The following is a 114,366-nucleotide window of genomic DNA, read 5'->3' on the forward strand; positions in this document are numbered from 1 at the left end:
CATCGAGATCATCCGCCAATACATTGAGCAACAACAGACGCCGCATTAGCCGCCGAAAGGACGCCGACGGCGTCCGCGCTATCCTTCCCCGGCCTAAAGGCCTGAGGATTACCCACAAATCCGGTTGTAAACTGGATTGAGCGGTGTTAACTTTCGCCCATCCTATTTATGTTGTTGCAGCGGATTGGCGATCAGAGACGACACGGCAGACTGGGCTAGCGAAGAATTCGCAGAGGCGAGTCTCGGCGATGCTCGCCTGTCGCAGCGACTGGTCGCGCTGGCCCGGCAGCTGGCCATCAGTCCACACACTTCGCTCCCCCAGGCCCTGTCACCAGCTGAACTGAAGGCGGCCTACCTCTTCTTCGATAACGATCAGCTCGATACCAACGGCGTGCTGGCGCCGCATATTGCACAGACGTTGCACCGCATGGAACAGTTGCCAGTGGTGCTGGCAATACAGGATACGACCGATTCAATCTGACGCACCTGCACGCCACAGAGGGCTTAGGTCGCTGTACCGGTGGCAATGAGCGTGGTTTCCTGATGCACAGCCTGCTGGCAGTCAGTCCAGAGGGGCTGCCGCTTGGGGTGCTGGGCATGAAGACGTGGACACGCGCTGAAGCAACCAAAGGTAGTGCTGCGCAGCGCAAGTCCCGACCCGTCCACGAGAAAGAAAGCGCTAAGTGGATCGAGGGTCTTGCCCATCTGTCTGCGCTGAAGTCGCGCTGTGCACAGACCCAACTGGTAGGGATCGGAGATCGCGAAAGCGATGTGTATGAACTGTTTGCTGCCGAGCGACCAGACGGAGTGGACTGGCTGGTGCGCGCAGCATGGAATCGCTGTGCCCGCCATCCCCAGCGCTATCTCTGGCAAGCGGTATTGGACACCCCTGCGGCAGGTTACACCGAGTTGCTGATTCCGGCCAGAGGTGCACGCACCCTACGCACGGCCCGCCTGACGCTGCGATACGCGCCCGTTCGCCTGCAACCACCTCAGACGCGGGCTGGCTTGCCCGAGCAGAATGTCTTCGCTGTGCATGTCATCGAGGACGAACCGCCCCCGCCGGTATCGAGCCGCTCGAATGGATGCTACTCAGTTCGGTGCCCACGCACTCGCCTGAGCAGGCTCTTGAGCGGCTTCAGTGGTATGCGCGGCGCTGGACCATCGAGACCTGGCACCGTGTGCTCAAGAGTGGCTGCCGTATCGAGGCCCGCCAATTCGGTACACTGGAACGCTTCGTGCGGGCCACCTCCCTGTTTGCCGTAATCGCCTGGCGCATTCTGTACACGACTCTACTGGCTCGCCTTGATGGCGAGTTGCCCTGCGAGGTAGTCCTTCAGCCCATCGAATGGCAGGCTCTGTATTGCCGCGTACACCGAACCACCCGGCCACCGGACAAAGTGCCATCGCTGAATCAGGCAGTACTGTGGATCGCCACGCTGGGTGGCTACCTGAATCGCCGCAGTGATCCTCCGCTCGGCGCCACGGTTATCTGGCGAGGCTTCTTCGTCCTCCACGAGATTACCGAAATGTTCCGCATCTTCAGTTCAGGTCCATAGGATGTGGGTAAAGCTCAGGCCTAAAGGCCGAGGCTTGCCGCGCACCTGGTCAACCCCGGCAACCCCGCAATCGCCTGCGCCAGGTAGTCCAGCAACACCCGCACCCGCGCCGGCTGGTAGCGCCGCGACGGATAGACCAGGAAGGCTTCCTGCGCCGGACCGCTCCAGCGTGGCAACACGTGCTGCAAGGCACCGCTGTCGAGCAGGTCCTGCACCAGCCATGCCGGCGTCATGCCAAAGCCGACGCCGGCCAGGAAGCTCTCGCGCATCGCCAGCGAGTTGTTGACGCGGTAGCGGCAGGGCGCGCTGACCGGCGCCTGCCCGCCGGGCCCGTCGAGCACGATCTCGTCGCCAGCGGCCAGCCAGGTGAAGCGCAGGATCTGGTGCCGCGCCAGGTCGGCTGGCTGCCGGATACGCGGATGGCGTGCGAGGTAATCGGGCGAGGCCACCAGCAGCCGCGGCGACACCGCGATGCGGCGCGCGACCACGTTGGGCGGCAGCGAGGCGCCGAGGCGCACCGCGATGTCGACGCCCTCCTCCACCAGGTCGACAAAGCGGTCGTCGAACAGCAACTCCACCTCCACCTCCGGATAGCGCTGCTGGAACGCCAGCACCAGCGCATTAAGCCGCAGCACGCCGAAGCTGGCCGGCGCGCTGACGCGCACCCGCCCGGCCGGGTGCCCGGACATGCCACGCGCATCACTGACCGCCTCGCCGTATTCATCCAGCACGCGGCGCGCGCGCTCATAGAAGCGCCGCCCCGCCTCGGTCGGCGACAGGCTGGTGGTGCTGCGCTCCAGCAGCCGCACGCCCATGTCTTTCTCCAGTGCGGCCACGACCTTGCTGATGGTCGGCTGGGTCGACTGCTGCTCGCGCGCCACCGCCGACAGGCTGCCCAGCTCCACGGCGCGCACGAAGACCTGCATTGCCCTGATGGTGTCCATGCCGTTCCTTGTGCCCATTCATTCCATCGCGGAATGAGCGATATGCCATTCTGCCTGCTACCTGTCATTTCTGGAATGCCCTACCTTGGGCGTCATCCCGGCACCAACGCCGGTCCACGAGCCGAGGCAAACCCATGTTCCGCATTCCCCGCATCCTGCGCTGCCTGACTGCGCTGACGTTCTCCGCCACCCTCGCCAGCACCGCGGCACTGGCCAGCCCCTTGCAGGACCCAACCTGGCTGACCAGCTGGATGGCAAGCCAGCAGCCGGTGTGGCAGCCCGGCGCCCAGCCGCTGCCGACCGGCGTGCCCACGGTGCTGTCCGGCCAGACGCTGCGCCAGGTGGTGCGGCTCAGCGTGGGCGGCAAGCGCGTGCGCGTGGTGCTGTCCAACCCCTACGGCCGCCACCCGGTCGCGGTCGGCGCGGCGCAACTCGCGCGCCATGCCGGCGGCGGCAGCATCGATGCGGCGGGCAGCCGCGCGGTGACGTTCGGCGGCAGCGCGTCGGTGATCATCCCGGCGGGCCAGTCCGTGGCAAGCGATCCGGTCGCCATCGACGCCCCGGCGCTGGGCGAACTGGCACTCAGCCTCTACCTGCCGCAAGCCACCGCGATCGAGTCGTTCCATTGGGATGGGCGCCAGACCGCGTGGCTCGCGGCCGGCAACGCGACCACGCAGGCCACGCTGCCTGCGCCGCAGTCGTTCAGCGCGCGCATCCTGCTCAGCGAGGTGCAGGTCGATGCGCCCGGGTATACCGGTGCCGTGGTGGCCGTCGGGGATTCGATCACCGAAGGCAACGGCTCCACCCCCGACACCAACCGCCGCTGGCCGGACGTGCTGGCACAGCGTGCGGCCGGCAACGGCGTGGCTGTGCTCAATGCGGGCATCTCCGGCGGGCGGCTGCTGCGCGATGGCATGGGGGTGTCCGCACTGGCGCGGCTGGATCGCGACGCACTGAGCCAGCCGCACGTGCGCACCGTGATCGCGGCGATCGGCATCAACGATATCGCCTGGCCGGGCTCCACCTTTGCACCGGGCGATGCGGTGCCGCAGGCCGCCGAGTTGATCGAGGGCTACCGCCGCCTGATCGCGCGCGCCCATGCGCGCGGCGTGCGCGTGATCGGCGCCACCATCACGCCGTTTGCGGGGGCGCTGCGCGATACGCCGATCCGCGGCTATGACAGCCCGGGAAAGGAAGCGGTGCGGCTGGCGGTCAACAACTGGATCCGCAACGGCGGCGCGTTCGATGCGGTGGCGGATTTCGACGCCGCGGTGCGCGATCCCGCGCGCCCGCAGGCGCTGCTGCCGGCGTTCGACAGCGGCGACCACCTGCATCCCGGCGACGCGGGCTATCGCGCCATGGCGGCGCAGATCGGGCTGACGCTGCCTGAGCTTGCCCGTCAGTCCCGGTCCGGCGCACCCGGCGGGAAGAGCCGGCGATAGGGCCGTGCCTCGTCCACCGCGCGCGCGAACGATGGCCGCGCCAGCAGCCGGTTGCGGTAGGCGCGCACGTTGCCGCACGCATCGGGGATCGGATGCACCCAGTCCGCATAGAACAGCGACGGCGCGGCCGAGCAATCGGCCAGCGTAAAGGCGTCACCCGCGGCCCATTCCCGGCCGGCCAGCGTTGACTCAAGCCACGCGTAGGCCGAATCGAGCAACTTGCGTGCCTCGGCCACGCCATAAGCATCGCGGTGCTCCGCCGGGCGCAGGTAGTCGGCCACGATGCGCTGCATCGGCGTCATCACATACTGGTCGAAGAAGCGGTCGAGCATGCGCACTTCCAGCGCGGCGTCGGGCGACTCCGGCAGCCAGCGCACGGGGCCGCGGTGATGCCGGTCCAGGTAGTCGATGATGATGCTCGATTCGAGCACCGTGCGGCTGCCGTCCACCAGCACCGGCATGCGCTTGAGCGGCCACAGCCTGGCGAGTTCGTCCATGTTCTGCGCGTGTTCTGGCGACAGCATCCTGAACTCGAAGGGAATGGCGTTCTCGTACAGCGCAACGAGAACCTTCTGGCAATAGGATGAAAACGGGTGGGCGTAAAGCTCCATCGTGGTCTCCGGTGGTGATCTTCGGTGGTGGTCGGCGCGCGACTACTGCTGCGCCGCAAAGCGATCGGTCGCGGCAATCAGCTGGTCCATGATGCCCGGCTCGGTCCACGCATGGCCGGCGCCTTCGATCAGGTGAAAATCGGCATTGGGCCACGCCTGGTGCAGCGCATAGGCATAGCGCACCGGGCACGGCATGTCATAGCGGCCGTGCACGATCACGCCGGGGATGTCGGCCAGCTTGTGCGCGTCACGCAGCAGTTGCCCGTCTTCCAGCCAGCAGCGGTGCGTGAAGTAGTGGTTCTCCAGCCGCGCGAACGCCAGCGCAAAGTGCCCGTCGTCATGCTTGGCGCTGTTGCCGGCGTCCGGCAGCAGCGTGATGGTCTCGCCTTCCCACACGCTCCATGCGCGCGCCGCTTCCACCTGCTTGTCCTGGTCGTCACCGGTCAGCAGCTTGCGGTAGGCGGCCATCATGTTGCCGCGCTCGGCCTCGGGCACCGGCGCCTGGAAACGCGCCCACTTGTCGGGGAACATCTCGGACACGCCGTATTGGTAATACCAATCCAGCTCCGCCTGCGACACCGTGTAGATGCCACGCAGCACCAGCTCGCTGACGCGCTGCGGGTGCTTCTGCGCGTAGGCCAGTGCCAGCGTCGAGCCCCATGAGCCGCCGAACACCAACCAGCGCTCCACGCCGGCCAGCACGCGCAGGCGCTCGATATCGTCGACCAGGTGCCACGTGGTGTTGGCCTCCAGCCCCGCATGCGGCGTCGAACGCCCGCAGCCGCGCTGGTCGAACAGCAGCACGTCATAGCGCGCCGGGTCGAACAGCCGCCGGTGGTCCGCGGAAATCCCGCCACCCGGCCCGCCATGCAGGAACACCGCCGGCTTGGCACCGGGCGTGCCCACTCGCTCGTAGTAGATGACATGCCCGTCGCCGACATCCAGCGTGCCGGTTTCATAGGGCTCGATTTCAGGATAGAGGGTGCGCAGGGCAGGCATGGATATGGGTCTACGGAGATCGGGAGCCACAGTGTACGCCGGAGGGAACGGCAAACAGTAGCCCAGCCCTTAACCGGCGAACACCGTCTTCACCCAGTCCCTCAGCAGCCGCGTGGCGGGACGCTCCGCGGCGCGCTCGCTGTAGACAAGGTCATAGCGGAAGCTCTCCAGCGACAGCCCGAACGGCTGCACCAGCACGCCCGAGGCCAGCTCTTCCGCGACCAGCGTCAGGCTGAGCAGGCCGACCCCCTGCCCCGCGATGGTGGCCTGCACGGCGTGGATCTCGTCAGTAAAGCTGAGGCCGGCATGCGGATCGGTGACCTCGACGCCGGCGTGCGCCAGCCACTGGCGCCAGACCGGCGCGCGCTCGTTATCGCGTGCGCCGGCGCCCCACTCGAAGTGCACCAGCGTGGCGTGCTTCAGATCCTGCATGCTGGCCAGTTTCAGGCCCGGGCTGCAGACCGGCGCAAACCGGTCGCAGAACAACGGCTCGACCACCAGGCCCGGGTAGTCGCCGCTTCCGTAGCGGATGGCAGCGTCCGCATCGTTGTCCAGGTCGACGATCTGGTCCGACGCATCCAGGCGCAGCGTCCAGTCAGGGTAGGCCGCGCGGAACTGGCCGGCACGTGGTGCCAGCCGCTTGGCCATGAAGGCAACCGTCGATGTCAGCGTGGCAACGTTGGTCTGTCCGCTGCGCTGCACCGCCAGCACGGCGCGCTCCATCCCGTCCAGGCCGTCCCGCACCGCGGGGAACAACTGATGCCCGGCAGGCGTCAGGCGCACCTTGCGGGTCTGGCGTTCGAACAGCTTCACGCCAAGGCTCTCTTCCAGCAAGCGGATCTGGTGGCTGACCGCCGTCGGCGTGACGTGCAGTTCGTCCGCCGCGTGCTTGAAGCTGGCGCGCCGGGCGGCGGCTTCGAAGGTGCGCAGGGCACTCAGGGGCGGCAGTTTGCGCAAGCCTCCTCCTTAGATGAGATGTATTCATGTATCGACTGAAAAGCGACCATTTGTCGCTGCCTCGTCCCGCTCCGATACTCGACCTATCGGATGGCCCCTCAGGCGATCAGGTGAATTCTACTAAATCATCTACCGGAGTCAGCAATGCCACTGGAACAAGTCCACACCAAACCCGACCCCTATGCCCCCTATTTGCTTTCGCAAGCCATCCGGGCCGGCGGCTTCCTCTTTGTTTCCGGCCAGGCCGGGGTGGGCGACGATGGCGCCATCGTGGGCCGTGACGACTTCGATGCCCAGGCCGAGCAGGCATTCAGCAACCTCAGGCGCGCGCTGCAGGCGGGCGGCTCGGGGCTGGACCGCGTGGTGAAGGTGACGATCTTCCTGACGTCGATGGCACACTTCCCGAAGATCGTCGAACTGCGCCGCAAATGGTTCTCTGCCCCCTATCCGGCCGACACCATCGTCGAGGTCTCGGCGCTCTACTCGCCGGACGCGAAGATCGAGATCGAAGCCATCGCCCTGGCCACAGAGGCTGCGCGATGACCACGCCCGCCACCCCCTCGCTGTTCGATACGCTGGCGCTGAACGGCGTGCCGCTGCGCAACCGGCTCGCGGTGGCGCCGATGACGCGCATCAGCGCCACCGCCACAGGCGTTCCCACCGAGGCCATGACCCGCTACTACGCAGGCTTCGCCCGCGGCGGCTTTGGCCTCATCGTCACGGAGGGCATCTATACCGACCGTGCCTACGCCCAGGGCTATGCGGGCCAGCCCGGTCTGACGGACGCGCAGCAAGTCGCCGCCTGGCGCCAGGTCGTTGCCGCGGTCCACCAGCAGGGCGGGCGCATCGTGGCGCAGCTGATGCATGCCGGTGCGCTGTCGCAAGCCAACCGCTTCCGCGACGACACGGTCGGGCCCTCGGCCGTGCAGCCCAAGGGGCAGCAGATGACCGTGTATGCCGGCAAGGGTCCATACCGGATGCCGCGCGCCATGGAGGAGGCAGACATCCTGCAGGCCATCGAAGGCTTTGCGCAGGCCGCCCGGCTGGCCCGTGACGCGGGTTTCGACGGCGTTGAAATCCACGGTGCCAATGGCTATCTGCTGGACCAGTTCCTGACGGGCTATACAAATCAACGCCAGGACGCCTGGGGCGGCAGCATCGCGAAACGCATGCGCCTGCCGCTGGAAACCGTCCGCGCGGTGCGCGTTGCCGTGGGTACGGGCTTCCCCGTCGGCGTGCGCATCTCGCAAGGCAAGGTGAACGATTTCGTCCACAAGTGGCCGGAAGGCGCGGAGGGCGCGGCCGCCGTTTTCTCCGCGCTTGGGGCGAGCGCCGTGGACTACCTCCACGTGACGGAGTACGAGGCATGGATGCCCGCCTTCGCGGACGACGGCGCGACGCTGGTGCAGCTTGCACGCCGTGCCGCGCCCGGGCTCGCGATCGTGGCCAACGGCAGCCTGCATGAGCCATCGCGCGCGACCGGCCTGCTGGACGATGGCGCCACGCTGGTCGCGCTCGGTCGCGGCGCCCTTGCGAATCCGGACTGGCCGGTGCTGGTGCGCGAGGGTCAGCCGGTACGGCCATTCGATGCGGCCGTTCTCGCGCCGCTGGACAACATCAAGGATGCCGAGCTGGCGCTGCGCGAAGCAGGCCGCCAGGCGGTGACGCCGGGCTGACGGTCGCAACCGCCACAGCCTCCACCTCGACCTTCAGCCCGAAATGCAGCGGGCCGGTGGGCACCACGGCCCTGGCCGGCCGCGCGTCGCCAGCCCATGCGGCGTAGATCGCGTTGAAGGCGGGCCAGTTGTCCATCGTGTCCACGTAGACGCGCACCTGTACCAGCGCCGCGATGCTGCTGCCGGCGGCAAGCAGTGCGGCCTCGACGTTGGCCAGCGCCTGTTGCGCCTGTGCGGCGAACGACGCGTCGACCAGCTTGTGCCCGTCCGGTGCAATCGGCAACTGGCCGGAGATAAAGACCAGGCCGCCGGCGACCGTGGCATGGCTGTAGTGGCCGCCTGGTGCGGCGAGCGAAGCGGGACTGACTGTGCGTACCGCCCCGTGTTCATCGTTGTGCTTACCAGCCATGCAGACGGCTCCATTCGGTGGCCGCGCCATCCTCGGCAATGGCGTGGTAGGTGGGAAACTGCGCCCCGGTGGCGCAGGCGTGGTTGGGCAGGATGCGCAGCACCGTGCCGACGGGCAAGCGTGCAGCGATATCCGGATCAGCCGTGCCTTGGCGCGAGCTCCTGGTTGGCGCCGCTGAGAACGTAGCCGGGCATGACGGTGCCGTCGATGGCGCAGGCCTGGCCGTAGCCGAAGTCGTGCTTCTGCTTCTGCGTGCCACGGTCGCGGCTCATGGCCATCCAGCCGGCATCGACGATGGCCCAGCCCTTTTCCGGCTGGTGTCCGATCACGGTGGTCAGCACGCTCAGCGCCACCTCGTCTTCGGTGCAGACGCCGACATTGCGCATGACCAGGTCAAAGAACACATAGACCCCCGCGCGCACCTCGGTCACGCCCTCCAGGCTGGCTGCCGACAGCGCGGTCGGGGTCGAGCCCACGCTGACCTCCGCGCACGGCAGGCCCGCCTCGCGCAGCCGCGTGGCGGCGCGCACGCAGCCGGCACGCTCTTGCTCGGCCATGGCCGCAAGCGCCGCGAGCGTGTCCAGGTCATAGCTGGAGCCGGCGTGCGTCATCACCCCGCCCAGGCGCACATCGCCATCATGCAGGACGCGCGCCACGTCGATCAGCGCGGGGTCGTCGGGGAGGATGCCGGAGCGGTGGCCATCGGTATCGATTTCGATCCAGACCTCGAAGGCCTCGCGGTGTGCGTTGCAGAAGGCGACGATGGCGCGGGCGGACTCCACGCTGTCGGTCAGGATCTTGAGGTCGCAGCCGCGGCGGCGCAGCGCCAGCGCCAGCGCCTGGGGCAGCTTGCTCGCCACCGTGCCCACGCCGTAGAGGATGTCGGTGATGCCGGCGTCGAAGAAGTGCGCGGCTTCCTTCAGCGTGGAGACGGTGATGCCGCTCGCGCCCGCATCGATCTGCGCGCGCACAACCGGCGTGCATTTGCTGGTCTTGGCATGCGGACGGAAGCGCACGCCGAGCGCATCCATGCGCGCCTGCATGCGGTGGATATTGCGCAGCATGCGCGGGGTGTCGATCACTGCCGCAGGCGTTTCCAGGCTGCGCAGCGTGGCGGAGGAATCAGGATGTTGTCGTTGGTGAGGCGACACTGGGCCTGGCGCTGGCGACCCGCACCGCCAGGCGGCTGAGCCTGACGCCGGAGGGTGAGCGCTTCGCGCGCGAGGGTGCGTCCCTGCTGGCACAGCTCGACGCCTTGCCTGAATCGTTCCGGCGCGAGGACAGCCGGCTGACGGGCACGCTGCGCATTGCCGCGCCGTTCGGGTACGGGCCCCACCATGTGGCCCCGCTGCTGGCGCGCTTAGCCCAGTTGCATCCCGGCCTGCGCCTGCAGCTTGACCTACGCGAAACGCCCTGGCCCGACCGGCATGACTCGGACGCCGTCATCCATATCGGCGCCGTGCGCGACTCGTCCTGGATTGCGCGCACGCTTGCGTCCAATACGCGCTGGCTATGCGCCAGCCCTGCCTACCTGCGCCAGCGCGGCACGCCCGCCGTGCCGCGCGACTTGCTCGAGCATGCCTGTATCTGCATCCGCGAGAATGACGAGGACGTGACGCTTTGGCGCTTGCGCCGGGCTGGCACCCGGCGACGTGCATCAGCGCGCGAGAGCGTGCGCGTGGTGCCGGCCTACACCAGCAATGACGGCAGCGTGGCGCGGGCCTGGGCCGAACAGGGGCTGGGACCGGTGCTGCGCTCGGAATGGGACGCCGCCGACGCGGTGGCGCGCGGCGTGCTGGTGCGCGTGCTGGTAGACTGGGAATTCGACAGCGCACCGGTGACGCTGCTGGTTCCTTCGCGACGGGGACGCACGGCCCGCGTGCAGGCGCTGATGCAGTTCCTGGAAGAGGCACTGGGAAGCTGCAAGCAGGACCAGGTGCCAGCACGCCGGGCCCGTCCACCAGGCTGACGCCTTTTCCCGCTACCCCGCCGCATGATCCCTGCGCCAGTTGGCCGGCGCCATCCCGAACTGCGCCGAAAACCACCGTGTAAACGAACTGGCCGACCCATACCCCAGCAACTGCGACACCCGCAGCAGCGAATAGCGCGGATTCTCCACGTACCGTCGCGCCAGTTCGCGCCGCACGTCGTTCAGGATCTCCGTGAAGGTCTCACCCGCGTCGTCGAGCTGGCGCTGCATGGTGCGCAGGCTCAGGCCCAGGCCTTCCGCCACGGCTTCACAGGTGGCGCGGCCCATCGGCAGCATCAGGTAGATCGCGGCGCGCACTTCATGGCCGACGGACTGCGGGTTGGCGCGGGGCAGCGTGTCGATGAACTGCTGCGCGTAGCGTGCCATGACCGGGTCCGCCGTCGGGTTCGGCGCGTCGAGATCGGCGGCGCGGCAGATGATGCCATTGCTGTCCGCGTTGAATTCCAGCGGGCAACCGAACAGGCGGCGATGGATGCGCAGGTCGGCCGGCGCCGCATGCGTGAAGCTCACGCCGATCGGCTGCCAGCGCGGGCCCAGCAGCAGCGCGCACATGCGGAAGACGACACCGATGGCCAGCTCAGTGGCCTGCCGCGAAGGCGCGTCGCTGAGCACTTCCTGCCGGATGACCACCGCGCTGCCGGCATCCTCAAGCAACAGCGCCACCGAATCGTTGACCAGGTGCCGGTAGCGGATGGTGGTGGCCAGCGCGGCACGCAGCGTGGGCTGCTGGCTGATCAGCAGGCTCATCACGCCAAAGTCCGACAGCTGGCGCGACTCCGCCATGCGCAGCCCGAAGGTCGGGCAGGCCGACGCCTGCGCGGCGGCTTCCAGCAGCGCCACGCAGGCGCTGACCGGGACGCGCTGGTCGGGATCGTCCAGCCAGGCCCGCCGCAGCCGCGCCTGGCGCAGCAACGGCTGCGGGTCCAGGCCGAGGTCGCGCGAAACCTCGAGGAAGTTGGTCAGTGCGGCAGCACGTATCAGGGTTTCCAAGCCAGCGTTGCCTTGCGATGAGATGTCAATCGGGGGCGCGGTCTGCCCGCCGCAGCAGCGATCATAGGGCCGCATGGCATGAAATGCAAAGTCATCGGGAGTCAATGCAACGCCGGCCGGGGCAGCAATCCCTACAGTTCTCTGCATGTGCAGCGTGTTCCGCACCAACGAGACTCCAGGAGACAAGACAATGGCAAATGTTGTCCGCATATACGAGACCGGCGGCCCCGAAGTGCTGCGCTACGAACACATGAAGCGGGCGAGCCGGGCCCGGGACAGGTCGGTCAACGTGCGGCTGTCGGCGCAGCGGATCCTGTACACGCTGAACGATTCCGGCGCCGAGGTGGTGCTGCTCCATCCGGACTTCCTGCCGGTGATGGAAGAGATCCGCTGCCAGCTGACCAGCGTGCGCAGCTTTGTCCTGCTGGCCGACGGCCAGCACGTTCCGCCGACATCACTGCCGTTCGGCGGCGAGTATGAGGCCCTGCTGAGCGCGGCCTCGTCCGACTTCGACTTCCCCGAATTCGACGAGAACACCCGCGCGGTCACCTTCTACACGACGGGCACCACCGGCGATCCCAAGGGCGTGTGCTACAGCCATCGCGACATCAGCCTCGGATGAGGCTGCCCTTTTGCGTTGCCGGGAACGGACTCAGGGTTGGATATTGAACGCCTTGACGATGCCGGCATTGCGCTCGAACTCCGCGCGCACTGATTCGCTCAGTTGCGGCAGGGGCTGCGCTGACAACGGCTCATAGCCGAGCGCCTTCATCCGGTCACGCACCTTGGCGGAAGCCGCGGCCTTGTAGGCAGCCGCGTGGATCTTCTCGGCCAGTTCGGGCGACAGCTTCGACGACGCAATCACGCCCACCCAGTTGCTGAAGTCCATGTCGGGGTAGCCCAATTCCGCAAAGGTCGGCACCTGCGGCAGCAGCGCCGAGCGGCTTTTCGACGCCACGGCATAGACCTGCACCTTGCCGGCACGAATCATCGGCAGCGAGGTCACCATGCCGTCGTACATCACCGCGATCTGATTGCCCATCACCTGCGTCAGCGCCGGCGCGGAACCGGCAAAGGGCACATGCTGCAAGTCGATCCCGGCCTTCTGGTTCATGATCATGCCGGCGTAGTGCGAAGCGGTGCCGGCGCTGTACGAGGCAAAGCTGAGCTTGCCCGGATTGGCCCGGGCGTAGCTGACCAGGCTCTTCAGGTCCTTGGCCGGCAGACCAGGCGCGCCAATCATCACCATGCGCGAACGCGCCACGGCGGCGATGGGCCTGACGTCTTTCAGCGGGTCGAACCCCTGCTTGAGCACATGCGGGATCTCGGTCAGCACATTGCTGGCGGTGACCATGATGGTCTGGCCATCGGCGGGCGCGGCCAGCATGGTGGTGATGGCAATGCCGCCGCCGGCGCCCGGCTTGTTGTCGACCACCACGGGGTGGCCAAGGTCCGCCGACAGCTGGTCTGCCAGCAGGCGGGCGAGCACGTCCATGGTGCCGCCCGCGGGGGCGGGCACCAGCATCCGGACCGGCTTGCTGGTCCAGGCCATGGCAGCGGGGGCCGCCAGCGCCAGGCCGGCAGCCACGGCGGCGATGCGCAGCAGGAATGTAGGGTGGGTGGGCATGTTGTCTCCCTTATGTAGTATGGATCTTCTGTCCAGCGTTGCCGGCATGGCGTCACCGTGTGGTGAGCGCGATGCCTGGCAGGTGTGGGGAAGCGGGAGACGCGCGGGCCAGCGCCCGGAGCATTGCCTCCAGCAAGGCACGCGGCGGCCTGGCGCCGGCGATCGGCGGCGCACCGTTGATCACGAAGCGCGGCACGCCCAGGCCGGGATTGGGTAGCGGCACCTCCTCGCCATGCAGCGGCGGCAGCCACGCCAGGTCTTGCGCAATGGCCGGCGCCGCCGCTTGCGGCATCGGCATGCACAGGCGATGCTGCCGCGTGCAGCACGCGCGGATCGCCGAGGTCCTCACCGCGCAGGAAGTACCCTTCAAACAACCAGTCGATCAGCGCGGATGCGGCCGCTTCGCCACCAGCCTGGCGCGCATACCGGATCAGGCGATGCGCAAGCACGGTGTTCGGCAGCACCTCGATGCGGTCGGGTTCCAGCGTGATGCCGGCCTCTCGCGCCGCGGCGCATACCTGCGCCTGCCGCAGCGCCACGGCTTCGGCGCTGCCAAGCCGCGCCAGTCTGAACTTGCGATTGGGGGATGCCGGCCGGCGGCAGCGTCGGAAACAGGGGACAGCTGCGCCATTCGACCGTGACCGCTACATCGGGCCGTTGCTGGGCCAGCTGCGCCAGCGCTGTTTCAAGATGGCGCTTGCCGATCATGCACCAGGGGCAGACCAGGTCGAACCCGACCTGGATGAAGAGGGAGGCGGGCTGGCTCATGACAGAGCGCCCGTAGCGGCACGCTGCCCGCGGCGGGCCGGCGCCGCCGCCAGCACTTGCGCGCGTTCGGCTTCGCTCATCTGCGCCCAGCGCCCGATTTCCAGCCGTGTCCTGGCGCAGCCCTGGCAATAGCGGTTGGCGAGGTCCATGCGGCAGATGTTGATGCAGGGATTGATGAGGGCGTCAGGGTGATGCATCACGAACTCCGGTAGTGCATGGCAAGGGCCGGCCGGTATGCCGGCCCCGCGGCCAGGGTCAGGCGGCTGCGCGCAGCGGCAGGTTCTTCTGCCCCGCCTTGCGGTTGGGCGCCATGCCATTGGCTTCCAGCGTGGCGTCAGCGCTGTCGTACCAGGTGCCGATGCGGTAGATCTCGCGGGCTTCCTTGCACGATGCGATCTCGCGGCCCAGTTCATGCGCCACGCGCACGCACTGCTCGATCTGCTGCACCGAGGTCATGCGGTTGCCGTACTGGTCGATGATGGTGTCTTCGATGCCGCAACGCGGGTGCAGGCCCATCGCCATCGCCATCATGTTGAACGGCAGCACGTTCTTCAGCAGCGACTCCGCGGTCAGCGTGCAGCCGTCCGGCGCGCGGTGCACGAAGTTGAAGAAGTTGAACGGGTTGGGGCCATCAAAGCCGCCGCCGATGCCGATCCAGGTCAGGTTCAGCGGGCCGGTGTAGACGCCGGCGCGCACCAGCCGTTCCAGCGTTTCCAGCGCGTGCATGCCGGTCAGCTGGAAATGCGGCTGGATGCCCGACGCCTGCAGCCGGCGCAGGTGCTCCTCAACCCAGCCCGGACCGGCCGGCACCGTCATCTCGCGATAGGCGGCCTGATAGGCCGGGTGTTCCAGCGAGGTGCCCTTCAGGTATTCCGGATAGAGCAACTCCATGATGTTCATCTGCGTGGTGTTGATCGCCACGGTCACCTGGTCGGGCTTGGGCTCCAGCTCTGCCAGCATGTGGCGGGTGTCGTCGGACAGCCACTTGGCCGCCTGGCCGTCGTCTTCCGGCGCAAACGAGATCGAGCCGCCGACCTGGATGATCATGTCCGGCACCGCGGCGCGCACGCCGGCGATCAGCTCGTTGAACTTAGACAGTCGCTTGGAGCCCTTGCCGTCGAGTTCGCGCACGTGCAGGTGCAGCACCGTGGCGCCGGCGTTGTAGCAGTCGACGGCTTTCTGGACCTGTTCTTCCATGGTGACGGGGATGTCCTCGGGAAAGTCCTGCGGCATCCACTCCGGGCCATACGGGGCCACGGTGATCACCACCTTGTCCATGTTCTCGGGGTGCAGGGAATCGTCAAGGAATTGCACGGATGGCTCCGGTTGGATAGTGGTTGGAGTATCGGCGAACGACTGCTCGCAATTTGACGATCCGGGACATTAGATTTACATTTCGGGACACCCAGGGAAAGCACGGAATCTGCCCCCATGTCCTACTATCTGCGCAGTGCCAGCCTGACCAATTACGTGGAAGTCGCGCGTTCGCTGGGGCTGGATCCATACCAGCAGCTGAGGGCGGCAAAGATCAACCGCTCGGTCCTGCTCGATCCCGATATCCGCATTCCCGCGGCGTCGGTGGGCGGCTTGCTGACTGAGCGCGTTTTCGCGGTGGTTCAGCGAGCGTATTGGATGCAGCGTGTCGGCGAGGCGTGCGCAGGCGGCGCAATAGAAAAGCCGCCGGCGCACAAGCGGCGCGGCGGCGAAGACGAGCATCGGGCGGGCCGCTAAGCCCGGAATCGCGGTAGGAATGCCCATTACTGAGCACCCCCCGCACAGATCCGTACGAGCCCGATTCGGGCATACGGCTCCTACCTCGGGTGTTTGACGTCAAAGCGCCGGTCGGGCCATGGATGAAGGATTCGAGGCTGTGGGAGCCAGGCATCCGCGATCCGCTCGACCCGCGTCCACGTCATGTGATCCTTTTGGCTGCGGCGCCGGAGCGCCCGCCGCCAGAGGTCAACAATGTGGTAAACGGAAGGCGCCGAGTGCTCGCGAGTTCGTTGGTACTGCGTGGTACGCGAAGTATCCGCGCACCACCTGCCTGAGCCATTTTCCTTGCGCAGGAATCGGTTCGTGCATGCGCCGCCGCAGGTCCTCCTTGATCTGCCTGAGCTTCGCCCGCATGCGATCACCTCGGGTCTTCCTCTGCAACTGGAAGGCACCCCGACGCGATCGTCCGCAGATAAAGATGAAACCCAGGAAGGCGAAGGTCTCCGGTCGGCCAAGACCTCGACGCTGGCGGTTGGCCGCTGCGTTGCGACCAAACTCCAGTAACCTCGTCTTGTCCGGATGAAGCACAAGCGAGAACTCCTCCAGCCTCTGTCGCATCGCGTCCCAGAAGCGCCGCGCGTCAGCTTCGTGCTCGAAGCCAACCACAACATCATCTGCGTACCGCAGAATAATGACGTTGCCTTTAGCTTCCCGCCGTCGCCACCGGTTGGCCCAGAGATCAAACACGTAGTGCATATACACGTTCGCGAACAGTGGCGACGCCACTGACCCCTGCGGTGTACCTGTTTCACTGACGCTCAGTTCTCCATTCTCCAAAACGCCCGCCTTGAGCCATTTCCGCACAAGACGAATGATGCGCTCGTCGCCGATCCGATGCTCCACGAATCGAACCAGCCAGTCCTGGCTGACCGAGTCAAAGAAACTCCGGATGTCGGCGTCTAAAATCCAGTTCACCGGGGTGCGGATGATGGCCGTTGCCAACGCGTCCAGCGCATCATGCTGACTGCGTCCGGGTCGGAACCCGTACGAGAAACCGAGAAAGTCTTCCTCGTAGATCGCATTTAGCACTTCAACCACCGCGCGCTGGACGACTTTGTCTTCCAGTGCGGCAATCCCCAATGGGCGCTGCTTGCCGTCCGGCTTGGGTATGTACTGCCGCCGAACGGGCAGTGCCCGATACGCTCCGCTGAGTACCTGCGTGTGCAGACGCTGAAGATGCTCTTCCAGTCCCGCTTCGTAGTACCGCCACGTCATGCCATCCACTCCTGGTGCCGCGTTGCGTTTGAGCGCATAAAACGACTCCCGAAGCCGGTCGACCGTGACGTGGTGCAGAAGCGCGGTGAACCGCTCCTTCTTCCGCTGCCTTGCAGCTTGACGTACACGTACCAATCCCTGTGGCACGCTTACCCGGTTCTGTGCCCGGCACGTGTTGGATTGACCCGTGTTCCCCTTGGTCCCCGCCCTTCGCTCCACCCACTCCGCAGTCGGTCTCCCGGCGTTGTTCGCAGGTTTCTTCGCTACTACGGCGGAGTCTGACTTCTCCCGTCCGTTCATCATCGGCTACGGCTCCTCGCCTTCCCGATGCGGACCAGCCCATGCTGCGACTGGCCAGACGCGAGACCTCCCGGTTCCCGCGCAAGGAGCGTCCGTGCGTGCCAGGGTCTTTGACCACGCCGGGTCGTCGAGGCACTCGCGTTCACGCGCCCCTTCATGTTGCCTTCCGCGTTCTGAACCGCGTCGGCACCCGGAACAACACAACTATCGCGGCTCAATGGCTGGCCCACACGCTCCCCTACCGACGCTTCGCCGACCACCTCACGGTAGCCTGCGCACGGCTCGGGGCCGATGTGGTTCGCTATTCCTTCATCGTAGTGGACTTTCACCACCTACTCCTTGCCGGTCTCCCGGCGCACTCAGAACTTGTGCCGCATCCCCAAAGCCACGCCAACCATGCTGCGCTGCCCGTTGGCCGCGGCATAGCTGTTGCCCAGCGACAGGCTGTTGGCATAGACCGTGGCAAGCGACTCCAGCATCAGGCCGGCATTGCGAGCATAGGCCGTCGACAGGTACACATCCGTGCGCCGCGAAAACGCATAGTTGGCGACAAAGGCAACCTGCCACGGATTGGCCACTTCCGTATTGCCAAACAGGCTCCTGACATTGTCGTAGTTGTACTCCAGCGTCAGCCCCACGGCCGGGGTGACCTGATAGTTGGCGCCGATCCAGTAGTAGTCGTCCCGCTGGATCACCACGTCGGCGGCATTCTTGTTCTGACCCCAGCGATAGCCACCCATGATCTTGGCCGGGCCAAAGGCGTAGCTGGCCGCCACGACGGCCTTGCGCACGGTGCCATTGCTGGTGCCGATGGTGGGGTTCCACTGGTCATAGCCGATGGTGGCGCCGAACGGCCCGGTGGCATACGCCAGCGAGGCCCCGTAGGCGGTGTCGCGCCGGAACTGTCCGGGCACTTCGCCATTGCCGCCGATCGGGGTGGCAATACCAACAGTCTGCGGCAGCGCCAGCCCGGCGCCGAACGACCAGTGCGCCCGCGCCGTCAGCGGGCCGAACTGGCCGGTGTACTTGACCGTGTTGTCCTCGCGGAAATTGGCGCCCGCCTGCAGCACCACCGGTTCATATTGCGTGGCGTAGGCGGTAGGCGAGAAGTTCGCCAGCGCTTCAAAGATCGACGTGTACTGGCGGCCCAGGCTGAGCTGGCCGATGCCGGCGTGCTGCAGGGCGACAAAGGCCTGGCGGCCGAACAGGCGACCGCTCTGCTGCATGGTGCCGTTGTCCAGGCTGAAACCGCTTTCCAGCACGAACGACGCCTGCCATCCCGCACCAAGATCTTCCGCGCCGCGCAGGCCCCAGCGCGACCCGGACAGCCCGCCCGACGCCATCCGGAACACCTTGTCGCCCGGCCCTGGGTTGAAGCCGTTAGTGGCAACGGGCACAGCGCCGACGTGGTTCACGTATTCGACGTTGACGTCCGCCACGCCATACAGCGTGACGGACGATTGCGCGGCGGCCGCTAGCGGGCAGCCCAGCATCAAGGCCATCACGGTGCTTCTGGTTTTCATTCATCTCCTCCTTGGTTGCCCGGCCTTTGCGGCCGGATTCTTTTGTTGTGCCGCGGACGCGGCGGGTCACGAATCGTGCGTGACCAGGGTGCCCAGCTCCGCCAGCAAGTCATGGGCACGCGGCCACGGGCCGTAGCCCGCGGCAGGGTTGAGGTGGCCGACGTTGCCCAGGTCCACCAGCCGGCTGCCCCATGCGGCGGCCATCTCCGCGACACGCGCATGGCTGGCCAGTGGGTCGTTTCCGCTGGCAGCAACCAGGCTGGGGAACGGCAAGGGCGCGAGCGGCGTCGGCAGCCAGCCCCCCTGCACCAGCGTGTCCTGCGCCGGATAGCCGGGCGGCAGCGGCTGCGAAAAATCCGGCGGCGTCACCAGCAGCGCGCCCAGGATTCGGCGCTGGTGCCGCGCCGCCCAGTGCACGGTGATCATCACGCCGGCGCTGTGCGCGACCAGCACGACCGGCTTGTCGATGTCCGCCAGCGCGGCATCGAGCGCGGCGACGCGGGCCGCGCAACTGAGCTTGTCGTGCTCCAGCGGCGGCACGCAGCGGACGTCGCGCCCCTGCGCCTGCAGTTCGGCTTGCAGCAGCGTTTGCCAGTGCTCGGCGACGTGGTCGCGCAGGCCCGGCACCATCAGGACAGTGTGGGTGGGTGTAGCAGTCATGGTCGGATTGGAAGGAGTCAGGCAGGAACAACGTCAGGCACAGCGTGGCCATCCAGGCGGCGCAGGTCCGCCGCATAGCGCCGGCGGCCGAGGCAGAACAGCAGGGCCGCGGCCGCACCGGCAAGCGGAATCCATTGCAGCGCGCCGGTCAGGCCGATGTGGTCGGCCAGCACGCCGGTGAGGAACGGACCCGGTGCCAGCCCCAGCAGGTTGTTGATCAGGGTCAGCGTGGCAAACGCGGTCGCATGGATGGCAGGCCGCGTCAGGTTGGCCACCATCGCGCTGGCTGGGCCGGCGGTGCCGCCCACCACCAGCATGCCCGCGCCGATCAGCACCAGCTGCGCATGGCCCGCGGGCAGCCGGAACGCCGTCATCAGCAAGACGCAGCAGATCACGCTGTAGGCGATGGCCATCTGCCATTTGCGCGCGGGCACGCGCCGCGCCACGCGGTCGGTCAGCGCTCCGCAGGCCACCATGCCCACGCCGGCCATCAGCACCAGCATTGCCGCAGCCACGCCGGCGCGTCCGGTCGCCATGCCGTAGTCGCGCGACAGGAAGCTGGGCAGCCAGCCCAGCAGCGCCGCCATCACCAGCAGCTGCAGCGCACTGCCGGCGCAGGCGCAGAGCATGGAAGGCACCGTCAGCAGCTCGCGCACGATCCGGCGCGGCTCCAGTTGCCGGGCCGGGACCGCCGCGTCGCCGTTGGCCGCGCTCACGCGTTGCTGGAGCCCGCGCAGCCGATGCTCGCTGATGGTCAGGTAGTAGAGCGCCACCATCACCAGGCCGAAGCCGGCAATCCCGGCAAAGGCAATGCGCCAGCCAAAGTGGGCCGACAGGACACCGCCCAGCCCCATGCCAAGCACCGAGCCGAAGGCACCGCCGGCAATGAAGGCCGCGCTGAGGCTGGCGCGCAGATGGCGCGGGAACACCGACACCACTACCGCGATACCCACGCTGCCATACGCCGCCTCGCCGATGCCAACGCAAAGCCGCGCCAGGAACATCTGGCCGAAGCTGTCCGCCACCGCGCAGCCCAGCGTGGCCAGGCTCCACAGCGCCGCCATCAGGATCAGGCTGCGCACGCGTCCCCAGCGGTCGGCCAGCAGCGACAGCGGAATCGCGAGCACGCCCACCATCAGCGCCACCACGCCGCCGAGCGCGCCCAGCTCCGTATCACCGAGCTGCCATTCGGCCTTCAGCAGCGGAAACACCGCGTTGAGCACCTGGCGCGACATATAGTCCGACAGCAGCAGCGCGAACGTCAGCGCAAAGACGAGCCACGCATAGCGCGGTCCGGCAGCAGCCGGCAGGGCCGGCGTGGCCGACTCTGCGGCAAGGGCAAGGCGGGGTCTGGACATGGGCGTCTCCGGAAGCAGACCGGCGGTCTTCGCGCCGCCGTGCGTTCACAGCCCGCCGCCGAAGGGTGACGAGCGCAGGCAGTATCTGGCGATCGGGACCGCGCGGTTTGATATTCCGGGACGTACGTTTGACATTCCGGGACAGCTGGGGAAAACGCCGAGACAAAAAAAACCGGCACCCGAAGGTGCCGGTTTCTCGCTGGCCCGCCGTCAGGCGAGGCGCGGCGAAGCTCAGTCTTCCAGCTTCGGCAGCGAGGCGCTGACCTTGGTCGACAGCAGGCCGCTCTTGGCATAAGTCTGCAGCTTCTCGCGCGTGTCGACGATATCCAGCGTGCGCATGGTCAGCTGGCCGATCCGGTCCAGCGGCGTGAACATCGACTCGCCCTTCTCCATGGTCAGCCGTTCCGGCTTGTAGGTCAGGTTGGGCGAGGTGGTGTTCAGGATCGAGTAGTCGTTGCCGCGGCGCAGTTCAATGGTGACTTCGCCGGTGATGGCGCCCGCCACCCAGCGCTGGGCGGTTTCGCGCAGCATGATGGCTTGCGGGTCGAACCAGCGGCCCTGGTACAGCAGGCGGCCCAGGCGACGGCCGTTGTCGCGGTACTGCTCGATGGTGTCTTCGTTGTGGATGCCGGTGATCAGGCGCTCGTAGGCGATGAACAGCAGCGCCAGGCCCGGGGCTTCGTAGATGCCGCGGCTCTTGGCTTCGATGATGCGGTTCTCGATCTGGTCGCTCATGCCCAGGCCATGGCGCCCGCCGATGCGGTTGGCCTCCATGAACAGGTCGACGCTGTTGGCGAAGGTCTGGCCGTTCAGCGCGACCGGCTGGCCTTCCTCGAAGCGCACGGTGACTTCTTCGCGCTTCACTTCCACGTCATCGCGCCAGAACTGCACGCCCATGATCGGCTGGACGATGCGGATGCCTGAATCCAGGTGCTCCAGGTCCTTGGCCTCGTGGGTGGCGCCCAGCATGTTGGAGTCGGTCGAGTATGCCTTTTCGGCCGACATCTTGTAGTCGAAGCCGTTCTGGCGCATGAACTCCGACATCTCGGCGCGGCCGCCCAGTTCGTCAATGAACTGCTGGTCCAGCCACGGCTTGTAGATCTGCAGGCCGGGGTTGGTCAGGAGACCGTAGCGGTAGAAACGCTCAATGTCATTGCCCTTGAACGTGCTGCCATCGCCCCAGATGTTGACGCCATCTTCCTTCATTGCGGCAACCAGCATAGTGCCGGTGACAGCACGGCCGATCGGGGTGGTGTTGAAGTAGGTGATGCCGGCAGTCGAGATGTGGAACGCGCCGCACTGCATGGCGGCGATGCCTTCAGCCACCAGTTGCGTGCGGCAGTCGACCAGGCGGGCTTCCTCGGCACCGTAGGCCTTGGCGCGGCGGGGGATGTCGTCGTAGTCGGGCTCGTCGGGCTGGCCCAGGTTGGCGGTGTAGGCGTAGGGGACGGCGCCCTTCTGGCGCATCCAGAGGAGCGCCGCGCTGGTGTCAAGGCCGCCGGAGAAGGCGATTCCGACGCGCTGGCCGGAAGGAATGTGCTGAAGGATGGTAGTCATCGCCAGAAAATCTAAGTGAATTTGTCGGCTCTTGGGCGGGCTTCCAATACGCGCGCCGGGGCGGCGGGAAGCACGGCGACGCGGCCGGCCGAGTCACGTGCCGAGTCAGTGCCAAACGCGAATTGTGACACGGCAGCGCCCACGCGCCAAACGCCGGGACTGGCGGGGGCGTCGGCGCCACCTGCATCCGGGCCCGCCGGACCATTCAAATCCCGCGAACGCGCCTTTCAAAACTCTCGACTGGTTCGCGCCTGGGCCCCTCCCTATACTCCGCCGCACTGTTGTCTGAAAGCGGAGTCGTCATGCTGCATCGCGCCCTGGAAGGAGTCCGGGTCCTGGACTTGTCGCGCATCCTGGCCGGTCCCTGGTGTACCCAGAACCTGGCCGACCTGGGCGCCGAGGTGACCAAGGTCGAGCACCCGGAGCGCGGCGACGATACCCGCGGCTGGGGCCCGCCCTACCTGGAAGCGCCCGAGGGCAGCGGAGACACGCAGCGCCTGTCTGGCTACTTCATCTGCTGCAACCGCGGCAAGCGCTCGGTCGCGATCGACTATGGCACGCCCGAGGGCGCCGCGCAGGTACGTGAGCTGGCGCGCGAGGCCGACGTGCTGGTCGAGAACTACAAGGTCGGCACGCTGCGCCGCTACGGGCTGGACTACGACACGCTCAAGGCGATCAATCCGCGCCTGGTCTACCTGTCGATCACCGGCTTCGGCCAGAGCGGGCCGATGGCGGACAAACCCGGCTATGACTATGTGTTCCAGGGCATGGGCGGGCTGATGAGCTACACCGGCCAGCCCGACGGCACGCCCGGCGCCGGGCCGCTGCGCACCGGCGTCGCCGTGGTCGACCTGAGCACCGGCATGTATGCCACCTCCGCCGTCCTGGCCGCGCTGTACCAGCGCCAGGCGACCGGGCTGGGTGCGCACCTGGATATCGCGCTGCTCGATGTCGCAGTGGCGATGAACGCCAACCAGGCTGCCAACTACCTGGTGTCGGGCCAGAACCCGCAGCGCAGCGGCAATGCCCATCCCAACTGCGCGCCCTATGAAGTGTTCCGCTGCGCCGACGGCCACCTGATCCTGGCGATCGGCAATGACCGCCAGTTCGCGCGCTTCTGCGCCGTGGCCGGCATGCCGGATCTTGCGCAGGACCCGCGCTACGCCACCAACTCCGCGCGCATTGAGCACCTGCCCGCGCTGCGCGCCGTGCTGACCGATCTATTCCCCACACGCACGCGCGCTGCGTGGACCGATGCCTTCGATGCGGCCGGCGTGCCCTGGGGGCCGATCCACACTATGGATGAAGTCTTCGCCCACCCACAGGTGCAACACCGCGGGCTGATGCAGGTGGCCGAACACCCCGTCATGGGCAAAGTGCCCATGGTGCGCAACCCGATGCTGGCCGGGCACGACCTGGCGCTGCCACCGCCGCCGCTGCTGGGCGAACACAGCCCGGCAGGCTGAACGGCGCGCAGCGACCCACAAGACCGAAAACACTGACACGGAGACACCGATGAAACCAACCTTCACCGCCATCGCGCTGCTGGCTGCATGCGCAAGCGGCGCCGCGCATGCAAGCGCGTATCCCGACCGGCCGATCAAGATGATCGTCCCCTATGCCGCCGGCGGCACCACCGACATCATCGCGCGCATCGTCGGCACGCGCCTGGGCCCGGTGCTGGGGCAACCGGTGGTGGTCGAGAACCGCCCGGGCGCCGGCGGCGCGGTCGGCAGCGCCTACGCGGCCAAGCAGCCGGCCGACGGCTACACGCTGGTGATGGAGGTGGAGAGCTCGCACGCGGTCAACCCCAATGTCTACCTGAAGACCGCCTATGACCCGGTCAAGGACTTCGCTCCGGTCAGCAACCTGGCCGACGTGCCCAACGTGCTGGTGGTCAACCCGGCGTTCCCGGCCACGGACCTGCAGTCGTTCATCAAGCTGCTGAAGGCCAACCCCGGCAAGTACTCGTTCGGCTCGTCCGGCAACGGCGGACTGAGCCATATGAACGGCGAGCTGTTCATGAACGCCACCGGCACGCGCATGCTGCACGTGCCGTACAAGGGCCTGGGCCCGGCGCTCAACGATGCGGTGGCGGGCCAGATCCAGGTGGTGTTCGACAATATCCCATCGTCGTCGGGCCTGATCCAGGGTGGGCGCCTGAAGCCGCTGGCGGTCGCCGCGAAGCAGCGCCTGAAGGTGCTGCCCAATGTGCCGACCTATGCCGAGGCCGGGCTGCCGGCGATGAACAACCCGTCGTGGTTCGGCCTGGGCGCACCGGCGGGCACGCCCGCTGCCATCCTCGACAAGCTCAACGACGCCGTGCGCCAGGTATTGGCCGAGCCGGAGGTGATCGCCGCCATCGAGAAACAAGGCGCGGTCCCGGCACCGACATCGCGCAAGGCCTTCGGCGACCTGATCCGGGCGCAGAATGCGCACTGGAAGCAAGTCGTCGAGGACATCCACTTCACCAGGCTCCAGTAAGCCACAAGGAACGACATGAGCGCACTTCAGCAAGAACCGCACGCCGGCGTCGAGATCGACGCGCGCGGCATCGCCACCGTCACCATCCGCGAGGCGGGCTCGCTCAATATCCTGAGCACGCCGGTGATCGCATCGCTCACGCGCGCCATCGAAGCGCTGGCCGGCAATGACGCGGTACGCGTGCTGGTGCTGCGCGGCGCCGGCGAGAAAGGCTTTGTCGGCGGTGCCGACATCAAGGAAATGGCCGCGCTGGACCGCGCCAGCGCCGAGGCCTTCATCAGCGGCCTGCGCCGCCTGTGCGACGCCGTGCGCCACCTGCCGGTGCCCGTGATCGCGCGCATGCCGGGCTGGTGCCTGGGCGGTGGGCTGGAACTGGCGCTGGCGTGCGATATCCGCATCGCCGCCGACAACGCGCAGCTGGGCATGCCGGAAGTGAAGGTCGGCATCCCGTCGGTGATCCACGCCGCGCTGATGCCGCGCCTGATCGGCAATGCGCGCACGGCATGGATGCTGCTGACGGGCGAGATCTCCGATGCCGCCGAGGCGCTGCAGTGGGGGCTGGTGAGCCGCGTGGTGCCGCTGGCGGAGCTGGACCTGGAAATCGAACGCGTGGCCGCGCTGCTGGCCGGCTTCGGCCCGGTCGCGGTGCGTCAGCAGAAGCGCCTGCTGCGCGAGTGGGAAGATGCGCCGCTGGAAGTGTCGATCAACAACAGCGTGACCGAGTTCGGCAGCGCCTTCGACACCGGCGAGCCGCAGCAGCACATGGCCACCTTCCTGAACCGCAAGCGCTGAAGCGCGGGGAAGTGCTTACGGCGCCGTGGCCGCGACGGCGCCGCCTTCGCGCGTGGCCACCACGCGCGGATCGTTCAGCAGGAACTGCGCAAAGGCCTCGGCAAACGCCGGCAGCTTGCCGTCGGCGCGCACGATCAGGTTCAGTTCGCGCAGGGCCCACGGCTCTGCCAGCCGCACCCCCACCACGCGCGCCTCACGCAAGGCCTGCGCCGCCACGCTGCGCGGCACCAGCGCCACCCCCACGCCGGCCTCGGCCAGCGACAGCACCGCATCGAAGCTGTGCGCATGCAGCCGCACGTTGGGCCCCTTGCCCGCGCGCTGCGCCATGTCGCGCAGGAACAGGAAGTTGCTGCTGGTGCGGCTCATGCAGACAAAGTCGAAGGCCAGCGCCGCGCCGAAACGCACTTCAGGCTCGCGCGCCAGCGGGTGATCCGCGGCCACCGCAAGGATCAGCTCGTCGCGCGCATAGCGCACCGAGCGCACGCCGGTGGCTTCGCCGCCCGTCTGGAAATCTCCCGCCAGGATGCCGACATCGGCTTCGTGCGCCGCCACCGCCGCCAGGATCGACTGGCTGGCGCGCTCCTCCAGGTCGATGTTCACATCCGGGTTGGCCAGCAGGAAGCGGCTCACGCTCGGGATGATGAAACCGTTGAGCGAACTGCTGTTGGCCAGCAGCCGGATATTGCCCTTCAGCCCGGCAGAAAAGCGTCCCACCTCGCCATGCATGCGCTCCACGCCAAGCAGCAGTTCGCGCACATGGACCAGCAGGGTTTCACCGGCGGGCGTCAGTTCCATGCCGCGCGCGGTGCGCACGAACAGCGGCGTGCCCATCGCGTGCTCCAGGTTCTTCAGCCGGTAGCTCGCCGCCGACGCGGTGATATGCGTGGCCGAAGCGCCACCTGACAGGCTTTGCGCATCGGCAATGGCCTGGAACAGGCGCAGGTCGGTCAGTTCGTAACGCAAGGCAACTCCGCTTAGGTCGGGACGGTCGAAGGGATTGGCGCTGGTGGTGTCGCGGCCATTCTAGTGCAGCACCGTGGGCTTCCCGCCCGCCACCCGGTCCTCACACACTCCACTCACTTGATGTGGACGGCGTCCATTTTCTTTGCTAAGGTATTGTGGACGGCGTACACAAGAGCGTGCGCCAGTTGCCAGCGCGCCGCCTGATTCGCGCGCCATGCCGATATCCACGGCCGCCCGAGCGGCGGCCTACCTACAGGAGTTGTCATGCAAGTCCAACCCTATCTGTTTTTCGAAGGCCGTTGCGATGAAGCCGTTGAGTTCTACAAGAAGATTCTCGGCGCCAAGGTCAACATGCGGATGACGTTCAAGGAAAACCCAGAGGCCGACAAGGCCAGCCCGGGGTGCCAGCCCGGCGCCGGCACCGAAGACAAGGTCATGCACATGGAGTTCCAGATCGGCGACAGCGTGATCATGGCCTCCGACGGCCGCTGCTCGAACCAGCCCAACTTCCAGGGATTCGGCCTGTCGATCAACTACCCGGACAAGGCCGCGGTCGAAAAAGCCTTCAACGGCCTGAAGGAAGGCGGCCAGGTGGTGATGCCGCTGGACAAGACCTTCTTCGCCGAGCAGTTCGGCATGGTCACCGACCGCTTCGGCATCATGTGGATGCTGCTGACGGCACCGAAGTAAGCAAGATGTAACGCCGTTTCCCGGCCGGCGGAGCGCCATGTGGGCCGATAGGCTTACAATGCGCCGCCTGCCGGAGAAACCACGCCATGGACGATCGCATCAACGAACTCGAAATCAAGCTCGCCTTCCAGGAAGACCTGCTTGATACCCTGAACAGCACCGTGGCGCGCCAGCAGCAGCAGATCGACCTGCTGCAGGAACAGTTCCGCGCGCTGTACCAGCAGGTGCGCAGCGCCGCCACCACCGCGGCCGAAGCCGATCCCCAGCAGGAAATCCCGCCGCACTACTGATGGACGCGGGCCGATCGCCGATGTGACGGAACGCCACCCCGCCCGCGCGGTCTGACAGGCTGACCCATCCATCGCCGCCCTCGACAGGCGCGCCCCATCCGCCACATGCGTGTGAAACCTTCCCTGCTGATTGCCGCCGCCTGCGTCGCTGGTGCCTCCTCGGCGCTGGCCGGCTACAACATCTGGACCGGCGAGTACTCCCTCTCCCGGCAGGAACTGCAGACCGCCCTGGACCAGCGCTTCCCCGCCACGCTGCGCTACGCCGAAGTCGTCAGCGTGCAGCTCAGCCATCCCCGGCTGGTGCTGGACGAAGCCAACAACCGCGTCACCACCCACGTCGACGCACGCCTGACCAACGCCTTGCTGCCCTCCCCGCCGGTAGACGGCAAGCTCGCGCTGAACAGCGGCGTGCGCTATGACCCGGCCAAGCGCGCGGTGCTGCTAGACAACCCGACCGTGCAGCAGGTGGAAGTTGCCGGCATGGGGCAATACCGCGAACAACTCAATGCGATCGGCGCCGTGGTTGCGCAGCAGCTGCTGAAGGACTATCCGGTCTACACCTTCAAGCCCGAGGAGCTGCGCGTCGGCGGCAAGGATGTGGAGCCGGGGGCGATTACCGTGGGCAAGGATGAAGTGCGGGTGGAGGTGAAGCAGCGGTAGGCATAGCCTGCGGGCCAGGCTCGCTCCTTCTTCCTCTACCTCATCCCCGCCCACCTCTGAACACCACCCCCAACCCCGCCAGCACCGCCCCCATTCCCGCCATCGCCAGCGGCGCCATGCGGTTGCCCAGCAGCAGGTAGTCGAGCACCGCCGTACCCGCCGGCACCAGGTAGAACAGGCTGGTAACGTTGACCAGGTTGCCCGCGCGGATCAGGCGGTAGAACAGCAGCGTCGCACCGATCGAAATGACCAGTGCCAGCCACAGCAACGGCGCAGCGAACGCCAGCGAAGCATCGAAGGCGAAGGGCTGGAACGGCAGGCACAGCAGGCAGGCCGCGAGGCTCGCGCCGTACTGCAGCGGCAGCACTTCAGCCGGTGCACGCGTGATGCGCTTCTGCAGGATGGCGCCGACGGTCATGCTGGCGAGCGAGGCCAGCGCGCACAGCATGCCCGCCAGCGACAGTCTGGCCAGCAGCAGGCTGTCCGCCACCACCATGGCCAGCCCGGCGAGCGCGAAGGCCAGGCCCGCCATGCGTGCGGCGCTGAAGCGCCGCTCGGTCAGCAGCAGGGTCAGCATCGGCTGGGCGCCAAGCACGGTGGCGAGCACGCCGGGTGTCATGCCGTGGTCGAGCGCAAGGAAGTAAAAGACGGAGTAGCCGCCGATCAGCAGCAGGCCGGTCACGGCGGTGTACAGCCGCTCGCCGCGCGGCGGCAGCTGGCGGTGCCTGGCCAGGCCGATCGCGCCCAGCACGGCGCAGACCAGCGCGAAACGCAGCGTCAGCAAGGCGAAGGGCGTGGCGTGGTCGAGGGCCAGCCGGGCGGCGATGGCGCCGCTGCTCCACAGCAGCACGAAGAGGGGCGTGGCCCAGGCGAAGGAGTTGGTGGTGCGTGTGCCGGTGGCGGCGTCGAATTGCGCCACGCAGTCTTTGTCGGTTGTCATGGATGTCACCTGTCGTCAGCTTGGCAGGCTCCGGCGACGCGCATCGGCATGCGGCCATGGGACGGCGGCAGACGCGTACAGGCGTGCGGCTGCCGTGCGCGCAGGCACACGGATACGGGACTACCGGAGACGAATGAGGCTGGGGGGCGTACCCGTCAGCCGCGCGGCGGCGGCGGCGGGTGCGCACCGCCGATGAACGGCGGCGGCGCGACAGATGTGAACGCAGGCTGGCGACGCACGCATGGCAACGCGCGGCCCGGGGGCGCGGCGTTGATGGGGCGTTGGCGGTCTGCGGTCATGGTGGGAATCGAAGACTTTGAAGAAGCAATCTGGCGATGCTATGCCTGTGCGGCCATCGCGTCAACGAGGTTTTGTCGTGCCCTGCTCCAGCCGGGACACCAGCGCCTGCAGTGTCGGCGCGCATCCGGCTTCCACCTTCAGCACGAACATCGCGTCCGCGCGCGTGGTGCCCAGGTTGAGCGCGGCCACGGGCTTGCCCATCTGTCCGGCCCAGACGCAGAAGCGGTAGCCGGAATAGACCATCAGCGACGAACCGACCACCAGCATGGCATCCGCTGCTTCCAGTGCCGCACGCGCGGCATCGACCCGCGGACGCGGCACGGATTCACCGAAGAACACCACGTCCGGCTTGAGGATGCCGCCGCAGCGCCCGCACTCGGGCACGCGGAACTGCGCGAACAGCGGCGATTCGAAATGCACGTCGCCATCGGCGGCGGGCTCGGCGATCACGTCGCGCAGCGCGGCGTTCTGTGCCAGCAGCCAGTCCTGCAGGCCGGCGCGGTCATGGCGCGTGCCACAGTCCAGGCAGATGGCGCTGGCCAGGCTGCCATGCAGTTCGATCACACCCTCGCTGCCGGCGCGCTGGTGCAGGCCGTCGACATTCTGCGTGACCAGCGCCGTGAGCCGGCCGTGCGCGCCAAGGCGCGACAGCGCATGGTGCGCGGCATTGGGTCGCGCCTGCCACGCCACCGGCCAGCCAAGCATGCTGCGCGCCCAGTAGCGCTGGCGCCCCGCGTGCGAGCCCAGGAAGGCCTGCAGCGTGATGGGCTGCGAGCGCTGCCACTGGCCGCGCGCGTCACGGTAGCCGGGAATGCCGGAATCGGTACTGATGCCCGCGCCGGTCAGCACGAACAGGCGCGGGTGGCGCTGCACGAAATCGAACAGCGCGGACGTCGGGTGCGGGGGTTGCAGCGGCTCGCTCAACTTGCCGGATCCTCGGCATGGCGCGCCGCCTGGCGCGCCTCCCAGGCGCGCAGCTCCTCGCGGTAGCGGTCCATCTCCTGGTAGTAGTAGTCGAAGATGCAGGGATCGCAGCCGGAGCCGCAGCACTCGTCGTCGCCGGGCCGCTCTGGCGGCACCGGGCGGGGGTCGTCGGGGGGCATGGCGGGGGACGCTTGGGACACTGACAGTTCGCGAACAGGCGCAATGGCGGATCAACCGCCAGTATATTCCCGCCAGCCCCGGCCTGCCGCCGGACCCCTCAGTGGCTGAGCAGCCCCTCGCCGACCGGGATCACCAGCGCCGTGCCCGCCAGGCAGGCGATGTCGTCCTCGGCAAGCCGGCGCGACACCACGCTGGCCAGCCTGGCGCCGATGCGGGCAAGTTCGGCGGCGTCGGCCAGGTAGACGGCGTCGATCACGCTCTGGTCGAACTGCAGGGCCGCGCTCAGGCGACAGCGCCCGGGCGAGCCGGCCGGCTCGGCCTGCCAGCTGACCTGCACCTGGTTGCCGTCGCTGCGATGGTATTCGGCCGACATCGGAAACAGCCGGCAGGTATGCTCGCGGGTCCACTCGACCAGGGCAGTCATGGCGATTCCCCCTTTGGCGGGACAGCGCGTCCGCCGGTGCGCCGCGTCAGCGGCTCAGTACATGGTAGAGCCAGTCGTGCGCGCGTGCCGGCACGCCCAGCGCGCTGGCATCGATGCGCTGCCCCTGCACCCGCAGGGTGCCTTCGTGCAGGGCATCCACCGCTGCCTGGGCATCCGGGAACCTCCCCATCACGCCATTGCCCAGCATCAGCATCCAGTCCTTCTCGCGGGGAATGAGCGTGAGCTGTCCCGCGGCGGTCTGGCAAAAGAAATAACCGTACATGCAACCCCCAAGCACCTCGCCTGTATCCATCCTAGTGCAGGGCACCGCGGGGTCGCGTGCCGATCTGCACGCTTCCGAACGGCGTGATGAATTGTTTTTGCACGGCCGCGAGCGGGCGGCCTGCATGCGGCATTTTGCCCGAAGATAGCCGGATGTCCCGCCCGGCGGCCGCCGGGCGGGGCCACTGCCGCGCGCTGCGGCCGTCAGCGAACCGATTGCGAACCCCACGGTGCCATGAAGGCAGCCCCATTCCATTGCTTGCGCGAACTGCTCGTACCGGCGGCCCTGGCGCTGGCTGCGGGCGCGGTCCTGGCCGCTGAGCCGGCCTCCATGCCGGCGGCGCCGGCGATTGAGCCGCCCGCGAACCAGGCCGCGGCAGCCACGCCGCAGCGGGCCGCGGGCGCGCGCCCCCGCATCTGCCTGGTGCTCTCGGGCGGCGGCGCGCGCGGCGCGGCGCATATCGGCGTGCTCAAGGTGCTGGAGGCGATGCGCGTCCCGGTCGACTGCATCGCAGGCACCAGCATGGGTTCACTGGTGGGGGGTGCCTATGCCACCGGCATGGTGCCCGCCGAAATGGAGCGGCTGGTCGGCGGCCTGAGCACCGACAAGATCTTCAAGGAACGCCCGCCGCGCCAGGACCTGACCATCCGGCGCAAGCAGGACGATTTCACCAACCTGTTCACGCCGGAGATCGGGGTGCAGGCCAGCGGCCTCTTGCTGCCTAAGGGCGCGGTCTCGGGCGTGCAGCTGGAGACCGTGCTGCGCCAGCTGGCAAACGCGCCCGGCTACCGGGACTTCGACCATCTGCCGATTCCCTACCGCGCCGTGGCCACGGACCTGGTGGCGGGCACGCCAGTAGTGTTCAGCCAGGGCGAGCTGGCCAACGTGATGCGCGCCAGCATGTCGGTGCCGGGCGCGGTGGCGCCGGCCGAGTATGAGGGCCGGCTGCTGGTCGACGGCGGCCTGACCGACAACCTGCCGGTGGACGTGGCGCGCAAGATGGGCGCCGATGTCGTGATCGCGGTGAACCTAGGCACGCCGCTGATGAAGCGCGAGGAGCTGACCTCGATCATCGGCGTGACCGGCCAGATGCTCAATATCCTGACCGAGCAGAACGTGCGTGCGTCGCTGGCCTCGCTGCGGCCCACCGACGTGCTGATCGAGCCGGCGCTGGGCGATTTCTCCGCGACCGACTTCGACCACCTTCCGGCAACCATCCCCATCGGCGAGGCCGCCGCGCGCAAGGTCGCCGACCGCCTTGCGCCGCTGGCACTGCCGCCGGCGCAATATGCGCAACTGCGCGCCAGGCAACAGGAGGTACAGCCGCCCGACACCCGCCCGGTCGACGAGATCCGGCTGGCGCCGCTGCAGCGCGTCAACCCGGACTACGCCACCGCGGTGATGGAAACCAAGCCCGGGCAGCCGGTCGACCAGGCCACGCTGGACCAGGACATGCGCCGCCTGTTCGGCACCGGCGACTTCGAGCACGTCAACTACGGCATCCTGGAAGAGCCCGGCAAGCGCGTGCTGGCGGTCAATGCGGTGGAGAAATCCTACGGTCCCGACTACCTGCGCTTCGGGCTCGGGCTGAGCTCGGATTTCCGCGGCGATGCCTATTTCAACCTGGTGGGCAGCTACCGGCGCACCTGGCTCAATGCGCTTGGCGCCGAATGGCGCACCGATGCGCAGGTGGGCCAGACCTCGTCGCTGATCAGTGAGTTCTACCAACCGCTGGATACGCGCCAGTACTTCTTTATCGCGCCACGCATCGAGCTGGAGCGGCGCCCGGTCAATGTCTTCCAGGGCAGCACGCGCATCGCCACCTACGACCTGCGCCGCTTTGACATCGCGCTGGACGCGGGCAGCCAGTTCACCAAGTACGGCGAGCTGCGCGTGGGCGTGCAGACCGGCTCGGAACACGCCACCCTGAGCACCGGCCCCGAGTCGCTGTCGCCAGGCCCGGGCAATATCCGGCGCGGCGCCATCACCGGGCGGCTCTTGTTCGACCAGCTCGACAGCGTCGACTTCCCGCGCTTCGGCTATGCGGCCCGGCTGCACATCTACGCCTCGCAGCCGGGGCTGGGTGCCGACCAGGCTTATGTCAAAGCGCAGGCGGAGGGCATCTATGCCCACTCGTTCGGTGACAACACGGTCTCGCTGGCCTTCAAGGTCGGCAGCAATCTTGGCGGCAAGCCGCTGCCGCGCTATGACCTGTTCCAGTGGGGCGGCTTCCTGCAGCAATCCGGTTATGCCACGGGACAGCTGCTGGGCGGCAACCTGCAGTTTGCGCGGCTGGTGTACTACAACAAGCTTGCGCGCCAGACCCTGCTGCAAGGCGTGTACGCAGGCTTTTCGCTGGAGGCGGGCCGCATGGGCGACCCGCTGGTGCCGGGAAGCCCGACCGGGCTGCTCAAATCCGGCTCGGTCTTCCTGGCGCTGGATAGTCCGCTGGGCCCGCTTTACCTGGCCTATGGACGCGCCGCCGCAGGCACATACAGCTTTTACCTGTTCCTGGGCAAACCCTTCTGAGCCGGCCAGCATAAGCGCTCACCAAATGTGAACCCGCCGTACCCTACCAAAGTTGTATGTAATGTCTTAATTCAAATATCTATACTTTTTACGTCACCAAGACCCCCTCTTGAATGACGACCTTCCCCGGTCGCCGCTCCCCAGCGGCGACATTTTTTTTGGGCGCCCGCTTGGCATGCGGCGCCCATAATCCGGGCCTCGGTCTGCACTTGCGGCCGCTCCGCGCCCCTTCGCGCGCCTCCTCCCATGCAGATTGATTTCACCCATTTCACGCCGTGGCTGTCGCTGGCCGGCGGGCTGGTCATCGGCCTCGCGGCAGCGCTGATGATCCCGGGTCTCGGCCGATTGCCGGCATCAGCGGCATTGTCGGCGGCCTGCTGAAGCTGCCGCACGGCGACAGCGCCTGGCGCGCCGCCTTTGTGATCGGGCTGTTGCTGGCGCCGTGGCTGGCGGGCGCGTTCGATGCCATGCCCGCGGCGCAAATCGATGCCGGCTGGGCCGAGGTGCTGGCGGCCGGGCTGCTGGTAGGCATCGCTGGTGCTGGGCAGCGCGGCGTTCGCACTGGTAGCGCTCGGTGCCGGCTATGCCAAGGCCTGGGGCTTTGTCGGCGCCATGCTGGCAGGCATGGCGCTCTACGAGATCGCGGAGCGGCGCGGGCGCTGACGCAGCGCAGCATCCGGCCCTCGTGCCGTGCGGGCGATGCGCGAATGCAGCAAAGGCTGGCCCCTGGCGGCCAGCCGGTTTAAGATTGCGCGATTATCGGACAACAAGCCCAGACAACACACCTCCCAATGGATGTCCTCCGCCCCCTCGGTCTTGGCCATGCACAGGCCGACACCGTCCGCGTTGCCCGGCCCCAGGCCGACCTGCTCGCCAGTTTTGCCGGCGATCCCAACTTCATGCTGTCGCTGGCGCGCGGGCTGACCGTGCTGGAGGCCTTCTCGGAACGCAAGCGCCCGCTGACGATCTCGCAGGTGGCGCAGCGCACGCAGCTGTCGCGCGCCTCGGTGCGCCGCTGCCTCTATACGCTGGAACAGCTCGGCTACGTCAGCCAGCAGGATGGGCAGTTTGCGCTGCGGCCGCGCGTGCTGCACCTGGGCCACGCCTATTTCTCGTCGACCTCGCTGGTGTCCCTGGCGCAGCCGATCCTGGACAACCTGAGCGCACGCATCCACGAGACCTGCACGCTGGCGATCCTGGACGGCACCGACATCCTGTACCTGGTGCGCTCCGAAGTGCAGCGGGTGCTGAACTATTCGCTGGGCATGGGCAGCCGCCTGCCGGCCTACTGCACCTCCAACGGCCGGCTGCTGCTGGCGCACCAGCCCGCCACGGTGCTGGACGGCTTCTTCGAGCATGCCGAGCTGCGCCCGCGCACGCTGCAGACCAAGGTCTCGCGCCAGGAGCTGGAAGCATGCTTCGAGCGCGCCCGCGAAGTGGACTACGTGATCGTCGATGAAGAGCTGGAACCGGGCCTGCGCGCGATGGCCGTGCCGGTGCGCTCGGCCTCCGGCATCGTGCTGGCGGGGCTGAGCGTGAGCGTGCGCGCCGCGCGTGTCTCCGAAGCGGAGATGATCTCGCGGCTGCTGCCGCCGATACGCGAAGCCGCGGCGGCAATCGGCCGGCTGATCGGCTCCTGATTGCCGCTTACTAGTCCGCTAACCACCCGCGCAGCCGCGCGGGTCTGAGCATGGCCGCGGTCACGCCGTGGCCGGCAATATGCCGCGGCATCCGCTACGGTGCATCAGCCCCGGTGCGCCAGTTCCAGCGCAAATACCAGCCGCTGCAGGAAGTTCTCTATGCGCCCGTCCGGATGGATGAAGGCGCAGCCGAAATGGTGGATGGCGCTGTCGTCATGGCCCACCAGCCAGTGGCCAACCACCTGCAGGTCCAGCTCAAGCTTGCCCAGCTCGCGGAAGTCCAGCCGGCACTTGCCGACCGTGGTGCCGACCGGCAACTGCTCTGCCGAGACCGTCTTCGAGCGCAGCCCCACGCCCGACAGCGACAGGTCGGCGATATCGAGCCCCAGCACGGTCTTGTCTGACATGTGGATCTCGCAGCGGTAGGCCCTGGTCACCAGCGTGCGCGCGCGGAAATGACGGCGGCGCTGGAAGTGGTAGAGCTTCTCCGGGAATTCGACAACGAAGGCCGGGCCTTCCTCATAGCGCGTGGCGCCCGGCTGGCCCACCACGAAGTTGACCGGCACGCCGCGCAACAGCCCCGAGAAGGCGTTCTCCTCCGAGGTCAGCAGCGACATCCGTTCGGGCTCTGTATTGCACCAGTCAAACACGAAGGTGCGGTCGACCGGGTCGACGTGCAGGACCGACGTGACGAACTGGTGCCCGGTGCGGGTGCGCACGCTCAGCATGCACTTCTGCCAGGACAGGTCGCGCAGCACGGTGCCGATCTGCGAGTTGTGCGTCAGGCGATAACGCTCATCCGCCGGCTCAATGTCGGATTCGGCGCCGTTATCGGCTGGCCCGGAGGCATCGTGCTGATTCATGGATTCACGCAACGTCTGAAGTGGCTGGGATCGCCGGGTACGGGGGCTTGGGCCTGCCGGCCGCGCGCATGTTAAGCGCCTGCCCCATTGCCCGGCAAGACTCATGGTCTCACTTCGGCAGATCTGTGGCAGAACTTAAGCACAGACTTCCGGGGGGTAGCGCGCACGCCGCTTTCAGGCGTCCAACGGCGATGGCGGCGGCGCAGCAAGCGTTGCCTGCGCCTCTTCGCGCAACCAAGCCAGCAGCACCAGCCGGCGCGTGTCGTGTTCAAACGGTGCGGGCGACAGCAGATGATAGGCCGATCCGTCGGCCACAAAGTCGAATGGCGCGGCCAGCCGGCCATCGGCGATCTCGTCAGCGGCCATCAGCTGCGAGGCCATGGCCCAGCCCAGCCCCGCGGCGGCGGCCTGCAGGCTGAGGTAGAAATGCTCGTACCAGGCGTCGCCTTCGCACTGCACGACGGCGGCGGCATCGCCGCGCACCGCCTGCCAGCGCTGCCATGCCTCGGGCCGCGTGCGCGTATGCAGGCGCGCCGGGACCGTGGCCGCCCCCTGCGCAAGCTGCGGCCGACACACCGGCCCTACCCGTTCCTGCGCCACCTCGCGCGCGTGCCAGCGCGCATCGAAGGCAAAGTCATTGCGCCGCAGTGCCAGGTCGGCGCCGCTGCGGGTGAAGTCGATCGGCCCGCCCGCGGCCATCAGGTGCAGCGGGATATCGGGATGGCGCGCGGCAAAGCGCGGCAGCCGCGGGATCAGCCAGCGCATGGCGATGGTCGGCTCGCATGACAGCACCAGCGCCCGCCCCGGCGGCTGTGTGCGGATGCGCGCGGCGGCGCCGGCCAGCACCTCCATCGATTGCGTGGACGCCGCAAACAGCGTGCGCCCCGCCTCGGTCAGGAAAACCCCGCGGTTGCGCCGCTCGAACAGCGCCACGCCCAGCGTGTCCTCGAGCTGGCGGATCTGCCGGCTGACCGCGCCATGGGTCAGGTGCAGTTCCTCCGCCGCCCGGACAAAGCTTTCGTGGCGCGCCGCGGCCTCGAAGAATCGGATCCAGCCCAGCCAGTGCATCAGTCAGTTTTTCTCACGTAATTGCGCGAGTATATATCGGTTGTGGCGGTCCTTTCCGGCCCGCAGAATTGGGTACGCCCGGATCTCCCGATGTGGCGATCTCCGGATAACTGCAACGTAATCTGACAGAAAATGCCTCCAATCGCCGAATCCCTGGCGGTCGCCGCCGTGACCGTGCTGGCCGTTGTCAGTCCGGGCCCGGACTTCGCCATGGTGACCCGCAACAGCTACCTGTACGGTCGCCGCGCCGGCCTGCTCAGCGCGTTCGGGATCGCGCTGGGGGTACAGGTGCATGTGCTCTATACGATGTTCGGGGTGGCGCTGCTGATGACCCATGCGCACAGCGTGCTGACGGTGGTGAAGATGCTGGGCACGGCCTACCTGGTGTGGATCGGTATCCAGACGCTGCGCAACCGCGAGGCGCTGGCAGTAGACCTGCAAGGTGCGCGCACGCTGCGGCCGTGGGCGGCGCTGCGCATGGGCTTCCTGACCAATGCGCTGAACCCGAAGACCACGCTGTTCGTGGTCAGCACTTACACCCAGGTGGTCGATGCGCGCACGCCGGTGCCGGTGCAATGGGCTTATGGCGGGTTCATGTCGATGGCGCACCTGGCGTGGTTCAGCCTGGTGGCGTGCGTGTTCACCGCGCCCGCGCTGCGCGCGGCGATGCTGCGGCGCCAGCGCCTGCTGGACCGCGCCATCGGCTCGGCCTTGTGCGGGCTGGGCGTGGCGCTGGGGCTCAGCAACCTGGCGTAGGGCCAGCCTGCGTCAGTGGCCAGGCCTGGCGCACGAGATGCTGGGGGCCTTGCGGGCCGAGCCGGCTTTCGAACAGCACCAGCCGCCGCACGTGCCAGGACTCGCTTGCCAGCGTGCGGTGCGTATCGAGCCAGGCGCGCAGCACGCTTTCCGGCACGGACGGCTTGCAGCGCGCCAGCGTCAGGTGCGGATGGAAGCGCCGCCGCTCCGGGGTAATGCCCGCGGCCTCGGCCAGCGCCTGCCCGACATCCGCGTGCAGGGCGCGCAGCGCGTCCAGGCCGGGACCTGGCGCCAGGCCTGCCCACAGCACCGAACCCTGGCCGCTGCGAAAGCGCCCGGTGCCGGCCACCTGAAGCAGGAAGGCGGGCGCGCGGATGCTGTCGAGCGCGGCCTCCAGCGCTGCGCCAGGCACGTTGCACTCACCCAGGAAGTGCAGGGTCAGGTGGACCTGCTCTGGCGCTGCCGGCCGCACGCCGTGCGCGGGCGGCAGGGTCGACAACAGCCATGCCGCCTGCGCGGGCGGGACTTCCACGGCAATGAACAGGCGCGGCATGGCAGCGCAGCCAGCGCGATCAGCCTGGCGTGGTGCCGATGCCTTCGCGTTGCAGCAAGGCGCGCTTGCGCTCGATGCCGCCGGCGTAGCCGGTCAGTGCGCCGGCACTGCCCAGCACGCGATGGCAGGGCACGATCACCGACAGCGGGTTGCGTCCCACCGCGCCGCCGACTGCGCGCGCATGCGTGGGCGGCAGCCCCAGGGCGCGGGCCAGTTCGCCGTACGACGCGGTCTCGCCGCAGGGGATGGCCAGCAGCGCCTCCCACACGCGCTGCTGGAACGGGCTGCCGGCAAAGCGCACCGGCACGGTGAAAGTATCGCGGCGGCCGGCGAAATAATCGGCCAGTTCCGACGCGGCGCGGTCGAGCACGGCGGCATCGGCCGGCCGCACGTCGCGGCTGTCGGCAATGCCCGTGGGGTGGTATTTCTGCCCGGCGAAGAAGAGGCCGGTCAGGTGTGCGCCTTGCACGCGCAGCAGGATGGTCCCGAGCGGGCTGTCAATATGGCGATAGCTGGTCATGTGATCGTCTCCGGTTCGGCCGCGGCGCTGGCCGCGTCCTTCATCGCTTCATAGCGATGCCACAGGTGGATGGCGGCGTAGGCACGCCACGGCGCCCATTGCGCGGTGCGCTCGTGCATCGCACGCACGGTACTGACGCCCAGCACCTTGCGCAGCGCATAGTCAGTGCCCGGGAAGGCATCGGGCCAGCCCAGCGCGCGCATGGCGACATACTGCGCGGTCCAGTCGCCGATGCCGCCGACCTCGCGCAGCGCCGCCACGGTCTGCTCAGGCGGCGCGTGCGCATCGAGCGCCAGCGTGCCGTCGGCCACGCGCTGCGCCAGCGCCAGCAGCGTGCGCGCCTTGCCAGCTGAGACCCCGGCATCGCGCAAGGCTTGCCCTGGCAGGGTGGCAATGGCGGCGGCAGTCGGGAACGTGTAGCGCAGGCCGTCGGGGGGCGTGCCGTCCAGCGCCTGCCCCGCATGCTGCGCCAGCGCGCCCAGGATGCGCCGCGCCTGCACCACCGAGATCACCTGCCCCACCACCGCGCGCACGGCGATCTCAAAACCATCGACGCTGCCCGGCAGGCGCACGCCCGGCATTGCCTCGGCAAGCTCGCCCAGGTGCCGGTCCACCACGTCCGGGCGGCAGCCCAGGTCGCACAGGCGGCGCACCTTGCCCAGCGCCTGCGGAATCACGCGCGCCAGCGAGGCCGACAACGTGACGCGCAGCACCAGCCGGCGCGGCACGTGTTCGATGCGTACCCAGCCGGTGTGCGTGCTGCCGCCGGCATCCACCAGCAGCGTGCGCATATAGGTGCCGTCCCCGATGGCCTCGATGCCGTCCACCGCGCGCGTAGCCAGGAAGCGCAGCCATGCGTCCCAGGCAAACGGCGGACGGTAGCCCAGGTCGAACACCAGCCGGTCGGCCACGCCGTCGGCGGCGCGGCGCCGCAGCGCCAGCGGCGTCAGGCCGTAGCGGGTCTTCAGCACATCGTTGAAGCGGCGCACGCTGCCGAAACCCGCCGCCAGCGCCACTTCGGTCACCGGCAGCGCGGTGTCGGCCAGCAAGCGCTTGGCCAGCAGCAGCCGCTGCGTCTGCGCGTACTCCAGCACCGACACGCCGAACTGTGCATCGAACAGGCGCCGCAGGTGGCGCTCGGTCACGCCGATGCGCGCTGCCAGTGCGGCCACGCTGCCTTCCGCCATGAAGCCCTCGTCGATCAGCGTGGCCGCGGCCTGCGCCAGCCGGCCTGAAATATCGGCCAGCCCATGCCCGGGCGCCAGCTCCGGACGGCAGCGCAAGCAGGGGCGGAAGCCATGCTTCTCCGCCGCCGCGGCGCTCTCATAGAACGTGCAGTTTTCGCGCTTGGGCGTGCGTACTGCGCACACCGGCCGGCAGTACACGCCCGTCGACGACACGCCCACGAAGAAGCGTCCGTCGAAGCGGCGGTCGTGCGAGGCCACGGCCTTGTAGCAGGTATCGGGATCGAGGTGCATGACGGCATGCTACCGCTACCTGCAACGACTTACCCGCTGGATTCGGACATTTCCCTCTGGCGCGCAGGCGTGGGCTGCGGCACAGTTCCTGGCAGGGGCGGCGGCTAGAATGCGCTTCGTGCCTCACCCACCAACTCACTGCCACCGCCCGCCCGGAGACGCCATGCGCCGCACTGCCCTGCACCTGTCCTTGCTTGCTTCGCTTGCCTGCGCGCCGGCGTTGGCGCAGCCAGTGCAGACCGCCCCCGCGGCGACGCCTGCCAGGGCCACGCAGGTGGCGTCGGTCGAAGGCATCACCGAATACCGCCTGCCCAACGGCTTGCGCATCGTACTGGCACCGGACGCGGCCAAGGCCACCACCACCGTCAACATCACCTACCTGGTCGGCAGCCGCCATGAGAACTATGGTGAGACCGGCATGGCCCACCTGCTCGAGCACCTGCTGTTCAAGGGCACGCCAGCGCTGCCGGACAAGACCATCCCGACCGAGTTCGCGCGGCGCGGCATGAGCGTGAACGGCACCACCGCGCAGGACCGTACCAACTTCTTCGGCACCTTCAGCGCCAACGACGACAACCTCGACTGGGCGCTGCGCATGGAAGCCGACCGCATGGTCAACAGCGTGATCTCGCGCGCCGACCTGGACAGCGAGATGACGGTGGTGCGCAACGAGATGGAAATGGGCGAAAACAGCCCCGGGCGCATGCTGATGCAGCAGACCATGGCCGCCGCCTACCGCTGGCACAACTACGGCAAGGCCCCGATCGGCGCGCGCAGCGACGTGGAGCAGGTCAGCATCGACAACCTGCGTGCCTTCTATCGCCGCTACTACCAGCCCGACAACGCGGTGCTGGTGGTGGCCGGCAAGTTCGATCCCGCCGCCACGCTGGCACGCATCGAGCGCTACTTCGGGCCGATCCCGCGCCCGACGCGCGTGCTGCCGCCCGAGCATACCGTCGAGCCCGCACAGGAAGGCGCGCGCGAGCTGGTAGTGATGCGCCCCGGCGACAACAGCCTGGTCGCCGCGCAGTACCACGTCAGCCCGGGCGCGCATCCGGACAGCACGGCACTCTCGCTGCTGACCATCATCCTCGGCGACACGCCGGGCGGGCGGCTGTACAAGGCGCTGGTCGAGCGTGGCCAGGCCGTGTCGGTCGGCACCGCGCTCTATGCGATGAAGGACCCGGGCGCGCTGCTGCTCATGGTCGAGACGTCCAAAGACCAGCCGCTCGCGGCCGCGCGCGCCGGGCTGATCACGCAGGTCGAGGGCTTTGCCGAGGCGCCCGTGACCGAGGCCGAGTTGGAACGTGCGCGCGTGCGCATGCGCAACGCGTACGAACACTACATGACCGATCCCGGCGCGCTCGGCATTGCGCTGTCCGAGGCCATCGCCAAGGGCGACTGGCGCCTGTTCTTCCTGGCGCGCGATCGCATCGAGACCACCACGCTTGCCGACGTGCAGCGCGTGGCGCTGAACTACCTGCAGGCATCGAACCGCACCGTGGGCGTGTTCCTTCCCGTCGAGCAGCCGTCGTGCACGCAGGTGCCGCCGGCGCCCGATGTCACCGCCATGGTCAGCGGCTACCAGGGCAGGCAGGCAATGGCCGCGGTGGCGGCGTTCGATCCCAGCCCCGCCAATATCGAGGACCACACCACGCGCCAGACGCTGGCCAACGGCATGCAGCTGGCGCTGCTGCCCAAGCCCGCGCGCGGTGAAGTGGTGCACGGCACGCTGGTGCTGCGCATGGGCGACGTGCAGAGCCTGCAGGGGCTGACCACGGTGGGCGCGCTGACCGCCTCCATGCTCCGGCGCGGCGCGGCTGGCATGGACCGCCAGCAGATCGCCGACCGCATCGAGGCGCTGCGCGCGCGCGTCGGCATCTCTGGCGGCTCTGAGCGCGTGACCGTCAGCTTCGATACGCGCCGCGCGCACCTGCCGGAACTGCTGGCCCTGCTGCGCGACCTGCTGCGCGCACCGACCTTCCCCGAGGCGGAGTTAGAAACGCTGCGCAAGACCAGCATCGCGGAAATCGAAAGCATCCAGCGCGAGCCCGGCGTGATGGCGTCCAATGCGCTGGGCCGCCATGGCGACCCCTACCCCGCGGGCGACCCGCGCCATGCGCGCACCTTTGCCGAGAACATCGACGACCTGCAGGCCGTCACGCTGGCGCAGGTGCGTGATTTCCACGCGCGCTTCTACGGCGCGGGCCACGCGCAGCTGAGCCTGGTGGGCGACTTCGATGCCCCGGCCGCGGCCGCGCAGGCAGCGCAGTTGTTCGGCGACTGGAGCGCGCCACAGCCCTACGCGCGCGTCGAGCGCCCCTATGTGCCGATCCCGCCGGCGGAGTTCACGCTGCCCGCTCCGGGCAAGGCCAATGCCATCTACCTGGCCGCCGCGCCGATCGACCTGACCAACGACGCGCCGGACTATGCGCTGATGATGATTGCCAACCGCGTGCTCGGCGGCGCCAGCCTGCGCGGCCGCCTGGCTGACCGGCTGCGCCAGCGGGAAGGCCTGAGCTATGGCGCGAGCAGCTGGGTGCAGGTGGGCGCGCTCGACCGCGCGGGACGCTTCGGCCTGCAGGCGCAATACGCACCGCAGAACCTGGCGCGCCTGCAACGCGCCATGGCCGAGGAGCTGGAGCGCTTCGTGCGCGACGGCATCACCGCGCAGGAACTGGCCGAGGCCGTCAGCGGCCTGCTGCAGCAGGGCATGGTCAGCCGCAGCAACGATGCCGCGCTGGCCGGCGCGCTGGCCAACCAGCTCTACCTGGGCCGCACCATGGCCTTCACCGCCGAACTCGAAGAGCGCCTGCGCAACGCCACGCCGGAAGCCGTCAACGCGGCCATTCGGCGCTACATGCAGCCAGGCACGCTGTCGCGCGTCTATGCCGGCGACTTCAGCGGCGCACCGGCGCAGGCGGGCACGACCGGCAGCGGAAGTGGCGCCGGCGCGCCCGGGAGCACAGGCAACGAAGCGGCCGGCGCGGCACCGCAGGCGCAGCCCTGACATACGCGGGAAACAATATTCGGCTGCACTGGCGAAAGGCCGCAGGCGCGGCCTGCGCAACATCGCGGCGGCAAGGCAGGGAGCGGTCGGCAGGCGTCCGGTGCAAGCCCCTTGCCGCGACCCCGGGTTGACTGTATATTCGTACAGTATAAGTCGATATAAGAGGTGTGGATGTCAATCGTGCGAGCTGGCAGCAAGGCAGAAGCGCTCAGGCTTCTGGCCTCGGAAGGCGTGCTGGCGCTTGAGCTGGACTACGAGACAGGATGGCAGGATGCCGTCGAACTCGGCAGGCTCGGAGAAAAGCGCGGTATCAAGGTGCAGTATCGCGGACAAGAAAGCATCGCCGTCCGTTCCCGCGAAGCCCTGATCGAAGGGCTGGCCAAACCCAAGGCCACGTTCCGTCAACGCAATCTCTATTGCCAGTTCGATCTGGGCACGCTGGCGGACCATGAACTGCTCGACCTCGAGGCCAAGGCCACGCGGCTCGGGGACTATATCCTCGCCGGCCACCTGCTGCGCGATGTCGATGGCGTGTGGCCGCAATAAGCGGCTTGCGCGCACGTCAGACCATTAGAAGAGAAAAAAGCCGCCATGCAGGCGGCTTCCGTCACATTGCGCTGAGCCCGTTCTTCGTGCCCGGTGCCCCGGTCAATGCCACACCCGCGTGGCGTTGGCCCAGCGCGCCGCGCACGACGACTGCGCCAAGGCTGCGTCGATCACTTCGTTGGCGGCCTCCGCCGCTGGCACCGCCGCGGCAGTATCCAGCGCCGCGCGCCACAGCACCGCCGACACCAGCGTCTTGCATTGCCGCCGTTCGCCATGCGCAAGCGCCAGCAGCCGCTCATAGCCGTCCAGCACGATCAGCCGGTCACCACGGCGCGGATGCAGCGACAGCGTGTAGAGGTGGTCAAACTCGCATTGCAGGCTGCCGCCGTTGACCGCGACCACGATGGCACCCGGCAACGCAATGCCGCTGGCCTGGACCTCGCCACGCAGGCGCGCCAGGTGCGCGTGCGCGCGTGGATCGCAGGTGCCGCCCACGCCGCCCGCCATCTCTGCCGGCAGCGCGCTGAGTGCCATCAACTCGGCCGGCGACACCGCCAGCGTATAGGCCTGCAGCGTGGGACGATAAGTTGCCACCACGGCGCGCAGCCGGTGCGGCGCGTCGCCATCATGCCCTGCCTGCAGCGGGCTGTCCGGCCCGCGTAACTGCATCGTGTTCACGTCGACTCCTGCCGCGCGGGGCGTTTACTGGGTCAGTCGCGCAGCAGTTGCTTGGCGATGATCAACTGCTGGATCTGCGTGGTGCCTTCATACAGGCGCAGCAGGCGCACGTCGCGGTAGAAGCGCTCGGCCTTGTACTCGGCGATATAACCGGCGCCGCCATGGATCTGCACCGCGCGGTCGGCTACGCGGCCCACCATCTCGGTACAGAACATCTTGGTGCACGAGGCCAGCATGCTGACTTCCGGATCGCTCTTGCCGGCGGGCTTGGCATCGTAGCGCTGGGCGCAGTCGCGCACCATCGACAGGCCGGCGTACAGCTCGGCCTGGCTGTCAGCCAGCATGCCCTGGATCAGCTGGAAGTCGCCGATGGGCTTGCCGAACTGCTTGCGCTCCTTGGCATACGCCACCGCGTCGGTGATCAGGCGATGCGCCATGCCGCAGGCCAGCGCCGAGAGATGCAGGCGGCCGCGGTCGAGCACCTTCATCGCGGTCTTGAAGCCGACGCCCGGCACGCCGCCGATGATGTTGGCGGCCGGCACGCGCGCGTTCTCAAGCACCACGTCGCAGGTCTTGGTGCCGCGCTGGCCCATCTTCTTGTCCGGCTTGCCCAGCGAGATGCCCGGGGTGTCGGCCGGCACGATGAAGGACGAGATGCCCGAAGCGCCCGCACCGCCGGTGCGCGCCATCAGCGTGAAGGCGCCGGCGCGCGGCGCGTTGGTGATGAAGCGCTTGGTGCCGTTGATGACGTAGTGGTCGCCGTCGAGCTCGGCCTTGGTCTGCAGCGAAGCCGCATCGGAGCCGGCGTTCGGCTCGGTCAGCGCGAACGAGATGATCAGCTCGCCGCTGGCGATGCGCGGCAGGTACTGCTGCTTCTGTTCCTCGGTGCCATCCATCAGGATGCCCTGCGAGCCGATGCCGACGTTGGTGCCGAACACCGAGCGGAAGGCAAAGGCGGTATGGCCCAGGTCATAGACCACATCGCATTCCTGCGACATCGACAGGCCGATGCCGCCGTAGTTCTCGGGGATGGAGATGCCGAACAGGCCCATCTCCTTCATGTCCGCGACGATCTCGGCGGGCACGTCGTCGGTTTCCTCCAGCGTGTCTTCGGCGGGCTTCAGGCGTTCGTCGATGAAGCGCTGCACCGAGGCGCGCAGCAGGGCAAAGGATTCTTGGTCAAGGGCCATGGTGATTCTCCGGGTCAAGCCAGTGCGTCAGTCTGGCCGCCTATGGTACGCCGGTCGCGAGATTTGACAATCCACTGAAACTTGGACAGAAGCGTCAATAAAATTTGACAATCGCAGCGGGCCTCAACCCCATGTGGCGGATAACAGGCCCGCCACACCGATGGCCAGCGCCGCCAGCGCATCGCCCGCGATCAGGCCGCCACCGACCAGCGATGCGGTGCTCATGTCCTGCGGCAAACCCTGGGCCGGCCTTGCGGGTCTGGCCACGGCAGCGGCCAGGCTCGCCATCACTCCGCCGGCCGCCATCCACCCGGCCGCCGCCAGGTTGACGAAGCCACCGAATGACGACGCATAGGGCGAGGGCAGGATCACCGCATCGAGCAGGAAATCGGCCACCCGCCCGCGCCGGCTGGCTTGCGCAAAGCGCTGCCATGCCGGCCGGCCGAGGATGGCCTTGCGCAATACCGCGGTGGCCAGGCCGAGCCCCAGGCCCGTTGCCACCGCCACATGCTGGCCGGCACGGCTTTGCGCCAGCCCGTGCAGCACGCCCACGATCTTGTATGTCATGGCCGAGGTCCAGCGCGCCGGCTGCTGGTCGGCCGGCAGGCTGGTCTGGTCCAGCGCCAGCACCGGGTAGGCATGCATGAACAGCCGTGCCATCGCCACCGCAACCAGCGCACCCACAACGATGCCCGCCACCTGGTAGCCGAACTGCACTATGCGGTCGCTGCCCAGGCGCCAGCCGGTGGAGCGGTCCTGCTGCATGTCGCTCGCCTCGGCCGTGGCCACCAGCAAGACCGTGGCGGCGATCAGCCCGACATGGGGCGCGCGCAGCCCGGCGGCGGCCATCAGGATCACGGACAGCACGAAGGCGGATGAGATCGGGTTCTGGTCGACCATGCCGACCGAGATACCGTTGACCAGCGCAAACACCAGCACCAGCAGCACCGCCATCAGCTGGAAGCCCAACGGCTGGCCGAACCAGGCAACGCCCGCCGCCACCGTGGCCGAGCCCCATAGCAGCGCCCAGGCCGCCACCCAGCCCATGCCCGGCCCGCGCCGCGGCGCAGAGTGCCGCGGCGTGGGCCCCGCACGCCACTGGCGGCACGCCTGCGCCAGCAGCAAGGCCACATCGACGGCTGCCGCCCCCATGATCATGCCCAGGGCTACCAGGAAGGTTGCCTTGCGATAGGGCTCGCCAGTCGCCATCCAGCCCGCGGCGACAAACCACGGGGTCATGGCCCAGCCGGCCAGCCCGCCCACCAGCGCGGCAATGCCCACGCGCACGCCGACAATCATCCCCGCGCCGAAGGTCGCAGCCGACAGGTCCAGCGCCGCCAGCCACGGCATGCGCGCCGCGCCCAGGCCGCAGCCCAGGCCCAGCGCCATGCCGCCCCCAAGCCGGGCCACCGAACGCCGCAGCAGCGCCGGATCGGTCAGCGCGCGCAGGATATTGGCCACGGCCAGCCCCGACGGAAAGGTCAGCTGCATCCGGTCCACCAGCAATGGCGTGTACAGCATGCCCACGCCCACCCCGAACATGCCGATGCACAACATGTACAGCACCAGCTGCCACAGCGGCGGCTGCGCCATGCCCAGCCACGCCATCGCCTGCAGCACCACGGCCATGCCGCCCATGCCCGCCACCGACGCCGCGGCGGTCTGGATGTAGTTGGCGCCGTGGCGCCCGGGCGCGCCATAGCCCGCCGTCACCACCGAGCCGAGGATGCCCGCCAGCACCTGCCCGCCGACAAAGAAGCCCAGCGAGAAATTCATATACGCGGCAGCGATGCCGCCCAGCGGCCCCAGCACCAGCATGCCTGCCGCGCCCAGCAGCACGTGATACTGCCAGCTGCCCGGCGAGGGCAGCCAGGTGGCACGGGGTGCGGCATCGGTCGGGAGCGTTGGCATGGCGCGGCGCGCGGGCTGAGGCAGTGTGCCTCTTGCGAAGCATAGGCCAAGGCCGCCCTGCGGCGATGTGCGACTTGTCTCCGACTTTCGCCGGACGGTCGATGCCCGGCCGGGTTAACACTAGTTTCGCGCGCAACCATCCGGCCGATATAGTTGCGTACACAACTACATCGCAGAGACACCACAGCCCCGCCATGCCAGACTCCACTGCACCCCACGCGGCCGTGCCGCCGGCACCGCCGCCCTCGTCATCGCGCCCATGGCCGCAGCGCGTGCCGGTACTGATTGCCGGCGGCGGCCCGGTCGGCCTGACGCTGGCCGCGTTGCTGGCGCGACAGGGCATAGCCGCGCTGGTGGTGGAAGCCGACGACGGCTACTGCGCCGGCAGCCGGGCCATCTGCATGGCGCGGCGTTCACTGGAGATCCTCGGCTGGGTGGGCGCGGACCGCACCACCATCGAAACCGGCCTGCCGTGGGTAGGCGGGCGCAGCTACTACCGCGATGCCGAGGTGCTGCATTTCCGCATGCCCAGCGAGCCCGGCGAGCGCTTCGCGCCGATGGTCAATATCCAGCAGTACTACCTGGAGGCCTTCGCCCATGACGCCGCGCTGCACGGCGCCGCGCCGGCGGATGTGCGCTTCGGCGCGCGCGTGCAGGCAGTGCGCCAGCACGGCAGCGGCGTCGTGGCCGAGATCCAGACAGGCGCAGGCGTGGTGCAGGTCGACGCGCAATGGCTGGTGGCGTGCGACGGCGGGCGCAGCACCGTGCGCGAGCAACTGGGCCTGCGCATGGAAGGCACCCAGTACGAAGGCCGCTACGTGATCGTCGATATCGTGCAGAAGACGCGGCGCGAGGTGGAGCGGCTGGCCTGGTTCGACCCGCCCTCCAACCCCGGATCGACCATCCTGATGCACCGCCAGCCTGACGACGTCTGGCGCATCGACTACCAGATCCGCGACGACGAAGACCCCGACGAAGCCGTCAAGCCGGAGAACGTGCTGCCACGCGTGCAGAGCCACCTCGACATGATCGGCGAGACCGAGCCGTGGCGCCCGCTGTGGATCTCGATCTACAACGCCAAGTGCCTGACGCTGCAGGACTACCGCCACGGCCGCGTGCTGTTCGCCGGCGACGCCGCGCACCTGGTGCCGATCTTTGGCGTGCGCGGGCTCAACTCCGGGCTGGACGATGCCGGCAACCTGGCCTGGAAGCTGGCGTGGGTGCTGCGCGGCCAGGCGCCCGACAGCCTGCTCGATTCCTATTCGACCGAACGCGTGCATGCCACGCGGCAGAACATCGCCTACGGCGCCAAGAGCACCGAGTTCATGGCGCCGCCCGACTTCGCCTTCCGGCTGATGCGCGAGGCCACGCTGCGTCTGGCGCAGCATGAGCCCGCGGTGCGGTCGCTGATCAATCCGCGGCAGTCCGCACCGATTGCCTATACGGATTCCGCGCTGAACGGTCCCAGCGACTTTGGCGACGACTGCCCTGGCACCGCGCCCGGCCTGCCCGCGCCGGAAATGCGCGTGGCAGGCCCCGACGAGGTCGTGCACCTTACCCAATGCTTCGGTCAACGGTTCACGTTGCTGTACTTCAGCGATGCGCCCACGTTGCCCGAGCCGCTGGCCGCGTTCGCGCACGCGCATCCGGACGCCGTGCAGGCACGCGTGGTGGTCACCGGCGGCAACGTCGCCGGCGCCACGGCGCTGGCCGACGTCGCCGGCCAGGCCCACGCCCGCTACGGCGCACGACCCGGCACGCTCTACCTCATCCGCCCCGATGGCTATGTCCTGGCACGCTGGCGCGAACCGTCATGGGACGCCGTGCGCGCCAGCCTCGACCCCCTGTTGCAAACCGGAGCCCGACATGCAAGCTGAAGACCTCGACCTCGCCTACACCCGCCTTTGCGAGGCCATGGGCCGTGCCGGCGAAGCGCACACCCCGCTGCTATTGGCAATGGTGTGCCTGGGCCTGATGAGCCGGCAGGAGGCGCTGGCGCCGGTGCTGGCGCTGATCGACGAAGCCGAGGCGCACAGCCGGCAATAGGGAACATAGGACACTAGAATGCCGACGCCTGACAAGGACACGCCATGAAGCCACTGCCACGCCTCGAACAGTTCCTGACCTACCGCCTGCACCAGGTCAACAAGCTCAGCGACAAGGACAGCGCCGCCGCCTACCTGGAGCAATGCGGCCTGCCGCTCAGCGAGGGCCGCTGCCTGGCCGCGATCGGCGCCTTTGCGCCGCTGTCGGTCAACGAGCTGGCGCAGGGCGCCAACCTGACCAAGGGCCAGGCCAGCCGCTCGGCGCAGGCGCTGGTGGCGCGCGGGCTGGTCAGCAAGGAGGCCAGCGAGGCCGACGGGCGCGGCGTGGTGCTGTCACTGACTGCACAGGGCAAGCCGCTCTACCGGCAGGCGATCGCGATGATCGCCAGGCGCAATGCGGAGATCTTCGGCTGCCTGAGCGACGCCGAACAGGCGCTGCTGGGCAGCCTGCTCGACCGGCTGGTCGCGCACGCCGGCCAGCAGCACGAAGACGGCGCCGAAGACGCCGGCGCCTGAGCCTTCAGCGGCGCAGGTTGTCCACCTGCACGCGTGCGCCATCGCGGCGCGCGGCGTCGGCCACCTCATTGGTGACCACGGTCTGGCCGATCGGCGCCAGCGCAATGCCGGCCAGCTTCAGGTGCTGGATCGCAAACGGAATGCCGATGATGGTCACGAAGTTGGCGACCGCCGCCATCACGTGGCCGATGGCCAGCCACACGCCGGCAACGACAAACCACAGCACATTGCCGACCAGCCCCAGCGCACCGGTGCCGACATCGTCGCGCCCGGTCAGCTCGCGCCGGCTGATGGCCTGCTTGCCGAACGGGAAGAACGTGAACGTGCCGATCACGAAGCAGGCCTTGCCCCAGGGGATCCCGATGATCGAGATAAAGGCCAGCAGCCCGGCCAGCCACCATGCCAGGCCCATGACCACGCCGCCAAGGATGAACCAGAGGAAGTTGCCGATTGCGCGCATGCCGTTCGTTCACGAGTGAGGAAGAGAACACGCATGATACGCAATGGTGTTGTGCCGGCATGGCGGCGAGGGGGTCGTGGCCGCAAAGCGTACCTGTTTCTGCGTGCCTTGCCGGGACCGGCTGAACGGCGTCGCCGGTCCTTCGGGAAACGCGTTCGAGCCTTGTTTATAGGCATATTGCACTCTGCAAGGCCGGTCGCAAACCCCGCTTCCGCAGGCAAAGCGTACCCGTTTCTGCGTGCCTCCGCGCGTGCTGGCGCCTTCGGCAAGCACGACGCCGCAGCGCTAGAATGTGACGCTGGCCCGCTATCCGCGCGCCAGCCCCCTGGGCAGCCAACACGCTGTCACCCTTCTCCGACTCCACCGTCTACTCCGCTGTCCCCGCCATGAAGCCCACGCTGCTGATCCTGACCCAGATCGCTACCCACCACCGCGACGCCATTGCCGAACGATTCGAGATCCTCTATGCGCCGGACGCGGAAGGCCGCGCCGCGCAGATCGCCACGCAGGGCGAACGCATCCGCGCGGTACTGACCATCGGCTCCACCGGCCTGACCGCGGCGGAGATCGACGCGATGCCGGCACTGGAACTGGTGTGTGCGCTGGGCGCGGGCTTCGAGAATATCGCCGTGGCCCACGCCCGCGCACGCGGCATCGCCGTGGCCAATGGTGCCGGCACCAACGACAGCTGCGTGGCCGACCACGCCTTCGCGCTGCTGCTGGCGACCGTGCGCGCCGTGCCGCAACTGGACGCGGCCACGCGCGCCGGCACCTGGCGCACCGCGCTGCCGCTGCGGCCCAATGTCTCGGGCAAGCGGCTGGGGATCGTTGGGCTAGGCACCATCGGCAGGCGTATTGCCCGGCGCGGCGAAGGCTTCGACCTCGAGATCGGCTATCACAACCGCAAGCCGCGCGAAGACGCGGGGTACCGGTACTTCGACAGCATCGGCGCGCTGGCCGCGTGGGCGGACTACCTGGTGATCGCCACGCCGGGCGGGGCGGGTACGCGGCACCTGGTCGATGCAAGCGTGCTGGCGGCGCTGGGGCCGGCCGGGTTCCTCGTCAATATCGCGCGCGGCAGCGTGGTGGATACCGAGGCGCTGGCTTCAGCGCTGCGCGCCGGCAAGCTTGGCGGGGCTGGGCTGGATGTCTATGAGAGCGAGCCGGCGCCGCCGGTGGTGTTGTTCGACTGTCCTAACGTCGTGCTGACACCGCATGTGGCAGGCTGGTCGCCGGAGGCCATCACGGCGTCCGTGATGCAGTTCCTGGAGAATGCGCGGCGGCATTTTGCGGGGGAGGGGGTGTTGACGCCGGTGGGGTGAGGGGCAAGCTTTTGCATTGGCCAACGGTACGCCGTCGCTCTTGGCTGCGTGGGCTGTTTCGCTGGCGTAGCCGGCGACCTACTTTCTGTCCGAGCGACAGCAGCCCAACCAGCAGCTCAAGACCTACCCGGCCCCAAACACCACCCTCACCCGCAACCCTGGCCCCGCATCCTCCAGCACCACCCGCGCCCCATGCGACTGCGCAATCTCCGCCACGATGGCCAGCCCGAGCCCGCTCCCGCCGGTGGGTGCATCGGCCACCCGATAGAAGCGATCAAACACACGCGCACGCTCTTCAGCGGGTATCCCCGGCCCGTTGTCGCTGACCACCAGTTCAACGGCACGCCCGTCGGCACTGCGACCCACCAGCACATCGATACGGCTTCCGGCAGGGATATAAGCCAGCGCGTTATCCAGCAGGTTGGTCAGCAGGATGCGCAACGCATCCACATCGCCCCGCACCACCGCCGGCGATGTGTCCTCGCTGCCGTCGAGCCCAAGGTCGATATTGCGATCCAGCGCGGCCTGCGCCATGTCCGCGACCACGCTTGCGGCCAGTTGGTGCAGCTCCACCGGTTCGTGCGGAGGAATGGCTGCGCCCGGCTCCTGCCGTGCCAGCGTCAACAGCTGGGTGACCAGGTGGGTCAACCGCTCCAGTCCCTGGCGCAGCTTGCCGATCGCTTCGTCACGCGCTGCGCCGTTCTCAGCCCGTTCCACCAGCTGTGCCTGCAACTGCAGCGCGGCCAGCGGCGTGCGCAGCGCGTGGGCGGCGTCGGCGACGAAGGCGCGCTGGGTGTCGATGGCGTGCGAGAGCCGCGCCAGCAGCTGGTTCAGCGCGGCGCTCAGCGGAGCGATCTCGTCCGGCATCTGGCGCACGGCCAGCGGCGCCAGTGTGTTGGCGTCGCGCGCGCGCACCTCGGTGGCGATTTCGCGCAGCGGGCGCAGGCCGCGCCCCACTGCCATCCACACCAGCCAGCCCAGCAACGGCAGCAGCAACAGCAGCGGCGCCACGGTGCGCAGCGCCATGCGCGCGGCCAGCGTGCGCCGGGCGCTCATCGGCTGCGCGATCTGCACCACGGTGGGCCCGAGCTGCATGCTGTACAGGCGCCATTCGCCCTGCTGCGTGGTCACATTGGAAAAGCCCAGCTCCGCGCGCGCGGGCAGCGCCGGGTGCGAATGCGACAGGTACAGGCTGCGGCCGGAGCCGTCCCAGATATGGATGACCACATCCTCGTCGGCGTGCGCCAGGTCGTCGGGCGCGCCCAGAAAAGGCGGCGCCACCGGGTCGGCGAACTGGCTGGGCAATGCCGCGGCCATCTGCTTCATCTGGTAGTCGAACAGCGCGTTGGCTTCCTGCCGTGCCTGCCCGTAGATCAGCGCCGTGGCGACGGCGATGCCGGCAAGCAGGCCCGCGGCCAGCCACCACAGCAGGGTTCGCTGGATGGAGCGCATCAGGGGGTGTCTCCTTCGCCTGCGGATGCAGCATCCCCATCGAGGCGCGGCACCACGTAGCCCACGCCGCGGATATTGCGGATCAGCGCCGCGCCGAACTTCTTGCGCAGCGCGTGGATATAGACCTCGACGGTATTGCTGCCGACCTCGTCGTCCCAGCCGTACAGCCGCTCCTGCAATTGCGGCACCGACCAGACCTTGCCGGGCCGCGCCATCAACGCGGACAGCAGCGCGAACTCGCGCGCCGACAGCCGCACCGGCTCGCCGCGGTGGGTGGCCTCGCGGGTCGTGGGGTTGAGCACGATGTCGCCGTAGCTGACCAGCGGCTCCGCCCGGCCGGCGGCGCGGCGCGCCAGCGCGTGCATGCGCGCCGCCAGTTCCTGCAGGTCAAAGGGCTTGACCAGGTAATCATCGGCGCCGGCATTGAGCCCCGCGACACGGTCCGCGACGGCATCGCGCGCGGTCAGGATCAGCACCGGCGTCGGCACGCCGCGCGCGCGCAAGGTGCGCAGCACGTCGAGGCCCGGGCGCCGCGGCAGACCGAGGTCGAGCAGAATCAGGTCATAGCACGCCTGGCCGCCCTGCGCGGTGCTGGCCGCGGCCAGGCCCGCGTCGCCGTCGCGCACCCAGTCGACGGTAAAGCCTTCCTGGCGCAGCGCCAGCTTGACGCTGTCGCCGATCATGGCGTCGTCTTCCACCAGCAGCACGCGCATGGCTATGCGTTCCCGCCGGAACCGTCAAGCCGCTCGGCCAGTGCGCGCGCCAGTCCCGGCAGCGCGGGGTGGCTGGCGGTGATGACATGGACCGGCACGGCCTCCAGCCAGCCGCGCATGCGGCCCTTGGCGACGAAGCGTTCGGCAAAGGCCGAGGCCTGCAGCGCCGGCACGAAGCGTGGCAGGATGCCGCCGCCCAGGTAGACCCCGCCACGTGCGCCCAGCACCAGGGCGATGTCGGCCGCAACCGAGCCGAGCAGGCCGAAGAACACCGTCATGGCGCGCTGGCACAGCGGGTCGTGACGCTCGAAGGCGCCGGTGGTGACCTGCTCCGGCAGCAGCGGCGCAAGCAAAAGCGTACCCGTTTCTGCGGCGAGCGCGGCATGGATATGCGACAGGCCGCTGCCGCACAGGAGCCGTTCCGCCGACACCCGGCCGACGTTGCGATGGGCAGCGCGCCAGGCGCCCCATTCGTCGTCAGTGTCGGGCATCAGCTCGATATGGCCGCCTTCGCCGGCCAGCGCCACGGCTGGTCCGCCCGGCACCGGCACCAGGCCGGAAACGCCCAGCCCGGTGCCCGGCCCGATCAGCGCAAGCGGCGCGGTGCGCACCGCGGTGCCGGCGCGCACGGGCACCAGCCCGTCGGCAGGCAGATGCGGCAGGGCCAGCGCCAGCGCGGAGAAGTCGTTGATGGCCACCAGGGTCTGCAGCCCGAGCGCGCGCCGCATGCCGTCGATCGAGAACGACCAGTTGTGGTTGGTCAGCCGGACCTGGTCGCCGGTCACCGGGTTGGCCAGGCCGATCGCCGCGTGGCGCGGCACGGGCTTGCCCGACGCGGCCAGGCCGTCGAGATATTGGCGCAGGGCCGCTTCGAGCGACGGGAAATCGGCCACCTTCAGCGCGGTCACCGGGCCGATCCGCATTGGTGCGGTTTCCAGTGCAAAGCGCACGTTGGTGCCGCCCACATCGCCGAGCAGGCGGGGGAAGTCAGCGCAGGAGGATGCAGTGGTGGCCATGGCGTCGGGTATCGCTCCGCTTGGGAATCAGATCTGTCAGGTCTTGAACACGTCAAGCCCGTGCCGGTGCCGTGACAACACCAGGCTGACCGGCAACGACGGCGCAGGTCCCTGCAGCGCGCGTTCGAGCACCTCGGCCTTGGCTGCGCCGGACACTGACAGGAACACGCGCTCGGCGGCCAGCAGCGCCGCCAGGTTCAGCGTGATGCGGGCATGGGGCGCGACTGACGGGTGCGTGATCACGTAGCCGGGCTGCGGCTCGCTCAGCGCGCTCTGCAGTTCGGGCGCATCCGGGAACAGCGAGGCGGTATGGCCGTCCTCGCCCATGCCCAGCACCACCACGTCGGGCTGGCGAAATGCGCTGTTGGCCCGCGCCACCGCCTGTGCCGGCGCGGCAACGTCCTGCGCATCGGCAATCAGCGGTACGAAGGCGGCGCTGGCAGCGGCCTCGCGCAGCAGGTGCGCGCGCACCAGGGCGGCGTTGCTGTCCGCGTGGTCGGGCGGCACCACGCGCTCGTCGACCAGCGTGATGGTCACCGCCTCCCAGCGCACATGCCGGTGGCGCAGCCGCTCGAACATCGCCACCGGCGAGCGTCCGCCCGAGACCGCCAGCACCGCCCAGCCCTTGACGCGGATGGCCAGCTCCAGCGCATTGCCGATCGAGATGGCCAGCGCCTCGGCCTGGTCCATCGGGGTGGGATGTTCAAACTGGCGCATGATGGTTTCCTTTGCGATTCTGCGGGCGCATGGCTCAGGCTTCCTCGTGCCACAGCCCGCCGTCGCGCGACATCAGCGCCGACGACGCGGCCGGCCCCCAGGTGCCGGCGGTATAGGGTTTGGGCGGCACGGTGCTGGCTTCCCAGGTGTCGATGATAGGTTCGACCCAGCGCCAGGCCTGCACTTGTTCATCACGGCGCACGAACAGGCCCAGCCGGCCGCGGATCACGTCGAGCAGCAGCCGTTCGTAGGCGCCGGCGCGGCGCACCTTGAACGAGTTGGCAAAGTCCAGGTCGAGCGAGGTCGGCGTCAGCTCCAGCGTGTCGCCGGGCTGCTTGACCAGGCAATACAGGCGGATGCTTTCTTCTGGCTGCAGCTGGATCACCAGCCGGTTCTGCGGCGACAGCGTCAGCGGCCGCGGGAAGATCGCGTGCGGCACGTCGCGGAAATGGATCACGATCTCGGCCACGCGGGACTGCATGCGCTTGCCGGTGCGCAGGTAGAACGGCACCCCTTCCCAGCGCCAGTTGGCGATCTCGGCCTTGATCGCGACAAAGGTCTCGGTGCGGCTGTCGGGCGCGATGCCCGCTTCTTCCAGGTAGCCCGGCACCGGCTTGCCGCCGATGGCACCGGAGCGGTACTGGCCGCGCACGGTCTTCTCGGCCACGTCCTGCGGCGTGATCGGCTTAAGCGCCTTCAGGATCTTGATCTTCTCGTCGCGGATGGCATCTTCGCTGAGGCTGGCCGGCGGCTCCATCGCCACCATGCACAAGAGCTGCAGCAAGTGGTTCTGCACCATGTCGCGCAGTGCGCCGGTGCGGTCGTAGAAGTCGCCGCGCGCTTCCACGCCGAGTTCTTCGGCGATGGTGATCTGCACGTCCTGCACCCACTCGCGCCGCCACAGCGGCTCGAACAGCGCGTTGCCAAAGCGGATCGCCATCAGGTTCTGCACCGACTCCTTGCCGAGGTAATGGTCGATGCGGTAGATCTGCTCTTCGGCGAAGAACTTCGCCACTGCGGAGTTGATCGCCTCGTTCGATTCGAGGTCATGCCCCAGCGGTTTTTCCAGCACGATGCGCACGTTGGGCGCCTGGCGCGTGTTCAGGCCGGTGCGTGCCAGCTGCTCGCAGATCGACACGAACAGGTGCGGTGCGGTGGCGAGATAGCACACCACCACTTCAGGCTTGCGTGCCAGCACCTGCTCCGCCAGCGCATCGAAATGCGCGGGCACGCGTGCGTCGGCCTGCACGTAGACAATGCGCGCGCAGAACTTGTCCCATGACTCGGGCGGCGCATGGGCCAGCCCGGGGCGCACGGTCTGTTCCAGCGAGGCGAGGTAGTCCGCGGTAGAGAGCGGCAGGCTGCCGGTGGCGAGGATGCGTGCGGCCGGATGCAGCAGGCCGGCGTGGTGCGCATCGAACAGGGAAGGCAGCAGCTTGCGCCGCGCCAGGTCGCCGGTGCCGCCGAACAGCACCATGTCGAAATCAGGCATGCTCACCCTGGGACTCCTTGTGCGGTTGAGGACCCGCCATGGGCGGGTTTGCATGGTGGCAAGTTTACGTGACTCGCCCCGGCTTGGCGAGGCGCAGGCTGCGGCACATGCCGCGGCAAATGCATGACCCGGGCCCAAAGCGTACCCGTTTCTGCGTGCATCGGTCAGTGCACCGTGCGGTACGCGGCAAAGTGCGCTAGGCTGAAAGCTCCCCCGCAGGAGAACCCCATGCCACGTCATCCAGTGCTCGAGCGGGTCACCGCCCGCATCGTCTCCCGCAGCGCCGCCTCGCGCCAGGCGTACCTTGACCGCACCCGCGCCATGGCCGGGCAGAAGGTCGAACGCGCGCAGCTTTCCTGTACCAACCTGGCCCATGCGGTGGCTGCCATGCCTGACGCCGCGAAGATTCGTCTGAAGGCCGACGAGCGGCCCAACCTGGCGATCGTCTCGGCCTACAACGACATGCTGTCGGCGCACCAGCCGCTGGCGGCTTTCCCCCAGTGGCTCAAGGAAGCGGCGCTCGAGGCCGGCGGCACCGCGCAGTTTGCCGGCGGCACGCCCGCGATGTGCGACGGCGTCACGCAGGGCCAGGACGGCATGGACCTGTCGCTGTTCTCGCGCGATGTGATTGCGCTGGCCACGGCAGTGGCGCTGTCGCACCAGATGTTCGATGCCGCGCTGTACCTGGGCGTGTGCGACAAGATCGTGCCCGGGCTGGTGATGGGCGCGCTGTCGTTCGGCCACCTGCCGGCCGTCTTCGTGCCGGGCGGGCCCATGACCACCGGCATCAGCAACGACGAAAAGGCGCACACGCGCCAGCTCTACGCCGAAGGCAAGATCGGCCGCAAGGAACTGCTCGAGGCCGAGACCCGCTCCTATCACGGCCCCGGCACCTGCACCTTCTACGGCACTGCTAATTCCAACCAGATGCTGATGGAAATGATGGGCCTGCACCTGCCGGGCACGGCCTTCGTCAACCCCAACACGCCGCTGCGTGAGGCGCTCACGCGCGAGGCCGCGCGCCAGGCGCTGAAGCTGGTGCACGGCGGCGAGCGCTATACGCCGGTGGCCGAGGTGTTGGACGAGCGCGCCTTCGTCAACGGCATCGTCGGGCTGCTGGCCACCGGCGGCTCCACCAACCACACGCTGCACCTGATCGCGATGGCGCGCGTGGCCGGCATCGTGCTGGGCTGGGACGACTTTGACGAGCTCTCGGCCGTGGTGCCGCTGCTGGCCCGCGTGTACCCGAACGGCAAGGCCGACGTGAACCAGTTCCAGGCGGCCGGCGGGCTGCCCGTGGTGATCCGCGGGCTGCTGTCGCTGGGCCTGGTGCATGACGACGTGACCACCATCGTCGGCCGCGGGCTGCAGGATTACACGCGCGAACCCGTGCTGCGCGACGGCAAGCTGACGTGGATCGACGGCCCGGCCGCGCCGCTCGATGACAGCATCGTGCGTGGCGCCGACGCGCCCTTTGCGCCGGACGGCGGCATCAAGGTGCTGGACGGCAAGCTGGGCCGCGCGGTGATCAAGACCTCGGCGGTCAAGGCCGAGCACCAGGTGGTGGAGGCACCGGCGATCGTGTTCGAGCATCAGGACGATGTGCTGCACGCATTCAAGCGCGGCGAGCTGGAGCGCGACTTCGTTGCGGTGCTGCCGTGGCAGGGCCCGGCCTCGTGCGGCATGCCCGAGTTGCACAAGCTCACGCCCACGCTGACGGTGCTGCAGGACCGCGGCTTCCATGTGGCGCTGGTAACCGACGGGCGCATGTCGGGCGCGTCGGGCAAGGTGCCGGCAGCCATCCATGTCTGCCCCGAGGCGCTGCACGGAGGCGCGATCGGGCGCGTGCGCAGCGGCGACATGATGCGCGTGGATGCGCCCGCGGGCGTGCTCGACGTGCTGGTGCCGGATGACGAATGGCAGGCGCGCGCGCCTGCCCGTCCGGACCTGAGCGCCAATCGCCACGGCGTGGGCCGCGACCTGTTCGCCACCTTCCGCCGCCATGTCAGCACTGCGGAAAGCGGTGCCTGCACGCTGTTTGCGGACGAGGGCGACGAAAACAATCTGCAGCGCTAGCCCAGGTGCTGTACCGGCTGGCGCGGCGCCGCGCCGGTCGGGTGCGGCGCGCCCGCCGCTGGCGCGCTGTCGGCCACCTTCACCGCACCCGGCACCGAAGCGGCGCCCGGCACGTGCAATTCCTGGATCGGCACCGCCAGCTTGCTGCCGGCCTGTTCCAGCGCGTGCTTGATGCGCTCGTAGAACGCGAAACGCACGTTCCAGTAGTCGTCATTCGAGGTCCAGTAGCGCACGTTCAGCGTGATGCCCTGCTGCGTGTAGTTGACCACCATGGTCTCGGGCGTGGGGTCGGCCAGCAGGCGCGGCTCGCGCGCGAGCATTGCGCGCAGCGCTTCCAGGCTGCGCTGCACATCGCTGTCGAAGGTCACCGTGGCTTCGATGTCAGCGCGCCGCGTGGCGTTCTCGCTGTAGTTGGTGATGGCGCTGCCCCACAGCTTGCCGTTGGGCACGCGCAGGCACACGCCGTCGAAGGTGGTCAACTCAGTCATGAAGAGGCCGGTCTCGCGCACGGTGCCGGCCACCCCCTGCGCATCGATGTACTGGCCTACGCGGAACGGCCGCAGCAGCACCAGCATGATGCCGGCGGCAATATTCTGCAGGGTGCCCTGCAGCGCCAGCCCGATGGCCAGGCCCGCGGCGCCCAGCATGGCGATGATGCTGGCGGTCTGCACCCCGAACTGCGACAGCACCAGCACGATGGTCAGCACGCGCACCATCCATTGCAGCGCGTTGGCCAGCAGCGGGCGCATGGTTTCGTCCACGTGCGTGCGGCTGAGCGCGCGCCGGGCCGCCCGGCCCACGCGGGCCGACAGCCACCAGCCGGCCATCAGGATCAGGATGGCTGCCAGGCAGTTCATGCCCTGGTTGATGGCGAACTGGACCAGGTAGGTCCAGCCCGCCTCCAGCTTGTTGGCATCGATGAAGTTCAGGTCCATGGGAGCGGCTCCGTTTGCGGTTGTTATTGAGGAGACAGGCGGTGCTGCGTACCCGTTTCTGCGTGCGGCAGCGGGCTGCCAGGTTACCCTCAGGCGGCTGGCAGAAAACTTCCCGCCGGGGAAATTGCCGTACGTTGCAAACGCGATGTAAGACGATCACCGACAATGCCGACACGGCAACCCAGTTAGGGAGACAAATAAGGCGGGAATTGGTTTCCGGCGATTGCGGTTCGCGCTTGCGTGCCGACGCGCCAGCCCTTGTGCAATCAAGGCTGGCGGCGGATCAGAAAAATCCGAGCGAGGGAGGGACCAGGAGCAGCCAGGCCAAGCCTGGTGCGGCGGGCCAGCTGTGCTGGCACAACTTTCAGCGACGAAAGTTGGCGAAGGGGTGTCGGCGATACCGCCGTGCGGGCACCGGCAGGGACGCAGAAACGGGTACGCTCCCTGCCCTGCCCCGGCAACGGGTCAGGCAGGATGGTCGTGCAGCCGGTCGCGCGCGGCCAGCGCAGGAAAGAACCGCATCCACAGCGCCACCACCAGCAGCGTGCCGACGCCGCCCAGGATCACCGCGCCCACCGGGCCCAGCAATGCCGCGGTGACGCCGGACTCGAACTCGCCCAGCTGGTTCGAGGCGCCGATAAACACCGAATTGACGGCACCCACGCGCCCGCGCATGTCGTCCGGGGTGTCGAGCTGGACCAGTGTGGAGCGCACCACCACGCTGATCATGTCCGAGGCCCCCAGCACCACCAGCGCCACCATCGACAACGGCAGCCAGGTCGATACGCCGAACACCACGGTAGCCACCCCGAACAGCGCCACCGCGCCGAACATGATGCGCCCGGCGCGCCGGTTCAGCGGATGGCGCGCCAGCCACAGCGCCATCACCAGCGCGCCGACTGCCGGCGACGAACGCAGCAGCCCCAGGCCCCACGGGCCGGTGTGCAGGATGTCGCGCGCGTAGATCGGCAGCAGTGCCACGGCGCCGCCCAGCAGCACCGCGAACAGGTCCAGCGAAATCGCGCCCAGCAGCACCGGGCGGCTGCGGATATAGGCAAACCCCGCAAACACCGTTCGCACGCTGACCGGCGCCGTCAGGCGCTGCGCGGCCTGGCGCAGCGTGATGCCGCTTACCAGCACGGCAGCAATGGCAAAGAGCGTGGCACTCAGCCCATAGACCACGCCCGGCCCGGCCACGTAGGCAAAGCCGCCGATGGCCGGGCCGATGATGATGGCGGCCTGCCCGGCGGAACTGGCCAGCGCCACCGCGCGCGGCAGCTGGCGTGGCGTCACCACGCTGGGCAGCAGCGCCTGCAGCGTGGGGGTCTCGAACGCGCGCGTGGCGCCGATCAGCGCGACGAAGACAAAGATGTGATGGCTGTCGATCCATCCGCTCAGGCTGGCCACGGCCATGCCGGCGGCCAGCAGCGCCTCGATCGCCTGGCAGGTGCGCACGATGCGGCGCCGGTCGAAGCGGTCGGCCACGTGCCCCGACATCAGGATCAGCACCACCGACGGCAGGAACTGCACCAGCCCGACCATGCCGAGCATCAGCGGGTCGCGGGTCAGGTCATACATCTGCCAGCCGACCGCCACCGTAAAGATCTGGTAGCCAATCGTGGTGCACAGGCGTGCGAACCAGTAACGGCGGAAAACGGCGTCGCCGAAGACGCTGTCCGGCGCGGCGGCCTGGACGGTGGCAGGGGAAGACATGGATACGGGAGGGAGGCGGAGATGGCTGCGCACCGCACAGCGCCGCCGTGCCATTGAGGACGCCACGACAGCCTTTGCAGTGCACAAAGGCAAGATTCTAAAGCGCCTGCTGAATACCTGCATACAGATGCCCACACGCGCACACCTACCGAAAAAATCGTTGGTAATTCACCTCTTCTAGGTGTCCGGATGTCTGCACATTGATGCACAGAAACCACAATCCCGGGCGGCGGGTGCTGGCCGTTTCGCTTCTGAGAATCACTCGCATTTATAATCGCGGCCCATTGGCGCGGCCGCCCACGACGTCCCTCCCCTTGGCTTGCGGAACGCGCTGCTTCTCAGGAATCTCATCTTGCAGCCCGCTTTCCGCCTTTCCGGGGGTGCCATCGGCGCCGCCCTGCTGTTCGCCCAGCTTGCCGCCCTGCCGGCCCACGCCGCTGATCCCGCACCTGTCTCCGCGCCTGCCGCCAACCCCGAAGCCACGCTGAACACCGTCACCGTGGTCGGCAACTGGCTGGAGAACGCCAACGAGGCCAAGGTGCTGGAGCACCCCGGCGCGCGTACCATCGTCGACCGCGAGACCTTCCAGGAAGCCGGCGCCAACAATGTGCGCGAGGTGCTGCGCCGCATCCCGGGCGTGCAGGTGCAGGAGAACAACGGCACCGGCGGCAGCGATGTGTCGCTCAACGTGGGCGTGCGCGGGCTGACCTCGCGCCTGTCGCCGCGCTCGACCATCCTGATGGACGGCGTGCCGCTGGCAGTCGCGCCCTACGGCCAGCCGCAGCTGTCGATGGCGCCGCTGTCGCTGGGCAACCTGGAAACCATCGACGTGGTGCGCGGCGCCGGCTCGGTGCGCTACGGCCCGCAGAACGTGGGCGGCATCATCAACTTCGTGACGCGCCCGGTCCCGAAGCTGTTTGCGGCCGATGCATCGGTATCGACCGACATCTACAGCCATGGCGGCAGCGTCAAGACCAACCCGACCGCATTCATCGGCGGCACCAACGACAACGGCCTGGGCGGCGCGTTGCTGTACTCGGGCATCCATGGCAACGGCTATCGCGAGAGCAACGACCACGTCAATATCGACGACCTGATGCTCAAGGGCGCGTACCGGATCTCGAAGACCGATGAACTGAGCGCGGCCTTCCACTACTACGAGGGCAGGGCCGGCATGCCCGGCGGCCTGACTTCGGCCCAGTATGCGGCCGACCCGTTCCAGTCGGTGCGGCCCTACGACAATTTCGACGGCCGCCGCAGCGACTTCAGCCTGAAGTACAGCCACAACGACAACAACCGCAAGTTCGAGGTGCTGACGTACTACACCGACAGCTTCCGCGGCAGCAATATCGAGCAGCAAGGCACCGGAGCGCAGGCCAACCTGCGCCGCCTGACCGCGGCGCCGCGCAACTACCATACGTTCGCGATCGAGCCGCGCTACTCGCAGCTGTTCCGCGGCGAGAGCATGAGCCACGAGGTCAGCGTCGGCTACCGCTTCCTGCGCGAAGCCAGCGACGAAAAGGCATCGCGCACGCTGTTCTACACCCCGGGCACCGTCGACCCCACCACACTGCCGTCACCGGTGTACCAGTCGCGCACGGGCGGCACCACCGCCAATGCGGTCTATCTCGACGACACCATCAACGTCGGCAGCTGGACCATCACGCCGGGCTTGCGCTACGAGTTCATCCGGTCGTACGTGACCGACAACTTCAGCGGCGCGCGCAACGACGTCTCGTCCAACGAGCCGCTGCCGTCGCTGGCGGTGATGTACCACGTCAGCGACCAGTGGAAGCTGTTCGCCAATGCCGGCGTCTCGTTCGGGCCGCTGCAGTACTTCCAGATCGCGCAGACCACCAACGGCCTGACCCCCGAGAAGGCCAAGACGTATGAGGTCGGCACGCACTTCAACGCCAACGGCTGGGGCGGCGAGCTGACGCTGTTCAATATCGATTTCGACGACGAGCTGCAGCTGCGCGGCGGCACCGGCGGCGCGCCGGATGCGTGGACCAACCTCGGCGCCACCACCCACCGCGGCGTGGAATCGTCGCTGCGCTATGACTTCGGCGCGCTCGACAAGTCGCTGGCCGGCCTGTCGGCGTACGCGACCTACACCTTCACCGAAGCCACCTACAACCAGGGCAACTTCGCCGGGCGCGACCTGCCGTTCTATTCGCGCCACGTGGCCACCGTAGGCATGCGCTATGCGCGCAACCGCTGGGCGCTCAATGTCGATGGCTTTGCCCAGTCGAAGCAGCATTCGCCGGGCGATCCGAGCACGTCGACCAGCTACCAGACGGCGGAAAGCGCAAACGGTGCGCTGGGCGATATCCCGGGTTATGCGCTGCTGAACATGCGGCTGGGCTATGACTTCGGCAAGTCGGCGCAGAATCTGAAGGTTGCGGTCGGGGTGAAGAACGTGTTCGACAAGCGCTATTTCACGCGCTCGACGGACAACAATGCGGGCAAGTATGTGGGGATGCCGCGGACGTTCTATATCCAGGCGTCGCTGGCGTATTGAGGCGCTGTTCAGCGCCACCGCCCCCTTCAGGAATACAAAACGGCTCGCCAAGGCGAGCCGTTTTGCACGTTCAGCGATGGGATCGTTAGACGATCTCGCGCGTCTCCAGGAACTGCAGCTCCGGGAACCGCTCCTGCGTCAGCCTCAGGTTCACCATGCTCGGCGCCAGATACACATGGTCGCCCGCGCCATCCAGCGCCACGTTATGCCCCGCCTTGGCGATCAGCTTCTCGATCTCCGCGGGCGCGCCCTTGAGCCAGCGCGCGGTCGCGCATTCATGCGATTCGAAAATGGCATCGACGCCGTACTCATGCTCGAGCCGGTGCGCGACCACGTCGAACTGCAGGATACCGACCGCGCCCAGCACCAGGTCGTTAGAGGCAAGCGGGCGGAACATCTGCGTGGCGCCCTCCTCGGCCAGCTGCTGCAAACCCTTCTGCAGCTGCTTGACCTTGAGCGGGTTGTTCAGGCGCGCGCGGCGGAAGAATTCTGGCGCAAATGACGGGATGCCGGTGAACTTGAGCGGCTCGCCCTCGGTGAAGACATCGCCCAGACGGATGGTGCCGTGGTTGGGCACGCCGATGATGTCGCCGGCGTAGGCTTCTTCCGTCGTGTTGCGGTCCTGCGCCATGAAGGTGATGGCGTTGTTGATCGCCACGGTCTTGCCGGCGGACACGTGCAGCAGCTTCATGCCGCGCTCGAAACGGCCCGAGCACACGCGCACGAAAGCGATGCGGTCGCGGTGGCGCGGATCCATATTGGCCTGGATCTTGAAGACGAAGCCGGTGAACTTGGGCTCCTGCGGCTCGACCACGCGCGAATCCGTATTGCGCGCCAGCGGCGGCGGCGACAGCTCGCACAGCGCATCCAGCAGCGACTGCACGCCGAAGTTGTTGATGGCCGAACCAAAGTAGACCGGGGTCTGCTTGCCGTTGAGGAACGCATCCTTGTCGAAAGTGTGCGAGGCACCGCGCACCAGCTCGATCTCGATGCGCAGCTCTTCGGCCTGGCTGCCCAGGATGCGGTCCAGCTCCGGGTTGTCCAGCCCGTCCAGGATCGCGGCCGTGCCCTTCTCGCCGTGCGGATCGAACAGCTGCACCTTGTCATCGATCAGGTGGTACACGCCGCGGAAGGCCTTGCCCATGCCGATCGGCCAGGTCATCGGCGCGCACTGGATCTGCAGCACCTCCTCGATCTCGTCGAGCAGCTCGATCGGCGAACGGCCTTCGCGGTCGAGCTTGTTGATGAAGGTGAGGATTGGCGTGTCGCGCAGGCGGCAGACGTTGAGCAGCTTGATGGTCTGCGCTTCCACGCCGTTGACCGAGTCGATCACCATCACCGCGGAGTCCACCGCGGTCAGCGTGCGGTAGGTGTCTTCAGAGAAGTCCTCGTGGCCCGGGGTGTCGAGCAGGTTGACGATATTCTCCTGCGCCTTGCCATTAGCGGTCTCCCGGCGGTAGGGGAACTGCATCACCGACGAGGTCACCGAGATGCCGCGCTGCTTTTCCAGCTCCATCCAGTCCGAGGTGGCGTGGCGGTCGGCCTTGCGCGCGCGCACTTCGCCCGCGACCTGGATGGCGCCGCCGAACCACAGCAGCTTTTCGGTCAGGGTGGTCTTGCCCGCATCGGGGTGGGAGATGATGGCAAAGGTGCGTCGACGCGCAATTTCAGAAACGAGCGAGCTCACGGCAGCGGAGTTTGACTGGGAAATATTGGATGGCCCGGCGGGCGGCCGGGCCAGGGCCGGCAGCGCCCGCAGGCGATGGCGGGGCCGGGCTCTGCGGGCACGCGAAGGGAATGGGGCGCTATTTTACCGGTTTTGCGCACCGCTCCGGGTTTGTGGCGGCCCGGTTCGCCAAGTTATTCCGCCAGCTTATCCGCCGGCTTGCCGCGCAGGCTGCCGAACTGCAACGCGTACTGGCGCGTCAGTTCCGCGCCGAAAAAGAAGATCTGTGCCGAGTAATACACCCACAGCATCAGCGCCACCACCGAGCCCGCGGCCCCGTACGACGAGGCCACTGCGCTGTTGCCCAGGTACAAGCCGATCAGCCGCTTGCCGACCGAGAACAGCAACGCGGTGATGACCGCGCCCATGGTGACGTCGCGCCAGGCAATGCGCGCGTTGGGCAGCATCTTGAAGATCACCGCGAACAGCGCCGTCACCACGGCAAAGGAAAAGGCGGTGGAAATCACATCAGCCACCGGCGCGAACCACGACTGCGTCCACAACTGGCCCCAGAGGCGCTCCACCACGGCCAGCGCCGCGTTGACGATCAGCGACACCAGCAGCATGAAGGCCAGCACCAGCACCAGGCTGAACGACAGCAGACGCGCGCGCAGCAGTTGCTGCCAGCCCGCGGTCGCGGGCACTGGCACATGCCAGATGTCGTCCAGGCTGCTCTTGAGCTCGGCAAAGGCGCTGGTGGCGCCCACGAACAGGATGGCCGTCGCCACCAGCGCCGCCATGCCGCTGCCGCCGGCGCGGTGCGTGGCCGCCAGGATTTCCTGGATGGCCGCGGCGCCCTGCTCGCCCACCAGGCCTTCAAGCTGCGAGAAAATCTCGCCGCGCGCCGCCTCGGCGCCGAAAAACAGGCCGGCGATGGAGATCACCAGCACCAGGATCGGCGCCAGCGAGAACAGCATATAAAAGGAGAGCGCCGCCCCCTTGCTGGCCGCCCGATGCGCGAACCAGGAGTTGATGGCGGCGGCGACCACGCGCAGGGTGCGCGTGCCGGTATGGCGGTCCGGCAGCCAGTGCGGGCGGCGCCGGCGGGGCTGTGGCGCCGCGTTGCCGGCGGAAGTGGACGGGCGTTCGGTGTTGTCGGTCACGGCCTGGTGCTGGCGCGATGCGCCAGGCGGATCGCGGGTGCGTTGCGCATGCCTTCGCGTCACGGTCTGTGCGGCGAGGGCCCGTGCGTTCATCATACTGCGCATTGCCCGCTGCCCCAAGCCGGCGCAGCGGGGCAACCTGCTACAGTAGGACGAGGCACACCTGCCGGCGCAACCCGTGCCCGCGCGCCGGCGCAAGGAGGCACCGTGACCTGCAACCTCCGCACGCGCCCAGCGGCCGTGCTACTGATCATCGGGATGCTGGGCTGCGCTGGCTGCGAACGCAGCCAGCCGGGCCCCAAGCCCATTTCCGGCACAGCGGCCAGCGCCACCCCAGGCGCGCCCGCCACGCTCAATCCCGCCGACACACCAGGCGCGCCGGCCTCCGGGCAGCCACGCTGACGGCGCTACAGGCACTGCAAGCATCGACCAGGGCGTACCCGTTTCTGCGTGACCCATCGGCGGCCGGCGCAGGTGTTGTCGGGCCGCGCCCGCTGCAACACCGGTTTCAGGCGTGCAACGCGTTGCAAGGCCGCGCGTGCGGGCGTGGCGCAGCGCGTTATCCCGCACCCGGCGTACGCAACGGGCAGCCTGCGCCACACCAGCGCGGCCATCACGCGCGCCGCCGCGCGCAGGGCGCGTTGCAGCGGCGAAACCAATTGGTCTGCCACTGCGCCCCGGAGCCTGCCCGCGCTCGCCCCGCACGCCGCAAACCCGCGTGGCATAAGCCTTTGCGGCCCTTGGCACACTTGTCGCTCAGGCTGGACAGGGGCACATGTGTCCGTGTCCGTTGAACCCGTCATTGCATGCAGGAGAAAACCCAGCCATGCGTCATCCGCCATCACGCATGACGGCGCGCCGGCGCTCCTACCGGCTCGCAGGTCCACCGCCATCGGTGGTGGATCTGCTGTCGTCGCCGCTGTTGCCCCATCCGCGTGCGCGCACTCCGCCCGCCGCGCCAGCCGCACAAGGCGCGGGCTGCGCAGCGACGGCAAGGCAGGGGGTTGCCAGGACTGCCTTCCGGCGCCATGCGGGCAAGCGGCGCGCGTGACCGCAGGCAGCATCGGCGACGCAGGCATTCGCGGCAGGCTAGCGCCGCAAACAGAATGATGCGGGCACACGAGCCAGCGTGCCCGCGCGGATTTGGTGCTCCGTCCCCCGGCGGGCACCGTTTTTTCCACAGGGAGGCACCCACCATGACAGCCGGAATGCTTGCCGCCACGGTGCTGGCGGTGTTCTCAAGCAGCGCCGCGGCGGCAAGCTATGCCTGGTTCGACCGCCCCGAAGCAGCCAGCGCCAACAGCCACGCGGCGGTTAGCAATGATGTCTACGTGCGCGGCTTTGGCTGGGCCTGGGGGGAACTGCAGCTATCCCCGGACACATCGTCCGGTGCCGCCATGCCAACGCCAGGGCGGCAAGCGCGCGACAAGCCGGAGCGCGGCGCGATCGTGCCGTGGCGCCAGCAAGACGAGAACGGGCCGCCGCGCCATCCGCGCGGCAAGCTCAGCATGAACCTTGCCGCCGAGCCGATGGATGCGGCCAGCGGCGGGTCCGGGGCCAGCCAGCCCCGTGCGGTGGTGCGCTGACGTGCCGACGGGCACGAGGAAAGGCGGAACCGGCGAGCGGACGTCGCCTGTTCCCCTTTCCTGCGGCGCCTGGGATTGCGCCCGGCCAGCGACAAGCTGCGCCAGCTGAGGCCCGCCAACCGCCAACCGCGCCAACCGCCAACCGTTTACTCGCCCGCCGTCGGCTGGCTCTCCACGCGAATGTTGTGCTTGTGCATGACCCGGTACAGCGTCACGCGCGAGACATTGAGTTCGCGCGCGGCCGGCACCACGTGAAAGCCGTGGCTGGCCATCACGGTGCGGATGGCCTCGCGCTCGGCCTCTTCGCGGATCGCGTCGAGGGTCTTGCGCGGCAGTTCCGCCCCGCCATGCAGCTGCAGGTCTTCGGCGGTGATCTTGCGGTTGTCGGTCATCACGATGGCGCGGCGCACGCGGTTGATCAGTTCGCGCACGTTGCCCGGCCACGCGTACTGCATCATTGCCTGCGTTGCGCAGGCCGAGAACCCACGAATGCGCCGGTGCGCCTCGTGCCCGTGCTCGGTCAGCACCGCGTTGGCCAGCTGCAGGATGTCTTCGCCGCGCTCGCGCAGCGCCGGGATGGTCAGCGTCAGCACGCACAGCCGGTGGAACAGGTCGGAACGGAAGCGCCCGTCGGCCTGTGCCGCCACCAGGTCCACGTGCGTGGCCGAGATGATGCGCAGGTTCAGCGGGATCGACTGGTGTCCGCCCAGGCGGGTGATCATGCCCTGCTGCAGGAAACGCAGCAGCGCCACCTGGCTTTCCAGCGGCAGGTCGCCGATCTCGTCCAGGAACAGCGTGCCGCCCTGCGCCTGCTCGATCCAGCCGATCTTGCGCTGGTTGGCGCCGGTGAACGCGCCCTTTTCATACCCGAACAGCTCGGACTGCACCAGGTGCGACGGAATCGCACCGCAGTTGATGGCGATGAACGGTCCCTTGCGCCGGCTCGAGGCATCGTGGATCGCCTGCGCGGCGAGTTCCTTGCCGGTGCCGGACTCGCCGGAAATGAACACCGGTGCCTCGTTGTGCGCCACCTTGGCCAGCGAGCGGAACATCGCCCGCATGGCCGCGCACTCGCCGATCATGGTGCCGCGCGAGGCGGTCTCCTGCGGGCGCACGCCGTGCAGCGATGCCATGCCCTGCGCATGCTTGAGCGTGTAGAGCAACTCTGGCATCGAGAACGGCATGCGCACGTAGTCGACGCAGTAGTCGCGGATCAGCCGGCGCACGCGCTCCTGCGCCAGCATTTCATCGGAGGTGATGGCCACCCACGTAATGTGCAGGTACTGCAGTGCCTGTTCGAGCTGCGCGAACTCGGCATCGCTGTAGTCGGACTGCAGGTCGATCACGCCGGCCATGGGCGGGCAGGCCCGCACCACGCGTTCAAGGTCGCGAATCTGCTGGACCCGGCGGATTTCCCATCCCGTGGCGCTGCCAGACGGGTCAAAACCAAAATCTTCATGACGCGACACGACCACGATCTGTGCAGTGCGTGACGCCTTGCACAGTCGGTCCATCACGATCTCCCGGACGTTAGGCTTGTTTTTGGTTCCGGCACCCGTGTCCGCCGTCGCGGCCTGGGGCCGCGGCGGACGGTGGGGCTGAACTGGCTGCGGGCACGCACCCGCGCGCGACGTCGGTATCACGAGCTGGACAGACTGCGGAGTTGCTCATCGGGCGCGGCAAGGTAGTCCGCACCTGCCTGGAGCTGATCGCGGATACGCCGCCGCACAGTCTCCTTTTCACGCATCAACTCCAGGCGCGGCGCCTGCGGCGACTGGCCGGAGTATTGGTAGTAGAGCGTCTTGTAGGTCAGCTGGCTCAGGATCCATTCCTGCAGCAGCGTGCGCTGGCGTGCCAGTTCGCCCTCGAGCAGGCGATGGCGGCGCAACAGGTTGGCCACGGCCGCGCGCGCGCTGTCGCTGAGTTCGCTGTCTTCGGCAAGCAGGGCGGCCACGTCGGCCGTCGCGCCCTCTTGGACTGCCCGCTTGCTGGGCGCTTCGCCTGTGGCTTCCCCCACGGCAGCCCAGGCATGATGGATGGATCGGATGGAGCGGTTATTAGTCTCCCTAACAGGCCCGATGGCGGGTCGCCGGATCTCTCCTGCGGTCATGATAATCCCCGTTGAACAACATCCCCCGGCACTACACGTCTGCGGTTACCACTTGTCAGTCTTTGAGCTAGTTTTTTGTCTGCGTGGCGCGCGTGTTTCCCGCACGCTCCCGGATGGTGGCTATGCCGCCTTGTTGACGGTCTGGTCCGAAATGTCCCCCGACTGGCGAACGGCGCTCAAGCGCTCTCGGTTGGCTCCGACATCCTGCCGCATGCACCGGAGTCAAGAAGGGGCGCCTTGCCGCGCCCCTCTTTGCCACGTCTATAGTTCAGTGCATTTGGGGCACTTTGTCCAGCCCCGCGTGGGTGGCTTACAGCCAATCTCATACTTTGGTATGAGGCCGCGCGCACACTACCCGCTGGCCTGCGAATACACACTTTTCCGGCACATTCCCGGCGGCCAACGTTAGCACATATGCTACGCAGAAACGGGTACGCTTTCACACCCCCGAACGGGTGATAACGGCCCCGTCTCCGCGGGGAATGGCAAGCCGCGCCCCATGCCGCGAGGGCGTGGCGGACTGTCACGCAGAAACAGGTACGCCCGGCCTGTGGGCCCGCCTGCGCGGCACGCAGAAACGGGTACGGCTGGCGAATGCGGGACGGCGCTGCGGCACCGCCCAGCATCACGATGGCAATATCATGACAGCGGCGCACCATGAAAAAAGGCGGCCCTGGCCGCCCTTTTTTCATCCCATGCCGGCTGGCACGCTCAATGCCCTGGCAGGTAGTAGAACTTGAAGATGAACACCGCCGCGATGATCCACACCATCACGGGCACGCTGCGGGCGCGGCCAGTCAGCAGCTTGAGCGCCGCGTAGCTGATAAAGCCGAACGCAACGCCGTTGGCGACCGAGTACGTGAACGGCATGCCAAGCGCGGTCATCACCGCGGGCACGACTTCGGTGACGTCATTCCAGTCGACCTCCAGCAGCTCGCGCAACATCAGGCAGGACACATACAGCAACGCCGGCGCAGTGGCATAGGCCGGCACCGTGCCGGCCAGCGGCGCGATGAACAACGCCGCGAGAAACAGCACGGCCACCGTCACCGCCGTCAGTCCGGTGCGCCCGCCCGCCTGCACGCCGGACGCGCTTTCGATATACGCCGTGGTGGAAGACGTACCGAGGAACGAGCCCGCCATGATCGCGGTGCTGTCGGACATCAACGCCTTGTTCAGCCGGTCCATTTTCCCGGCCTTGAGCAGGCCCGCGCGGTTGGCCACGCCCATCAGCGTGCCGGTGGCGTCGAACAGTTCCACCAGGAAGAACACCAGCACCACGTTGATGATGCCGATCGACAGCGCGGCGGAGATATCGAGCTTGAACAGCGTCGGGCTGAGCGCCGGCGGCGCGGAGAACACGCCGTGGAAGGTGTTGCCGGCAAACGCAAAGCTCAGCAGCGTGGTCAGCAGGATGCCGATCAGGATCGCGCCCTTCACCCGCAGGTGGTCCAGTGCCACGATCACGAAGAAGCCGATGATCGCCAGCACCGCCGAAGGCTGGTGCAGATCGCCGATGGTCACCAGCGTGGCCGGGCTGGCGGTGACGATGCCGGCGTTCTTCAGCGCGACAATCGCCAGGAACAGGCCGATGCCCGCGGTGATCGCCACGCGGATCGAATGCGGAATGCCGTTGACGATCAACTCGCGCACGCGGAACAGCGTCACCAGCAGGAACAGGCAGCCGGAGATAAAGACCGCGCCGAGCGCCGCCTCCCACGCAAAGCCCATGCCCTTCACCACCGTATAGGCAAAGTACGCGTTCAGGCCCATGCCCGGCGCCATCGCGATCGGGTAGTTCGCGTAGAAACCCATGATCAGCGTGCCGATCGCCGCGGCCAGGCACGTGGCGACGAACACCGCGTCTTTCGGCATGCCCGCATCGCCCAGGATCGACGGGTTGACGAAGATGATGTACGCCATCGTCAGGAAGGTGGTGACGCCGGCGAGAATCTCGGTGCGCACATCGGTCTGGTGTTCGCGCAGCCTGAACAGGCGCTCGATCAGCGAAGGCGCGGCCTGGGGCTGGCCGTGCGGCGGATTGGCGGTTGACGTGCCCGGCTTGGAAGCGGGTTCCGGCATCGACATGACTGGTCTCCTGATATCGTTATCGTGTGCGCAGCGACAAGGACGGCGCGGCCGCCGGTGGCTGGCTTCGGCCTGACGCAGCCTGCGACGCCCCGCTGTGCGGCAGGCGTACTCTGGTGCAGGTCAGCCCCGCTTCGCCATGGCACAGGCGAATAAGCGATATGCAAAAGGCGTGATGATCCCACAGCGCACACCGCGGAAGCCAGCGCCGCAACCGGCGCATTCCGGGGCGTCCCCAGCTTGACGCTTGCGGCAATCCCCCGTATAAAGCCGCCTAGATTCAAGCGACGAGGCAACAGTTCATTCGTTAGCCACCGTCTGGTACTTCGGTTGTCCATGGTGTCCTTTCCTTGAGTTCCCCGTGTCGGATGACGTTTTCGTCATGCGATGTTTTTTGTCCTTTTTCTGGAAAGCAAATCATGCAAACCGGTATCGTCAAGTGGTTCAACGACGCCAAGGGCTTCGGCTTCATCAAGCCGGACGCGGGTGGTGACGACCTCTTCGCCCATTTCTCGGAAATCCGCGCCGACGGCTTCAAGTCGCTGCAGGAAAACCAGCGCGTGCAGTTCGAAGTCAAGAATGGCCCGAAGGGCCTGCAGGCCGCGAACATCACCCCGCTGTAAGCGTTGACTGCCGGCGCGCCCCGTGCGCGCCGAACAGCATAGAACCCCGCCCGATGGCGGGGTTTTTTGTTTTCAGACGCAGGTAGCGCCACTGGCGGCGCTACCTGCGCCACCTTCATCACACCCCGGCCCGCCCCGCTCCCGCCTGCCCCGATCGCCGGCCGGCGCCCCGCTCTTGCTCCCGCCCGCCGATGCGGCCGACAGCCAGCACTCCTGGCCTTGCGCGGCACGCCATCCCGCTCACCACCCTGCCTCTCGCCCCACGCAGAATCGGGTACGCCCTGCTGCGCCGCACGAAGTCCAAGGCTGCCCGTGGACGTCGCAGAAATGGGTACGGTCGGCCTGCCGGGCTAACTCGCGCTGTGCAGCGCCGTACGCAGAAACAGGTACGCCCTGCGGCGGATGTGGCCTTTCCAGAGGCCTTCTGGCACGCAGAAACGGGTACGCCTGGATTTTTCTTTCACATTTGATTCGGTCGATGGCAGCGCTTGTCTGCTCCCGCATTCCGCCGACATATCCACAAAACGGGACCGGGCCGACGACGCAGAAACGGGTACGGCGGATGCTGCAACGCACTAGCCACCTGAAGGCCTGAGGCTGCCCGCACCCAACGCAGAAACAGGTACGCCGGCGGGAGCAGGTGCACAACGTCATGGCACGCAGAAACGGGTACGCCCCCAAAGATGCGAGGCGGATGGCCACCAGGTCGCGCCGCGGCAACCATGGCATGTCTGCGCAGAAACGGGTACGGCACGCACCTTGGCGAGTTTGTCACGTATACATTGAGTGTAAGCGCTAGCTTTTTGTGCAGCGCTCATGTACAATGGAAACTGGGTGGCGATTCCGCTGGCGCAACCCCAGAAGTCTGCGCAGAAACGGGTACGCTGGGCCGAGGAAGTCCGGTGGCAGGCACGCAGAAACAGGTACGCTTCGCCGCGCACAAGACTCCCGAGGCGGGACGCAGAAATGGGTACGCCGCAGAAACAGGTACGCTGCGCCAGCACGGCGGTCGTTTTTCAGGCCAGCGCAGAAACAGGTACGGTTTCAGGCTTCGGAACGCAGAATCGGGTACGCATGGCGTGCAAAGCGCCCGGCGGCAGATCGGCAAGTGAACCTGTTTCTGCGTGGATAACCGGGCCCTGGCGGTGCTTTTCTGGGGAAGGAAGACTCAAAACACCCGTAAACTGCGTATACCCGGCGCTCGCTCGCAGAAACGGGTACGGTTTGTGGGGTAGCCGCTGTGGAAAAGGCTGTGGAACCAGCGAGTTATCCCCGCAGAAACCAGTTCGCGCCACCCGCAGATACAGGTTCGGCTCGCCGCAGATATGGGTTCGGCATTTCGCAGAATCGAGTACGCTTGTCCGCAGAATCGGGTTCGGTGGAGTTGCTTTTTCCCTTAGGAATCAAGGCCCTGAACTTCACGTATACGGTTTACAAGTAGTTAACCCGTATCGGTATCGTTTACTGGTAGTGGATGGCTGGCGAACCGTGGACAACCCTGGCGGGTTGCCCACCGTCCGCCACCATGCGACCAATCGTGAGATCCCCAACTGGCAGAAAACAGGCGAGCAGGGCAAAGGCTTTGCGTACCTGTTTCTGCGTGACAACCTTTGCGGCTTCGAGTACAAAGGCGGGTAATCTGAAGCTCGCCAATATGCCCATCAAACGCTCCCCGGCCACCACGGGGGATCGACGCGTCCTCGACCTGGACGCCGAACCCTCCCGCATCATTGTTCCCGGCAACGAGAACAACCTGGTTCCGTCCGAGAAATTCCAGCGTCTGTTCGACGAAGCGCAGGCCATGGAGCGTGAAGACGCCTGGCAAAGCGGCGAAGTCGGCTTCCTGAGCCGCGCCAGCGTTCAGGTGACGCTGCCCTACCGCGCGCCCAAGGGCGCGCCGCCGGTATGGACCCGCACCAGCGGCAATATCTCGCTGATGATCCAGCCTGGCTACTTCACGCAGCAACGCTCCGAGCGTGCCGCCAACGGCCGCCAGAAGCTGGTGTCCGAGACCGTTTCGCTGGGCTACCCCTATGGCTCCTATCCGCGGCTGATGCTGGCCTGGATCGGCAAGGAGATCATGGCGAAGAAAAAGCGCGGCGAATTCACCGGCACGGTAGAGGACCGGCGCATTTCGCTGGGCAATTCGCTGTCCGAGTTCATGTACAACCTCGGTATTCCGATGGCCACCGGCGGCAAGCGCGGCACCATGACGCTGGTGCGACAGCAGATGATCCGCCTGTTCTCGGCCACCATTGCCATCGTGCAGAACAAGTCGACGCCGAGCCAGAACCAGAACCCCAACCACGAGCCGCTGTCGATCGACCGGGTGGGCTACCTGCTGGCCGACCAACTGTCGACCTGGTGGGACCCGATGCAGCCCGGCCAGGGGTCCATGTTCGAGAGCTTCGTGGTGCTGTCCGAGCCGTTCTTCAACGAGCTGGTCAACCGTCCGGTGCCGGTGGACATGCGCGCCCTGAAAGCGCTGAAGCAGTCGCCGTTCGCGCTGGACGTGTATTCGTGGCTGACCTATCGCTTCTTTACGATCCAGCGCCGCACGGAAATCCCGTGGGAAGCACTGCAGATGCAGTTCGGCACCGAGACCGAAAGCGAGCGCAAGTTCCGCGCGCTGTTCCGCAAAGCCCTGAAGGATGTGCTGGTGGTGTACCCCGGTGCCAAGGTCGATGCGGATTCGTCCAAGGCGCTGATCCTGCAGCCCTCCCGGACCAGCGTACGCAAGCTGGGCTGATCTCCTGACTACCGGCCCGGGCCGCGCCCGCCATTGCGCGCGCTCTCGGGACGGCAGCAGCGGAAGGCCTCCACCATGCCCGCCCCCTGAATGCAGAAAAGGCAAGCATTGAACGCTTGCCTTTTTTGGTTTGCCCGCCGCGGACGGGTCCGCAACGGGCGGGTCAGCCGAGGCTGGTCAGGCCGGCTTGATTGCCGAAGCCTGCAGGCCCTTCGGACCTTGCTTGACTTCAAACGTCACGCGCTGCCCATCCTTCAGGGTCTTGAAGCCCGAGCCCTGGATTTCCGAGAAGTGCGCGAACAGGTCTGCACCACCGTCGTCCGGGGTAATGAAGCCAAAGCCCTTGGTCTCGTTGAACCACTTGACCGTACCGGTTGCCATAGGAATTTCCTTTTCGAAGCAAGTTCTTGTACACAACGCAAACAACCGTTCAAGCACGTTGAGTTCTCGTAGATACCGAACGGAAGCCGACGAGGTTGACACGACTTGACTCGACTGTAGCGCGCATCATAACCACTTTGGATTGCGGTGTCATGTGCGGCGTAATGCGCACTACAGATACTTTAGGCACATTCCGGCCTACTTTTCAAGCAATTTTACGGTCCGGCCTGATTCCGGCTGCCAAATGGCGGCCGGTGCTCCCAGTGGCGGTAACATATATTTTGTAAATTTGAAAAACGGTTGAAGCATCACCTGGTTTTGGCTACAGTTGCGCCTTAAGAATCAACCGCGCTTTCAGCGCTGAAAGAGAGGTCGCAGTGCCAGCCAAAATCATCACAGTCTTTAACCAGAAAGGCGGTTGCGGCAAGACCACGGTCAGCATGCACCTTGCCGGCACGCTCGGCCTGCGCGGCGCCCGCTCGATGCTGGTCGACATGGACGAGCAAGGCACCGCCACCCGATGGGCGGCGCAGGCCAGCGACGAGCGGCCTTTCCCGGCTTCCGTGATCGGCCTGGCGCCCTCGGGCGGCGCCATGCACCGCGAGGTCCGCAAGTTCGTCCAGGATTATGACTATATCGTCGTGGATTGCCCGCCGGCGGTGCATTCGGCAGCGCCATCGAGCGCGCTGCTGATTTCCGATCTTGCCATTATCCCGGTGGTGCCTTCGCCGCCGGATCTGTGGGCTGCGGTAGCGGCCAAGACGCTGGCGCAACACGCCCAGGTCCAGAATGAATCCTTGCTGATCCGCGTGATGGCCAATATGGTCCAGCGCCGCGTCTCGATCGCGCGCCAGGCTATTGAAATCCTTGGCGACGACGGCGACGTACCGTTGTTGAATTCGATGATTGGGTCGCGCTCGGCATTCCGGGAATGCCAGGCGATCGGCTGCACCGTGCATGGCGTTGCCGGCGCACGTGAGGCGGTGCAGGAGGTCGACATGATGGTCGACGAAATACTGTCTTTGATTGAGCACTAGGCATGGCTACCAAACTGAAGAGCCTTAAGGCTGGCATGCTGGCCGGCATGGCGGCCGAAAAGAACCGCAACGAAACGCTGGACCGCTTCGCACGCGCGGAAGCGGCCATTTCCCAGCATCCGAACGGCTTGCTGCAGGGCAGGGGAGCCGATGGCACGCCCGTTTTCAGCGCTGAAAGTCTCGGCGAAGCCGCCAAGGGCCGGCAGCTGATCAGAATCCCGCTGGCGCAACTGCACGACAATCCCCTCAACGCTCGGCGCCTCTACGATCCGGCCGTGGTGCAGGAGCGGGCGGCATCCATCGCCACGCACGGCCAGAAGACACCCGGCCTGGCCGCGCCCGACCCGGCGCGCTCCGGCCATTACATCCTGATCGACGGTCATTACCGCAAGCGAGCCCTGGCCTCCGCCGGCAAGCTCGAGATGGAATGTTTTGTCGAAGACGACCTGAGCGACCTGGACTTCTACCGGCTGTCGTTCATGCTCAACGAGCAACGCTCGGACCAGTCGGCGCTGGACAATGCGATCGCCTGGCGCCAGCTGCTGGACGAGGGCAAGGTCCAGAAGGAAGAGGAAATTTGCGAGCTGACCGGCATCTCGGCCGGCACCGTGAACAAGACGCTGGCGCTGCTGCGCCTGCCCGAGTCCGTGCTGGGCGTGATGCGCGAGCGCCCGAGCGCGATCGGCATCGCCGCGGGCTATGAGCTGACGCTCTACTGCAAGCTGGCGGGCGAGGAGCGCACGCGCGACCTGGCGGCGCGCATCATCAATGACGGCCTGTCGAGCCGCGAGGTTGAAGCCATCCGCAAGCATGCGCAGGAGGGCAAGGCGCGTAAGGTCAAGGAAATCAGCCGGCAATACAAGATCCGGACCGACAGCGGCCAGTTGCTGGGCACCATCAAGGAATGGGACTCGGGACGCGTGATGCTGGACGTGCAGCTGAGCGACCGCAGTGCCCGCGAGGCGCTGGTCGAGGCCCTGAAGGCCCGCTTCGGGCTGGACAAGACGCTGCTCTGAGCCGGACAGGCAAGTCATGATGCTGCGGCGGCAGTACTGCCGCCGCAGAGCTCAGGCGAGCAGGTCGCGCGGCGACCGCGCTCCAAACTCCGGATCACAGGTCTTGCGGTAGCGCTCAAGCATGCTGGACAGCAGGGCGTGAAGGCCGCGCACCGAGTAGCCGGCCTGGGGCAATGCCGCCAGCTTGCGCTGCGCGCGCCGGGTCGGCGGCGCGGCGGGTGGAGCGATCAGCGAGGCGTCTTCGGTGCCCGCGCCATCCCACTGGAGATTGCGGTCACGCCAATGCCGGGCCAGTGCGTGCTGCGTGGCCGGGCCAAAGCCAGGCGTTCCGTCTGGCGCAGCGCTTCCCATACCGTCTTCCCGGCTCCGCACAGGCGGCTGCTTCGGGGCCAGTGAACGCCGCGTGACCGAGGTCAGCCGGTCCAGGCTGAGCCGGTGTTCCCGCAACAGCAGGATTGCCGCATGGGCCGTCCGGTAGCGCTGGCCATCGCCGTCGCCTCCCCGGCGTTCCAGCCATGACAGGAAGGGGGCCAGGCTGGCTGCGGGAACCTGCGTGGCGTCCGGCCGCGCCGCCGCAGTTGCCGCCATTGCTTCGGTACCGTCCGAGACCTGCGCTGGCCAGAGCGCTGCGCCGGGGTACCCGTTGGCAAGCATCCAGCGGAAGAGGGCGGCCAGCACCCGCATGCTGTGCCGCACGCTTGCCGGACTAAGCGGGCCGGTGAACGGACGCCATGCGGCCAGGTGGCGCGGTGCGCGCGGTCCGCACCAGCGGCTGGCCGGTTCGGGCTGTGCCAGGAAGCCCAGGTAGGCCCGGCGGTCGTCCAGATCGAGCTGGGACAGGCCCTTGCGACGCTCCAGCGCTGCCCAGAGCAGCAAGCGTTCCGCCTCCTTGCGGTAGGCCGAAAACGTGCTGCCGCTGTCGCCGGCGGCATCGCGCAGCCAGGCCTGGACCACGTCCAGGCCCTGGCTGTACGGGCAACTGGCGTCAAGGTCCAACGCGGGCGACGCGGTCATCCATTCGAGCGGCAACGGCTGGCGCATCCCTGGCCCCAGCCCGCCTTGCTCGACCAAAGTGCGGTTGCCGATATGCGCGCCCAGCAGCGGCTTGCCGTCCGGGTCCCGGAAGGCGGCGCGGTTCTCGCTGAGCCAGCGGTTGACGGCCGCGCCGGCCAGCGCGCCAATGCGCGGGACGGCTCGCCACCAAGCGCCGCCGCGTTGGTTCGCGAGCGCGAAAAGAGTATTAAGCGTCACAATTTCGGCTTTGCGCAGGCGCCGGGCCAAAGCCGGAGCAAACCACAACTCCACGCCATGCTGGGGGCGCGGCGCCGCCGTGCCCAGCCGTTCGAGCTCGGCCAGCGCGTCCACCCGGCGGTCCATGCCGCGGTTGGAGCGGCCGGGGCCGGCCAGCAGCAGTTCGGCCAGGTCTCCCCGGCCATGCAGGTGCGCAAGCTGGACCATCCGGTCGCGCAGGGCAAGCAGGATCCGCAGTGAAGACTCGGCCCCGTCTTCGTCGTCATCGGTTTCGTCGGCCAGGTAGCGGGGCACCACCATGGCCGCCGGCATGCCCTGGACATAGGCGCGCACCGCCGCAAATTCGCTGCGGGTGAGGCTGACCGTCATCATTCCAGGAATCATGGGCACGTATGCGCTGAATGGCTAACTTCTTGATTTATAAGGCACTTGAAGCGAGCGAGAATTCATCGGCCCCAAAATGCATAGCGAAATACAATGCCGATAATTTTATGCGTGTTTTCACTGGAAAGTCATCCCCGCTGGCCTTGTGCGATCCGTATGCTGGCGTCAGGCAGTGCTCGGGGAAAACCCGCCGCAGCGCACCATCACCTTGCATTCGCCCTACGCGTTTCATATGCTGCAGGTCAGGAGTTATAAATACTTAGATCAGACTTCAGTCGCATCTAAGACTGTTTCTACATAAGCGTGTTAACACGCAAAACGGGGCGATCCGGTATCTCCACGGGAAGGACGGACCTGCAGCCAGACGGGAAGGCTGCAAGGCGGTCTGGAGCGATGGCGGATCGTATGGAACTGCAACCGCAAGATAGCGGAGCATTTCCGACAAGCAAGCGCGGATTGTCGCAGGGTCCGTACTTGCCGCAATAATAAGAGAGCGGCCATGGCCACCATCCTCTTGATCGAGCCTCACCCCCTCCTGCGCCTGGGTCTGCGCCATCTGCTGGCCCAAGCACACATTCCTGGTGACCTGATCGATATCGATCCCCTCGCCCCTGTCGATTCGGATTTGTGGCTGTACGATGCCGACCTGCTGATCTATGGTCTGCCTGCCGACCACGCCGGCGGCTGGACCATGCTGGAGGACCTGTGCCAGCGGCTACGCCCGCAGCGCGTGCTGGTCCTGAGCGATCAGGCGGCACCATCGCTGCCGGATGCGGGCTTGCCTGACCCGGTGCGCGGTTGCGTGGCCAAGAGCTGCAGCGCGGATGCGCTCGATGCGGCGGTGCGGCTGGTGCTGGCCGGCGGCGAGTGTTTCCCGGCGCGTGCCCAGGGCAGCCACGCCTGGCAACCGGAACTCGAAGCCGGCCATGCCCCGGTGGCAGGCAGCGCAGGGCAGGGCGAGGCCCGGGTTGTGGCGCTGCGCGCAGGCATCGGCGAAGCCGTGCTCGACCACGCGGTGCCCGCGCCCCAGCGCCATTTCCAGGCGCATGCGACGTACCACGAAACCCCGTCGGCCGGCGCGCACCTGCTGAACATCACCGAACGTCAGTATGAAGTGCTTGCGCTGCTGGCGCGGGGCTATCCCATCAAGACGGTCAGCCGCATGCTGAATATCTCGGTGGCCACCGCGAAGACGCATGCCTGCACGCTGTACCAGCGCCTGCACGTGCGCAACAAAGGCGAAGCCGTCTACGTTGCCCTGCAGAAGGGTGCCACGCTCAACTGGGCCGGGCCCGCCACGCCCGCCAATCCGGTGACCCGCGTGCCGGCGCCCGACCACACCTGCCAGGCTGCATGACTGGTGGCGGCGCGGGGTTCCAAGGGGGGCAGGCGCGGATCAGCGCGTGGCGCCAGAGCGCTCCGGGCCGGCCGCGCCTCATCCTTATTGCGCGCGGCTCTCGGCCAAAAGCATGAGGCAATGGCGGCGGCGGCTTGCTACCTTGTGATGAAAGGCATCTGCAGACACTTTTGCCGGCGGCCGGCGCTGCTCTGATGCCCTGCAAGGCGGGCCGCGCCGCGGCCCGGATCCCGACCGGGTGGCAAGCGCATCTGCGGCCCGGGTCCGCTGCCAGACCGAGTCAATGCCGACCTACCTCATCGCCAGCAATGAAATGATGTGCCGTGTCCTGGCGCGTCGCCTGAACGCACTGGACGTGCCGCAGCCGATCACGTGGCGCACGCCGCAGTGGCTGCATGAATCCATGAGCGCATCGACGCAGGCCTCGTCATCGGAGCCGTCGCCGGACCCGGCCGATATTGCGCTGATCGACTGCAGCGCGCTGGAGGGCGACCCGCGTGCGTTGCTGGACCAGCTGCAGGCACGCCTGGCGCCACGGCGCTGGCTGGTGCTGTCCGATCGCCTCGATGCCACGCTGATGCTGCATGCCGCGCTGCTCGGTGCCAGCGGGTGTCTCCTGCTGCCGGCTCCGCTCGAACTGGTCTGCGCAGCCACCGCGCTGGTCTGGGCCGGCGGCCAGTGCTTTCCGCGCATGGCGCTGTCACTGACGGGCGCCAACGGGACGACCGCCTCCCTCCTTTGAGCGAGCAGACCTACATCCACCGGAGGAGTGCGCATCGCACCCGATTGCCTATGCTTGATTCGCCCGGAGGCAGAAGCCAGCCCAGTTTGCAGGCAGGCCGCCCCGGGGAAGTAAGGGGGTCATATGGAGGCCGGACTGGAATTCCTCGTCGTTCGCGGCTTTGCTGTGCGCGAAGGCAGAGGCAAGTGGGCGTGCTGCTTTGAGATCAGGCTGGCTGCCAGCCTGGACGATGGGTGCCACGCGGGTGCCAATGAGGGCAGCGATGAGCCGCTGCTCTACCGCGGTGAGCTGCACGGGCGTCAGTTTGACTGCGAGCTGGCCGCCGCCGACGCGGCCCGCGCGGCCGGCGAGCGCGAAGCGCGTCTGCGTGTGGAAAGCCTGAGGGCGCTGATCATTGCTCAGCATCGGCATCGCGTGCCGCCGCCACTCGTAGCCTGAGCCTGCAGGCATCCCGCGAGCATCATGCACAGTGGCACCCGGCGGCCTCGCCGGGTGCCACTGTGCCATTCCCTTCGTGATCGCGCAGCTAGTGTCCTGTTCCGTAGATCGCTTACCAAAATGAAATCGTCCAGTTGGCCGTCAGGCTAGGCGCGAGGAGGCGCCATAGCCGTAGCCATGGCAACGACGAGCAACGACGCATGGCGGGCAACTGGGCGATTTCATGGCAAGGCATTTGCGGAACAGGACACTAGCCGGCGAGCCAAAAAAGAAGCCCGCCGACCGGGGGACCATGCGGGCTTTGAAGGCGTGCGGGCCATACTGCCCGCCCACACGTCTCCTTGACGATAACCAATCGGCTCGCCCTCCTCCATCAACCAGAAGCACCATGCGCGCATATTTGCGGCTGAGTGCCCCTGAACTGCCTGCCTGTTTGTGCGCCGTCCAACAGACTGGCCTGAACCGCGCGCGCCAAGATCGCCATTACGGCCAATGGCAGCAAGAATCTGGCTCGGGTTCAGGGGGAGACGGAAATGACTGGTGTCAGCGCTCGGCCTGCCGTATCGCACGTCAGGCACGCGCGCGGGCCCGGCATGGGCCGTCCGTACCCGCTCATGAAACGGCAGGGCAGGCGCGGAGGTCACTAGTGCACGGCGACACCAGGATGCGTGGACGGGGCGGACCGGGGTTGCGCGGCGGCAATCCGGTGTGGTCGCACGTCAACTGCCATATCGACCTTTGGATCGAACTGCTGCACGGGCTGGACCTGCCGCCGGTCGCGGCACTGGCCTGCGCGGTGCGGCAGGACTTCGAGGCCGACCACTTCACGCAGTGCCGCTTTCCGGATGCCGACCTGGAGCGGCTGTACGGCCTCACCGTGCACGCGCTGGCGTTCTACGACTCACTCGAGTCGCACGTCGCGGCACAGACCTCGCGCGGCCATATCGTCGTGATGGAGCTGGACAGCAGCCAGCTGCCGCCACCGCGCGGCGCCGGCTACCTGCGCCATTGCACGCCCACCTGCATTGCCATCGATGTGCTGATCCCGGAGGCCGGCGCGGTCGGCTACTACCACTCCGACGGCTACCACACCGCGACCGGCGAGGACTACGCCGCCATCATTCGCCTGGCACCGGGCGTGCGCAGTGCCGAGGCGCTCCCCTTCATGCATGCCGACGTGGTCCGCCGCAACGGGCACCCGCACGCTGCCGAGACGCTGCTCGAGGCCTCGCTGGCATTGCTGCGCTTTCACCTGAGCAACCGTCCGCGCGAGAACCCCGTCACCCTGTTTCGCGCGGTGTTTCCCCAGCATCTCGAGCGGCTGATGGCGCGCGGCGAGCCGGGCTTTCACCACTACGCGTCGGGCGTGCTGCGCCAGCTGGGCGCCAATTTCGAGCTGCTGGCGCGCTACCTGCGCTGGCTGGTGATGCACGGGCAGGAGGTGCCTGAGAAGGCGGCGCAAGCCTGCTACACCATGGCATCGGAGGCGATGGTGATGCAGTTCCGCCTGATGCGCGCGGTCATCAGCCGCAAGCCGGACCCTTGTGAAGACTGCCTGGACCAGCTCGAAGCCTCATACCTGGCCAGTGTGCCGTTGCTGGCCGCGCATTTCGGCGAGTTCACGCCATGAGCCGGCTGATCGAGCCTGCGGCGGGCAACCGGTGGCCTGCGTGCCGCCTCTGGCGCGCGGCACAGAACCGGTTTGATCCGGCGCCGGCGGCAACCCGGTGCATCCGCCTTTTGCACGATAGCCCGCATCTCATGCCGACAGCGGAGGGCATGCCATGTATCCAGCCTTGCGTGCCTGCCGTGGCTGACTAGCCCGGAACTGCTTCCAGCCGCGGGGCCGCCTCGCCTCGCGCGGCGGCGGCAGACATCGCAGCCGCCGCGGGCGCATGGTGCCTTTGTCAGCGCCCGCTTCACTCTCGCCTTTCCGTCCAACCTCCCGATGGATGACCGTTTCCCAGCCGTTCGCCTACTGTCGGAGCGCGCTGCCATGACGCTAAATAGAGGCACTGGCTTGCAAAGAGCGCCGCATCTGGGTCGGTGGCGCAGCCAGCCGGTTCTCGGATAGCAGTCATGCCGAGCCAGGCCGGCAGAGCATTGTTCCCGCACACGGGATTGGACAGGGGGTACGAAAATGATTACGCATCGATCGGATCTGCATGTCAATCACCTGCTCAGCGCACTGCCGCGCGGCGAGTGGGAGACGCTGGCGCAGCACTTCGAGCTGGTCCGTCTGCGCGCCGGTGAACTCCTGACTGATTCCGGCCAACGCATCGTCCACGTCTATTTCCCGACCACCGCGGTGGTGTCGCTGCTGTCGCTGCTCGAGGACGGCGCGACGGTCGAGATTGCCGCGGTCGGCAACGAAGGGCTGGTCGGCATCCCCGTGGTCACCGGCGGCGACACCATGCCAAGCCGGGTGGAGGTGCGCAGCCCCGGCATGGCCTATCGCATTCCCGCCCGCCTGCTGCGCGGCGAGCTGCCGCGCCTGCCCACGCTGCAGCGCGTGACGCTGCTGTACGTGCAGGCCATGCTTACGCAGATCGCACAGACCGCGGCCTGCAACCGCCACCACTCCCTGAACAAGCAACTGTGCCGCTGGCTGCTGCTTGCCATCGACCGGCTCAGCTCCAATGAGCTGGTGATCACCCAGCAGGTCATCGCCAACATGCTCGGCGTGCGCCGCGAAGGCGTGACCGAAGCAGCCGGCAAGCTGGAAGACCTGGGCCTGATCCACCACAGCCGCGGCCATATCACCGTGCTCGACCGCTGTGGGCTGGAGAAGCATTCTTGCGAGTGCTACAAGCTCGTCAAGCGCGAGTATGACCGCCTGCTGCCCGCGCTGGCCAGCGCCTGAGCGGCACGCTCCGGCGCGCGTGGCCTGCGAAGCGCGGCGTGCATACGCCGCGCCGATCCCATTTGAGGAGCTGTACTCGTGAGCAGACTGTCATATGCCGGTGGCCCGGCAGAGAGCGCCACCCCGCGCCGTGATGCCCAGCCGGGCGTCACGCAGGCGCGCGCGCTGATGGACCACCTCGGCTGGATCGCCGCGGCTGGCGTGGCCGGTGCGGCCGCAGGCTTGCTGGTGGCGCTGTCGGCGCCGCCGCAGTATCGCGCGCAGGCACTGGTGCAGGTCGAGGGGCGCGATGGCGGCATGCGCAGCGTCGCCCAGATGCAGGGCCCGGCGGCCTTCGACGCGGGCCTGCTCAAGAGCCGCGCCGTGGTCGGTCCGGTGGTGGAGCGGCTGCGGCTCGATATCACCGCGCAGCCGCTGCGTGCGCCGCTGGTGGGCGCGCTGGTCCAGCGCTTTTCCACACCCGGCCAGCCGCGCGGCACCTGGCCCGCCAGCCTGGGCTATGCCTGGGGGGGCGAGCGCCTGGTGATCGCCAGCATGACCGTGCCCGAGGCGCTGGTAGACCAGCAGCTCACGCTCGAGGTGCGCGGCGAGGGCCGCTACCGCCTGAGCCAGCAGGACACCGTGCTGCTCGAAGGGCAGGCCGGCGAGACCGCGATGGCCAACGGCATTGTGCTGCGCGTGGACAAGATCGAGGCCGGGCCCGGTACGCGCTTCCAGCTCACGCGGCACGACCTGGCCCGCACCGCCGAGTCCGTGCGCCGCGGGCTCACGGTGGAAAGCGAACGCAGCGAAACCGCGGCGAGCCTGGGCGGCGCGGCCGACCCCCTGACCGCGCCGGGCGGCACCGTACGCGTGAGCTGGGAATACCCGGACCGCCAGCTTGCCGCCCAACTCGTCAACGGGGTGACGCGCGCCTATATCGACGGCCAGACCGACAAGCGCCGCCAGGACGCGGCCGGCACGCTCGCGTTCCTGTCGGGCGAGCTGCCGCGCGTGCAGAGCGAACTCACGCGCGCCGAAGAGGCGCTCACGCGCTACCGCGCGCGCACGGGTTCGCTGCAGCCCAGCCGCGACGCGCAGTCGTTCCTCAGCAACAGCATGGAGTACCAGCGCCAGATCGCAGCGCTCAGGCTTGAGCGCACGCGGCTGCTCCAGCGCTTCACGCCCGAGGCCAACGAGGTCCGCACCGTCGACAGCCAGATCCAGCAGATGACTCGCGAGCGCGCGGAGATCGACGCGCGCATGCAGACCCTGTCGGCCTCAGAGCGCGAATCGGTGGCGCTCACGCGCGACGTCAAGGTGGCCGAGGACATGTACATGTCCTTGCGCAGCAAGGTCGAGCAGCTGTCGCTGATGCTGTCCGACAGCTCCACCCAGATGCGCGTGGTCGATGCCGCAATCGCGCCGGTCACACCGGTCGGTCTCGGCGCGTGGCCGTTCGCTTCCGCCGGCGCCTTGCTCGGCCTGTGCCTGGGCGTGGCCGCGGTCAACCTGCGCCAGCGCATGCGCCCGTCGGTAGCCAGCGCCGCCGATGCCGAAGAGCGCCTGGGCATGGCCATGCTGGGCGATATCGCCTTCAGCAACGAGCAGACCGAGCTGGAACGGCTGGTCGATGCCAAGCGCCGCCTGGGCATCGCCTCCGGCTTTGTGCTGCCGCCCAATGTGCGCCTCGGCTGGCCCGACTCTGTCACCAGCGTGATCGACGCCGCCACGGCGGCCGCCCCCGAGGACGAGCGCGCGCGCGCCGAACGGCTGCTGCGCCAGGGCCTGCACGACCAGTTCCTGCTGGCGCGGCGCGCCCCGCATTCGCTCGCCGTGGAAGGCCTGCGCACGCTGCGGGCGGCGCTGCATTTCGCGTTGCGTGATGCGCCCAACTGCGTGGTTGCGGTGACCAGCCCCGCCGCCGCCGCCGGCAAGACCTTCGCCGCGGTCAACCTGGCGGTGCTGTTCGCTGAAGCCGGCCAGCGCGTGCTGCTTGTCGACGCGGACCTGCGCCGCGGCCGCGTGGCGGACTGGTTCGACCTGCCTGCCGAACCGGGGCTGGCAGAAGTGCTTGCGGGCCGCAGCGCGATCGCCGACGCGGTCAAGCCGAGCGTGGTCAACGGCCTGTTCCTGCTCAGCCGCGGCGCGGTGCCTGCGAATCCGTCCGAGCTGCTGATGCTGCCCGCGCTGGCTGAATCCCTGCGGCTGTGCGCGGGGCGCTTCGACCTGGTGCTGGTGGACACGCCGCCAGTGATGGCGGTGGCCGATGCCACGCTGGTGGCCAACCTGGCCGGTTCCACGCTGGTGGTGGTGCGCGCCGATGTCACGGCGACGGCGCAGGTCGACGAAACACTCAAGCGCCTGGCGCATGCCAATGCGCGGCTGGCCGGCGGCATCCTCAACGGTGTTATGCCCCGGCGCAGCAACCGGGCGGACTTCAACACCATCAATCCCTATCTGGGCATGCCCCTGCCGCCGCCACAGCTCAGGCATCCGGCGCTGGCAAAGTCAGAAGCGCCCGGGCAATCCTGAGCGGCAGGACGTCGGCCGTACCCATTTCTGCGTGCGGTCCGTTAGTGTCCTGCCGCAGGAATGGGCCGCGGCGGCAACGCGATGGCGTGCAAGTCAGGTCAGCGCGCCGGCGCGAGGCCGCTATGGCGCGAGCAGGATATGGGCACCAACGACGTTGTTTGCAGCATCGGCACCGGCGCCCACCTTGATGGTGTAGTTGCCACCGCTCAGGTCCGTCGTGATCGAGTTGTTCATGAACGTGGCTGCCTTGATGATGCCGACCACCGATCTGGAGCCGAAGTTCTTGTGCGGATAGGAAAGCTTGTTGCCTGAGAAGCTGGCAACCCCGGCCCTGATATTGGGAAAATCGTCGCGGTAGTCAGGCCCGTGCGTGCTGATGAAGGTGTTGTTCTCGATCACGACGCTTGCCCCCGCATCGGCCGCCTGGAGCCCGACGCCACTGCTCCTGATGGTGTTTCCCCTGACGATCGTATTCACTGCCTTCATGTCGCCAATGCCTTCCGAGAAAGAGGGATAAACACCGCCGTCGATGGTATCGATCTGATTGTTTTCAATGACGGCTCCGGGCGCCGACAGGATGATCACGTAAGGGTGCTTGTTCCCGGCCCGGCCGACGAATTCCGAATTCCGGATGGTGACGTTCTCGGTGTTGCGGCCATTGTCGCCGCCGACGAACTGCGAGCCTTTGTTGTTCACGAAGCGGCAGGCATCGAAGACCATGTCTCCGGTTCTTGCGGTCACGCCGTCGGCCGGCGTCCCGTCTGGCTCGATATCCACCCCGGCGGCGGGCGCGTGGGTAGGGTAGGCCCCGTCGGTCAGGCCCGTGTTGCGGAATGAGGAGTTTGTGATGCGGAAGGATCTTGCCTGCATGATGCTCATGCCCTGACGGGCATTGTTGTACGAATCCACCGCGTGGATGGTGCCATTGAGATCGGCGGTGAAGTCGCCGCCGATGAACAGGCCATCGCAGGCAAAGTGATGGATCTTCAGGTGGCTGAGTTCATAGTTGGAACTCGCGTGCGTCTGGATGCCGAAGGAAGGCGTTTCACTCAGGGGCTTGCCATTCGCCGAGGGCGGCCGCGACAGCTTGTCGACGTTGCCGTTGAGCTCCAGGCCCGAGATCCTGAAGTTGCTGGCGTTCCTGATCTCGAACCCGAGCTGGTGCCTGGCCGAATACCATGATCGGCCAGAGAAGTGGTCGTTGGTGATGGTGAAGTTCCCCTTGAAGGAAACCACGGACCCGGTGCAGCCGATCAGGCTGAAGTTGCTGGCTTTCAGCAGCCGGATATTCTGGTTATGGTTCGTCCAGGGACCGCGGGTGACGGCGTAGCGATCGATGTAGTAGGTGCCCTTGGGGAAATATACGATCTGGCGCCTGGTAAACCGTTGATTGGAAATATCCGCCGCCATCATCTGGAAGGCCAGATATTCATCCGTGACGCCATCTCCCCTGGCCCCGTAGGAGGTGATGGACCTCACGGTGGCGCCGGGATAAGCCTGTTTCTCGGCGCTCAGGAGGGGGCAGGGATCCGCGCGTCCGGAAGGCTTCGTGGCCGCGGCGTCTGCCGCGCCTGCGCCCGATGGGTTGCCGGAACCTTGCCGGGTCTCATTCGCACTCCCGCTTGTCGCCCGGGATCCGGCCTGCGCGTAGCTCGGAAGCAGCAGGAACGAAGAACAGGCGACAGCGGAGACTGACGGCCAGAGGCGCTTCGATTTCTTTCGCTTGTGCGGAGCAGACATCATGTCCCCCTGAATGACCGCTGGCTGACCCGGCGGTATTTGCCAGTAGCTGTCACGACTTCACATGGCAAGCCCTCCGGTCCGGCAGCGGACGGAGGGCTTGCATGCCGGCGATAGTCCGGAGTCCTACGTATTTCTACTTCGTTGGTCGTGGTCAATGCCGGCTGAGCTTCCTCAGGCCCGCTTTGGCGGCTTGGCGCTGTACTCGCCAAGGTAACGGTATTTGCCGAAGTAGTAATGCGCCCGGTACCAGCGCCCCTCGATGCGCAGGCCGTTGAGCAGCACACCCTTGACGTCCGCCCCGCTCTGTTTGAGGGCCCGATACGATGCCTGCAGTTCGTTCACGGTGGTCTTCTCGGCGAGCGCCACCAGGAAGACCGCCGCAGCCTTGCCCGCCAGGATGCCGGCGTCGGTGGCGGCCAGGATGGGCGGGGTGTCGATCAGGACCAGGTCGTAGCGCTTGGTGAGTGTGTCGAGCAAGTTCTCCATGGCGGGGCTGAGCAGGACATCCGCCGCATGCGGCGGCTCGCTCCCGGTCGAGATGAAGTCCAGGCCGGGCGCGACCTCTCTCTGCACGACCTGTTCGAACGGCGCGCCCAGCAACAGTTCAGTGAGCCCGGGCGTGCGCTGGGCGCCAAAGCGGCGATGCAGCGATCCGCGCCGCAGGTCGGCGTCAATCAGCAGCACACGCCGGCCGCTGGCGGCGATCGCCGAGAAGTTCGCGCAGATAAAGGACTTGCCGACGCCGGGCGCCGGACCCGTGATGACCACGGTCCGGTTCTTGTTGCCGGCCAGCGCGAACTGCAGGGCGGTGCGGAAACTGCGCAGCGTCTCCACGGCGGGATCGTCCGGCTGCTCGCGTACCAGCAAGCCGCCACCGCTTGCGGCGTCCCGCGTCTGCGCTTCCTGCGGGGCGAAGGGGATCGTGGTGTAGACCACCAGGCCCGTCCTGCGCTCGATCTCGTCGGCGTCCGCGACGCCGCCGTTGAAGGCATGGCGCAGCACCACCGCAGCCAGGCCGGCGATCAGGCCGAGCACGACCGCCAGCGTGGCAATCACCTCGCGGTTCGGGCGGATCGGGCCGAGCGGCACTTCCGCCGCGTCGACCAGGCGCGAGTTGCCCACCTTGCTGGCCTTCATCAGCCTGAGCTGCTGCACATCGTTCAGCAGGGACTGCAGCATTTCGGTGCTGACCTTTACGTCGCGCATCAGGCGCAGCACGTTCTGCTCGACGTCAGGCAGCTTCTGGATGCGGCCCGCCAGGCCGTTGATCTGGGCGTTGACGCTGGCGATCTGGGCGTCGATCAGGGAAATGATAGGGTGGTTGGGCATGAAGCGCGCGTCCAGCTCCTGCCGCTTCTGCCGAAGCTCTTGCAGCTTGGTCTGGAGCTGGACCGACTGGTTCAGCATCAGTTTGGATTCCTCGGGCAGGTCAACCGTGCCGCGCTGGTTGCGCATGGCGTTGTAGCGGTTCTCTGAGGTCTCGACCTGCTGCTTGAGCTGAGGCATTTGCTGTTCCAGGAAGGCCAGCGACTTCTCCGCTTCGGCAGCCTTGCGCAGCACGTTCTGTTCGACATACGCGTTGCCGATCTCGTTGAGCGTGGCCGCCACCATCGCAGGGTCGTCGCCTTCCAGCGAGATGCCGATCACGCCGCTTTGCCTGCCGCGCTCGGTGATCACGAGCTTGCCCTGCAGGCGTGCGATGGCGGTGCTGCGTGGCAGCCGGCGCAGTTCGAACCTGGCGCCGGGGCGTGCGTCGAGCTGGCTCACCAGCAGGCGGACGGCGCCGGCCGGCGTGGCGATCGACAGGGGCGCGCCGACCTTGCCGCTGGCCCTGGCGTCGCCGCCATTGAACGACACCGAATAACCGCCGTTGCCGGTCGCGGTCAGGTCGATCCTGCGGTCTTCCATCGATTCCGGCACCTCCAGCTCCTTGACCGCAATCGATTCGCTGCCCCAGGCATAGCCACCCCAGCCGAACAGGCCCGGGTTGGACAGTTCGCGCTTGAAGTGCGCGATGGTCTGCCCGATCAACGGAAAGTAGCGCGGCTGCGCCTCGACATCCAGATGCAGGGATGCCACGGCCTTGCCCACCACCATGCGCGAACGCAGCAGCTCCATTTCCGCCGTAGCCGCCGGCTTGATGTCCAGCACCGGCGATATCGACGTGGCCAGCTTGCTGGCACCTCCGCCATTGCTCTCTTCCACCTGGACCACGATGTCGGTGCGGTAGACCGGCGAGGCCACCATGGCGTAGAGCAGGCCCAGCGTGACGACGAAGATGGCGACGCCGCAGAACGTCCAACGGTAGCGGACCAGAATGTCGAGGTAGGCGGTCAGGTCGACAGACTTGTCCTGGTCTGCGGCTTCCTCGATCGCGTCATCTCGGTTGGTTATCGTTCTCATGTCGCCTCCCTGTGGCTGTCAATCGACGCAATGGCGTGTTCCTGTTCCAGTTGCGACGACCAGGACAAGATTCCCTGCTTGATCATCTCCAGGACAATGCTGAACATCTGCTGCGAACTGCCGTACGGGTCGGGCACGTCGAGATCCATGCCTTCGCAAAGCCGGAACGTCTTGCCGCGCGACTGCGGGAAGCGCTGTTCGAGCGCTTCCCGCTGGAGGCTCTCCATGACCAGTACCAGGTCGGCGGATTCCACCAGGACGCTATCGACCGCGCGTGCCCGGTGGCCGGCGAGGTCGCAGCCCTCGTGGGCCAGCAAGCGCACGGCGCGCGGATCGGCCGCGGCGCCGACAGGCGGCGCGAGCCCGGCCGACGTCACGTCGAAACCGGGCAGGGCGCGGTTGAGCAGCACTGCCGCCATCGGGCTGCGGCAGATATTGCCGAGGCAGACAACGAGGATGGTTCTGGGCATGCCTGTTTCACTCACTTGATCCCTGCCGCAGTGCCGATCAGCGACGTGGACGGCAGCAGCAGGCTCATCACGCGGCTCCAGCGAACCAGGTCGCGGGCGTCGACATAGACCACGTCTTTCGGCTCCAGCTCAAAGCCTTCGGCAATGGCCAGCGCCGCCGGCGACGTGCCGTCCAGGTGGAACACCGAGGGTTCGCCGTTGGGCGCTTTGCGGATGACGAAGATCTGCTCCGCGTTGGCCGTGCCCGGGTTCACGCCACCGGCGTCACCGAGCGCCTCGTTCAGCGTCATGCGGCCATTGCGCATCAGCAGCGATGTCGGTTTCCCCACCTCGCCGGTCACGAAGATCTTGTTGTCCTCGCGCTGCTCCACGCGCACGATGTCACCGGAGCGCAGCATGATGCGGGCCGGATCGGTGCCCCTTGCCAGCAAGGCCGGGATATTGACGTACCAGCTGCGCTCGCCGCGCGTCACGCGTATGCGGCTGTTGTCGCCGGTCAGGTTCAGCACGCCGCCGGCACGGTTGAGCGCCTCGACCAGCGTCATCGGCGCATCGTCGATGGCGAGCATGCCGGGCGTACGCACTTCGCCGTCGACATAGACGCGCTGGCTGCGGAAGCCCAGCACGCGCACGGTCATTTGTGGATTGCGCACCACGCGGGAGAGGATGCGGGCGGTTTCGTCGCGCACCTGGTTGGCGGTCTTGCCAGCGACCTTGAGCGAGCCGGCATAGGGAAACTGGATGTCTCCCTGTGCGCTCACCACGTAGCCGGGCAGGTTGGAGCCACCGGTCGATGCGGGAATTTCGAAGCTCGCGCCGGGGCTGTAGGTCTGGGTCGGGAAGACCAGTTCGGGGTGGTCCCAGACCACCACTGAAATGATGTCGCCCGGGCCGATCCGGTAAGGCTGCGCCGGGGCATACAGCTCTTCGACGCGCTCATTGGCGGGCTTGATCTTGTGGCGCAGTTGGCGCACCAGATCGAGCGTGATCGGCGTCACGGTGGTGGTCGCGTTGGGCCCGACCGCCTTGACCGGTGCGTTGCTGTCGAAAACCATGCCGGGGGAGGCGGCGCATGCCGTCAGCAGTGCACTGGTCAGGAGAGGCAGCAGCGACGCCGCAGGGCCGCGGCGCCGCGGCTGGTTGGAGCGCTGGATGGCACAGCTGTAGATTGATCTCACGGCGATCTCCTCGCGAAGCGGGCAGGCAACCAGGCCGGTACTTCACCCACGATGCATTAATCGTAGGAATGCCGGCTGAAAGTCTCGGTGCGCTGACACACATTGCTTTCAAGCGAGAGCACCGACTACGGCACGACCGAAAGCAGCACGGCACGGACGGCGGTTCCCCTCCTCCATCAGGAGGAGACGGCCATCTGGATGATGGTGCCGCCACGGCCAGGCTGTAGTCTGCGGGAACACACAGCCGGCACGGCTGCATGTCTGGTCAGCGAATGGAGCATAGGCCACGGCCATGGGGGCAGCCCTGACGGGGCGCCCCGCAGTGTGCGGGGGGCAACAGTGAGCGCGGTTGCTGGGGGGCAGAATACTTAGAATCGGTGCAAGCGCCCGGTCAACCGGGTGGCAGCGCCAGGCGCAGCCGCGGCGACTGAGGTTCAGTGCCGGGAGGCGTCATCAGAACGAAGCGGAGACGGTCCTGGCAAGGCGCGCGGCCCCGGACAGCAACAGTTGTACGGCAGGATCGCGCAACGAAGCCAGCGTGCTTTTGATAGGGGTTCCAACGAAGACCGGCAAGACTGGCAGGTGCGCGCGGCACATCCGGCGGCCCTGCCGGCAACGACTTTTCCGATCTTCTTTCCGGAGAGACCTGGCATGCAAATGCAGATCGCCCGCAATGTATTCTGGCTGGTCTTCGAGCGTGGCCTGCAGGTGGTGTTCGGCATCGTGAGCGTGGCCATGATCGCACGCGCCGTCGGCCCCGAAGGCTTTGCCGAGTTCCAGTACGCTCAGTCGCTGGTGCTGATTGCATCGGCGGTCGCCCTGATCTGTGGCAATGAAGTGGTCATCCCGCGCCTGGTTGCGGACCAGGCGCCGGCCGCGCAACACCGGCTGCTGGCCCATGTATTCGGGCTGCGCGAGATTGCCGCCGTGGTGGGCTACCTGCTGCTTGTGGTGGTCGTGGCAATGACGGAAGACGACGAGGTCATTGTCGTGATCGTTTTCATCACTGGCATCCCCATGCTGTTCCGCGAACCCTTCGGCGCGGTCCGGACCTGGCTGCAGGCGCGTACCGACAGCCGCCCTGCCGTGATCTTCAGCATGGTCGGCCTCGCCTTCCGGATGATTGCGGTCTCCGGGCTCTACCTGGCAGGCACGGACTCCGCGCCGGTCTTTGCCTGGGTGGTGGCGGTGGAGTCGCTGTTGTTTGCCGTGCTGCACGCCCGCTACTACCGCAAGCGCAGCCCCCGCGTGGCGGTCGAGCTTGACTGGTCTCTTGCCAGGAAGCTGTTGCGCGACGGCACGGTGTTCTGGGCGAGCATGATCCTGATGCTCTGCGCCAAGCGCATCGATCAACTCCTGCTCAAGCCGCACATTTCCCTGTTCGAGCTTGGTGGCTATGCCGCCTCCATGCAGGTCCTGGACAACTTCATGATGCTCAGCGCGATCGTCGCGAGCTCGGTGGCGCCGTTGATGATCTACGCGCAGCCGACCTTGACGCTGGTACGGCGCAATGTGCTGTACGTCGTCGCCGGCATGGTCTTCATGGGGGTCGCGGGAGGCGCAGTGCTGGCTTACTGCGCGCCCTGGATCATCGCCCTGATCTACGGCGATCACTATGATGCCGCGGCCAGCCTGCTGCGGCTTTCCGCGATGGCATCCGGGCTGGTGTTCGCTGATGCGGCCCTGTCGCTGCTGGTGATCTACCTGCGCAAGCCGAACTGGCTGGTGGAGAAATGGCTGCTGGTGCTGGGCACCATGATCCTGGTGGATCTGATCGCGATCCCCATCCACGGTGCCCGGGGCGCCGTCTATGGCTATATCGCAGGCAATTTGGTAGCGGTGATTGCCGGCATCGGCTTCTTCATCCGCTCCCGTGAGCCGGTCGCAATGGAGCAGGCGGTGTGACCGGCAGGCGCGCCTGAGGCGGCCAACTCTTGCTTGGGGTTTCGACCATGGAATACGCATCTTCCGCGTGGCATGTCATCAGCGCGACGCTCGTGCTGATGCTGGGCGCACCCGTGGCGGTGAGCATGGGCCGCAAGTTCGGCACCCGGCCGAAATGGGGGCTGTTTCTCTATGTCTGGCACACCATTTTCTGCATCTTCTACGCCAAGCTGGTGATGGAGAGCGGCGGAGACGCCGCGGACTACTTCGAGGCGTCGCTGGCGCCGTCACCCGAGTTTGGCATCGGCACGCGCGCCGTGAGCTACTTCACGCATATCTTTTCCATCTACCTCGGCTTCTCGTACGTGGGGGTGTTCTTTGTCTTCAACATCTTCGGGACGATCGGCCTGCTGGCGTTTGACGCGGTGCTGCGCACGGTGACACAGGACAGGAGCCGATTCCTGCGCAGGCTGGCCGTGGTGATCGTGCTGCTGCCGTCGATCAGCTTCTGGAGCGCCGCCATCGGCAAGGATTCGGTCGCCTTCATGGCCACCAGCCTTGCGCTATGGGCAAGCATGTCCATGCCGCGCCGCAGCTGGCTCATGATCATCGCCATCGCCTGCATGTTCCTGATGCGGCCGCACATCGCGGCGATCATGATCCTGTCGCTCGCTGCCTCAATGGTGTTCTCGGCCAAGGTCCCCTGGAAGTGGCGGGCCGCGCTGGTCAGCGTGGCATTGGCCGCCTCCGCGGCTATCGTGCCGTTCACCATCCAATACGCCGGCCTGGAGATGCCGGCGGACGGCGATTCCATCGAGACCTATGTCGAAAAACGCCAGGGCTACAACCAGCATGGCGGGGGCGGCATCGACATCGGCAGCATGTCGCTGCCGATGCAGCTCTTCACCTATGTCTTCCGGCCCCTGCCGTACGAGGCAAACGGCATCTTCGGCCTGGCGGCGTCGCTGGACAACGTGGTGCTGCTGGTGCTCGCGGTGCTCGGTGTGTGGGGGATGATTCGCCGGCGAGGCGATCGCGTGGTACTGAGGAACGCGGCGTTTCTCTGGATCTACAGCGCCGGCACCTGGCTGATCCTGGCGCCGATGACGGCGAACCTGGGCATCTCCGTGCGGCAGAAGTGGATGTTCGTGCCGATGCTGGTCTGCCTGCTGATCTGCAATGTCAGGGAAAGGCAGGTCAGGCGCCGGGCTTCGGCCGCTGAGTACCAGCCGCTCGGTACCAGCCGCTGAGTTTCAGCCGCTGAGTTTCAGCCGCTGAGTTTCAGCCGCCTGCCGCCACGTCGGCCCGCCTGGCCATCACCATCATCCGCCGCCCACGCAACAATCCGCGCAGATGGGCGGCGTTGCCCCCTTACCCAGCCCTTGATCCAGTGCTCCGTGCGCGCCTGCCTTGCTGATCTGAGGCGGCTGCGTACTCCCTGTCTCGCGAATCAGTGGGTCGCTCTGATACCTCCACCGGCTTTGCCCTGGCACCAAAGCGGCGATTGATATAAATCCGCATCGGCTTCTCGACGACGAAATGCAGCAGGATGGCGATGCCGACCGTCAACGCCAGCAGCAACGCTGCCTGCGCTACCCCCGGCAGGGCGGCAAGGCTCGCCATCTTGCCCCGCGCGAAGGCGAACATGTATTGCGGAATGCGCTGCACGATATAAATGCAGTAGGAGACCTCGCCGAGGAAGACGAGGCTGCGCAGCGACAGCACGCGGGTAAGAGCATCCTTTTCGTAGGAGAGGAAGAACACCAGCCCGGCCGCGCCGGCGACGAACAGGACATCCAGCCCCAGTCCGACGCCGAGCACGCAGACAGCCAGCGACAGCATGCCGCCAGCGGCGAAACCGTTGTGGCGCGGCATCGCTTCGCGCAGCCGGCAGAGCAGCACCCCCAGCAGGAATTCCGGAACCAGCCGTGCCACGCCGCCGCTCAGCGACAGATGGTCGGGCGCGGTGGCTTCCACTGCCGCGAGGGCCGCCAGGGCCAGGCAGCCGGCCATGGCGATGCGGGCCTTGTTCAGGCGTGGCGCTGCCAGCAGGAACAGCGGGAAGAAGACATAGGCAAACCATTCGGCGCTGACCGACCAGCCGACGTCATTCCACCCGCTCGGCCCGGCGTACTGCCACGCGCCCAGCATCAGCGCTTCCGGCACAAAGCTGGACAAGGTGTAGTTGCCCGTGCCGACGGTGTGCGTATGCAGGCCCAGGTCGCGGACGATCACAGCAAGCGCGAAGGCGAGCAGGCAGAAGAGGTAGACCGGGTAGATGCGGGCGATCCGCGCCACGATGAACTTTTTCCACTGCAGCTGCTGCCCCGGCGCCGGATCGTAGTTGTAGGCGAGGATGAAGCCGCTCAGGATAAAGAAGCCGTCGACGCCCAGGTAGCCATGATCGAAGTACGTGCTGGTGAAGCCGATGTTGAAGAGCATGGCGTCCTGCTCGTAGACATGGAAATAGTGCCTGCACAATACCCATAGGGCCAGGAACAGCCGCAGGCTGGTGAGTGGCTTGAATTGTTGCATCGAACGCTCCCGTTTCTGTCAATGCCGAAGCCGGCTGGTGGCCGGTCTGATAGTCGTGGGTCTGCGCCTGTTGCTTCCGTCACCGCCGCACGCCGGCCTCGGCTGGCGATGTACCGCCTGCAGGCGCAGAGTGCTAATCGGCGGGGCTTTTCGCCTCCTGGAACGCCGCCGCCGGAGGATGCGGTAAGACCCCGGTGCGGCTCTCGGCCAGGGGCTGCGGCACGGCGGGCGCATCGAAGGCACGGCTGCCGCCTTCCGCGGCGTGGCACCGGCTGATATGCCGCGCGATGCGGGGCGCGGCATACTTGGCGCCATAGACAAAGCGCAGTACCGGCCCAAAGCTCAGCGCCGACGCCGGTCCGGTGATATAGAGTCCCGGCATGGCGGATTCGAAGTTGCGCGACACGTCCGACCAGCCATCGACGAGCGACAGCGCGCTGACGATTTCCGGCGACAGGAAGGCATGCCTGGCCAGGTCGACCTTGAACCCGGTGGCGGCGACGACGTGGTCGCCGGTGATGGTTGCCGGTCCGTTCTCACCGCTTACCTCCAGCACCACCTCGTCGTTGCGGATCGCGACGTGCCGGACCGTGGTGTTCATCCGGAGCTCGATCTTGCCGGCCACCCGGTCACGCAGCCACCACGCCCCGGAGGGGCCGAACGAGGCCTCGGCGATGCGCTTGCGCGTTCGCTGCCCGACACCCCGGAACAGGTACGGGAACTCAGACAGGACATAGGGATACCAGCCCTGGGCCAGCCCGCCCTCGGGACGCAGCATGCGCGACAGCAGGCTGCGTCCGACCTCCGGATCTTCGTTCCAGGAAATGATGCCGCCCCGGACCAGCACACGGACATGGGCGCCCAGTTCGTTGAACAGTGCCGCCAGGCCAAGCGCCGACTGCCCGCCGCCGACGATCACGATGCGCTTGCCCCGGGCCCATGCCAGGTTGCCGATCTCACCCGAGTGCAGCACATGCGGCCTGGGCAGCCCCTGCAGCACCTTCGGCGTCTGCTCGAACCCCTTGAGCCCGAGGGCGACCACCACGCGCCGTGCGGCCAGGGCGCTCCCGTCACTCAGGGACAGGAGGAAGCCGTCGTCCTGGCGGCGCAACTCCGTGACGTCCACCGGGCGGACGTGGCCAACGAGCTGCGACTGGAACCAGAGCCCGTACTCGACAAACCGTTCAAGCGGCAGGCGCATGCCGATGGGGGCATAGGGCAGGTGCATGAGGCGGCAGTAATCCTCCAGCCGGTAGCCGGCGTGGGGCGCGTACAAGTCGGAGGCGAAGGCCTCCGATCGCATCAGCATCCCGGGCGGCATGAAATTGCGCCAGGCCAGCATGGGTTCCCCCAGCACCTGGTGGGGCACGCCGGCGTCGCTGAGGTGGGCCGAGATCGACAGTCCATACGGGCCAGCCCCGATAATCGCAGTGTCTGTGGTCGAGATCATTGCTGTTCCTGTTGGACCTGGTCGCGGCGCGTGGAAGGAAACCAGCCGCTCCAGTGCAGCAGGAAGCGGTCGAGCGGCATGCTCAGGCAGTAGTGTTGGATGGCAGGCAGCGGGTCATCCCAACGGAAATAACCGTCGAAAATGCGCGCGCCGTGGGGCATCAGGCTGCGCGGCGCGGAACGGAGGAAGGTCGCGCGCCAGACCGCGCCGCCGGGCGGGGGCGTGGCCGCCGGCAGGTCGGGCAGGCCCAGTTCATGCCGGTAGGCCGCCAGCGGGATATTGACCCCGCACAGCGTGGCGATCTCCTCCTGCCAGTCGATCCGCCCGACGGTCGGCTCGATCATCACGAAGCGCCGGTGGATCTCGTCCCACTTGTATTCCATGCTGCCCATGCCGTAGAAGCTGGCGCGCTCGGCGAAGGCCAGCGTGATCGGCTCCAGTTCCTCGCTGGCTTCGGGGGCCGCAACGCAGACGGCGGTGCTGCCGATTTCCGGCGGCCAGCAGGCGAGCTTCCTGCCCGTGAACACCGCCGCGGCCTTGCCATCCATGCCGCGGTAGAAGAGCGTGAAATGGATATTGCTCTGCGGGCCTTCGATCCATTCCTGCGCTACGATGCCGCCAGGGGTGCGCAGCATGGCGCGGGCGTGGGCTTGTCCCTCGGCAAGCGATTGCACGCGGATTGCGCGCTCCTTTTCCCCGGTCAGGGCCTGGCGCTTGTCGTCGGGCTTGATCACGGCGGGATAGCGCAGGCCGGACAGCAGGGGCACGTCGAGTTGTCCGTTCATGATGACCGTGCGCGGCACCGGGAAGCCGTTCTCTTCGGCGAAGCAATGGAAGGCCGACTTGCTGCTGAGCATGCGCACGCCTTGCGCCGGCGGCACGCAGAACCGGAACCATTCCGACAGCTCATCCCGGTTTTCCGAGACGCTGTGCACGGCATCCTCGTCGGTCAGGAACAGGACGGGCCGCTGGCCGAGACGCCGGGCCAGCGCAATCAGGTCTTCGGTGAATTCGCGCCCGACCAGGCTTCGAATGATGTGCCGGCGCGCATGGCGGGACCAGGACGCCGGCGTGGTGTGCCCGGTGTCTGCCAGGAGGACGGGAATCCCCTTGCCCGCCAATGACCGCACTAATCCAAGCCCGCCGAGTTCGCCGCCGACGACTACCGCCGCGGTTGTCTCTGCCGGATCCAGCGTGCTTTTCATCATGATTTCCGGGAAGTGTTAGGCGCTGCACTGAGGCCGGAAGGGGCCAGAAAAAGGGCAGGAAGGGGGTGCCTGGCGAGGTCCGCACGGTCTGCCCGTCGCGTCGATACCGGTGCCCGGCATGCGCACAAGTCGACGAATGCAATCTAGATCGATGCACATGGCTTATCCGTACGAGGACACACACACCGTTTGAAACATCCAGCACGGTCCTGCCGTCCTGTCGACACGGGTGCCGGCAATGCGCACCGGGTCGGCACTGGCAAGCTACCGCGACGCAAACGGGTGATCCGTACGGGGGCACACACATGCCGGCTTTTCCAACACTCGCGCACGGCAGCCGGCGTCACCACAGGCCGGCTACCTACCGAAGGATGATTGCGGCTCCGCCCTAAGGCTAATGTCGGGGCGCTGCATCCCGGCGCCAAATACCAGGAGCCATTGCACCCGATCGCCAGGGAGGAAGACATGTCCTGTCTGTTGCCAGAGACCGCCGCGCGGGAGAGCCTGGTTATCATGGTCACTACAACCGAGCCCGCAGGCTGGGAGCGGTTGGTGGTGCAGCGTCTGCAAGCCTCGGGCACGTGCCGAGTGGTCGAGCGCGCGCTTGGCGCCATGAACGCGCTGGAGGAAGCGAGCAGCACTGCCGATCGGGCGAAGGCGCTGCAGGCGGGCGGGCCGGTGACCGCCATCGTCGACCTGACCGGCAGGCTCGATACCGGCTGGAGCCGCCACGCCGCAGAGGGCGTGTGGCGCCTGTGCGACGCGCGCGGCCTTGCCCCGGGCGACCCGCACCACGGCCTGGAGACCCACGCCAGCGGTGCCGGCATCCGCCTGCACCTGGTGGCCTGGACGCCCTCGCATGCGGTCATGGTCGATACCGCGTCCGGCTATGCCGAACCCTGCGAGAAGGTTCGCCCCGAACGGCTTGCCGTCATGGGTGCGTCGCTGCTTGACGGCGCCCTGCGCGAGATCCGCGCCCTGGGTGGACTGTCGGGGCGCCAGGCCTGGACGGGGTGCCATGGCCGCGTGCCGGCATGGCGGCGCCTGCTCTGGCGCCTGCGCGCCCTCGGCAGTCACGCCATCATCCAGCTCAAGGGATTCGTGCTGGTGGAGGAATGGATGGTGGGCATCGTCGAGATGGCGTTTGCCGACGCCGTGCACGCGCAGCGCCTGCCGGTGCGCTGGCTCGGCACTCGCATGCCGTCGTACTGCTGGGCCGATCCTTTCGGCGTGCCCGGCAGTCCGGACGAGATCTATTGCGAGGAAGTCGACTTGCGGCAGAACATTGGCCGCATCGTCAGGCTCAAGCTGGACGCGCACGAGGCGCCGTCCAGCGCGGGGCAGGTCGATCTCGGGCTGCCGGGGCACCTGTCGTTCCCGTATCTGTTTCGCCATGACGGGGCGCTGTACTGCGTGGCGGAGTCTTCGCAGAGCCGGCGCTGCGTGCTGAACCGGCAGGAGGAAGGCGGGCGCTGGCAGCAGGTCGCGGTGCTGCTGGAGGACGTGGCCGCAGTCGACCCGACCATCTTCGCGCATGAAGGCCGTTTCTGGCTGTTGTACACCGACGTCGCGATGGGGCAGTTCGACAACGTATGCCTGTGCTATGCGGATAACCTGCTCGGCCCCTGGCAGCCGCACCCGCAGAACCCGGTCAAGTTCGACCACGGCTCGGCGCGCGCGGCCGGCTCGGTCATGCGGGAAGCAGACGGGCTGCTGCGCGTGGCGCAGGTCTGCAAGACCGGCTACGGGCAGGCCATCGCCGTCAACCGCATCGTGCACTGCACGCCCGAGTTCTATCGGGAGGAGACGGTGGGGGTCATCAGCCCGGCGGGGGATCGTGTCAACCCGCACGGCTTGCACACCTTGTCGGCGTGGGGCGGGCGCGTCGTGGTGGACGGCAAGCGCCATGGTTTCAATGGCGGCGTGCTGTGGCACAGGATCGTGTCGCGCGCCGCCCGCGCCTTGCGCCTGCCGCTGCCTACTCGAACCCCATCTCGCGCAGCATCACGGCGTTGACCTTGCGCACGTCGTACTTGGACTCGGCGATCTGACGCGAGCGCTGGCCCATGCGCACGACTTGCTCCCAGTCCTCGATCAGCTGCATCATGGCCTGCTCCAGCGCGCCCACGGACTTGACCGGCACCAGCAGGCCGTTGTCGCCGTCAACCACCGTCTCGCGGCAGCCTGGCGCATCGGTGGTGATGATGGGACGGCCCATCGCCATGGCTTCCAGCACAGAGCGCGGCGTGCCTTCACCGTAGGAAGGCAGCACGTAGACGTTGCAGCCGGCAATGGCGGGGCGCACGTCGGACAGGCGGCCGAGGAAGTCGACGGTTCCGTCCGCGACCCATGCGTCCAGCTCGTCCTGGGCGATGGCGTCGGGGCTGGCATCGATCCAGCCCACCAGGCTGAAGCGCGCACCGGCGCCCCGCGCCCGGATTCTTCGCGCGGCCTCGGCATACTCGCGCACGCCCTTGTCGCCCAGCAGGCGGGCGATCAGCAGGAAGCGCGGGCCGTCGTCGGGCAGGGGCGCGACCTCGAAGCTCGCCACGTCCACGCCGGAACCATTGACAATGCACGAACGCTTGCCGGCCGGCAGGATTTCCGCGCGGCGGAACAGCGCCTCGTCATCGGGATTCTGGAAAAAGGTCGTATGGGCGCGGCTGAGCGCCAGCGCGTAGAGCCGCTGCACCACCGCGCGCAGCCGGCTTCTGCCGCTGTCCTCGCGAAAGGCATAGCCCAGCCCGGTGATCAGCGCGAAGCGGCGCGGCACGCGCGCCAGCCAGCCCGCCAGCATGCCGTAGATCACCGGCTTGATGGTGTAGCTCATCACGCAGGCGGGCCTGACCCGCCGCATCAGCCGATGCAGGGCGAGCAGCGTGCGCGCGTCGGCCAGCGGGTTCATCCCGGTACGCTGGAGCGGGACGTGATGCACGACCACGCCACGCGATTCCAGCGCGGCGCGCACCTGGTGCCCCGCTGGCAGGTCGGGCGCGGCGATATGCACCTCCAGGCCCTTTTGCTGCAGCGCTGCGATGAGCGGGCCGCGAAACGCGATCAGTGACTCGGCATAGCTGGCGATCATCAGGAAACGCATGCGGGACTCCTTTCCTGTGCGGTCTGGTGCGCGAGCCATGCCTGGAACATCAGCACGCACCAGAGCTGATGCTGCCAGTTGCGCCGCCCGGAAAGATGCTCGGCCCAGCGCTTGCGTATCGGCTCCGTGTTCAGGTAGCCCTCGCGCCGCAGGCGCCGGGGGTCGATCAGGTCCTCGGCCCAGTCGCGCAGCGGCCCGCGCAGCCACGCGTCGATCGGAATGCCGAAGCCCATCTTGGGCCGCTCGATCAGCGTGCGCGGCACATAGCGGTCCAGCACCTGGCGCAGCACCCATTTGGTGGTATAGCCCCGTGCTTCCCTGCGCAACTTGTACGCCAGCGGCAGGCGCCACGCGAATTCGACCACGCGGTGGTCGAGGAACGGAATGCGGGTCTCAAGGCTGTGATGCATGGCTGCGCGGTCGACCTTGGCCAGGATGTCGTTGGGCAGGTAGCTCAGCATGTCCAGCGCCATCATCCGCTCCACGTCGGTCAAGGCGCTGAAGGCCTGCGCGCTGCCGTCCAGCACCGTGGCCGCCTCCGCGCCGCCGACGACGAGCATCTCCGGGTGGGGCCAGTGGGACACCATGCCGCGGTACAGCTCGGCCGACGAGCGCGCCGCCATGACGCCGGCGCCCTTGTGGATCTTCTCGCCCACATTGGCCCAGCGCGAGGCGACGGGGAACGCAGCTGCGATCCGGTTGATGCGGTCTGGCGGGCATCGTGTCAGGCTCCATGCCGCAGCTGCCCGTAGCGGGGCGGGAATGCGCGAGAGCCGGGGCCACAACTCGGCCGTGATCTGGTAGCGGTTATAGCCGCCGAACAGTTCGTCGCCGGCGTCGCCGGAAAGCGAAACGGTGACATGCCGCCGCGCCAGCTCGCTGACCAGCAGCGTCGGAATCTGCGAAGAGTCGGCGAATGGTTCGTCGTAGATCCGGGGCAGGCCGGGGATGACCGCCATCGCATGTTCGGGCGTGACGTACAGCTCGGTATGGCTCGTGCCAAGATGCCGCGCCACCGCCTTCGCGTGTGGGGCTTCGCTGTAGTCGGAATTATGAAAGCCAATGGAGAAGGTGCGGATAGGCTGCGACGATTGCGACTGCATCAATGCCACCACCGTCGAGGAATCGATCCCGCCGGACAGGAAGGCACCGAGCGGGACGTCCGCCATCATCTGGCGGCTTACCGCATCACGCAACAGCATCTCCAGCTGGTCCACGGCTTCGTCCGGGCTCCCGGCGAAAGGATGCTGAACGCCGTCAAGCGCGGCCTCGGCACCGGACCAGTAGGGCCGCAGCACGGGCTCAGGCGCCCCCAGCGAGACCGTCAGCAGATGCGCCGGCGGCAGCTTGGCGACATTGTGGTAGATCGAATGGCTGCCGCTCACATTGTTGTGGCGCATATACAGGCACAGCGCGTCGCGGTTGATGCGGCCCTCGAACGCCGGGTGCGGGCGCAGCGCCTTGAGTTCCGACCCGAACAGGAAGGCACGGCCCCTGCCGGTTGCCTGCCAGCCGTAGTAGAGCGGCTTTTCGCCGAGCCGGTCGCGCGCCAGTGTCAGCGTGCAGGTCCGCCGGTCCCACAGCGCAAACGCAAACATGCCCACGGCGCGCCGGACCGTGGCCTCGGCGCCCCAGGCGTCGATGCCGGCAAGCAGCGTTTCGGTGTCGGAGTGGCCGCGCCACCGGGGCGCGACGCCGGCACGCTCCAGCTCGGCGCGGATGTCCAGGTGGTTGTAGATCTCGCCGTTGAAGGCAATGACATGGCGGCCGCTGGCGGCGGTCATGGGCTGGTGTCCGGCCGCGGACAGATCGACGATCGCCAGGCGGCGGTGGGCGAGCCCGAACGGCTGGTCCGGATCGCACCAGGTGTCGCCATGGTCCGGTCCGCGGTGGCGGATCTGGTTGGCCATGTCGGCGAGCAAGTCCGCCCGGTCGGCGAGGGTGGCGGGCAAGCCGCCAAGAAATCCTGCAAATCCGCACATGGCTATGTCCCGGTTGTGCTCAGGCGTTCAGTGCCTGCTGCATCTGCACGTACCAAGGCATCGCCTCGGCCAGCCCGTCGCGGACGCGGTGGGTGGGCAGGTATCCCAGCAGGCGTTGTGCCTTGCCGATGTCGGCCTGGCTGTGGCGCACGTCTCCGGCCCGGAAGCCGCGATAGACCGGCTCGGTGCCGGCGGCGACGCCGTAGGGCCGCAGCCCGTCGCGAAGCAGCTCGAACAATGTGGCCAACGTGGTGCGGTCGCCAACCGCCACGTTGTAGACCTGGCTGTCCCCCTCGCAGTGGTCGCTGGCGGCGGCGAGCAGGTTGGCCTGCACGGCGTTCGCGACGTAGCAGAAATCGCGGCTGGTTTCTCCGTCGCCGTTGATGTAGACGGCCTCGTGCCGTAGCAGGGCTGCGATCCATTTGGGAATCACCGCCGCATAGGCACCATTGGGATCCTGGCGCGGCCCGAACACGTTGAAGTAGCGCAGCCCAGTGGCATGCACGCCGTAGCATCGGTGGAAGACGTCGGCATACAGCTCGTTGGCGTACTTGGTGACCGCGTAGGGGCTCAGCGGCTTGCCGATGCGGTCTTCCACTTTCGGCAGGCCCGGGTGGTCGCCGTAGGTGCTGCTGCTCGCCGCATAGACGAAGGTACTGACCTGCGCGTCGCGGGCGGCGACCAGCAGGTTCAGGAATCCGCTGATATTGACGCTGTGAGTCGCGATTGGGTCTTCCAGGCTGCGCGGCACGGAGCCGAGCGCCGCCTGGTGCAGCACGAAGTCCACCGGGTACAGGCCGTTGGCTGCGCCCTCGCGCCCGGGCGGGCAAAAGCGCATGGCGCTGCGGCAGTGCTCGAGGTTGCGGATATCGCCTTCGATAAAGCGGAAATTGGCCCACTGCCGGGGCGACACCAGCGCCTCGACCTCGATGAGGTTGCGGCGGTGCCCGGTGGAGAAGTTGTCCAGGCCGACCACGCGCTGGTCGAGGCGCAACAGCGTTTCCAGCAGGTTGCTGCCGATGAATCCGGCGACGCCGGTGACAAGCCACGTGCGCGGCGCGGCGGCCAGGCGGGCCTTGAGGTGCGCGTAGGCGTTCTCTTGCATGGGGACGGTGGTTCCGTTGCGCCGCTTCCGGCGGGTTTTCCGTGCGTGACCGCAAGGCGGCTACAGGCGTGCGTCGATTTCGCTCCTCGGCAGGATGCCCTTGACGTCGAACAGCACCGCATGCGCCTTGCCGAGAGCCTTGATCGCCCGCACGCCCATGGTGACGAACTGGTGGTGCGCGACCGCCAGCACGATGGCGTCGTACTGGTCGTTGCGCGGGGCCTCGCGCAGGCAGGACAGGCCGTATTCGTGCTCGGCGTCTTCGATATTGATCCACGGGTCGTAGACATCGACCTGAGCGTTGTAGCTGCGCAGCGTGGTCACGATGTCCACGGCCTTGGTGTTGCGCACGTCCGGGCAGTTCTCCTTGAACGTCAGGCCGAGCACCAGCACGCGGCTGTCGAGCACCGGAATGCCCCGGCGCAGCATCAGCTTCACCACCTCGTCGGCAACGTGGATCGCCATCTTGTCGTTGATGCGCCGGCCTGCCAGGATGACCTGCGGGTGATAGCCGACCTCCTGCGCCTTGTGCGTCAGATAGTAGGGATCGACCCCGATGCAGTGCCCGCCGACCAGGCCCGGGCGGAACGGCAGGAAATTCCACTTGGTGCCGGCGGCCCGCAGCACTTCGAGCGTGTCGATGCCCAGCTTGTGGAACAGCAGGCTGAGTTCGTTCATCAGCGCGATGTTGACATCGCGCTGGGTGTTCTCGATGACCTTGGCCGCCTCCGCCACGCGGATGCTGCTGGCGCGGTGCGTGCCGGCCACGATGATCCTGCCGTAGAGCTTGTCGATGGCCTCGCTCGCCTCGGGCGTGCTGCCGCTGGTGACCTTGCGGATATCCGGCAGCCGGTGCTCCTTGTCGCCGGGGTTGATGCGCTCCGGGCTGTAGCCGCAGAAGAAGTCCACGTTGAACTTCAGGCCGCTGTGCCTCTCCAGCACCGGCACGCAGATTTCCTCGGTGGCGCCCGGGTAGACGGTCGATTCGTAGATCACCACGGCGCCCGGCGCCATCGCCCTGCCCACGGTCTCGCTCGCCAGGATCAGCGGCGTCAGGTCGGGGCGCTTGGCCCGGTCCACCGGTGTGGGCACGGTCACGATAAAGACCTGGCAGTCCCTCAGCGCTTCGGGATCGTTGCTGTAGCGCAGGTGGTGCGCGCTGCGCAGCTCGTCCGGGCCGACCTCCAGCGTGGCGTCGTGGCCGGCGCGCAGTGCTTCGATGCGTGCGGCATTGACGTCGAAGCCCAGCACGGGCTGCTGCTTGCCGAACTCCACTGCGAGCGGCAGGCCGACATAGCCCAGCCCTATGATGGCGACTTGTGCGTGACTGAGTTCCATGACCGTGATCTTCCGAGTAGTCGAGCCTGTCGTCGTCGGCATGGAAAGGCAGACTCGTTGAAATTATCGTGCGCGGGCGGCGTGCCGTGCGCGGCGGTTCGTGTCTTGACGTACACAAGCCCGCAGCCGTGCGGCAGTGGTGGCCCGCGTCATGCCATGCCGATTTCGCTGGTGGTGGTTTCTCCGGATGTGCCGGACAGCAGGCGTTCCCAGTGCGTGCCGATTTCGCCCGGCGTGAACCTTTGTGCGTGACGGCGGCCCGCTTCGGACAGGCGGGCCGCCAGTTCGGGACTGGTGATGACCGCCGCGATCCCACGCGCCAGCGCGGCGGGGTCGTCGACCGGACTGAGCTGGGCGTTTTCTCCGTGAGTGAGCATGGCCTTCACCCCGGTCTCGCAGTTGGTGGCGACCACCGGCAGGCCATATGCCATCGCCTCCAGCAACACCAGCGAAAAGCCTTCAAAGCGGGAACTGAGGCACAAGAGAGAGGCGTCGCGGTACACCGACTCGATATCGCTGCGTGCCGGTTCGATGTGTACGCAGTCTTGCAGGCAGAGCCGGTCGCGCAGCTGTGTCAGGGATTCGAGCAACTCGCCGTTGCCCACGATCCGCAGCCGCCAGTCCGGAAACGTCGTGGCGATGGGCACCCACGCTTGCAGCAGCACGTCGAAGCCTTTGACGTCGGCCAGGCGCCCCACGGCAACAGCGGTGCGGGACGTGCGCGCAGCCGGCTCGGCGGGGATGGGGAAGGTCAGGATATTGGGGATGACGTCGATATTGGTGCAATGCAGGCTGCGTACCCATTTCTCGCGGTCCAGCTCGGTCAGCACCACGATCCGCTCGCAGGTGCGTGCGGCGAGGCGGCGCGCGATGCTGCGCAGCGGCAGGCCCAGGTCCTGGTCGAAGTTGCAATGCTCCCAGGCAATGCGGCGCATGCCCAGCCCCAGGCATGCCGGCAGGGTGAACAGCGTCAGCAAGGGGTCGACTTCCACCAGCACCGCAATCTTGTGCTGCCGGAGGTAGCGCCGCAGGCGCGCGATGGTGGGCAGGAATTGCGAACGGAAGGAAGGGCGCCGATCGAACAGGGCGTCGTGCCGGACCGCCGGATCGAGCCGGAAGCAGCTGCGGGGATCGCACAGGCTGAGGATGTGGATGTCGTGGCCGCGCCGCGCCAGCTCGTTCGCCACCGTGGCGGCCATGCGCTCGGCCCCGCCGAATACGTTCAGCGTGCCGGTCAGGAAGCAGATCGCCGGCGCCGCCGTCGCGTCGGCGTCCTGGTGCCGGCCCGGGCTACTGGTAGCGCGCGGCCGCATCGGTGGCCTCCACGTGTGGCGCCGCGCCGGCGCTGGCGAGCCTTGCATACAGGCGCAGCCACTCGCGGGCAATGACCTCGATGTTGAATGCCGCCGCGATATGCTGGTGCCGCGCCGCTTCGTCGACAGGCTCACCGCGCCCGTGCGCGACCGCGTCGCGAATGGCGCGCGCCAATGCCGCGGTATCGCCACGAGGGACCAGGGTGCCGATGGTGCCGAGCATGGCCGGGACGCCCGAGGCATCCGTGGCGACCACCGGGCATCCGCACGCCAACGCTTCGCCCACGACCAGCGGCATCCCTTCGATCAGGGACGACAGCACGAACAGATCCGCCGCATTCAGCAGCGCCGGCACGTCCGCCCGCTGGCCCAGCAGACGCACGCGCCCGCTCAGCCCGTACTGTGCGATGCGCTGCGCCAGGGCATCGCGCAGCGGCCCGTCGCCAGCGATCATCAGCAACGTGCCGGGCCCGGGGCACGCCTGCGCGAAGGCATCGATGAGGTCGGCCTGGGCCTTGTCCGGCACCAGCCGGCCAACGTTGAGGACGAACCGGTCGCCCGGGCCCAGGCCGAGCCCGGCACGGGTGGCGGCGCGCTGTTCAGCGCTGGGCCGGTAGCGGGTGGTATCGAAGCCGTTGGGCATGTAGATGATGCGCGTCTCAGGGGCCGCCCGCACCTCGATCATGCGCTGCCGGCCTTCGTTGCTGACCTGGGTGGTGAGATCGGCCCAGCGGTCGGTGAGGCGGTACGCCAGCATGCGCCAGGTGCTGCCCTCCATGTAGTTGTGCGCCGTGCAGATCGTGGCGGGGACCGGGCACACGCGTGTCAGCAGGCGCGCGACCAGGTTGGCGTGAACCAAGTGGGCATGGATGACGTCGGGGCGCCAGCGCAGCACGAACCGCCGGACCTGCATGAGGGTGGCCAGCAATGCCAGCGGGGTCTTGCGTATCGCCAGCATCAGGGTCTCGACGCCTTCCGGAAGCTTCACCTCGCAGCCCGGCATCAGGCTGATCACTGAGACCGCGTGTCCCAGCGACAGGTACTGGCGCGCGAGCGCGGCCACCTGCTGTTCCGCGCCCCCCATCTGCAGGCAGGTGATGAGCAGGGTGATCCGCATTGGCCCGGCTGGCTTTCCGGATTGGCTCTGGTCCATCCTGTCTCCTCGGCATGGTTGATGCGGTCCCAGGCACGCTACCGCTGCCGGAGCGCGGCATCTGTTCGGCGTCGAACGCAGGCGCTTGCCCCCTGCGCCATGACGGCCGGCGAGGTTCTGTGGTGTACGACACGTTCCCGCGCGCTCGGGTGGTTCACAGGGACGGGCGAATCGGATTTCATATCTCCTGTACATGGCACAGGCGGCGGGAATCGATCATGAAGCGCGTTCTGGATGTTGTCCTCACGTCGGTGGCGCTGGTGGTGCTGGCGCTGCCCTTGCTGGTCGTGATGGGGCTGGTTCGCTGGAAGCTTGGCGGTCCGGTCTTCTTCCGGCAGACGCGGGCAGGCCTCGACGGCAAGCCCTTCGAAGTCATCAAGTTCCGCACCATGACGGATGAGCGCGGTCCCGATGGCGAACTGCTGCCCGACGCGCAACGGATCACGCCGTTCGGCTGGATGATCCGGCGCACCAGCATCGACGAACTGCCGGAGCTCTGGTGCGTCCTGAAGGGCGAGATGAGCCTGGTCGGGCCGCGCCCGCTGCCCACGTTCTACCTGCCCCTCTACTCGCCAGAACAGGCGCGGCGGCTGCTGGTCCTGCCGGGCATCACGGGCTGGGCGCAGGTCAACGGGCGCAATTCGCTGAGCTGGGAGGAGAAGTTCCGGCTGGACGTCTGGTACGTGGATCACCAGTCGTTCTGGCTCGATCTCAGGATCCTGTGGCGAACCATCGGCACGGTGCTGGCCAAGGAAGACATCAGTGCCGCCGGCGAAGTCTCGGCGACCCGCTTCTGCGGGAGCAAGGAGGCGCCATAGACGCCATGGGCGCCGTGGCCCGCACCGCAACCCTTGGGGAATTGCCAATGCTCGATACCGGATTCTCGCCCTGGCCCAGCTTCAGCCGCGAAGAGGCGCAGGCAGTGCAGCGCGTGCTGCTCTCGAACCGTGTCAACTACTGGACCGGCACCGAGTGCCGCGACTTCGAAAAGGAGTTCGCGGCATGGTGCGGCGCCGAGTACGCCGTCACCCTGGCGAACGGAACGCTGGCGCTCGATGTGGCGCTGCATGCGCTGGACATCGGGCCGGGCGACGAGGTGGTCGTCGCGCCCCGCACCTTCCTGGCCAGCGTTTCGTGCGTCGTCAATGCGGGGGCGAAGCCGGTGTTCGCGGACGTCGATCCGGACAGCGGCAACCTCAGCGCCCACACCATCGCGGCCGCGCTGACGCCGCGCACGCGCGCCGTCATCTGCGTGCACCTGGCCGGTATGCCGTGCGACATGGACCCCATCATGGCGCTGGCGCGCGAGCACGGCTTCAAGGTGATCGAGGACTGCGCGCAGGCGCACGGCGCCGTCTACAAGGGACGCATGGTCGGCACCATCGGCCATATCGGGGCCTGGTCCTTCTGCCAGGACAAGATCATGACCACAGGGGGCGAGGGAGGCATGGTCACCACCGACGATCGCGAGCTGTGGTCGCACATGTGGTCATACAAGGATCACGGCAAGAGCTGGGAGGCCATGCATGGCCGCGCGCATCCACCAGGCTTCCGCTGGGTCCACGACGCCTTCGGCACCAACTGGCGCATGACCGAGATGCAGGCCGCGATCGGCCGCATCCAGTTGCGGCGCATGGCTGACTGGCACGAACGGCGCACCGCCAACGCCATGGCGCTGGCAGATGCGCTTGGTGCTTGCGATGCTCTGCACGTGCCGCTGCCGCCAGCCGGGATCGAGCATGCCTGGTACAAGTTCTATGCGTTCGTGCAGCCCAGGGGCCTCGCCGAGGGCTGGAGCCGCGACAGCATCATGGCTGCCATCAATGCCGCCGGCGTGCCCTGTTATGCGGGCATCTGTGCCGAGGTCTACCTCGAGAAGGCCTTCGACGGCACCGGATTGCGCCCGCCTGCACGGCTGCCGGCAGCGCGCGCGCTGGGCGAGACCAGCCTGATGTTCCTTGTGCATCCCACGCTCACGGATGATGAAGTGCGCATGACCGGGCAGGTGGTGCGCAGCGTGATGCAACAGGCAACGCGCGTGGCGGCTTGATGGCGACTTTCCTGTGGAACCACTACCTCTATTTCGGCGAAAGCCGCGTGGCATTGCCGCTGGTGGCCTGGGTCGCGGTCTGCTTCGTCGTGGCCGGGCAAGGCTGGCGCGCGCTGCGCTGGGCGGTATCGTTCGGCGTCGGCGGCGCATTGCTGATGGCGGCCAAGTCCGCGTTCAGCTACGCCGGCTGGTCCCTTCCGACCATCGGCGTCTACAGCGTCAGCGGGCACGCCATGCTGACCGCAGCGGTGTACCCGGTGCTGCTGATGCTGCTGGGTTCCGTGCTGGGCAGGCAGATGGCATGGCTCGGACTGGCGACTGGGGTGGGGCTGGCCTTGTTCATGCCCGTGGTGCTGGTGACGGATTTTCACCATACGATCGGTGAGTCGCTCATCGGGCTGGGGGTCGGGTTTGCCGTTGCCGGGGTGACCCTGTGGCGCTGGCGGCCGGTTGGCTTTCTGCACGTCGGCGCGGCCGTGGC

97 protein-coding genes and 7 pseudogenes (2 of these 104 running past the window's edge) are annotated in these 114,366 nt (G+C 67.4%); 45 read left to right on the top strand and 59 right to left on the bottom strand.

The genetic code is table 11. The annotated features are described in order from the left end of the window. Together tnpA and KB879_RS40400 are read left to right on the top strand one after the other, a co-directional pair. Window positions 1–49: pseudogene (gene tnpA, locus KB879_RS17430) on the top strand (IS200/IS605 family transposase); it begins 202 nt to the left of the window's first position. Window positions 50–136: 87 nt separating this feature from the next. Next, window positions 137–1,559, top strand: a pseudogene (locus KB879_RS40400) (IS4 family transposase). Window positions 1,560–1,579: 20 nt separating this feature from the next. Here KB879_RS40400 and KB879_RS17440 read toward each other — a convergent pair. Then, the gene (locus tag KB879_RS17440; RefSeq protein WP_013954030.1) at window positions 1,580–2,503 is read right to left on the bottom strand and encodes a LysR family transcriptional regulator; all 924 of its coding nucleotides are present in this window, start codon (window positions 2,501–2,503) and stop codon (window positions 1,580–1,582) included. 134 nt (window positions 2,504–2,637) lie between these two features. Between KB879_RS17440 and KB879_RS17445 the strand changes: the two genes are divergently transcribed. Continuing rightward, a complete protein-coding gene (locus tag KB879_RS17445) occupies window positions 2,638–3,945 on the top strand; it encodes an SGNH/GDSL hydrolase family protein (protein WP_211979495.1) in 1,308 nt (435 codons plus the stop codon). Here the strand turns inward: KB879_RS17445 and KB879_RS17450 are convergent. The 3 genes from KB879_RS17450 to KB879_RS17460 form a co-directional block, all read right to left on the bottom strand. Next, window positions 3,903–4,556, bottom strand: a complete 654-nt coding sequence (locus KB879_RS17450; protein ID WP_211979496.1) for a glutathione S-transferase family protein — start codon at window positions 4,554–4,556, stop codon at window positions 3,903–3,905. The genes KB879_RS17445 and KB879_RS17450 overlap by 43 nt on opposite strands. 42 nt (window positions 4,557–4,598) lie before the next feature. Next, complete coding sequence (gene pip / locus KB879_RS17455; RefSeq protein ID WP_153956944.1) at window positions 4,599–5,555, bottom strand: prolyl aminopeptidase; 957 nt, start codon at window positions 5,553–5,555, stop codon at window positions 4,599–4,601. Window positions 5,556–5,624: 69 nt separating this feature from the next. Then, window positions 5,625–6,512, bottom strand: a complete 888-nt coding sequence (locus tag KB879_RS17460) for a LysR substrate-binding domain-containing protein (RefSeq protein WP_013954034.1) — start codon at window positions 6,510–6,512, stop codon at window positions 5,625–5,627. Between the two features lie 144 nt (window positions 6,513–6,656). Between KB879_RS17460 and KB879_RS17465 the strand changes: the two genes are divergently transcribed. Beyond that, complete coding sequence (locus KB879_RS17465; RefSeq protein WP_013954035.1) at window positions 6,657–7,055, top strand: RidA family protein; 399 nt, start codon at window positions 6,657–6,659, stop codon at window positions 7,053–7,055. Continuing rightward, window positions 7,052–8,188, top strand: coding sequence for an NADH:flavin oxidoreductase (locus tag KB879_RS17470; RefSeq protein WP_211979497.1), 1,137 nt, complete (start codon window positions 7,052–7,054; stop codon window positions 8,186–8,188). The genes KB879_RS17465 and KB879_RS17470 overlap by 4 nt, the downstream gene beginning before the upstream one ends. On the opposite strand, the gene KB879_RS17475 is transcribed toward KB879_RS17470, so the two are convergent. Together KB879_RS17475 and KB879_RS17480 are read right to left on the bottom strand one after the other, a co-directional pair. After that, complete coding sequence (locus KB879_RS17475) at window positions 8,130–8,597, bottom strand: RidA family protein (protein ID WP_153956942.1); 468 nt, start codon at window positions 8,595–8,597, stop codon at window positions 8,130–8,132. The two genes, KB879_RS17470 and KB879_RS17475, sit on opposite strands and share 59 nt — an antisense overlap. After that, a pseudogene (locus KB879_RS17480) lies at window positions 8,587–9,661 on the bottom strand (alanine racemase). The gene KB879_RS17475 and the pseudogene KB879_RS17480 overlap by 11 nt, the downstream one beginning before the upstream one ends. A gap of 77 nt (window positions 9,662–9,738) precedes the next feature. Between KB879_RS17480 and KB879_RS17485 the strand changes: the two are divergent. Further along, window positions 9,739–10,566: pseudogene (locus KB879_RS17485) on the top strand (LysR substrate-binding domain-containing protein); the annotation flags it as partial. 12 nt (window positions 10,567–10,578) lie between these two features. Here KB879_RS17485 and KB879_RS17490 read toward each other — a convergent pair. After that, complete coding sequence (locus KB879_RS17490) at window positions 10,579–11,577, bottom strand: AraC family transcriptional regulator (RefSeq protein ID WP_153956940.1); 999 nt, start codon at window positions 11,575–11,577, stop codon at window positions 10,579–10,581. Window positions 11,578–11,857: 280 nt separating this feature from the next. On the opposite strand from KB879_RS17490, the pseudogene KB879_RS17495 reads away from it, so the two are divergent. Further along, window positions 11,858–12,193 (top strand): annotated as a pseudogene (locus KB879_RS17495) (AMP-binding protein); the annotation flags it as partial. A 36-nt stretch (window positions 12,194–12,229) separates the two neighbouring features. On the opposite strand, the gene KB879_RS17500 reads toward KB879_RS17495, so the two are convergent. The 5 genes from KB879_RS17500 to KB879_RS17515 all read right to left on the bottom strand — a co-directional run bounded on the left by KB879_RS17500 (window position 12,230) and on the right by KB879_RS17515 (window position 15,286). Next, a complete protein-coding gene (locus KB879_RS17500; protein WP_211979498.1) occupies window positions 12,230–13,204 on the bottom strand; it encodes a tripartite tricarboxylate transporter substrate binding protein in 975 nt (324 codons plus the stop codon). 52 nt (window positions 13,205–13,256) lie between these two features. Further along, a complete protein-coding gene (locus tag KB879_RS39400; RefSeq protein ID WP_228772797.1) occupies window positions 13,257–13,502 on the bottom strand; it encodes a hypothetical protein in 246 nt (81 codons plus the stop codon). Window positions 13,503–13,570: 68 nt separating this feature from the next. Beyond that, window positions 13,571–13,972 carry a DsbA family protein gene (locus tag KB879_RS40405; RefSeq protein ID WP_330995910.1) on the bottom strand — a complete coding sequence of 134 codons (402 nt, stop codon included), beginning with the start codon at window positions 13,970–13,972 and terminating at the stop codon, window positions 13,571–13,573. Then, window positions 13,969–14,169: a DUF1289 domain-containing protein gene (locus KB879_RS17510; protein ID WP_013954045.1), complete on the bottom strand. Its 201-nt coding sequence runs from the start codon at window positions 14,167–14,169 to the stop codon at window positions 13,969–13,971. Before KB879_RS17510 ends, KB879_RS40405 begins: the two co-directional genes overlap by 4 nt. Before the next feature lie 58 nt (window positions 14,170–14,227). Continuing rightward, window positions 14,228–15,286: a 3-keto-5-aminohexanoate cleavage protein gene (locus tag KB879_RS17515; protein ID WP_013954046.1), complete on the bottom strand. Its 1,059-nt coding sequence runs from the start codon at window positions 15,284–15,286 to the stop codon at window positions 14,228–14,230. 117 nt (window positions 15,287–15,403) lie between these two features. On the opposite strand from KB879_RS17515, the pseudogene KB879_RS17520 reads away from it, so the two are divergent. Further along, window positions 15,404–15,565 (top strand): annotated as a pseudogene (locus KB879_RS17520) (AraC family transcriptional regulator); the annotation flags it as partial. A 218-nt stretch (window positions 15,566–15,783) separates the two neighbouring features. Here KB879_RS17520 and ltrA read toward each other — a convergent pair. The 5 genes and pseudogenes from ltrA to argG form a co-directional block, all read right to left on the bottom strand. Next, window positions 15,784–17,260 (bottom strand): annotated as a pseudogene (gene ltrA / locus KB879_RS17525) (group II intron reverse transcriptase/maturase). A gap of 359 nt (window positions 17,261–17,619) precedes the next feature. Then, entirely contained in the window at window positions 17,620–18,783 is a 1,164-nt protein-coding gene (locus tag KB879_RS17530; RefSeq protein WP_211979499.1) for a porin, read from the bottom strand. Window positions 18,784–18,849: 66 nt separating this feature from the next. After that, complete coding sequence (locus KB879_RS17535; protein WP_211979500.1) at window positions 18,850–19,443, bottom strand: alpha/beta hydrolase; 594 nt, start codon at window positions 19,441–19,443, stop codon at window positions 18,850–18,852. Between the two features lie 17 nt (window positions 19,444–19,460). Further along, a complete protein-coding gene (locus KB879_RS17540) occupies window positions 19,461–20,801 on the bottom strand; it encodes an MFS transporter (RefSeq protein ID WP_013954051.1) in 1,341 nt (446 codons plus the stop codon). 231 nt (window positions 20,802–21,032) lie between these two features. Beyond that, on the bottom strand, window positions 21,033–22,358 hold the full coding sequence (gene argG / locus KB879_RS17545; RefSeq protein WP_013954052.1) for an argininosuccinate synthase: 1,326 nt from the start codon (window positions 22,356–22,358) through the stop codon (window positions 21,033–21,035). A gap of 302 nt (window positions 22,359–22,660) precedes the next feature. Between argG and KB879_RS17550 the strand changes: the two genes are divergently transcribed. The 3 genes from KB879_RS17550 to KB879_RS17560 are packed head-to-tail and all read left to right on the top strand — an operon-like array spanning window position 22,661 to window position 25,634. Further along, a complete protein-coding gene (locus KB879_RS17550; protein WP_211979501.1) occupies window positions 22,661–23,824 on the top strand; it encodes a CaiB/BaiF CoA-transferase family protein in 1,164 nt (387 codons plus the stop codon). A 49-nt stretch (window positions 23,825–23,873) separates the two neighbouring features. Then, window positions 23,874–24,842, top strand: a complete 969-nt coding sequence (locus KB879_RS17555; RefSeq protein WP_211979502.1) for a tripartite tricarboxylate transporter substrate binding protein — start codon at window positions 23,874–23,876, stop codon at window positions 24,840–24,842. A gap of 15 nt (window positions 24,843–24,857) precedes the next feature. After that, entirely contained in the window at window positions 24,858–25,634 is a 777-nt protein-coding gene (locus KB879_RS17560; RefSeq protein ID WP_013954055.1) for an enoyl-CoA hydratase, read from the top strand. Window positions 25,635–25,649: 15 nt separating this feature from the next. Here the strand turns inward: KB879_RS17560 and KB879_RS17565 are convergent, their stop codons facing one another. After that, complete coding sequence (locus KB879_RS17565) at window positions 25,650–26,597, bottom strand: LysR family transcriptional regulator (RefSeq protein ID WP_011617941.1); 948 nt, start codon at window positions 26,595–26,597, stop codon at window positions 25,650–25,652. Window positions 26,598–26,861: 264 nt separating this feature from the next. Between KB879_RS17565 and KB879_RS17570 the strand changes: the two genes are divergently transcribed. From KB879_RS17570 to KB879_RS17580, 3 genes are all read left to right on the top strand, one after another. Beyond that, complete coding sequence (locus KB879_RS17570) at window positions 26,862–27,287, top strand: VOC family protein (protein WP_013954057.1); 426 nt, start codon at window positions 26,862–26,864, stop codon at window positions 27,285–27,287. Between the two features lie 86 nt (window positions 27,288–27,373). Beyond that, a complete protein-coding gene (locus KB879_RS17575) occupies window positions 27,374–27,577 on the top strand; it encodes a SlyX family protein (protein ID WP_010811191.1) in 204 nt (67 codons plus the stop codon). A gap of 105 nt (window positions 27,578–27,682) precedes the next feature. Next, on the top strand, window positions 27,683–28,237 hold the full coding sequence (locus KB879_RS17580; protein ID WP_013954058.1) for a DUF1439 domain-containing protein: 555 nt from the start codon (window positions 27,683–27,685) through the stop codon (window positions 28,235–28,237). 40 nt (window positions 28,238–28,277) lie between these two features. Here KB879_RS17580 and KB879_RS17585 read toward each other — a convergent pair whose 3' ends face one another. The 5 genes from KB879_RS17585 to KB879_RS17605 form a co-directional block, all read right to left on the bottom strand. Next, window positions 28,278–29,177, bottom strand: a complete 900-nt coding sequence (locus KB879_RS17585; RefSeq protein WP_211979503.1) for a DMT family transporter — start codon at window positions 29,175–29,177, stop codon at window positions 28,278–28,280. A 360-nt stretch (window positions 29,178–29,537) separates the two neighbouring features. Next, window positions 29,538–30,401, bottom strand: a complete 864-nt coding sequence (locus tag KB879_RS17590) for an NAD-dependent protein deacetylase (RefSeq protein WP_211979504.1) — start codon at window positions 30,399–30,401, stop codon at window positions 29,538–29,540. Then, on the bottom strand, window positions 30,398–30,580 hold the full coding sequence (locus KB879_RS17595) for an oxidoreductase-like domain-containing protein (protein ID WP_153954290.1): 183 nt from the start codon (window positions 30,578–30,580) through the stop codon (window positions 30,398–30,400). The genes KB879_RS17590 and KB879_RS17595 overlap by 4 nt, the downstream gene beginning before the upstream one ends. A 98-nt stretch (window positions 30,581–30,678) precedes the next feature. Beyond that, window positions 30,679–31,005 (bottom strand): hypothetical protein, encoded by a 327-nt coding sequence (locus KB879_RS17600; RefSeq protein WP_013954063.1) that lies wholly within the window; start codon window positions 31,003–31,005, stop codon window positions 30,679–30,681. Window positions 31,006–31,051: 46 nt separating this feature from the next. Continuing rightward, complete coding sequence (locus KB879_RS17605) at window positions 31,052–31,288, bottom strand: hypothetical protein (protein WP_013954064.1); 237 nt, start codon at window positions 31,286–31,288, stop codon at window positions 31,052–31,054. Window positions 31,289–31,522: 234 nt separating this feature from the next. Between KB879_RS17605 and KB879_RS17610 the strand changes: the two genes are divergently transcribed. The 4 genes from KB879_RS17610 (at window position 31,523) to KB879_RS17620 (ending at window position 35,457) form a co-directional block, all read left to right on the top strand. Beyond that, window positions 31,523–33,817, top strand: coding sequence for a patatin-like phospholipase family protein (locus tag KB879_RS17610; RefSeq protein ID WP_211979505.1), 2,295 nt, complete (start codon window positions 31,523–31,525; stop codon window positions 33,815–33,817). Window positions 33,818–34,063: 246 nt separating this feature from the next. Next, window positions 34,064–34,198 carry a hypothetical protein gene (locus KB879_RS40205; protein ID WP_256449231.1) on the top strand — a complete coding sequence of 45 codons (135 nt, stop codon included), beginning with the start codon at window positions 34,064–34,066 and terminating at the stop codon, window positions 34,196–34,198. 156 nt (window positions 34,199–34,354) lie between these two features. Then, entirely contained in the window at window positions 34,355–34,480 is a 126-nt protein-coding gene (locus KB879_RS40210; RefSeq protein WP_013954067.1) for a hypothetical protein, read from the top strand. 128 nt (window positions 34,481–34,608) lie between these two features. Next, window positions 34,609–35,457 (top strand): IclR family transcriptional regulator C-terminal domain-containing protein, encoded by an 849-nt coding sequence (locus KB879_RS17620; RefSeq protein WP_013954068.1) that lies wholly within the window; start codon window positions 34,609–34,611, stop codon window positions 35,455–35,457. 104 nt (window positions 35,458–35,561) lie between these two features. On the opposite strand, the gene KB879_RS17625 is transcribed toward KB879_RS17620, so the two are convergent. Together KB879_RS17625 and KB879_RS17630 are read right to left on the bottom strand one after the other, a co-directional pair. After that, on the bottom strand, window positions 35,562–36,320 hold the full coding sequence (locus tag KB879_RS17625) for a flagellar brake protein (RefSeq protein WP_211979506.1): 759 nt from the start codon (window positions 36,318–36,320) through the stop codon (window positions 35,562–35,564). A gap of 174 nt (window positions 36,321–36,494) precedes the next feature. Further along, window positions 36,495–37,388 carry a LysR substrate-binding domain-containing protein gene (locus tag KB879_RS17630; RefSeq protein ID WP_153954292.1) on the bottom strand — a complete coding sequence of 298 codons (894 nt, stop codon included), beginning with the start codon at window positions 37,386–37,388 and terminating at the stop codon, window positions 36,495–36,497. Between the two features lie 132 nt (window positions 37,389–37,520). On the opposite strand from KB879_RS17630, the gene KB879_RS17635 reads away from it, so the two are divergent. Beyond that, complete coding sequence (locus tag KB879_RS17635; protein ID WP_153954293.1) at window positions 37,521–38,144, top strand: LysE family transporter; 624 nt, start codon at window positions 37,521–37,523, stop codon at window positions 38,142–38,144. Here KB879_RS17635 and thpR read toward each other — a convergent pair. From thpR to KB879_RS17650, 3 genes are read right to left on the bottom strand one after another with little or no spacing between them, the layout of a single operon-like run. Beyond that, window positions 38,128–38,697: an RNA 2',3'-cyclic phosphodiesterase gene (thpR, locus tag KB879_RS17640; protein WP_013954072.1), complete on the bottom strand. Its 570-nt coding sequence runs from the start codon at window positions 38,695–38,697 to the stop codon at window positions 38,128–38,130. The genes KB879_RS17635 and thpR overlap by 17 nt on opposite strands. 19 nt (window positions 38,698–38,716) lie before the next feature. Beyond that, window positions 38,717–39,217, bottom strand: a complete 501-nt coding sequence (locus tag KB879_RS17645; protein ID WP_013954073.1) for a methylated-DNA--[protein]-cysteine S-methyltransferase — start codon at window positions 39,215–39,217, stop codon at window positions 38,717–38,719. Next, window positions 39,214–40,695, bottom strand: coding sequence for an AlkA N-terminal domain-containing protein (locus KB879_RS17650; protein WP_013954075.1), 1,482 nt, complete (start codon window positions 40,693–40,695; stop codon window positions 39,214–39,216). The genes KB879_RS17645 and KB879_RS17650 overlap by 4 nt, the downstream gene beginning before the upstream one ends. A gap of 163 nt (window positions 40,696–40,858) precedes the next feature. Between KB879_RS17650 and KB879_RS17655 the strand changes: the two genes are divergently transcribed. Both KB879_RS17655 and KB879_RS17660 read left to right on the top strand, forming a co-directional pair. Continuing rightward, the gene (locus tag KB879_RS17655) at window positions 40,859–43,705 is read left to right on the top strand and encodes a pitrilysin family protein (protein WP_211979507.1); all 2,847 of its coding nucleotides are present in this window, start codon (window positions 40,859–40,861) and stop codon (window positions 43,703–43,705) included. A 171-nt stretch (window positions 43,706–43,876) separates the two neighbouring features. After that, a complete protein-coding gene (locus KB879_RS17660; RefSeq protein WP_010811174.1) occupies window positions 43,877–44,251 on the top strand; it encodes a hypothetical protein in 375 nt (124 codons plus the stop codon). A 102-nt stretch (window positions 44,252–44,353) separates the two neighbouring features. Here KB879_RS17660 and KB879_RS17665 read toward each other — a convergent pair whose 3' ends face one another. The 3 genes from KB879_RS17665 to KB879_RS17675 form a co-directional block, all read right to left on the bottom strand. Then, window positions 44,354–44,929 (bottom strand): hypothetical protein, encoded by a 576-nt coding sequence (locus tag KB879_RS17665; RefSeq protein ID WP_041228757.1) that lies wholly within the window; start codon window positions 44,927–44,929, stop codon window positions 44,354–44,356. Between the two features lie 32 nt (window positions 44,930–44,961). Then, window positions 44,962–46,119, bottom strand: coding sequence for an acyl-CoA dehydrogenase family protein (locus KB879_RS17670; protein WP_013954077.1), 1,158 nt, complete (start codon window positions 46,117–46,119; stop codon window positions 44,962–44,964). Window positions 46,120–46,242: 123 nt separating this feature from the next. Continuing rightward, window positions 46,243–48,030, bottom strand: a complete 1,788-nt coding sequence (locus KB879_RS17675) for an OPT/YSL family transporter (protein ID WP_211979508.1) — start codon at window positions 48,028–48,030, stop codon at window positions 46,243–46,245. A 194-nt stretch (window positions 48,031–48,224) separates the two neighbouring features. Here KB879_RS17675 and KB879_RS17680 point away from each other — a divergent pair, with 194 nt between their 5' ends. Genes KB879_RS17680 through KB879_RS17690 form a run of 3 tightly spaced genes read left to right on the top strand, consistent with a single transcriptional unit; the run spans window position 48,225 to window position 50,591 of the window. Further along, window positions 48,225–49,907 (top strand): FAD-dependent oxidoreductase, encoded by a 1,683-nt coding sequence (locus KB879_RS17680; RefSeq protein ID WP_013954079.1) that lies wholly within the window; start codon window positions 48,225–48,227, stop codon window positions 49,905–49,907. Next, complete coding sequence (locus KB879_RS17685) at window positions 49,897–50,076, top strand: hypothetical protein (RefSeq protein WP_013954080.1); 180 nt, start codon at window positions 49,897–49,899, stop codon at window positions 50,074–50,076. The genes KB879_RS17680 and KB879_RS17685 overlap by 11 nt, the downstream gene beginning before the upstream one ends. A 44-nt stretch (window positions 50,077–50,120) precedes the next feature. Further along, window positions 50,121–50,591: a MarR family winged helix-turn-helix transcriptional regulator gene (locus KB879_RS17690; RefSeq protein ID WP_013954081.1), complete on the top strand. Its 471-nt coding sequence runs from the start codon at window positions 50,121–50,123 to the stop codon at window positions 50,589–50,591. A 4-nt stretch (window positions 50,592–50,595) separates the two neighbouring features. Here KB879_RS17690 and KB879_RS17695 read toward each other — a convergent pair whose 3' ends face one another. Then, window positions 50,596–51,051 carry a YccF domain-containing protein gene (locus KB879_RS17695; protein WP_013954082.1) on the bottom strand — a complete coding sequence of 152 codons (456 nt, stop codon included), beginning with the start codon at window positions 51,049–51,051 and terminating at the stop codon, window positions 50,596–50,598. A 386-nt stretch (window positions 51,052–51,437) separates the two neighbouring features. Here KB879_RS17695 and KB879_RS17700 point away from each other — a divergent pair, with 386 nt between their 5' ends. Then, window positions 51,438–52,373: a 2-hydroxyacid dehydrogenase gene (locus KB879_RS17700; RefSeq protein ID WP_013954083.1), complete on the top strand. Its 936-nt coding sequence runs from the start codon at window positions 51,438–51,440 to the stop codon at window positions 52,371–52,373. Between the two features lie 123 nt (window positions 52,374–52,496). On the opposite strand, the gene KB879_RS17705 is transcribed toward KB879_RS17700, so the two are convergent. The 5 genes from KB879_RS17705 to zwf are packed head-to-tail and all read right to left on the bottom strand — an operon-like array spanning window position 52,497 to window position 57,763. Further along, entirely contained in the window at window positions 52,497–53,825 is a 1,329-nt protein-coding gene (locus KB879_RS17705; RefSeq protein ID WP_153954300.1) for a HAMP domain-containing sensor histidine kinase, read from the bottom strand. Continuing rightward, entirely contained in the window at window positions 53,825–54,538 is a 714-nt protein-coding gene (locus KB879_RS17710) for a response regulator transcription factor (RefSeq protein ID WP_153954301.1), read from the bottom strand. Before KB879_RS17710 ends, KB879_RS17705 begins: the two co-directional genes overlap by 1 nt. A 2-nt stretch (window positions 54,539–54,540) precedes the next feature. Continuing rightward, a complete protein-coding gene (gene glk / locus KB879_RS17715) occupies window positions 54,541–55,554 on the bottom strand; it encodes a glucokinase (protein WP_211979509.1) in 1,014 nt (337 codons plus the stop codon). Between the two features lie 36 nt (window positions 55,555–55,590). Beyond that, window positions 55,591–56,271 carry a 6-phosphogluconolactonase gene (pgl, locus tag KB879_RS17720; RefSeq protein WP_211979510.1) on the bottom strand — a complete coding sequence of 227 codons (681 nt, stop codon included), beginning with the start codon at window positions 56,269–56,271 and terminating at the stop codon, window positions 55,591–55,593. 34 nt (window positions 56,272–56,305) lie between these two features. Further along, window positions 56,306–57,763, bottom strand: a complete 1,458-nt coding sequence (gene zwf / locus KB879_RS17725; RefSeq protein WP_211982230.1) for a glucose-6-phosphate dehydrogenase — start codon at window positions 57,761–57,763, stop codon at window positions 56,306–56,308. 228 nt (window positions 57,764–57,991) lie between these two features. Here zwf and edd point away from each other — a divergent pair, with 228 nt between their 5' ends. Further along, window positions 57,992–59,839 carry a phosphogluconate dehydratase gene (gene edd, locus KB879_RS17730; protein WP_211979511.1) on the top strand — a complete coding sequence of 616 codons (1,848 nt, stop codon included), beginning with the start codon at window positions 57,992–57,994 and terminating at the stop codon, window positions 59,837–59,839. Here the strand turns inward: edd and KB879_RS17735 are convergent. Both KB879_RS17735 and KB879_RS17740 read right to left on the bottom strand, forming a co-directional pair. Continuing rightward, window positions 59,836–60,774: a mechanosensitive ion channel family protein gene (locus KB879_RS17735; protein WP_211979512.1), complete on the bottom strand. Its 939-nt coding sequence runs from the start codon at window positions 60,772–60,774 to the stop codon at window positions 59,836–59,838. The two genes, edd and KB879_RS17735, sit on opposite strands and share 4 nt — an antisense overlap. Window positions 60,775–61,239: 465 nt before the next feature. Continuing rightward, entirely contained in the window at window positions 61,240–62,487 is a 1,248-nt protein-coding gene (locus tag KB879_RS17740) for an MFS transporter (protein WP_010811158.1), read from the bottom strand. A 352-nt stretch (window positions 62,488–62,839) separates the two neighbouring features. Between KB879_RS17740 and KB879_RS17745 the strand changes: the two genes are divergently transcribed. After that, window positions 62,840–65,008 carry a TonB-dependent siderophore receptor gene (locus tag KB879_RS17745; protein WP_041228759.1) on the top strand — a complete coding sequence of 723 codons (2,169 nt, stop codon included), beginning with the start codon at window positions 62,840–62,842 and terminating at the stop codon, window positions 65,006–65,008. A gap of 85 nt (window positions 65,009–65,093) precedes the next feature. Here KB879_RS17745 and KB879_RS17750 read toward each other — a convergent pair whose 3' ends face one another. Beyond that, window positions 65,094–66,695 (bottom strand): peptide chain release factor 3, encoded by a 1,602-nt coding sequence (locus tag KB879_RS17750; RefSeq protein WP_211979513.1) that lies wholly within the window; start codon window positions 66,693–66,695, stop codon window positions 65,094–65,096. A 173-nt stretch (window positions 66,696–66,868) separates the two neighbouring features. Beyond that, window positions 66,869–67,942 (bottom strand): YihY/virulence factor BrkB family protein, encoded by a 1,074-nt coding sequence (locus KB879_RS17755; RefSeq protein WP_013954094.1) that lies wholly within the window; start codon window positions 67,940–67,942, stop codon window positions 66,869–66,871. Between the two features lie 102 nt (window positions 67,943–68,044). Between KB879_RS17755 and KB879_RS17760 the strand changes: the two genes are divergently transcribed. Further along, window positions 68,045–68,239, top strand: a complete 195-nt coding sequence (locus tag KB879_RS17760; RefSeq protein WP_235205753.1) for a hypothetical protein — start codon at window positions 68,045–68,047, stop codon at window positions 68,237–68,239. A 794-nt stretch (window positions 68,240–69,033) separates the two neighbouring features. Beyond that, window positions 69,034–69,423 carry a hypothetical protein gene (locus KB879_RS17765; protein WP_013954096.1) on the top strand — a complete coding sequence of 130 codons (390 nt, stop codon included), beginning with the start codon at window positions 69,034–69,036 and terminating at the stop codon, window positions 69,421–69,423. Between the two features lie 146 nt (window positions 69,424–69,569). Here KB879_RS17765 and KB879_RS17770 read toward each other — a convergent pair whose 3' ends face one another. From KB879_RS17770 to KB879_RS17780, 3 genes are all read right to left on the bottom strand, one after another. Beyond that, window positions 69,570–70,937, bottom strand: coding sequence for a sigma-54 dependent transcriptional regulator (locus tag KB879_RS17770; RefSeq protein WP_211979514.1), 1,368 nt, complete (start codon window positions 70,935–70,937; stop codon window positions 69,570–69,572). Between the two features lie 125 nt (window positions 70,938–71,062). Then, window positions 71,063–71,533 (bottom strand): hypothetical protein, encoded by a 471-nt coding sequence (locus KB879_RS17775; RefSeq protein WP_211979515.1) that lies wholly within the window; start codon window positions 71,531–71,533, stop codon window positions 71,063–71,065. 711 nt (window positions 71,534–72,244) lie between these two features. After that, window positions 72,245–73,621, bottom strand: a complete 1,377-nt coding sequence (locus tag KB879_RS17780) for an NCS2 family permease (RefSeq protein ID WP_153954305.1) — start codon at window positions 73,619–73,621, stop codon at window positions 72,245–72,247. A gap of 419 nt (window positions 73,622–74,040) precedes the next feature. On the opposite strand from KB879_RS17780, the gene KB879_RS17785 reads away from it, so the two are divergent. Further along, window positions 74,041–74,244, top strand: a complete 204-nt coding sequence (locus tag KB879_RS17785; RefSeq protein ID WP_010811149.1) for a cold-shock protein — start codon at window positions 74,041–74,043, stop codon at window positions 74,242–74,244. Between the two features lie 1,654 nt (window positions 74,245–75,898). Then, the gene (locus tag KB879_RS17790) at window positions 75,899–76,993 is read left to right on the top strand and encodes a replication protein RepA (protein ID WP_013951727.1); all 1,095 of its coding nucleotides are present in this window, start codon (window positions 75,899–75,901) and stop codon (window positions 76,991–76,993) included. Between the two features lie 177 nt (window positions 76,994–77,170). Here KB879_RS17790 and KB879_RS17795 read toward each other — a convergent pair whose 3' ends face one another. After that, window positions 77,171–77,374 carry a cold-shock protein gene (locus KB879_RS17795; RefSeq protein ID WP_006159056.1) on the bottom strand — a complete coding sequence of 68 codons (204 nt, stop codon included), beginning with the start codon at window positions 77,372–77,374 and terminating at the stop codon, window positions 77,171–77,173. A 389-nt stretch (window positions 77,375–77,763) separates the two neighbouring features. Between KB879_RS17795 and KB879_RS17800 the strand changes: the two genes are divergently transcribed. Continuing rightward, complete coding sequence (locus tag KB879_RS17800) at window positions 77,764–78,411, top strand: AAA family ATPase (RefSeq protein ID WP_226797974.1); 648 nt, start codon at window positions 77,764–77,766, stop codon at window positions 78,409–78,411. A 2-nt stretch (window positions 78,412–78,413) separates the two neighbouring features. Beyond that, a complete protein-coding gene (locus KB879_RS17805; RefSeq protein WP_013951728.1) occupies window positions 78,414–79,427 on the top strand; it encodes a ParB/RepB/Spo0J family partition protein in 1,014 nt (337 codons plus the stop codon). A 51-nt stretch (window positions 79,428–79,478) separates the two neighbouring features. Here the strand turns inward: KB879_RS17805 and KB879_RS17810 are convergent, their stop codons facing one another. Beyond that, the gene (locus KB879_RS17810; protein WP_211979516.1) at window positions 79,479–81,062 is read right to left on the bottom strand and encodes a phage integrase family protein; all 1,584 of its coding nucleotides are present in this window, start codon (window positions 81,060–81,062) and stop codon (window positions 79,479–79,481) included. 499 nt (window positions 81,063–81,561) lie between these two features. Between KB879_RS17810 and KB879_RS17815 the strand changes: the two genes are divergently transcribed. The 6 genes from KB879_RS17815 (at window position 81,562) to KB879_RS17840 (ending at window position 88,976) form a co-directional block, all read left to right on the top strand. Next, the gene (locus KB879_RS17815) at window positions 81,562–82,419 is read left to right on the top strand and encodes a response regulator transcription factor (RefSeq protein ID WP_013951730.1); all 858 of its coding nucleotides are present in this window, start codon (window positions 81,562–81,564) and stop codon (window positions 82,417–82,419) included. A 283-nt stretch (window positions 82,420–82,702) separates the two neighbouring features. Then, complete coding sequence (locus KB879_RS17820) at window positions 82,703–83,161, top strand: response regulator transcription factor (protein WP_013951731.1); 459 nt, start codon at window positions 82,703–82,705, stop codon at window positions 83,159–83,161. Window positions 83,162–83,284: 123 nt separating this feature from the next. Then, window positions 83,285–83,599 (top strand): hypothetical protein, encoded by a 315-nt coding sequence (locus KB879_RS17825; protein WP_013951732.1) that lies wholly within the window; start codon window positions 83,285–83,287, stop codon window positions 83,597–83,599. Between the two features lie 664 nt (window positions 83,600–84,263). Next, window positions 84,264–85,229 carry a DUF1839 family protein gene (locus KB879_RS17830; protein ID WP_013951733.1) on the top strand — a complete coding sequence of 322 codons (966 nt, stop codon included), beginning with the start codon at window positions 84,264–84,266 and terminating at the stop codon, window positions 85,227–85,229. Between the two features lie 510 nt (window positions 85,230–85,739). Beyond that, complete coding sequence (locus tag KB879_RS17835) at window positions 85,740–86,462, top strand: Crp/Fnr family transcriptional regulator (protein WP_013951734.1); 723 nt, start codon at window positions 85,740–85,742, stop codon at window positions 86,460–86,462. A 78-nt stretch (window positions 86,463–86,540) separates the two neighbouring features. Further along, complete coding sequence (locus KB879_RS17840; RefSeq protein WP_211979517.1) at window positions 86,541–88,976, top strand: polysaccharide biosynthesis tyrosine autokinase; 2,436 nt, start codon at window positions 86,541–86,543, stop codon at window positions 88,974–88,976. Window positions 88,977–89,096: 120 nt separating this feature from the next. Here KB879_RS17840 and KB879_RS17845 read toward each other — a convergent pair whose 3' ends face one another. The 4 genes from KB879_RS17845 to KB879_RS17860 form a co-directional block, all read right to left on the bottom strand. Next, the gene (locus KB879_RS17845; RefSeq protein WP_238553108.1) at window positions 89,097–90,719 is read right to left on the bottom strand and encodes a right-handed parallel beta-helix repeat-containing protein; all 1,623 of its coding nucleotides are present in this window, start codon (window positions 90,717–90,719) and stop codon (window positions 89,097–89,099) included. Between the two features lie 171 nt (window positions 90,720–90,890). After that, window positions 90,891–93,122 carry a polysaccharide biosynthesis tyrosine autokinase gene (locus tag KB879_RS17850; protein WP_211979518.1) on the bottom strand — a complete coding sequence of 744 codons (2,232 nt, stop codon included), beginning with the start codon at window positions 93,120–93,122 and terminating at the stop codon, window positions 90,891–90,893. Continuing rightward, window positions 93,119–93,592 carry a low molecular weight protein-tyrosine-phosphatase gene (locus tag KB879_RS17855; protein WP_013951738.1) on the bottom strand — a complete coding sequence of 158 codons (474 nt, stop codon included), beginning with the start codon at window positions 93,590–93,592 and terminating at the stop codon, window positions 93,119–93,121. The genes KB879_RS17850 and KB879_RS17855 overlap by 4 nt, the downstream gene beginning before the upstream one ends. 11 nt (window positions 93,593–93,603) lie before the next feature. Beyond that, window positions 93,604–94,770 carry a polysaccharide biosynthesis/export family protein gene (locus tag KB879_RS17860; protein WP_211979519.1) on the bottom strand — a complete coding sequence of 389 codons (1,167 nt, stop codon included), beginning with the start codon at window positions 94,768–94,770 and terminating at the stop codon, window positions 93,604–93,606. Between the two features lie 651 nt (window positions 94,771–95,421). On the opposite strand from KB879_RS17860, the gene KB879_RS17865 reads away from it, so the two are divergent. Beyond that, window positions 95,422–96,675, top strand: coding sequence for an oligosaccharide flippase family protein (locus KB879_RS17865; protein ID WP_013951740.1), 1,254 nt, complete (start codon window positions 95,422–95,424; stop codon window positions 96,673–96,675). A gap of 47 nt (window positions 96,676–96,722) precedes the next feature. Next, the gene (locus KB879_RS17870) at window positions 96,723–97,904 is read left to right on the top strand and encodes a hypothetical protein (RefSeq protein WP_153954309.1); all 1,182 of its coding nucleotides are present in this window, start codon (window positions 96,723–96,725) and stop codon (window positions 97,902–97,904) included. 121 nt (window positions 97,905–98,025) lie between these two features. On the opposite strand, the gene KB879_RS17875 is transcribed toward KB879_RS17870, so the two are convergent. From KB879_RS17875 to KB879_RS17885, 3 genes are all read right to left on the bottom strand, one after another. Beyond that, a complete protein-coding gene (locus KB879_RS17875) occupies window positions 98,026–99,189 on the bottom strand; it encodes an acyltransferase (RefSeq protein ID WP_013951742.1) in 1,164 nt (387 codons plus the stop codon). Window positions 99,190–99,322: 133 nt separating this feature from the next. Further along, complete coding sequence (locus KB879_RS17880) at window positions 99,323–100,639, bottom strand: NAD(P)-binding domain-containing protein (RefSeq protein ID WP_013951743.1); 1,317 nt, start codon at window positions 100,637–100,639, stop codon at window positions 99,323–99,325. After that, entirely contained in the window at window positions 100,636–101,847 is a 1,212-nt protein-coding gene (locus KB879_RS17885) for a carboxylate--amine ligase (protein WP_153954311.1), read from the bottom strand. The genes KB879_RS17880 and KB879_RS17885 overlap by 4 nt, the downstream gene beginning before the upstream one ends. A gap of 513 nt (window positions 101,848–102,360) precedes the next feature. Here KB879_RS17885 and KB879_RS17890 point away from each other — a divergent pair. Continuing rightward, on the top strand, window positions 102,361–103,863 hold the full coding sequence (locus tag KB879_RS17890) for a hypothetical protein (RefSeq protein WP_228772428.1): 1,503 nt from the start codon (window positions 102,361–102,363) through the stop codon (window positions 103,861–103,863). On the opposite strand, the gene KB879_RS17895 is transcribed toward KB879_RS17890, so the two are convergent. The 6 genes from KB879_RS17895 to KB879_RS17920 all read right to left on the bottom strand — a co-directional run bounded on the left by KB879_RS17895 (window position 103,826) and on the right by KB879_RS17920 (window position 111,799). Further along, the gene (locus KB879_RS17895; protein WP_013951746.1) at window positions 103,826–104,944 is read right to left on the bottom strand and encodes a glycosyltransferase family 4 protein; all 1,119 of its coding nucleotides are present in this window, start codon (window positions 104,942–104,944) and stop codon (window positions 103,826–103,828) included. The two genes, KB879_RS17890 and KB879_RS17895, sit on opposite strands and share 38 nt — an antisense overlap. Further along, window positions 104,932–106,926, bottom strand: coding sequence for an asparagine synthase (glutamine-hydrolyzing) (asnB, locus tag KB879_RS17900; protein ID WP_211979520.1), 1,995 nt, complete (start codon window positions 106,924–106,926; stop codon window positions 104,932–104,934). The genes KB879_RS17895 and asnB overlap by 13 nt, the downstream gene beginning before the upstream one ends. 19 nt (window positions 106,927–106,945) lie before the next feature. Next, window positions 106,946–108,031, bottom strand: coding sequence for an NAD-dependent epimerase/dehydratase family protein (locus KB879_RS17905; RefSeq protein WP_153954315.1), 1,086 nt, complete (start codon window positions 108,029–108,031; stop codon window positions 106,946–106,948). 60 nt (window positions 108,032–108,091) lie between these two features. Further along, entirely contained in the window at window positions 108,092–109,369 is a 1,278-nt protein-coding gene (locus KB879_RS17910; protein ID WP_228772429.1) for a nucleotide sugar dehydrogenase, read from the bottom strand. Window positions 109,370–109,518: 149 nt separating this feature from the next. Further along, a complete protein-coding gene (locus tag KB879_RS17915; protein WP_153954317.1) occupies window positions 109,519–110,682 on the bottom strand; it encodes a glycosyltransferase family 4 protein in 1,164 nt (387 codons plus the stop codon). Then, window positions 110,660–111,799, bottom strand: a complete 1,140-nt coding sequence (locus KB879_RS17920; protein WP_194946820.1) for a glycosyltransferase — start codon at window positions 111,797–111,799, stop codon at window positions 110,660–110,662. The genes KB879_RS17915 and KB879_RS17920 overlap by 23 nt, the downstream gene beginning before the upstream one ends. A gap of 254 nt (window positions 111,800–112,053) precedes the next feature. Here KB879_RS17920 and KB879_RS17925 point away from each other — a divergent pair, with 254 nt between their 5' ends. The 3 genes in view from KB879_RS17925 to KB879_RS17935 are tightly spaced (at most 47 nt apart) and all read left to right on the top strand, a layout consistent with a single transcriptional unit that may run on beyond the window. Beyond that, window positions 112,054–112,653, top strand: coding sequence for a sugar transferase (locus tag KB879_RS17925; protein WP_013951752.1), 600 nt, complete (start codon window positions 112,054–112,056; stop codon window positions 112,651–112,653). A 47-nt stretch (window positions 112,654–112,700) separates the two neighbouring features. Beyond that, complete coding sequence (locus tag KB879_RS17930) at window positions 112,701–113,885, top strand: DegT/DnrJ/EryC1/StrS aminotransferase family protein (RefSeq protein ID WP_013951753.1); 1,185 nt, start codon at window positions 112,701–112,703, stop codon at window positions 113,883–113,885. Continuing rightward, window positions 113,885–114,366 carry the 5' portion of a phosphatase gene (locus tag KB879_RS17935; RefSeq protein ID WP_153954319.1) on the top strand. The gene runs 271 nt beyond the window's last position, so only the first 482 of its 753 coding nucleotides appear in the window; its start codon is at window positions 113,885–113,887; its stop codon lies beyond the right edge, outside the window. The genes KB879_RS17930 and KB879_RS17935 overlap by 1 nt, the downstream gene beginning before the upstream one ends.

It is taken from the genome of Cupriavidus sp. KK10, from assembly GCF_018223725.1.
GTDB classification, from domain to species: Bacteria; Pseudomonadota; Gammaproteobacteria; order Burkholderiales; family Burkholderiaceae; genus Cupriavidus; species Cupriavidus necator.

Bases quoted from the DNA above. Each gene is read 5' to 3' on its own strand.
- KB879_RS17440 (WP_013954030.1), bottom strand. From the start codon at position 2,503: ATGGACACCATCAGGGCAATGCAGGTCTTCGTGCGCGCCGTGGAGCTG.
- KB879_RS17445 (WP_211979495.1), top strand. From the start codon at position 2,638: ATGTTCCGCATTCCCCGCATCCTGCGCTGCCTGACTGCGCTGACGTTC.
- KB879_RS17450 (WP_211979496.1), bottom strand. From the start codon at position 4,556: ATGGAGCTTTACGCCCACCCGTTTTCATCCTATTGCCAGAAGGTTCTC.
- pip (WP_153956944.1), bottom strand. From the start codon at position 5,555: ATGCCTGCCCTGCGCACCCTCTATCCTGAAATCGAGCCCTATGAAACC.
- KB879_RS17465 (WP_013954035.1), top strand. From the start codon at position 6,657: ATGCCACTGGAACAAGTCCACACCAAACCCGACCCCTATGCCCCCTAT.
- KB879_RS17470 (WP_211979497.1), top strand. From the start codon at position 7,052: ATGACCACGCCCGCCACCCCCTCGCTGTTCGATACGCTGGCGCTGAAC.
- KB879_RS17475 (WP_153956942.1), bottom strand. From the start codon at position 8,597: ATGGCTGGTAAGCACAACGATGAACACGGGGCGGTACGCACAGTCAGT.
- KB879_RS17500 (WP_211979498.1), bottom strand. From the start codon at position 13,204: ATGCCCACCCACCCTACATTCCTGCTGCGCATCGCCGCCGTGGCTGCC.
- KB879_RS39400 (WP_228772797.1), bottom strand. From the start codon at position 13,502: ATGCCGATGCCGCAAGCGGCGGCGCCGGCCATTGCGCAAGACCTGGCG.
- KB879_RS40405 (WP_330995910.1), bottom strand. From the start codon at position 13,972: ATGAGCCAGCCCGCCTCCCTCTTCATCCAGGTCGGGTTCGACCTGGTC.
- KB879_RS17510 (WP_013954045.1), bottom strand. From the start codon at position 14,169: ATGCATCACCCTGACGCCCTCATCAATCCCTGCATCAACATCTGCCGC.
- KB879_RS17530 (WP_211979499.1), bottom strand. From the start codon at position 18,783: ATGAAAACCAGAAGCACCGTGATGGCCTTGATGCTGGGCTGCCCGCTA.
- KB879_RS17535 (WP_211979500.1), bottom strand. From the start codon at position 19,443: ATGACTGCTACACCCACCCACACTGTCCTGATGGTGCCGGGCCTGCGC.
- KB879_RS17540 (WP_013954051.1), bottom strand. From the start codon at position 20,801: ATGTCCAGACCCCGCCTTGCCCTTGCCGCAGAGTCGGCCACGCCGGCC.
- argG (WP_013954052.1), bottom strand. From the start codon at position 22,358: ATGACTACCATCCTTCAGCACATTCCTTCCGGCCAGCGCGTCGGAATC.
- KB879_RS17550 (WP_211979501.1), top strand. From the start codon at position 22,661: ATGCTGCATCGCGCCCTGGAAGGAGTCCGGGTCCTGGACTTGTCGCGC.
- KB879_RS17555 (WP_211979502.1), top strand. From the start codon at position 23,874: ATGAAACCAACCTTCACCGCCATCGCGCTGCTGGCTGCATGCGCAAGC.
- KB879_RS17560 (WP_013954055.1), top strand. From the start codon at position 24,858: ATGAGCGCACTTCAGCAAGAACCGCACGCCGGCGTCGAGATCGACGCG.
- KB879_RS17570 (WP_013954057.1), top strand. From the start codon at position 26,862: ATGCAAGTCCAACCCTATCTGTTTTTCGAAGGCCGTTGCGATGAAGCC.
- KB879_RS17575 (WP_010811191.1), top strand. From the start codon at position 27,374: ATGGACGATCGCATCAACGAACTCGAAATCAAGCTCGCCTTCCAGGAA.
- KB879_RS17580 (WP_013954058.1), top strand. From the start codon at position 27,683: ATGCGTGTGAAACCTTCCCTGCTGATTGCCGCCGCCTGCGTCGCTGGT.
- KB879_RS17585 (WP_211979503.1), bottom strand. From the start codon at position 29,177: ATGACAACCGACAAAGACTGCGTGGCGCAATTCGACGCCGCCACCGGC.
- KB879_RS17595 (WP_153954290.1), bottom strand. From the start codon at position 30,580: ATGCCCCCCGACGACCCCCGCCCGGTGCCGCCAGAGCGGCCCGGCGAC.
- KB879_RS17600 (WP_013954063.1), bottom strand. From the start codon at position 31,005: ATGACTGCCCTGGTCGAGTGGACCCGCGAGCATACCTGCCGGCTGTTT.
- KB879_RS17605 (WP_013954064.1), bottom strand. From the start codon at position 31,288: ATGTACGGTTATTTCTTTTGCCAGACCGCCGCGGGACAGCTCACGCTC.
- KB879_RS17610 (WP_211979505.1), top strand. From the start codon at position 31,523: ATGAAGGCAGCCCCATTCCATTGCTTGCGCGAACTGCTCGTACCGGCG.
- KB879_RS40205 (WP_256449231.1), top strand. From the start codon at position 34,064: ATGCAGATTGATTTCACCCATTTCACGCCGTGGCTGTCGCTGGCCGGC.
- KB879_RS17620 (WP_013954068.1), top strand. From the start codon at position 34,609: ATGGATGTCCTCCGCCCCCTCGGTCTTGGCCATGCACAGGCCGACACC.
- KB879_RS17625 (WP_211979506.1), bottom strand. From the start codon at position 36,320: ATGAATCAGCACGATGCCTCCGGGCCAGCCGATAACGGCGCCGAATCC.
- KB879_RS17630 (WP_153954292.1), bottom strand. From the start codon at position 37,388: ATGCACTGGCTGGGCTGGATCCGATTCTTCGAGGCCGCGGCGCGCCAC.
- KB879_RS17635 (WP_153954293.1), top strand. From the start codon at position 37,521: ATGCCTCCAATCGCCGAATCCCTGGCGGTCGCCGCCGTGACCGTGCTG.
- thpR (WP_013954072.1), bottom strand. From the start codon at position 38,697: ATGCCGCGCCTGTTCATTGCCGTGGAAGTCCCGCCCGCGCAGGCGGCA.
- KB879_RS17645 (WP_013954073.1), bottom strand. From the start codon at position 39,217: ATGACCAGCTATCGCCATATTGACAGCCCGCTCGGGACCATCCTGCTG.
- KB879_RS17650 (WP_013954075.1), bottom strand. From the start codon at position 40,695: ATGCACCTCGATCCCGATACCTGCTACAAGGCCGTGGCCTCGCACGAC.
- KB879_RS17655 (WP_211979507.1), top strand. From the start codon at position 40,859: ATGCGCCGCACTGCCCTGCACCTGTCCTTGCTTGCTTCGCTTGCCTGC.
- KB879_RS17660 (WP_010811174.1), top strand. From the start codon at position 43,877: ATGTCAATCGTGCGAGCTGGCAGCAAGGCAGAAGCGCTCAGGCTTCTG.
- KB879_RS17670 (WP_013954077.1), bottom strand. From the start codon at position 46,119: ATGGCCCTTGACCAAGAATCCTTTGCCCTGCTGCGCGCCTCGGTGCAG.
- KB879_RS17675 (WP_211979508.1), bottom strand. From the start codon at position 48,030: ATGCCAACGCTCCCGACCGATGCCGCACCCCGTGCCACCTGGCTGCCC.
- KB879_RS17680 (WP_013954079.1), top strand. From the start codon at position 48,225: ATGCCAGACTCCACTGCACCCCACGCGGCCGTGCCGCCGGCACCGCCG.
- KB879_RS17685 (WP_013954080.1), top strand. From the start codon at position 49,897: ATGCAAGCTGAAGACCTCGACCTCGCCTACACCCGCCTTTGCGAGGCC.
- KB879_RS17690 (WP_013954081.1), top strand. From the start codon at position 50,121: ATGAAGCCACTGCCACGCCTCGAACAGTTCCTGACCTACCGCCTGCAC.
- KB879_RS17695 (WP_013954082.1), bottom strand. From the start codon at position 51,051: ATGCGCGCAATCGGCAACTTCCTCTGGTTCATCCTTGGCGGCGTGGTC.
- KB879_RS17700 (WP_013954083.1), top strand. From the start codon at position 51,438: ATGAAGCCCACGCTGCTGATCCTGACCCAGATCGCTACCCACCACCGC.
- KB879_RS17705 (WP_153954300.1), bottom strand. From the start codon at position 53,825: ATGCGCTCCATCCAGCGAACCCTGCTGTGGTGGCTGGCCGCGGGCCTG.
- KB879_RS17710 (WP_153954301.1), bottom strand. From the start codon at position 54,538: ATGCGCGTGCTGCTGGTGGAAGACGACGCCATGATCGGCGACAGCGTC.
- glk (WP_211979509.1), bottom strand. From the start codon at position 55,554: ATGGCCACCACTGCATCCTCCTGCGCTGACTTCCCCCGCCTGCTCGGC.
- pgl (WP_211979510.1), bottom strand. From the start codon at position 56,271: ATGCGCCAGTTTGAACATCCCACCCCGATGGACCAGGCCGAGGCGCTG.
- zwf (WP_211982230.1), bottom strand. From the start codon at position 57,763: ATGCCTGATTTCGACATGGTGCTGTTCGGCGGCACCGGCGACCTGGCG.
- edd (WP_211979511.1), top strand. From the start codon at position 57,992: ATGCCACGTCATCCAGTGCTCGAGCGGGTCACCGCCCGCATCGTCTCC.
- KB879_RS17735 (WP_211979512.1), bottom strand. From the start codon at position 60,774: ATGGACCTGAACTTCATCGATGCCAACAAGCTGGAGGCGGGCTGGACC.
- KB879_RS17740 (WP_010811158.1), bottom strand. From the start codon at position 62,487: ATGTCTTCCCCTGCCACCGTCCAGGCCGCCGCGCCGGACAGCGTCTTC.
- KB879_RS17755 (WP_013954094.1), bottom strand. From the start codon at position 67,942: ATGCGCAGTATGATGAACGCACGGGCCCTCGCCGCACAGACCGTGACG.
- KB879_RS17765 (WP_013954096.1), top strand. From the start codon at position 69,034: ATGACAGCCGGAATGCTTGCCGCCACGGTGCTGGCGGTGTTCTCAAGC.
- KB879_RS17770 (WP_211979514.1), bottom strand. From the start codon at position 70,937: ATGGACCGACTGTGCAAGGCGTCACGCACTGCACAGATCGTGGTCGTG.
- KB879_RS17775 (WP_211979515.1), bottom strand. From the start codon at position 71,533: ATGACCGCAGGAGAGATCCGGCGACCCGCCATCGGGCCTGTTAGGGAG.
- KB879_RS17780 (WP_153954305.1), bottom strand. From the start codon at position 73,621: ATGTCGATGCCGGAACCCGCTTCCAAGCCGGGCACGTCAACCGCCAAT.
- KB879_RS17785 (WP_010811149.1), top strand. From the start codon at position 74,041: ATGCAAACCGGTATCGTCAAGTGGTTCAACGACGCCAAGGGCTTCGGC.
- KB879_RS17790 (WP_013951727.1), top strand. From the start codon at position 75,899: ATGCCCATCAAACGCTCCCCGGCCACCACGGGGGATCGACGCGTCCTC.
- KB879_RS17795 (WP_006159056.1), bottom strand. From the start codon at position 77,374: ATGGCAACCGGTACGGTCAAGTGGTTCAACGAGACCAAGGGCTTTGGC.
- KB879_RS17805 (WP_013951728.1), top strand. From the start codon at position 78,414: ATGGCTACCAAACTGAAGAGCCTTAAGGCTGGCATGCTGGCCGGCATG.
- KB879_RS17810 (WP_211979516.1), bottom strand. From the start codon at position 81,062: ATGATTCCTGGAATGATGACGGTCAGCCTCACCCGCAGCGAATTTGCG.
- KB879_RS17815 (WP_013951730.1), top strand. From the start codon at position 81,562: ATGGCCACCATCCTCTTGATCGAGCCTCACCCCCTCCTGCGCCTGGGT.
- KB879_RS17820 (WP_013951731.1), top strand. From the start codon at position 82,703: ATGCCGACCTACCTCATCGCCAGCAATGAAATGATGTGCCGTGTCCTG.
- KB879_RS17825 (WP_013951732.1), top strand. From the start codon at position 83,285: ATGGAGGCCGGACTGGAATTCCTCGTCGTTCGCGGCTTTGCTGTGCGC.
- KB879_RS17830 (WP_013951733.1), top strand. From the start codon at position 84,264: ATGCGTGGACGGGGCGGACCGGGGTTGCGCGGCGGCAATCCGGTGTGG.
- KB879_RS17835 (WP_013951734.1), top strand. From the start codon at position 85,740: ATGATTACGCATCGATCGGATCTGCATGTCAATCACCTGCTCAGCGCA.
- KB879_RS17845 (WP_238553108.1), bottom strand. From the start codon at position 90,719: ATGATGTCTGCTCCGCACAAGCGAAAGAAATCGAAGCGCCTCTGGCCG.
- KB879_RS17850 (WP_211979518.1), bottom strand. From the start codon at position 93,122: ATGAGAACGATAACCAACCGAGATGACGCGATCGAGGAAGCCGCAGAC.
- KB879_RS17855 (WP_013951738.1), bottom strand. From the start codon at position 93,592: ATGCCCAGAACCATCCTCGTTGTCTGCCTCGGCAATATCTGCCGCAGC.
- KB879_RS17865 (WP_013951740.1), top strand. From the start codon at position 95,422: ATGCAAATGCAGATCGCCCGCAATGTATTCTGGCTGGTCTTCGAGCGT.
- KB879_RS17870 (WP_153954309.1), top strand. From the start codon at position 96,723: ATGGAATACGCATCTTCCGCGTGGCATGTCATCAGCGCGACGCTCGTG.
- KB879_RS17875 (WP_013951742.1), bottom strand. From the start codon at position 99,189: ATGCAACAATTCAAGCCACTCACCAGCCTGCGGCTGTTCCTGGCCCTA.
- KB879_RS17880 (WP_013951743.1), bottom strand. From the start codon at position 100,639: ATGATCTCGACCACAGACACTGCGATTATCGGGGCTGGCCCGTATGGA.
- KB879_RS17885 (WP_153954311.1), bottom strand. From the start codon at position 101,847: ATGATGAAAAGCACGCTGGATCCGGCAGAGACAACCGCGGCGGTAGTC.
- KB879_RS17890 (WP_228772428.1), top strand. From the start codon at position 102,361: ATGGTCACTACAACCGAGCCCGCAGGCTGGGAGCGGTTGGTGGTGCAG.
- KB879_RS17895 (WP_013951746.1), bottom strand. From the start codon at position 104,944: ATGCGTTTCCTGATGATCGCCAGCTATGCCGAGTCACTGATCGCGTTT.
- asnB (WP_211979520.1), bottom strand. From the start codon at position 106,926: ATGTGCGGATTTGCAGGATTTCTTGGCGGCTTGCCCGCCACCCTCGCC.
- KB879_RS17905 (WP_153954315.1), bottom strand. From the start codon at position 108,031: ATGCAAGAGAACGCCTACGCGCACCTCAAGGCCCGCCTGGCCGCCGCG.
- KB879_RS17910 (WP_228772429.1), bottom strand. From the start codon at position 109,369: ATGGAACTCAGTCACGCACAAGTCGCCATCATAGGGCTGGGCTATGTC.
- KB879_RS17915 (WP_153954317.1), bottom strand. From the start codon at position 110,682: ATGCGGCCGCGCGCTACCAGTAGCCCGGGCCGGCACCAGGACGCCGAC.
- KB879_RS17920 (WP_194946820.1), bottom strand. From the start codon at position 111,799: ATGCGGATCACCCTGCTCATCACCTGCCTGCAGATGGGGGGCGCGGAA.
- KB879_RS17925 (WP_013951752.1), top strand. From the start codon at position 112,054: ATGAAGCGCGTTCTGGATGTTGTCCTCACGTCGGTGGCGCTGGTGGTG.
- KB879_RS17930 (WP_013951753.1), top strand. From the start codon at position 112,701: ATGCTCGATACCGGATTCTCGCCCTGGCCCAGCTTCAGCCGCGAAGAG.